Consider the following 115,343-nt stretch of genomic DNA (forward strand, 5'->3'; position numbering starts at 1 on the left):
GCCGGGCAACTCCATGCCGGGCAACTCCATGCCGGGCAACTCCATGCCGGGCAACTCCATGCCGGGCAACTCCATGCCGGGCAACTCCATGCCGGGCAACTCCATGCCGGGCAACTCCATGCCGGGCAACTCCATGCCGGGCGACACGACGCTGCAAGCCATCTGGAATGTGGGTTGGCGGACGGCGCGGCTGTGCGCGGGCGAAACCTATTACGATTGCCCCTACTATGAGCAACTGCAATACACGGGCGATACCCGGATTCAATCCCTGATTTCGCTCTACGTTGCGGGCGATGACCGCCTGATGCGGAAAGCTATTCAGGACTACGATCATAGCCGGTTCAACGATGGTCTGACGCAGAGTCGCTACCCATCGGCCGATTTTCAGGTAATTCCGACCTTTTCGCTTTTCTGGGTCTGCATGATCCACGACTACTGGATGCATCGGCAGGACGATGCGTTTGTCAAGTCGATGTTGCCGGGAATTCTAAGCGTATTGAGATGGCACGAACAACGGATCGCCAAAACAGGGCTGAACGGGCCACTCGAATGGTGGAATTTTGTCGATTGGTCGGACTGGAAAAATTCGAAAGAGGAAATTGCGGGCGGTGTTCCGGCGGGTGCCCGTAGGGGCGGTTCAAGCATACTGTCGCTGCAACAGGCGTATACCTATTTTCGGGCGGGCGATTTACTTGCGCATTATGGACAGAATGAACTGGCCGAACATTACCGCGAATTGGGGCGTCGGCTGAATAAAGCCGTATTGGCTCAGTGCTGGGATGCCGGGCGTGGGTTGCTGGCTGATACGCCGGAAAAAACGGCGTTTAGCCAGCATGCCAATATTCTGGCTGTCCTGACGGATGCGGTGCCAGCCGCCCAACAAGCGGCTTTGGTTCAAAAAACAGTTACGGATACATCCCTGACACAGGCTACTTTCTATTTCAAATTTTACCTGTTCGAAGCACTCAAAAAAACCGGACTTGGCGACCAGTTTATTGCCCAGTTAAAGCCCTGGCGTGACATGCTAGCTATGGGACTGACCACTTTCGCCGAAAATCCCGAGCCGACTCGTTCCGACTGCCATGCCTGGAGCGCATCCCCGCTGTATGAATTTATGTCGACGACCTGCGGTATCCGACCCGCTGAGCCGGGGTTCAGGTCAGTACGCATCGAGCCGTATCTGGGCGATCTGACAACCGTTGACGGGAAAATGCCTCATCCCCTGGGCGAGATTGCCGTTCAATTTCAGAAGACGCCAACGGGTGGCCTGACGGGCACGGTTACGCTGCCCACTAATCTGGCTGGTACCCTGCGCTGGAAAGGAAAATCGATGCCGCTCAAGGCCGGTAAACAGACCGTGAACCTGTAACTAATCGAGTTAATTCAAAGCCCTACGTAATAATCATACCCTCGCTCGGCCCAGAAATCGCGGGGCCGCTCATCGGAGAAGAAAATCCGACCGATCCGTTTCAGATTTTTGACACCGTACTTGACCGGAATAATAAGCCGGAGGGGAGCCCCGTGGGGTGCGTTAATCGGTTCGCCGTTCAGTTCATAAGCCAGCAGTGTTTGCGGGTGCAGCGCACTTTCCATATCAATCCCGACGTAATAACCCTTGTCGGGCGTTTCCATGCCGATGTACTTATACAGATCATCGGTGTTGGCTGGGTTGGGCGCGTTACCGCTTTTGGTGCCGAGTTTGTGTGCTACCAGAAAGTCGGACAGGCGTGCCCCGCCCCAGTGCTGAATCTGACTCCAGCCTTCAATGCACTTAAATTCGTACGCCATCTCGTGCTTTGGCAAGGCTTTAATGTCGTCGATGGTTAGAAAAAGGGCCTGACTCTGATCGGATGAGGTACCCGCTTTTTGGTCAATTTGCAGCTTCCAGTCGTCAGAAACGGGCGTCTTGATGCCATCGTACCCATTGACCCGTGCTTTTTTTGCCGCCTGATTGACAGGATAGGTTCGGACCAGATGCGTGTTGCTGAAATACGTTCTGGCCACCTGTTCGTTGGCGTCGAGGACGCGCCGGAATGGCTTTCTGGCACCCAGTAATTTAGGACTGTGCGTGATCCATTCGTAGATGCCCACGGGTACGGCAGCGGCCAGCGCAAACCAGCCAAATGATTTCAACATTCGCCGACGAACCGCTGATTCGGGTACATCACTTTCGGGTAATTCTGGTTCGGTTAACTGGCTCACGAGAGGGTAGGTTTAGGGGTCAATGAAGAGTTCGATGGGGCAACGGGTTGTATTTCCGTTGGCTGGGGTGTTGGCATGACTGGCATGGTCGACGGTTCTGGCGTCACCGGTTTATTGGGTGGAGCAACGGGTTTGACAATTTCGAATCCCGTGACCATTGACTGGAAATTTTGCCAGCCTGCCCGAATAACCTGTCCGACATGCACAAAGAAAAACAGCACGTAGCCAATGGTCAGCACGAAATGCTGCAATCGGGCGGGCTCATAGCCACCCAATATGCGGGTTAGCCACGAAAATTGAGTGGGTTTGTAAATGGCAAATCCGGTCAGTATTGATCCCACGCCCATGAGCATGATGGCCGTGTAGGCTATCTTTTGGGCACCGTTGTACTTGATAAAGGGAGGCTGCGTTTTGCGAAGGCCCAGGTCGTACAGCGTTACCTGAATGGCTTCACGAAAGGAGTGCCGGTTGGGTAGCAGATGACGCCATTCGCCCGAAACAAACGTGTATATAACGTAGGCCAGCCCGTTCAGCATAAACACCCACATAAACACCCAGTGCCAGGCCATGCCCTCGGCCAACCGGCGCGGAACGTTCAGGAATTCGTAAAAGCCATCCGGAAAAAAGGAAAGAAGCGTGTAGCCGCCGATCGTGATTTTATACGGATCATACGCCCAATAGATCAGCAGACCACTCCAGATCATGACGAACAGAACCGGGAAGTTGATCCAGTGAAACCACCGGATCGCCAGCGGGTGTTTGTGAACGATGCGTTTCATGCAGTAAGCGTGATTAAGAGAATGGGTTGCCTGACGGGGATAAAGATGATGGTCACTCGACGTTATAACAACGTCAGCCGGTAAAAGATTGGGTAAAGGGCCGCTTCTCCCTAAAATCTGATCTAATCGGGTAACGACTGCATACTGGCGCGTTCCGGGTTGTCGGGGATTACCTTTATATTTGTCCGGTAACCTTATACTGTCCGTATGCTGATCAAACCCATTGACACTGGTCTTTTTAAACTCGATGGTGGTGCCATGTTTGGCGTGGTGCCGAAGTCGATCTGGCAAAAACAGAATCCCGCCGATGAGCGAAACCTGTGCAACTGGGCTCTTCGCTGCCTGCTCGTTGAAGAAGGGAATCGGCTGATGCTGGTCGATACGGGTGCGGGTGATAAGCAGGATGCCAAATTCTTTGCCTATTACGACCTGCCCAACGGCAAAACCCTGGTCGGGGAAGTTGAGCAGGCTGGCTACTCGATCAACGACGTGACGGATGTATTGCTAACGCACCTTCATTTCGATCACGCGGGTGGGGCCGTACGTTACCGGGATGCCAGCCGCACAACCCTCGACGCGACCTTTCCTCGGGCCAGTTACTGGAGTCACAGCGGTCAGTGGGACTGGGCTACGAATCCAAACCCCCGCGAACGGGCCACTTACCTGCGCGAAAACTTTATGCCCCTGCACGAGAATGGTCAACTGCGGTTCATTGATCGCGAAGACCTGAGCCTGCCTGGTGTCGAGTTGCTCTACGTAGACGGGCACACCGAAAAAATGACATTGCCTATCTTTCAACTCACGGGCCGCAACGGTCAGCCGCGTACGGTAGCGTTCTGCGCTGACCTTGTCCCATCCGTGGCCCATATACCCGTTCCTTACGTAATGGGTTACGACGTACGCCCGCTCCTTACGCTCGACGAGAAAACGACCTTTCTCAATCGGGCCGTTGCCGAAAACTGGATACTCGTATTCGATCATGACCCGAACGCAGAAGCCGCTACCCTGGAACGAACCGAAAAAGGTATCCGGGCAAAAGACACTGGAACACTGGCGGAGCTCTTGTAACGGGATGGCATGCGGCACCACCACGCTACGTGACAAAACCAAAAAAGGATACAGGCCGTTAGTAAGCAATAGTCTGAACGATATGAAAATAGGGTTGGTGTTATCGGGGGGAGGTGCCCGTGGTATTGCCCATCTGGGGGTTATAAAAGCCTTGCAGGAGATGGGCATACAGTTCGATCAGCTTGCCGGTACCAGCGCCGGATCCATCACGGGGGCTTTGCTGGCGCAGGGGTATACACCCGACGAAAGTCTGAAAATTATTGAGTCCTCGGCGTTTATGCGCCATTTGCGGCCCGCCTGGAACCGCATGGGGTTGCTGCGCCTGGATATGGTGGTTGACCTGTACCGAAAGTACATTCCGCACGATTCGTTTGAAGGGCTTAAAATTCCGCTACACGTGGTGGCCGTCGATCTGAACGCGGGCGAACAGGTTGTTTTCGACAAAGGCGAGCTAATTCGACCCGTACTGGCCTCCTGCTGTTTGCCAGGCATTTTCGAACCAATGCTCATCAACAAGCGCCAGTTCGTAGACGGTGGTGTCCTGAACAACCTGCCCGTCGATGTCATTGAAAACAAGGTTGACTTTCTGATCGGATCGCACTGCAACGTATTGGGACCGCGCAAACCGATTACCTCCATGCGGGGGGTGATTGAGCGTAGTTTAGTGCTTGCCGTACAGAGTAAGACAAGAGACCGTTTTGCGAAATGTCAGGTGCTTATTGAGCCGCCCCAGCTTTCGCAATACACAACAACGGACATCAGCAAAGCTCGGGAGCTGTTCCGAATTGGTCACCAGTACACCCGCTCCATAGCGACCGATATTGGCAACGCGCTTGAGCGGGCCGCGCTTGAATTATCCTAACTTATCGCCTATGGCGATCATTAGAAAAATGCCGGGCGTCAAGGTCCGGCATTTTTTGTTGGTGAAATTCAATAAAGAACGCATAGGCAATAATCGGCGGATGCCTGGAAAATAAGCGGAACAGGAAAATTAGTTCTTGTAACGCTCGGTTGAGTAATCATATCTAATAAATTAAGTATTTATAACTAATTATAGGAATTTTTACATTAGGAATAATATTCTTTATTATTATTTTAAATACATATAATAATTGGTATAAAAGGTATTTAACAAAAGTTTGATAACAATAAGTCTTTACTTAGTTTTGTGGTTAATGCCCAATTTCTTAACTTACTATTGAAACTACTTATGAGGAAAATTTTACTGGTGAGCATACTTATCGTATGCTCATTCTGGGTGCCGGCATGGGCTCAGGAGCGAATAATCACAGGTAAGGTATTGGCCGCCGAAGATGGTACGCCCATCCCAGGTGCCTCCATTTTGTTAAAAGGCAGTTCTAAAGGAGCCAACTCCGATGCGAATGGAGCCTATTCGATTAGCGTACCTGCTGGTGGTGGGAAGCTGGTCTTTAGTTTCGTGGGATCTGCTACGCAGGAAGTAGAAATCGGTAATCGCTCCGTTATTGATATCCGGCTGGCGAACGATTCGAAACAGCTGGGCGAGGTAGTAGTAACGGCCATGGGTATTCAGCGCGAGAAAAAGGCGCTGGCCTATGCCACAACGAACCTTCAAGGGTCGGCTCTCCAGCAACGTTCGGAGCCCGATCCATTACGGGCTTTATCGGGTAAAGTAGCCGGTGTCAACATTACGTCGGGTGGTGGTGCGCCGGGCCAGGGCACGAAGATCAACATCCGGGGCAACACGTCATTTACCGGAAATAACCAGCCGCTGTTCGTTGTGGATGGCATTCCGTTCGATAACTCATCGAACAGCGCTGGTTCAAGCTACGCCAATAACAGTGTTGTCTCGAACCGGGCCTACGATATTGACCCCAACAACATCGAGAGCATGAACGTACTGAAAGGCGCGGCTGCTTCGGCGCTCTACGGGTCACGGGGTGCCAACGGGGTTATCGTTATCACGACAAAATCGGGGAGTAAAAGTGCCAAAAAAGGCCTCGAAGTAACGTACAACGGCTCCTATTCGACGGAAAAAATTTCGACGGTTCCTGATTACCAGGATACCTACACCCAAGGTTCGAACCAGACCTACAATGGAGGCTTTATCGGCAACTGGGGAACGGTTTTCCCATCGGAGGTCGATCGGATCAACGCCCAGCTTGGCTTCAATCGCTACTCAAAAACGATCGTCGACGGCTATCCCGAAGGAACCGTTCCGAACCCGGTTGTCGGCGTTCCCTACACGGCTGCCCGGTATAAATCGGCCTTCCCGGAGCTACTGGATGCCAACGGCAACGCATTGCCTGTCGCGTTACAGCCGCACGACATCATCGGTGGTTTTTTCCGAGTGGGCAGCGTCGTTGAAAATGGGGTCAACATCAGCTCAACGGGCGATAAAACGTCGTTGAACGCGGGGGTATCCAGAACCACCAACAACGGAATTATTCCGAACTCGTTCTCCAACCGTACCTCGCTGAACTTCGGCGGTAGCGCCACGCTGAACAATGGGCTGCACATCGCCGGTAACGTGAACTACGTCAACACGGGGCAGCAGAGCCCGCAGTCAGGCGCGTCGTTTTTTGCCGATTATAGCTCCGGCTCAAGTGGTTCTATTTATGACCGTCTGTTCTACAACCCACGGAACTACGATCTGAACGGCTATCCGTTCGAAAACCCCGTCGATGGATCGAACGTCTATTTCCGGTCGCTGGACAATCCGCGCTGGATTGCCAAATACAACCTCTACAAGTCGAATGTGAACCGGGTGTTCGGTAACATGACTGTAAACTACGATGTAACGTCCTGGCTGAACCTGACGGCTCGTGGTGGGGTAAACACGTACCACGAAACGCGCCACAATAACGTTCGTCCGGGCGGTACGATCGTGCCGTTGGGTCAGGTGTCACGAACGGACATTACGAAAACGGAAACGGACTTTACCTTTCTGGCAACAGCGTCGCATGATTTCGGTGAGCATTTTTCAACCCATTTGTTAGCTGGGTTCAACGCCAACGAACGCAACTACGACCAGGCCATACAGATTGGTAGTCAGGTCATTGATGCTAACGTACTGCTCGTGGGGAGTACGTTGAGCCAAACGGCGGGCGAGTATTATGAGAAGCGTCGGATATACGGTATTTTCGGCGAGCTGGGCGTATCGTACAACAATTTCGCGTTCCTGACGGCTACGCTGCGGAACGATCATTCATCGACTTTGGCGACTTCGGCACAGAGCTATTATTATCCGGCCGTATCAGGATCGTTCGTATTCACTGATGCCTTTAAACTACCCAAGAACATCCTGAACATGGGTAAAATTCGGGCCAACTTTGCCAAGGTGGGTAAAGATGCCGACCCGTATCTGGTGTATACACAGTACAATCTGGGCCGTATGTTCGTGAATGGGACCGCCTACTCGGTTACCAGCCTGCCTTCCCAGCTCAATAATTTCAACCTGAAGCCCGAGTTTACGGCAGAAACCGAAATAGGGACGGAATTGCAGTTCTTCAACAATCGGATCAACCTCGATCTGGCCTATTTCTACCGCAAATCGACGGATCTGATCGTGCCCCGGCGTATCGCTACGTCGACGGGTTTTGCGACCGAGATCACCAACGCTGGACGAATTGACAACAAAGGGCTGGAAATTGGCCTTACGCTGATTCCGGTGCGGCTGGCGAATGGTTTTGAGTGGTCATCGACGTTTGCCTTTACTCAGTTGCGCTCGAATGTGGTCGATGCGGGCCCGTCCAACGAAATCTTTCTGGGCGGCACCGGGCTATCGGCTCTGGGAACGATGCACCGCGTCGGTAATCCATTCGGTATGATTTATGGTTCGGTCAATGCGCGCAGCGCCGATGGCAAACTGCTGATCAACCCCACGTCGGGCCTTCCCTTTGCTCTGCCCCAATCGCAACTGCTGGGCAATCCGGCACCAGACTTCATACTCGGCTGGACCAACTCGTTCTCATTCAGAGGCTTCAACCTGTCGGCGTTGATCGACTACCGCAAAGGGGGTAAAATCTTCTCGTCGACGGCGGCTTCCTTACAGCTTCGTGGTCAGTTGAAAAATTCGGAAGATCGGGAAGGCATGCGCGTCATTCCGGGGGTGCTGGGTGATCCGACAACATACAAAGCGGTTCTGGATGAAGGTGGAAATGAAATCCGGAACACCATTCCCATGTCGGCTTTTCAATACCACTTCTCGAACGGATTTGGCGCTTACGGAGCCAACGAAACTAACGTATACGATGCCACCGTTATCCGGCTGCGTGAAGTGACACTCGGCTACGATGTACCGAAGGCGTTCCTGAAAAAGTACCTGAAAGTATTTGGTTCGCTACGGGCTTCGGCCTCGGGTCGTAATCTTTGGTTCAAGGCCCCCAACATGCTGCCGGGTCTGAACTTCGATCCGGAAGTGCTGTCCAGCTATCCTGATTCCAACATTCAGGGATTTGATCTGGGAGCAGCTCCCTCAACGCGTCGGTACGGGATTAACCTGACCGCTTCGTTCTAGGAAACGGCTCCATCAACTTCTCATTTATTCGAACTGACTGATGAAAAAACAGTACAAATCATATTTAAAAACGTTGCTGATTGCCGGGAGCACCGTTTTGCTGAGTGCGTGCGATATTACCAATCTGGATATCAACACCAACCCAAACTTACCGGCCAATGGCTCGCTGAAACTGTTGTTGCCGGGGGCTGAACAAGCCGCTATCAATGCCGCAACACTAATCGTATACGACGCTGGCGGGTTTGCCGGTCAGCTAAGCAGTTCGGACAGCTATGGGTTGGATAACAACTCCTACAATGGCACCTGGGATTCGTTCTACCTGAGCATGCAGAACGTGGAGCAGATGCTGCGGGCTACCGAAGACGGGGTCAATCCGCATTACCGGGGTATCGCCATGACACTCAAGGCATACGCCGTCGGGAACATGGTCGATACGTTTGGTGATATTCCGTACAAAGACGCTTGGAAAGGGAACGTAGCCGGTACGGACCGGGCCGTAAAGTTTGACAAGGATTCGGAGATCTACGAAGACCTGCTGAAGCTTTGCGATCAGGCCGTCCTGGAGTTTGCCAAAACACAGGCGGTGGCCGTGTCGGGCGATTTTATTAACGGAGGCAGCGCCACTGCTTGGACCCGGCTGGCTAAAACGATCAAGTTACGTCTGCTGTTCAACTCCCGGAAAGGTCGTGCGAGTGGCAATGCTGATTTGAAAGCGGCTTTCGATGCTGGTGGATACATTACGGCATCCAGTCAGGACTTCTACTACCAGTATTCAACGCAGATTTCGCCCGCCGATAACCGCCATCCCTGGTTCCGGAATGCGTACCTGTCCGATAATGGATTCTCGTACATCAACCACCAGTTGATGGGTGAAATGATCCTCAACAAAGACCCCCGGCTGCCGCTTTATTTTTACCGCCAGGCAACCCGTATTCTGAATCCGTCCGATCCAACCGATCGCGGTACTATTCCGTTTGGTGGCACTTACCTGCCGCTTCGGGCATCGTTTCTGGCTGAGTACAAAAATGCGTATTACAACAATACGCAGGATCTTACCTCCAGTGATTTACTCTATCTGGCTGGTTTCTTCGGTCGCGACCGGGCTGACAATACGGGTGCTGCCGCCGATACACCATTGCGTACGGCACCGGGTGCTTATCCGGCTGGTGGACTGTACTCAGGACGGGAGATTGCCGCGAAAGCCCTGACGGGTGGTACGGGAACGGGTAATGGTATCTGGCCGCTGATCATGAGCTGGAACGTCAAGTTCTATCAGATCGAAGCCATTCTGGATGGTACCGGAGTAACGGGCGATGCACGGGCGTTATTCGAAACGGCTATGCGGGAGCAAATTGCTTCGGTCGTTAAGTTCGCCACGGCCGCCGATGCCAAAACCGTTGCGCCCACGACAACCGCTATCACGGACTACGTGAACGCCTGGCTGAAACTGTATGATGCCGCTACAACCGATCAGAGTAAACTGAATGTGGTAGCTAAGCAAGTCTGGTTCTCGACCTGGGGCCAGGGTCAGGAAATCTGGAACCTGATGCGTCGGACGGGTTACCCGGTACAGGGTCAGTTCAAGCAGTTCTCGACGACTATACAGGCTCCGCTGTTAAGGCCTAGTCGGCAGTACGCCCTCCGGTTGCCATACCCGGCGCAGGAAGGAAGCCTGAACAGCAACGCGGTGAACTATGTTTCCGACGTCATCTTCGACCGCGACCCAATATTCTGGGATAAGGTAAAAGTGAAGTGGACTTTTTAATCATTGACTTTATATGAAAAAGATACTGACCTACACACTGTTTTTTGGACTGTTTGTCCTGCTTGGTTGCCGTGATGAATCACTGAACCCCATGCCCGGCTGGGAACCCGGCGTTCATGCCTTCGGCGTTTTTGCTGATATTGCCGAACCTAAAGATGGCGCTGGCAGCCGCCCCAATGCCGTTGCCAATGCCGTTAATTTCCCCGTGTCGAATCAGTCAGCCGCCAAGGAAAATCTGAAAATACGCTGGGTGTCACTCGACAATAAATTGACTGTCAATAAGGTAGAGGTGTACATAAACATGCTGGAGTCGTATAACGACGCCGATGGGAATCCTAAGTCAGCCTCATTGGGTGCCAAACTAGTGAAGACCCTTAGTCCAGCCGCCGGTAACCGCGAATGGACGACCTTCTCCATTACGCCAGCCGATGTTTACGCCTTATTCAAGGATGCCACGGTTAAATACGACGGGACCAATGCCGTAAAAGTGTTCGATAATCCGTCTCGCCCACGCGTTGATGGGCAGCGGTTGCTGGGTGCAGGTACGGTAAACAAACTAACTGTAGCGGCCGATCAATTCGTGATGACCTGGAAGCTTTACACCACCGATGGATTGGTGTTCAGTGTCTGGAACTCGGACAGTATTTGTGGTGATCCAACGCCTTACTCTCAGGCATCGGCAAACTGTAGTCTGACCTGGACGGTGAAATAATTTCCTGGTCCTTGACGGTCCTGGCGAACACATAAATCACCTACCACCGGCATTTTAAGAACAACGCACAAGAGCAGGCTGACCAGTCTGCTTTTGTGCGTTGTAAACTAGAGTAGGTTACCGAAACGAATGAAAAAAAACAGCCTTCTTTTGTTGGGATTTGCTTTTTGGATTGGGCCGGTTCGCGCTCAGATGCCAACGTTTCTGGCCGACGTTCAGCCCATTATGGCCCGTCATTGCGCGCCCTGTCATCAGCCGGGTGGTCTGGGTCCATTTAGCCTATTGACGTACGAAGACGTTGCCAAACGGGGCAAATTTGTAGCTAAAGTAACGCAGATACGCTACATGCCGCCCTTTCCCGCCGACCGTCAGTTTCAGCATTATGCCAACGAGCGGGGCTTATCGGAAACTGAAATCAAGACGATTCAGGACTGGGTAAAAGGGGGTATGCTGCCGGGTGAAGGAAAAACGGATAGCAGGAGCCCGACGAGTATAACACCCGCCCGGCCGGCAGTGCGCAGGCCCGATCTGGTGTTGCGTATGAACCCTTACGTGATCAAAGGCGATGGCCGCGAGGATTTCCGGTACTTTCATGTGCCGATGGGTTTGTCAAAAGACATTTGGGTAGAAGCGATCGAGTTTGTACCAGGTAATCGTAAACTGTTGCATCACAGCCGTATAATGGTCGATTCGACCGGTACAATGGCGGCCATCAACGGAATCACAGAAGATGATCCCCGCCTACACGACTTTCAGAAAACACCACTCGCCGATGAGTTTTTGTATGGCTGGGTGCCGGGCAACGACCGAGTGACGTTTCCTGCGGGAGCTGCCAAACGGATTCGGGCGGGAAGTGATTTGATTCTTAACATTCATTATTCGCCTTCGTCGAAGGAAGACAGGGATCAATCGGAAGTGCGGTTGTATTTTGCTCGGAAACCTGTTCAACGGGTTGTTCAAACGCTGACGCTTACGGAAAACAACATCACCAATCAGCCGTTTCAACTGGCTGCTGGTACAAAACCGACTTTCTACATCAATTACGGCCCCTTGCCCGACACGGTCAGGCTGCTATCTGTGCTGCCGCACATGCATCGACTAGGTCGATCTGTGCGTGCATTTGCTATTACACCGGATGGGGATGCGGTAAATCTGATCAAAATTGATGACTGGGACTATAACTGGCAATTGACCTACTTCTTCCTGACTCCACTTATACTGCCCAAAGGCTCGACCATCATTGCCGAAGCGAATTATGACAATACGGACCAGAATCCGCTCAACCCTAGTCGGCCCGCCCGACCGGTTGGCTACGGCTGGAACTCGACAGACGAAATGATGAATCTGGTCTTCTATTACGTGAAGTGATTTGCAGAACGCCTACTCAACCAGGCAGCCGACCGCATCCGTTCGGGCGTGTGCCACTGCCTGCCCCATAGCCAGCGCGTCGAGTGCGTCGCGCAAATACCGCCGGGAAGGTTCTGCGCGGTTCTTGCCCAGCCCAACGTACCAATCGTCAATAGCTCCCTGATAAACGATACGGCCGTCAGCCTGCATCACGACCACCTCGGGCGTGACCCGTATCCTAAAATGACGGGCCAGTTGGGCATCCGCATCGGGATGGCTGGAAAAAGATAATTTATAATCTGCCCGGAAACGCTTTATAACCTGTGGTGAGTCGGACGGGAGTGGAAATATCGCAACAAACTGAATATTGGAAGGAGCAAAGTGCTGGTGTAAGTCAACCAGCGTTCGAACATACCGCTGACTAATGGGGCATTCCGTGCTCAAAAATGTGTAGACGGTCAGTCGTGGTGGAGTTGCTCCGCTTGCCAGAAACAGTAAAAAGAGATAGATCGTAAAGATGCCTAGTCTGTTTGCACGCTTGTATCGTCTTATCATGGCCTTGTTTAAGCTGTAAGGTCTTGGTAGTTACTGCCAAAGGTGAATCCTGCTGTCATAAATCTACGCATATTCGTTGATAAATAATAAGTAGTTGTACTTAAATCAATACGCTATTTTCGTCGAAAGCAACCGAATGGCCAGTCAGTGTATACAGCAATAGTTAAATTTCAGTATTATCGAGTTTACACCAGTAGGGTTGGAAGTGTCTCATTATAAGCGTTATTACTTTTTTATCAACAACTGGTGACTTATACCAGTATGGTAAAAGTATTATTTTCAACGTTCTTCATAGGTAAGCTGTATTGGACTTAAGGAGGTATAATTTATATTGTTCTTCGTTATAACTTAAAACTATTAAAATACTTAAATTCCATGTTATTCTGAAATTAACAAAGAAGCATCATACGAACGGATCGTTATTAAAGCAGTTTTGATTTATCTTAAAATAATATTCTGAATTTTGGTGCTTACTCCTTACAAAAAATTGAGTAAGGTCAAAATGTAGGAATTTTGTATTGTGTTTTATTTGCACATAGTTTTGTAGGAAGGGGAAAGTAGTTCGTCCTAACTAACAACATCTATGAGTAAAATTCTATTATTGAGTTTCCTGTTGATAAGCTCTGTCTGGACTGTAGCTTGGGCTCAGGAACGGAAAATCACCGGCAAAGTATCGTCTGCCGAAGATGGGAGTTCTGTTCCCGGTGTATCCGTGATTGTAAAAGGTACCACAATCGGAGCGGTTACCGATGCTGCTGGTAACTACGCCATAGCAGCTCCTGCACGGGGTACGTTGGTATTCTCGTTCATCGGCATGGCCACGAAAGAGGTTGCCATTGGGGCCAATTCGGTTGTCGATGTTACGATGGCAACAGACACCAAGCAACTTTCTGAAGTTGTTGTAACGGGAGTCGGCGTTGCGACTGATAAACGGAAAATTGCTATTTCAGTTGAATCGGTTTCGGGCAAAGATTTACCGCAAACGCCTTCGGCTTCGGTCGATCAGGCGCTGATCGGTAAAATTCCGGGTGCTCAAATCACCAGCCGGAGCGGTACCCCAGGGGCAGACGTAAACATCCTGCTGCGCGGTATCAATACCATCAACCGGGGTACGCAACCCATGATCCTGATCGACGGGATTCAGATGGGTGCTACCAGCCTGCAAACCATCGACCTGAACTCCATCGAGCGCGTTGAGGTCGTGCAGGGTGCGGCTGCGGCTACTATTTACGGGGCGCAGGGGGCTAACGGGGTTATCCAGTTGTTTACCAAAAAGGGTAAAAATGGTCAATTGAACATTGACTTCTCGTCGAGTATTGCCGTCAATACCTTCCTGAATAATGGCGGACTGAGCAAAGCCAGATACCACGCGTTTGCTACGGATGCCAGCAACAACATCATTGGTTCGTCGGGGAAGCCCATCGTGTACGATGCCGTGAATGGGATCTACTCGGAAAACGTGCAATACAACTCGACTGATCCGACGGCTACCAACAGCAAGCCTTACGACGCCAATCTGCAATATCATGATCATTTCTCCTATTTCTTCAAACCGGCCAATACCATCAACAACAGTGTTGCGGTTACCGGCGGAAGTCAGCGAGCTGATTTTAGCCTGTCGGCCTCGAACAGCCACCAGGAGAGTAACATTCGGGACAACGGCTACTGGGATCGGAGCAACTTATCGGCCAACATCGGTGCCCAGCTGGCTAAAGGCCTGACCCTGCGCTCGATTACGCAGCTGGCGTACACGAAAAGTACGCTGAAATCATTGGACCGGACTATTCTGTACAGCCTGCTGAATGCCTATCCATTAGCTGACTTTGACCTGACGACGACGGATGGGTCTATTCCGCTGAGTATGAACCAAACGATCGGTATCAACGCGTCGAACCCGTCGTACCGGCAGGCCTATACCCGCAACAACGACAACAAAGTTGACATCATTCAGAACCTGAACCTCAACTACAAGTTTCCGAAGTATGTGGATCTGGACTTGAAGTACGGCCTTAATTTCCAGACCCAGAACCGCGATCTGGAATACGCTAACCAGGCTAATAACGCCAACAACAAATACTGGTTAACGCAGGGGGCGACGAATTACATTTCCCTCAACAATACAACGAATACAGGTGAACTGGTAAAGTATGTGAACAGTAAAGTGTTCCAGAACTTTCTGGCGACGGCTACCGCAACGTTCGATTTTAAAGAAGATTTTCACCTGAATCTGCCGATCAAATCGACTACGCAGGCCCTGTTCGATTGGCGCAACAGCAAGGTGAAAGAATACACCAGTGATGCTATTGGGTTGCCAGCCGCCTATGCGCCATACAACGCGGCCAATACAACCTCGTGGCGGGTGTACCGGGATTATGTGGAGCCATTCATTACCTACGGCTATCTGGTGAATCAGCGGTTTGAAATCGGTGAGTTTGCCGGTTTCTCGGGTGGTTTCCGAAGCGATTATTCGTCTGCGTTCGGTCAGGGATCCAAGCCCTTCACCTTCCCGCGTGGCGATGCGTACCTGCGGTTATCGTCCCTTAAATTCTGGGAAAATAGCCCTGTCAACAACTTCCTGCCTGAGTTGAAGCTGCGGGCCGCTTACGGGCAGGCGGGTATTCAGCCGCAACCGTTCGACCGGTACGTGACCATCACCCCAACAACGATTGGGAACACAACGGGATTCTATTATGCCAACCAGCAAAGCAATCCGGCCCTGGGCGTTGAAGTATCGGAAGAACTGGAGATTGGGACCGATATGGTATTCAGCTTGTTCAAGGGCAGTAGCTGGTTGAACGCCATTGCCCTGTCGGCTACGTACTGGAATCGGAAAACGAAAGATGCCATTTACCAGGTCGACGTAGCCCCCTCGGTTGGATTGGGGAAATTGACGGATAACGCCTTCACCCTGGGTTCGAATGGCCTTCAGATGTCGTTGAATTCGACGGTTTACCAGGGAGCTGATTTTAAATGGAATACGACCATCAACTTCGGTAAACAAAGTTCGCAGATTCTGGCCGTTCGGGGCGACGCGCCGATCGTGGTTACCTCCAATGCCGGAAGCACGAACTACGTACTGAAAGCAGGCGAAAAAATAGGTCAGCTGTACGGGTACAAATCCATCCACAGCGTTGACGAGCTGGGCCCGAACGGTACGCCCTTTATCCCCGTGGCCGATCAGGAGCAGTATACCCTGGCCAGCAACGGCTATGTTGTGAACAAAATAACCAAACAGCCTTACTTCACCGCCGACAAATACAGCTTCGGTGATCCAAACCCGAAATTCAATATGTCGTTTATCAACGACGTGACGTTCAAGAACTTCCTGACCTTCGGCGTTCAGTTCGACTGGGTTAACGGGAACCACCTCTACAACCAGACCAAAGAGTGGATGTATCGGGATGGTATCCACAGCGACTACGCGAATCCGTTCACCATCGATGGCCAGACGGGTGCCTGGACGGCTTTCTACCGGGGCGTATATGCCCAGCGTACAGCCAACGGTACCAAAGATTACTTCTACGAAGATGCGTCCTTCCTGCGTTTGAGAAACATCTCGATTGGCGTTGATCTGGCCAGAGCGTTCCGGATTCCGGCGGTCAAACGGCTTCAGCTGGTGCTGTCGGGGCGTAACCTCTGGACGCTGACCAAGTACACGGGTTTCGATCCGGAAGTCAGCTCGGGAACATCGAATTCGGCCTGGGATAGAGGAACCGATCACAGTACGATGCCAAACTTCAAGTCGTATCAGGCTTCTTTAAACTTCGGATTCTAAGGAACCCATCTCAAAAAACTGATCGTATGAATACGTTAAAACTATATGCCTTAACGCTGGTGTTTGCCGGATGTATGGCGTCCTGTAAAGAGCAACTGGATGTTCAGAATCCCAACCAGCCCTCATCGCCAGCCTTGAAAACTGAATCGGGTCTGGTTTCGTTTGGGGAAGGATTTTACATTACCGGTTTCAGGGATGTAAAATACTACGACGGCGTTCCGGGCTATTTCTGGTCGGGAGCCATTGGTAACCACGAGCTGATGGGCGATGTGATCGGAACCGACATTGCCAACGTCTTTATCAACCAGATCGGCGCGCCAAATCAGATTACCCTCGATGACGGTACGGTTTTGCTGAATCCGAACTCACCCAGCAAACAGATCGATTTCATCCGCATCACGGCGAACGTTAACTCAACGGGTTTTCAAAATTCCACCTATTACGAGTGGGCGTACATGTACAACATGAACAATGCCGCCAACACCCTTCTGGCAAACATTGATGCGACTACGTTTTCGGGCGAAGCAGACACGAAAAAAGGCGTTCTGAAAGCCTGGGCTTACTGGTGGAAAGGCTATGCCTACTCGCGGATTGGCTCGATGTATTATGCGGGCGTGATCAACGACAAGGCAAACGGCGAAGCACTGAATGGTACCAATGGCAATTATGTAACGAAAGAAGCCATGATTGCCGAAGCCACCAAGAACTTCGACGAAGCCGCAAAAATCCTGTCGGGCCTACCAACCAGTGCCGATTATACGGCTACGATGACGGGCTTGATTCCGAGCTTCAACCGGGTTGGCAAAGGAGGCATCCTGACGCCCGCCATGTGGGTACGGAACATCAATACGATGAAAGCCCGGAATATCCTGGTCAATACGCGGGTTAGTGCCATGACGGCGGCCCAGTGGGCCGATATTCTGACGCTCACCAATGCGGGTATCCTCGCTTCGGACTTTGTCTTTACGGGCCGTTCCAATACGGCTGGTGATTTCCTTTTACCACTGACGGGCACCGTTTCGGGAAAAACAACGGGGGCGAATAACACCTATAAAATCTCCGAACGGTTGATCCAGGATTTCAAAACCGGTGATCTGCGCCTGTCTAATAACTTCGTGCAGCGGAGTTCACCGTACATCGGCGAAACCTCCCGCGGGAACGCCTTCTTTACCCGTTGGAATCTGATTAACCGGGGGGCAACCGGCTCCGAAGGGAGTGCCTCTGTTATCTCATATTCGAATACGAACGCGGGTGGGTATGAATTATACTTGGCGAGTTCGTACGAAGAAAACCAGTTGATGAAAGCGGAAGCGTTGATCAACACCGGCAAAATAGAAGAAGGACTTACTTTAGTCGATGAAGTGCGCAAGGTGCAGGGGGCTGGGTTGGCTGCCGTTGCCGGTACGAGCCTGACCTTGGATGCGGCCAAAGAAGAATTACGTCGGGAACGCCGGGTTGGTTTATTGTTTCGGGCACTGTCGTTTTACGATGCCCGTCGCTGGGGCCTGCTGGAAACCGGTCGTACGGGAGCCGTTGCGCTCAGTCGCACGGGTGTTGTCAGCCGGAATGCAACCATTACCTATGGCTACCTGGATTATTGGGATGTACCCGATAATGAGATCGCGTATAACCCGCCCGTTGCCGGCAGTGCCGCGACAAAAAATCCAAAACAGTAAGAACACCCGTCGCTCTTGTCAAAGGCTCTCCATTCGTACTGGGGAGCCTTTTTTGTCTTGAAAAGCACCCGCCTGCTGGAATCTTAAAAATGCCGTATCGGGCCGAGCCGAACGGGAATGAATAGAGGTAGGGGTAAACCAATTCGCAAAAATCCGGGTAGACGTACAGGCTGGTAAACTACTATATCTATCCAGTATATTTATACGACACAATTAATTTTTACGTTTGAAAAAATAGTAGCTTGCTGCATTTTCTAGTATATTGTTTTGTTTGATTAAGTGCCCAAACTTTAAAAGACTTTACTTGGAGTATAACGTATACATGAGGAAATTTTATAGGGGTTTTATCTGGTCAGCCTGGCTGCTCCTGTTGCCGGGCTATTTGCTTGCTCAAAGCCAGCGCATCACCGGTACGGTTACGTCGGCTCAGGACAATTTGCCGATTCCCGGCGTCAATATTGTTGTCAAGGGAACCACGAACGGGGTCAGCACCGACGCGAATGGAAAGTACAGCATTACGGCCCCCGGTCCTACGGCTATCCTTCTGTTCTCTTCCATTGGGCTGATAGCGCAGGAGGTAACCATTGGCAACCGTACGGTTGTTAACGTGAAAATGCAGGAAGCCGTCAATGAGTTGACGCAGGTAGTCGTTACGGGGTATAACACAACCCAGCGCAAAGACATTACCGGCTCGATCGCAACCGTTTCTCCCGACAAGTTCAAGGATATTCCCGTAACCAGTTTCGATCAGGCCCTGCAAGGTCAGGCGGCCGGTGTGCAGGTAAGCCAGTCGTCGGGTACGCCGGGTGGTGGACTCACCGTTCGGGTACGGGGGAATACGTCTATTTCTGCTGTTAACCGGCCTTTGTTCATTGTCGATGGTGTTCCGGTGGAAGACGGGGCACTGTCTGACCGTGAATTTGGTGGCCAGACGGATAATGCGTTTGCCTTGTTTAACCCAAACGACATCGAGTCTATTCAGGTCCTGAAAGATGCCTCAGCGAAAGCTATTTACGGATCAAGAGCAGCTAACGGCGTCGTATTGGTAACGACCAAACGCGGTAAAGCCCAAAAAACAACCTTCACCGCTGATGTGCAACGGGGCATTACGGACGTTGTTCGTCGGCCCGATTTATTGAATGCTACGGAACTACTCGAACTACAGCGGGAGGCCGTCACGAATGCCGGGCTGAATCCCGACAAATTAGGCTTGATTAATGGGGTTACGAATGGGCAGAATACCGACTGGATTGATGCGGTGCTTCGGAAAGGGGTTTATCAGCAGTACCAATTATCGGCCCAGGGTGGCAATGACCGGACCCAGTTCTACCTTAGCGGCAGCTACCGGAATGAAGAAGGTGTTCAGTTGAACAACCAGTTCAGGCGGTTTACCGGTCAACTCAAACTGGATCATAAGGCTACTGACAAGCTTTCCTTCGGTACCAATCTGACGTTATCCAGCGTGCTGAACAAACGGGTAAAAGGAGACAACTTTCTGGATGGGGTCTATTCGGGAGCGGTAAAAAGTCTGCCGTATTATTCGCCTTATAACGAACAGGGTCGTCTGTATGGACCGGCTGATGCCGAATATCCGGGGTTTCCTAATTTCAACCCTGTGGGGCAGGCGCTGTTGCCCCGCTTCAACGCCTATACCGTTAAAATTTTGGGGGGACTGTACGCTGAATATGAGATTCTGCAGAACCTGCGCTTCCGGTCGAAGTTCAGTATTGACTATAATAACATAACGGAAGATCAGTTTGAACCTTCGACAACGGCCATTGGCGGGTTTTTGCCTAGTGTGGGTGGACAAGGTTACGGCGTCTTTATCAATACCTCTATATCGACTTTCGTCAATACGAACACATTGACGTACAATTTTCAACTGGCCGAAAAGCATCAGTTCAATGCACTGGCTGGCTTTGAAGCCTTGCAGCGTACCCAGCGGAGTGGAAATGTGACGGGGAGGTTATTTCCCAGTGATGATTTCACGTATATAAGCTCGGCCGGTACCGTTGATCAGGGTGGATCGGACCTGATAAACAGTGGTTTGTTGTCGTCGTTTGGCGAAGTACGATACAGCTACGATGAGAAATACCTGGCAACCATAACCGCTCGTTACGACGGTTCTTCCCGCTTCGGGCGGAGTCGGCAATTCGGTACATTTCCGTCTGCATCGGTTGCCTGGCGCCTGTCGAGTGAGAAGTTTATGGAACGTTTCCGGTTTCTGAGCGACCTGAAATTACGGGCTAGTTTTGGCTTTACGGGGAACGAACGCATTGGTGATTTTCAGTTCCTGGGTACCTGGTCGTCGGTTACCTATAGTGGCTCAACGGGCGTTGGCCCACAAGCACTGGCCAACGCCAGTCTGCAATGGGAGCGCACCCGCGAATCGAACATCGGGCTGGATGCCTCGTTTTTTAGTGGACGGCTCAATGTCATTTTGGATGCGTACGACAACCTGACCGACAAACTCCTGTTTGCGCAGCCTATCCCGCAAACCACAGGCTTCAGTACAGTGCAGGGCAACATTGGTAAAGTATCGAACAAAGGGGTCGAACTGACCATTTCGACCGTGAACCTGAATAAAGCGGTTCGCTGGAGCACGGACCTGAACCTATCGCACAACAGCAATAAAGTAGTAGAACTGGCCAGTTCCGAACCGGTTTTTCGGGGGTATACGGGCAACGGCGTAGCCAGAACTAATGTTGTTGTACCGGGCCAACCGTTGGGAACCTTCTGGGGGTTGAAATTCCTGGGCGTTGATCCCGCTACTGGTGATGCCATTTATGACGATAAAAATGGAGATGGTCGTATTACACCCGCCGATGGACAGGTCATCGGCAATGCGCAGCCCAAGCTGTACGGTGGCCTGACAAACAGAGTATCCTGGAAAGGCATTGATCTGAGTGCGCTGCTTCAGTTTTCGTACGGTAACAGTATTCTGAACTTTTCAAATCAGACGCTGTTGAACGCCGGTGCCGATATTCAGAACAACCAGACCCGGCAGGCTCTGAAACGGTGGCGCAAAGAAGGGGACATTACGAGTGTTCCCCGGTACGTGTATCAGAATACCTACAATAACTACACAAGTAGCCGCTTCATCGAAGACGGATCGTACCTACGGCTGAAGAACATATCCCTGGGGTATAACTTCCCGAAGGCCTGGATTAACAAATATAAAGTCAGCAATGCCCGCCTGTACGTTTCGGCAACGAACTTGCTGACCTGGACCCGTTATTCCGGCCCCGATCCGGAAGTAAGTACGCTCGATGGATCGACTACCGCTCAAGGTATCGATCTTTTCACGTTTCCGCAGGTAAAAAACTTGTTGGTGGGCGCAACGCTCAATTTCTAATTTGCTACTTCGCTTTACGATGACTCGCTTTATACGATATACTTTATTGATTACGCTGATTGGCCTGGCGGCCTGTCAGCAGGTGCTGGAACCCAAACCGGTGACGCTACTTGTCGATGAACTGGTGCTCAACGAGCCCAACGACGTGCAACCCGTTCGGATCGGTTTATACAGTGCTTTCCGAAGTATGGCGGCTCCCAACATCATCGCCGGGGATTTTACCGCCGATTACATCCAGGCAAATGGCACATTCACTGATAATATTGAATTCGGAACGAAGCGGATTACCGCTACGAACGGAGCCATTGACGCGCTGTGGGCCAATATGTACAATACCATCTACGTCGCTAACTTTATTTTAGAGCGTTTACCAACGCTAACGACGGTACCGGAAGCCACCCGGAAGCAGGTGATGGCTGAAGCTAAGTTTTTGCGGGGTTGGGCTAACTTTATTGGTGCATACACTTTTGGTGATATTCCCAGGGTTACCTCTACAAGTCAAACGGCCAACACCACCATTGCCCGATCGGCAAAAGCAGACATACTCGCATCGGTATTGGCTGACTATCAGGCGGCACTGGCCGACTTGCCAAATGTGAGCACCACGTCGACCAATGCAACCACGAATTCAGCGTATCTCAACAAAATAAATTGTCAGGCTGCGTTGTCGCGCTACTACCTGTATCAGAAAAACTGGGCTCAGGCTGAGTCGTTGGCTACCGTTGTCATCAGTTCAGGGATATACGCACTGCAAACCAACTACTCTGATATTGTGACGAAAGACTTTACCAGTGAATCGATTCTGGAAGTTGGTTATAATCTGACCGATGATCCGGGAACGGGTGCTTACAGCCTGAATAACTTGCTGGTTGGCCGACGGGAAGTTATTCCATCCAATCAACTGATCAATTCGCTAAACTCAGCCGAATCCGGTACGCGGAGTACTACTATTTCCTTCAACGCGCAGCAGCAACGGGGCAATGACAATGGCTGGACGGTGCGGAAGTACGGTACAGCTTCTGACGACAACAACAACATTGTCCTGATGCGGCTGGCTGAGATGTACTTGATTCGGGCTGAAGCGAGAGCACAGCAGGGCAAACTAACGGGTACAACGGGGGCCATTGCCGATTTGAACGTGCTTCGAACCCGGGCGAAAGCAACAGCTATAACGGCTGGGGTTCAGGCGGATGTATTGCTGGCCGTTGAGCGCGAGCGTGTGTATGAACTGGCGTTCGAAGGCCAGCGCTGGTACGATCTGGTCAGGACGGGCAGGGCGCAGGCCGTTATGTCGGCGTTTTCGCCTAACTGGAATAGCCGTTACGAACTCTGGCCCATACCCCAGCGGGAAATTCAGCAGAACACCGCCCTTCAACAGAATCCAGGTTATTAAGTAACAGCGCAGACTAATGATGATGAGAAAACATAAATTATACGGATTAATCGGGCTAGTTGTGTTGCTGGGCATGGGCATTTTTGCCTGTGAGACAAGCGACATTGACCGTACGTTCGAGGGACCTTATTTTGTTCGCTTTACCGATACGACCGTAACGTACAAGGAGAGTTACAGCAAACCGATTGCCATTCAGGTGCATAACGTTGGTCCGCAACTGGATCAGCCCATTACGGTTAACTACGTGATTAGCGGCACCGCCCGCGAAGGAAAAGACTATAGTATTGTCGGCACGAAAGGAACGGTGGTTATACCCGCTAGGGCCAGTTCGGGCAACATCATGGTCCAGTTGATCAACAACGCCAATAACATTCTGGAATCATCCTCGCTGACGTTTACCCTCACGGGTGTGCAGCCGAGCACGCTGCAGGTTGGCTTTGGGCAGAACAACATCGTGGGCAAAACACTGGTACTGACCATTCAGGACGATTGTCTATTAGGTGGTTCTTACACGGGTACGCAGAAATATGGCACGCAGACGGCTACCGTTCCGAACATAAATATTACCAGCAGCGATTGTAAGAACTACCTCGTGAGCAACTGGAACCTGGGCATTCCCTTTTTGTCGTTCGAGGCCATTAAGCCAACGCTGACGTTCATCGACAACGGCGACAACTCGCTTACCGTTCCGACGCAGAGCAGTGCGGATTTGGGGTCGACGGATACCATCAAGGGAACCGGTGCCTGGAATCCCCGAAATCGTACGATCACGCTGAATCTACAGTTCAAGATTGCCTTGAGCAGCACAAAAGACACAACCCTGAATTACGTACAAACCTACACGCCCCAGTAAGGCATTTGACGAATTTCGACTATGCGACAATTTATACGCTTATTATTCATTCCGGCTGTAGTGGGGTGGCTTCTGGGGGGGTGTTCCGAGAAGATAGAGCCCAAGCCCGCTACATATTCACAACTGCTGACCGGTACGGAGAAAAAATCCTGGAAAATGGTATCGCTCCAGATTATTGACAACAATAATCCGTCGGGTGTGATACCCATTTCGCAGAGTGGTGTAAATCCTTGTATAACCGACGACTTGTGTACATTCTACGCCGATGCGGAGCACAAATTTGAAGCCAGCGAGGGGGCCAGTAAGTGCAGCGCTTCTGATCCGGATATCTACGTGACCGATACCTGGACGCTTGTTAATGCCAATGCCACGCTGGAGTTTTACCTGCCCATACTGAACGGTAAATACCCCTGGACCATCAAAAACCTGACCGCTACGGTACTAACCATTCAATACTATTTCCCGGATATTGATGCCAGCTACCAGTTTACGTTCAACTCGACCACAACCAAATAGGCGTATGTTTCGATTAATACTCAATATACTACTGCTCGGCTTGGTAACGGTTGGTGTTCGTGCTCAAGCGCCCCAGCTGTGTAGTACGATGCAGATGGACAGCTTGCTGCGGGCCAGACACCCCGAAATAGGAACCCTGGCCGACTTTGAACGCTCGGTGCAGCGCAAAATGATCGAGCTGAAGAAGCAAATGGCCAATGGCCGGACCGGATTGGCCACGGTCATTACCATTCCGGTTATCGTTCACGTGGTGCATAATGGCGAAGCGGTTGGTTCGGGCAGAAACATCAGTCGGGCGCAGGTGCAGGCCCAACTGGCTACGCTCAACGAAGATTACCGCCGGAAAGCGGGTACCCGCGGTTTCAACGAAAATCCGGTTGGAGCCGATATTGAAATTGAGTTTTGTTCCGCCGTGGTTAATCCGCAGGGGCAGGCTATGGCCGAACCGGGTATCGACCGCTACAATGGCAATCAGGCCAACTGGAATCAGAATAGCATTGAAGGTGTATTGAAACCCAGTACGTACTGGAACCCCGACAAATACTACAACATCTGGGTCGTGGATCTGAATGATGCCGTGGCGGGTGGTGGTCAGCTTTTAGGTTACGCGCAGTTTCCGAGCCAGTCGAATCTGGCGGGTATTCCAACGGATAGCCCGGCGAGTACAGACGGGGTCGTGATTGACTATCGTTCCTTCGGCAACGCCGATAAAGGTACGTTCCCAACCATGCGGGCTACGTATAACCTGGGCCGTACGCTCACCCATGAAACCGGCCACTGGCTGGGCCTGCGCCATATCTGGGGCGATGCCAGTTGTGGCGACGATTTTTGCGCCGATACGCCCCCGCAGGCATCTGCGAGTAGTGGTTGCCCGGTTGGCCGGGTAAGCTGCGGGGCCACGAACATGGTGCAGAACTACATGGATTATTCCAATGATGCCTGCATGAATATCTTTACGCTTAACCAGAAAGATCGTATTCGGGCGGTTATGGCATTGAGCCCCCGTCGAAATACCCTATTATCATCCAACGTATGCGGCACGTTGGTCGCCACCCGCCCCGTGTCGAACTTCCGGGCTGATAACCAGCAGGTGTTGTTGGGCGGGCAGATCAAATTCAACGATTTGTCGGACGGATTTCCGACCAGCTGGTTGTGGACGTTTGAAGGCGGCACTCCCGCTACTTCTACCGAGCAAAACCCAACCGTTACGTATACCCAGCCGGGCAAATTCAAGGTAACGTTGGTGACTACGAATGCCATCGGCCAATCGGATCCACTCGTTCGTACCGAGTATATCGAAGTGCTGAACGCCGGTTTGTGCAGCGAGATGACCAATTTCAACGGCACCCCAACCATACTGCGCGAAGTGAACGGAACGGGCTACGTAGCCGGGCAAAACAGCCACCGGAGCCAGGCGGTTTCGGAGTTCTTTACTAACAAGCTGGGGTATTCGAACCTGGCCGGAGCCTCCCTGAAATTCGGCGTAGCGAAAGCGGCCAGGGGCGCATCGACGGAATCGGTCGTGACGGTGACCGTGTGGAATGGTCGTGGTTTTCAGAATGGTCCGGGTGCTATCCTGACCCAGAAAGACGTTCCGCTGCGGGTAATTCTGGACGACGTAGCCAACAATCGACCCACCACCGTTACCTTCGATCGGAACGTACCGTTGAGCAGCTTGCCTTTCCATATCGGCATTATCCTGCCCTACGCCACGGGTGATACGGTCGCGCTGGTGACCACGAAAAACGGCGAATCACTGTCGGCAACCTCCTGGCGTCAGAACCGACAAGGCGACTGGCTACGGTACGCCGATAGTTTGGGGCTAAACGTGGCGCACAACATTGCCGCCGTTGTGGGTCAGAAGTCATTCGTGCAAATTGCGGCCTCCGCCATCTTCATCGATCCGGGGCAAACCGTTACGCTGAATGCCCGCGGGGCCAGCATTTTCACCTGGTCGGGCGCCGGGCTGAACACGACTCTGGGGCCACAGGTCGTTGCCCAACCCACACAAACGACATCGTACACGGTGGCGGGTTCGGGTCTGGATCTGTGTAACAGCACCGCCGTCGTGACCATTAACGTTCGGGCGGGAACCGTTACGGCCACCACGCCCCCGGCCGAACAGGCCTTGCAGGTAACGCCTAACCCGACCGATGGCCAGATGATGGTGTTGTTCAACGGGCCGCAACGAGGTGCTCTAACGCTGGGTGTGCGCAATCTGAACGGCGTTGAGCTTATCCGGCAGAATCACCAGAAAACAGCCGATCTGTTCCAGCAACCCCTCGACCTGAAAACGGCTCCGGCCGGTGTGTATTTTGTGGAGGTCAGGGTAGGGGAGCAGGTGTTTAGACGACGAATTGTGAAGCAATAAGGGAAGCTACCGGAGAGAGCAGGGTTAAAAAGAAGCGTCCAGTGGAACCTCTAGGAGGGTACTCACTGGACGCTTCTTTTTTGTGACTGTATACCGTAGCAAGCCTTGCAGGGTACAGAATGCAATTACCGCATGGGGTAGCGACGATTCAAAAAATTTAATCAAAAAATAACGTAAATTATATTTTATAATTAGAATATATGATTTATATGGCAAATTTTGATATTACCGTATATTGATTTGTACTTTTGTTGTTTTCCAAATTTAATCTATCAACAAATGAGAAATTTTCTACTACTTCTGTTGATCGCCTGCTGTAGTGTCATCAGCACTCAGGTCAGTGCTCAGCAGGAACGTCGCGTGACCGGAAAAGTCAGTGCGGCAGAGGATGGGTCCCCGTTACCAGGCGTATCTGTCGTCGCCAAAGGGACGAATAAGGGTACCCAGACAGATGCTGGGGGTAATTATACGATTACCCTGCCCGCTAACACGGGAACGCTGGTCTACAGCTTTGTCGGTGTCCTGACACAGGAAGTGGCGATTGGCAACCGGTCTGAGGTGAATGTATCACTCAGTAACGATTCCCGCTCGCTCGATGAAGTGATCGTGACCGGATATGGGGCTCAGTCGAAGCGTAACCTGACCGGAAATATTGCGAAAGTAGGTGCCCGCGATATTGAAAATATTCCCGTACCCAGCGTCGAACAGGCGCTGCAGGGTAAAGTAGCCGGGGTACAAATCACGTCGCTGAACGGTAAAGTAGGGCAGGGACTTCAGATTCGGGTGCGGGGTTCGTCGTCCCTAACGGCCAGCAGCCAGCCACTTTACGTTATTGATGGTATTCCCATGACGTCGGCCGATCAGTCGTCGACAACAGCACCAACCAACCCCATCGCCGATTTGAACCCGAACGATATTGAGTCGCTGGAAATTCTGAAAGATGCCTCGTCGGCCGCTATCTATGGCGCGCGGGCGTCTAATGGTGTAGTACTGATTACGACCAAGAAGGGACGGGCGGCTAAAACGACCTTTGAAGCATCGGCCCAGGTAGGAGCCAGCAATCCGACGCACCTGCGCCAGTGGCTCAACACCCAGCAGTACGTGGAGTTGTTGCAGGAGGCACGGGCCAATACCGGGGCTGTGTCAGAAACGTCGCTGGCGAACCGATTTACGCGCTATTCCGCTGGCGATGCGACGGGCTGGCAGGGTGCCAATCCAAAGTACAACACCGACTGGCAGCAGGAAGCGTTTCAGAAAGCCCCTTCGCAGCAGTATGATTTGAGCGCACGGGGTGGTGATGCAAAGACCCGTTTTTTTATCTCAGGTCAGTATTTCGACCAGAGTGGGATTCTGATTAAGAACCGGTTTCGGCGGTTGAGCGGCCGGGTCAATCTGGACCATACCGCCACGGATAAGCTGACATTGGGTGTGAACTTCAATCTGTCGCACTCGATCAACGACCGTGTATCGAACGATAACGCCTTCTCGACACCGATGCAAATTGTGGCTTTACCACCCCTGACGCCCGTAACTGATCCGCGCACCAGCCAATTGAGCGGTGACTATACGTTGTACTACAATCCTCTCCTGAACCGGGACTATGCTGCTTTACAAGCGCGTGTTTATCGGGTTATCGGCAATGTCTATGCGGATTACAAACTCCTGCCTGGCCTGTCGTTCCGTACTGAGTTCGGCACGGATCTGTTGAGCCAGCAAGAAGAGGGGTATTATGGACGCGAAACCCAACGGAATACGGGTGCACCAAACGGTTTGGGCGACAACGGTTTCCGGCAGGTGGCTAATTACACGACCAACAACTACTTCTCGTTTGGCCGGACTTTTGCCGAAAAACACGATGTTGACGCTATTGTCGGTATGTCGTTTCAGGAGTCACGGCTGAATTTCAACTCGGTTACGGGACAACAGTTCCCGAGTAATGCCTACAAGCAAATCACGGCCGCTGCCAAAATCACGGCGGGTAATGGCCAGGAAAGTCAATTTAGCTTCCTGTCGTATTTTGCGCGGGTAAACTACCGTTTCAACAACCGTTACCTGGTCGGTGCTTCGGGTCGTATTGATGGATCATCACGATTTGGCGTCAACAGCCGGTATGGTTTCTTTCCGGCTGTATCGGCGGGCTGGATTCTCAATGAGGAGTCTTTCCTGAAGAATGTTCGTGCCTTAAGCCTGCTGAAATTGCGCGCCAGTTACGGTTTGACCGGGAATGCTGAAATTGGGAACTACAGCTCACTGGCGTTATACGCTGCTACCAACAATGCGGGGTCATCAGCTGGTTATGCGGGTATACCGGGGCAGGCTCCTTCGCAGATCCCAAACCCGGACCTGACCTGGGAAAAGACGTTACAGACCGATATCGGTCTTGAATTTGGTTTCCTAGACAATCGCTTCTCGGGTGAAATCGATTATTACGAGAAGAATACGAGTGGCCTGCTACTCAATGTAAACGTGCCGGGCTCGTCGGGCTTCCGGACACAGTTGCGCAACGTAGGTAAGCTGGAAAACAAAGGATTTGAGTTTGTTTTCAACTCCAATAACCTGACGGGTGCGTTCAAATGGACAACCTCACTGAACATTGCCTATAACAAAAACGTGGTCACTGATTTGGGAGGTACAACCATTACGGGTAGTTTCCTGAACCGGGCGCAGGAAGGCCAGCCACTGGGTGTATTTGTTGGTCCTGAATACGCTGGGGTAGATGTCCAGAATGGGGATGCACTCTATTACAAGAACTCGACCAATGCCGATGGTACACTGGATCGCTCGACCACGAACAGCTACAACGAAGCCGCTTATGTGCCACTGGGTAATCCGGCACCCAAATTTATCGGTGGTATTACCAACACCTTTAACTACATGGGTATCGACCTGAGTGTACTGGTCAACGGCCAGGCTGGAAACTACATCTACAACGGTGGGGGTAAATTTCAGTCGGCCAATGGCGATTACTTCGATAACCAGTCGATTGATCAGTTGACCCGCTGGAGAAATCCGGGCGATGTGACCAATGTTCCCCAGGCCCGTTTGTACGGCGGTAATGGCACGGGTGAATCGTCTCGATACCTGCAAAAAGGAGATTACCTGCGCCTGCGGACCGTTACGCTGGGCTACACCTTACCCAAAGCGCTCCTGACTCGCCTTCACCTGAACCGGGTCCGGATTTATGCTACAGGGCAAAACCTGCTGACGTTCACGAAGTACACGGGCTGGGACCCGGAAGTTAATTCGGATGCTTACACCGGCAACCCCGTTAACCTTGGCGTTGACTTTTATTCCGCTCCACAGCCACGTACCATTATCGGTGGGCTACAAATTGGCTTCTAAGCAACAACAAACAACTCATGAGAACGAAACAATCAATCATACTGGCGTCGGTTATGTCGGTAGGCTTATGGATGGCCTCCTGCACCAGCCAACTGGATATCAAACCCGTAAACTCAGTAGCAACGGGGCAGGCGCTATCAACGGCTTCCGACCTGAACGCCTTGCTCGTTGGGGCCTATGATGGCCTGAGTGGTATCAATTTATACGGTGGTAGTTTAATTCGTGACGGCGAATTGCTGGCCACGGTACCCTCTTCCGGCGATGTGAACTGGACAGGTACGTTCACGGCTCCCCAGCAGATTTATACCAAGAATATATTGGTAAATAATGGGCAGGCCGACGTTACCTGGACGGATGCTTATCGTACGATCAATATCTGCAACACGGTTCTGGCTAACCTGAACCTGGCGGCTACAACCGATCAGGCACGGATTGAGGGCGAAGCGAAATTTATCCGGGGCTCTTTGTATTTCGAGCTGGTACGCTTCTTTGGGAAAGACTGGAGTGATGGCGATCCGAATGCCAGTCTCGGGGTTCCTCTGGTAACGACGCCCACGGTCAACCTCGACGCTAATTCGAATGTGCCACGCAGTACGGTTGCGGCTGTGTACACGCAGGTGCTTGCCGATTTAACCGACGCCGAGGCCAAGCTTCCGGCCACAAACAGTTTCTTTGCCACAAAGGGAGCGGCTGGGGCGCAACTGTCGCGGGTTTATTTGCAGAAAGCAGATTATGCCAATGCGGCTAATGCGGCTAACCGGGTTATTACCAGCAAAACATACCAGCTGGTAGACACGGATCTGGTGTTCGATACGCGGGAGTTTCAGAACGGTATAAATTCCAATGAAACGATTTTTGCCATTCAAATCACCGATCAGGATGGTATAAACGACGTAAATACATTCTATGCCTCGTCGTCTGAAGGTGGTCGGGGTGATATTGACATAAACGAAAGCTTCATCGCGCAATTCGGTTCGACTGATCGTCGGGCGGGGTTGTTTTACGATGACGACGGCCTCTTCCGGACAGAAAAGTTCATCAATCAGTACGGTAATATTCAGGTGTTACGGCTGGCCGAAATGTATCTGACTCGTGCCGAAGCTAACTTTCGGTCTGGTACGACAATCGGTGATACACCGCTGAACGACGTGAATGTTATCCGAAATCGTGCGGGGGCAACGCTGTTAACGACAGCGCAGTTAACCCTGGCGAACATCCTGAGAGAGCGTCGGTTCGAACTGGCCTTCGAAGGAACGTACATTCATGACATCAAACGGACAAAGGCCAGTGTCGGCACATTACCTTACAATTCGCCCAAACTGCTTTTCCCGATTCCGTTGCGGGAGATCACGACCAACCCTGCCCTTTTGCAGAACGCTGGTTATTAAATGTCTGGTGTACTTCGGGTGAAGTCATATTCTTAAATATGAATCGGGCGGCTTCTCAACACCGAATAATACGAAGTTAATCGCCCGAGCCGGTCACTCAAAACTGACTCTACCATTAAAAAAGGCGTGCCACGGTTCCAAACTGTGGCACGCCTTTTTTGATCAAAATTGATCCGTCAGGTCGCTCTCTGTTAAACCATAAACTACCCGGCATAGTCAAACGTTAATAGACAACATGCTTTGCTTCTAACGACTATGAACCGCCAATTACTTACCTGTCTGTTTTTCTTGCTGTTTGCCACAGGCCTACGCGCGCAGGTACAGTTTACGACTGAGAACCCGCGTGTAGACGACGTAAATGATGCCGACGTAGCCATACAGCGCATTGAATTAACCGCTCAGTACACTATTGTTTACATGAAGTTTCAGGCCCGCAGAGAAGGCTTGAATGGCCGTTCGTTTCCATTTTCGATTCCTATGCCCAATGGTAGGCGGGGGGGGGAACTGGAAAACTCGAGTAACATTGGGTTTCAACCAACCTCCCGGCTGTACGTGAACCAGGGGGAGCGTTCTTATAAATTTATTCGGGCGGAAAATATTCCGCTCGAAGTTCGACGCAAAGTCCAGCCCGGCGAACGCGTTGACTTTGTTGCCTACTTCGAACGGATAGACCCCGGTTATACAACTTTCGATTTATTTGAGTGCCGAGACGGCGGGGGCTTCATTTGTTTTAATTTCTGGGGGGTGCACATCGTCAATCCACTCCGCAAAAACCAGTATTCGCAGCGTACGCCTAAGTCGCCGGTTCAGCCCAAACCGCAACAACCCCGGTATACGCCCCGGACAAAGCCTGGTATGGGCGAATCGACCGACCCCACCGACTCCGCTATTCCTGCACCTGTTCAGCCAAAAGCGATGCCTGCACCGTCTGCGGTAGCTATTAACGGCATAACCCGCGACGCTAAATCGAAGCAACCCATTGGGGCAACCATTACGTATCGGCTCATATCGGGCGCTGAAGCATCAGGTAGCGACCCGGCTGATTCTGTACAGAGTGTTACGCCCGGCGGGAAATATAAAATCGATATTGACCGAAAAGGGGTGTATGCCGTGACGGCGTCGGCAAAAGGCTATTTCAGCCAGAGTGATACCCTCGCCACAAACCGTGTCGATGTGGTACGTGATTTTAATCTGGTACCCATCGAAGCAGGCGCCAAAATCACGCTGAAGAATATCTATTTCAAGGTGTCGAAATATGATCTGCAACCCGAGTCATTTCCCGAGCTGGACCGTCTGGCCACGGTGATGCAGGCTAACCCAACGATGCAAATCCGGCTCGAAGGACACACGGATACGGTGGGTGAATTTGACGCAAACGTCGAGTTGTCGCGCAACCGGGTTAATGAAGTGAAACGCTACCTGGTTGATAAAGGCATCAGTACCAGCCGAATCGAGACCGTCGGATATGGGCCGTCCCGACCGATCAATACCAACAAAACGCTGAAAGAGCGCCCCGAAAACCGGCGTGTGGAAATGGTAATTGTCAAGGTTTGAAAACCTTAGCGGTGCGTTTCAGGTATTCAGTTTATGGCGGACCGTCGCCACGGCGGTCCGCCGTAAACTGAATACTGAAACCGGATGAAACCTGACTTTGACCTCGACGTTGTTCTGGCGCACATTGATGAAGCGATTCAGCCGTACCCCAAGGCGGCCATGTTCGATCTGTTCGAGCGGGGCTATAATACCTTATTCGAGCAACTGATTTCGTGCATCGTGTCGATTCGAACGCTCGATGAAACAACCATTCCGGTATCACTTCGTTTGTTTGAGCAGGCCCGAACGCCCCAGCAACTTCTTAAACTGGACGTATCAACGCTGACACATTTGCTGTACGGCACCACGTATCCCGATCAGAAAGCCTATACTATGCTGGGTATCGCTGAACGCGTTGTGAATGAGTTTGGTGGTGACCTGCCCGCCCAGTATGACACGCTGATATCGCTGAAGGGAGTTGGCCCTAAGTGCGCTAATCTGGCCCTGGGTGTGGCAACCGGGTTAGCCGCGATCAGTGTGGATGTGCACGTACATCGAGTTGTTAACCGCTGGGGCTACGTCCATACCAAGCAACCCGAGCAAACGCTGAAGGTATTGGAAACCCAGGTGCCCCGCGAACAATGGGTCAACATAAACCGGTTGCTGATGCCTTTCGGGAAGCACATTTGTACCGGAACGCTACCACATTGTTCAACATGCCCTGTACTTCCCTGGTGTGAACAGATCGGTGTGGACCGGCATCGGTAGCTTGATCCCTTACGGTTCTATGTGCTGACTCCACGCTGAAGACCATTCGAGCTGGTTACTTCAAGCCTTCTTTCAAACTGGCTAACGTGTCCCGGCAGAATTTGTCGATTTGGCGATACAAATCGGCCTGTTGCTGAACGGTTTGTTCGATAAGCTTTCTGTTCGGGATCTTACTGCTGGACGAACGCTCGATCTCGCTGGCGGTACTGCTGGTCGGCTGAACGGGCAGGGAAAGACCAGCGCTTTCCGTAATCAAATCGGTCAGGGTGGCCCGGTAACGTCCGAACTTGGTTTCGATTGTAAGTGAGTAACGCACTGCTTGATCGCCAATAGTGTGTACTGCCTTGATAAACAGAATATTGTTAGCGGCATCCTGTTGCTGTTCAGCGGTAGGTTCGTCGGCGTAATGTTGCTCGGACCAAGCCCGGACCTGCTCCATGATCTGACGGGCGGGCCGTTTACTGTCAGGCACGCGCACAAGTTCCTGATATTGAACCTGGCCAACTTCGTTGGTTGGCAGCTTAACCTGCGCCAACGTATTCAGCGAAACGAATAAAGAAAAAAGAATCAGGTATTTCATAATGGATGAGTTGGGGAGTTGAGAACAGGGGGTTACCAGACCTGCCCAAAGCCCAACACGAAGGTATAGGTCAATAGTGAAAATACTAAGCGCCCGACGTAAGTCGAACATGACTCGGTGTTGTTTTCGACTAGCCGGACTTATTTTCCCGTTCTTGTCCAAACGATAAAATCTGTCTCCGGTGCCTGCTCCACCATAGGTCGAATGAGTTGGACGATCTGCCCCCGATGGTAAGCCGCGTGGTGGCTGAGGTGCGTTAAAATGTTAAGTAGCGAGTCCGTGTAGGAAACCCCTTTGGTATTCACATAGTCGATCAGCTTCAGTAAGGCCTCTTCATCAAGCGACAGCACATGACTAACTAGCTGACGGTGCTGGCGTTCGGCGGTTTCGCCCATCCAGCTAACCGGAATGTTCTCCCAGATAGCAACAAAGGTTGACTCGTGCATAACCCGGCCGTACCATACGTGTTGAGCGGATAAAATATGTCCCATCAGCGCCAGTGCGCGGGCGGGCGGATTGTTAATCGTTTCGAGGGTGTCGATCAGACGTCGGTTGGCCCAGAGTTCATAATCAAGTAGTTGAATCAGGTAATTTTTCATCAGCGTCCACGTTTAGTTGCCTGATAAAGTGCTTCAACAAGGTTGGTACGGGTGTTTAAGTTACCAAGTTTCGGGTTATTTCGGGTCGGATATACCCGATTGCACAAAAATACATACGTCAGGTTGTAAGCCGGATCGGGTTCGACCCACACAAACGTACCCGTATACCCCGAGTGCCCGTAACTGGCTTTGGTCGCCGATTTGGGCGCGTTGCCGGTGTAGGTGAACGATGGTTTGTCGAAGCCCAGCCCGCGCCGGTTGCCCAACTCCGGAAACTGGTAGAGGGTAAACTCGGCCATTGTTTTGGCCGAAATAAACTGCTGTCCAGCGTAACTGCCTTGCTGGCGATACATCTCGTATACTTTCATCAGGTCATTAGCGTTGCCAAACAAGCCTGCGTGTCCCGACAGGCCGTTGAGCATGGCCGCCCCTTCATCATGGACACGCCCCCAAATCAGGGTCTTACGGAACAGCGAGTCGTATTCGGTTGGAACGATCCGGTCCAGTGCGTAAAAACGACGTGGTAAAAAGGTGAGCGTTGTGGCGCCAAGCGGTTTGTAGAAGGTTGTTTTAAGGTAATCTTCAAAATTTTCACCCGTCAGTCGTTTCACAATCTGCGGATACAAAATAAACGACAGGTCAGAATACACGTATTCTTTCTTCGCGTTCAGGGGCGAGTCCCTGATTTGCTGAAAAATGACTTTTGGGTAATTCTTGAACTCGAAAAGACTATCCGTCACCTCAATCGGGTACCGCGCCGATCGTTCATTCTGGAAGGTTTTCGGTTTCCAGGAACCGTCCGGATTTTTGGTATCCATCCAGAAGGGTATCCAGGCCTTAAGCCGGGCCTGGTGGGTCAGCACGTCGCGCCAGCGCAAATCAGCTTTATTCGACTTCTTGAAACTGGGCAGGTAGTCTGCCATTTTTCCGTCCAGATTGAATTTACCTTCATCGACCAGGTGCATCAAGGCGGGCGTTGACGTGCTTACTTTCGTAACGGAGGCCATATCGTAAAGATCGTCCAGCTGTACGGGTCTGGGTTCAGCGCCGAGCGAAGCATCGTACGTATGTTTACCATAGGCTTTCCGCAAAATGACTTTCCCGTTGCGGGCCATCTGCACGACACAACCCGGAAAGGCCCCCTGCGTGAGCCCCACATTAACCAGTGAATCGACCTGCTGGGTTAGAAATCGGCCGTCGATACCTACCTCTTCGGGAATGGTGTATTTAAGGCGACCAATCGGTTGAACCGGTATACCGTCGCCCAGCCGGAAGCGCTGATTAACCGTAACGGGTAACTTCCCTGACGCCCCAATCGCACCGAAAATTAATTGCGCCGATAACTCTTCGGCATAGTTGGTCAGCTGATAGGGCATAACAAGCGCTTTGGCCTGTTCGATGTTGCGCCCCGGCTGAGCGGTGTCCGCCGGAAACGTTAGCTTGTCCAGCGCATATACGTTGCCGAAAACGGTCACGATGGCTTTTCCGGTGGACACCATTTCGCTAAGAATACCGGCTGTTCTGGACTGCAGACCGTATTTGAGAGCCGGCCGAATGTTGCTAAGATGAACATCGACCAGAATCAGGTTGTAGTTCCGCAAAGAGTCCCGAACCTGGGCCAGTGTAGAATCGGGGGTACGCGAGGTCAGGTTAAAATGATCGACCTTTGTGTAGTTGCCCGCCATTTGCTGGAAGGCCGTAAGTTTATCACTTTCAATGGCTACCGATGCGATTCGGAGTGTATCCAGCCGCTGTAAGGGCAGTATATTCTGGTCATTTTTCAGGACTGTCAGGCTTTTTTCGGTAAGCTGACGGTTTAGTAGTTCATCCTGTACGGGGTTCAGGTCATTGACGAGGTTGTCCAGCACAATGGGCTTATACTGATCCAGTCCGGCCCAGGCTTTGGCCTGTAAGACTTTCAGGCATCGGGCATCAATAGACGCCCGGCTGATTCGCCCGTCGGCGATGGCCTGTTTAACCTGCGCCAGGGCACTTGGTACATCTTCCGTAAATTCCAGCACGTCCATTCCCGCTTCCAAACCCAGTTCATCGGCCTTCCCCGATGGGTAGAATTTGGTTACCCCTTTCATATTCATCGCGTCGGAAAAAACGAGCCCCTTAAAACCCAGTTCGTTTTTGAGCAGGTTGGTTACAATGGCAGGTGAGAGCGTTGAAGGCCGGTTGCGGGTTGTATCGAGAGATGGAATGCTTAAATGCGCAATCATTACCCCGGCGGCACCCGCGTTGATCAGTTCCCGGAACGGATACAGTTCCAGCGAGTCGAGTTGCGCACGGCTCTTGCTGATGAGCGGGAGGTCGTAGTGCGAGTCCGTGCCGGTATCACCATGACCGGGGAAATGTTTCAGGCTGGTCAACAGTTGATTGTCCTGCATACCTCGCATGTAGGCGAGGGCCTTTCGGGTCACGGCATATTTATCTTCGCCGAAAGAGCGGAAATTAATGACGGGGTTATTTGGGTTATTATTAATATCGACCGATGGGGCGAAATTCACGTGCATACCCAACCGGCGTGCCTGTTTGGCCAGATTGGCGCCCATCTGATAAATCAGCGAGTCGGATCCCGCGCCCTGCATCGCCCCAAGCGTCATCTGGTAAGGGTAGCGAACGGTACTGTCCAGGCGCATGGCCAGGCCCCACTCGGCATCCATGGCAATGAGCAGCGGTACGGCAGAACTGGCCTGAAGACGGTTCGTTAAGTGCGCCTGCCGAACGGGTCCACCCTGAAACATCACTACGCCACCCAATTTATGAGTGCGTAGCAGCGTAATCAGCGAGTCTTCATAAGCGGGTTTGCGGTTCGAATAGCCAGCTACCATGATCAGCTGGGCAATCCGATCGTCGGGAGCCATGTTGGTAAAGACCGAGTCGGCCCAGCAGCTCTGGCGGGCAGTCAGCTTGAGAAACGATGAGGGTGTTGTTTGCGCGAAGGTCGAAAAAGACAATAGAACGCTGAGTAAACCAAGAAGAGCAGACCGGCAGAAGGGCATGAGAAAAGAAATTGGGGTCGTGATAGGCCAAAAATACAAAAAAGTGTCCTCGCTGACTCATTAAATAAGTCGGGCGAGGACACTTCAGGCAACGTGGGAATTGACTATTTCCGGTACCGGCTGGGGTGTTCCGGACCAACGCCGAAGCCGTAGCCAAGGGTCAGGGTGATCGTCGAGTTGTTGACGTTCTGATTGTTGTTGAGCGTAATGTCGCTCAGACCGTACCGATAGCGGGCATCGATCAGGAAGCGTTGCCGATCGCCCAATCCCTTGAAGTTGAACTGAAAACCAGCGATCAACCCTAAATCCATTGACCGAAATTCGGCGCTGTTATCGAAATCTGGTCTGGCAATACCGTTCTCCACCAGGTTTGTCCGTTTTGCGTTGAGCTTAAACCCGAATGATGGACCGAAGAATACGTTAGGCCGGAAATTGCCGTTCAATGTCAGAAAGTAGCGTAACGCAATGGGAACTTCCAGGTAGTTAATCCGCTGTTTGAATGAGTTAGCCTGATTATTGGCGGGTGCCGAGTATTTGGCTCCCATTTGTGAGTAAAGAACATCACCCGAAATGCCGAAATGGTTCAGGGAGCTGTACATCAGGAACGCACCGGCGGTTACGCCCGGACGTAACGTATAGTCCTTGGCATCCATGCCAAATGTGGACAAATTTAAGCCGACACGTGGCCCTGCACTGAATCGTTGCTGAGCAAAACTGCTTGATAAACAGGCGCTAATGAGGATAAATGAGAAGAGAGTAAAGCGTAGTGAATTTGCGCGAAACATAGGAAATCTAATAAAGTTGATATGTCCGCTTAACGCCTTACGTTTTATAAATGTTTTATTCTGCCGAAAGAATAGTTAGAGTTTTATTGAAAGGGAAGCGGGAAATAGGGCAGCCAGGTGATGAAAGCTCCCCATATGGCTATGTTTTTACCAGTCCCACTGCCGGGTTATCAGGTGCTGTGCGTATAACCGTAGGGGCTGATTTCTGGATGGGCTTGACGGGTTGCTTCGGAGCAAAAAAGATGAAATAAACAGCCATAGCCAGCATAAACAGAATGGCGGCTGTAGTAGTAGCAATCCAGAGTGGCCAGAGCCGTTTCTGGTTCGCCGATTCGTGGATACGCTCGTTCAGGGCATCCCGAAGATCGGCTAGCTGGTCGGTTGTTGGGCGGGCTGCTGCACCGGCCGCCGTCTGCTGCATAGCCTCCAGCCCCGCCAGAGCATCGGCGTAAAAAGGATTTTCGAGTAGAAGCCGCTCCACGCGATACCGGGCCGGGCCGCTTAACTGACCGGATTGATAGGCCTGTAAATCGGTAAAACTTAGTTGGTCGTTCATACGAGTCGGGCAGGAAAAAACCCACCATCACTTAAAACACGCGCTTTCGTCCGCGTTACTTACGCATACAAATTTTTAAATTTCGACGCCCATTTTGCAAATAACTTTTTACCTGTTTTAGATCGTAGCCAGTCAGGTCAGCCACTTCGGTGTAGGCTTTATGATCCAGGTAAAAAAGTGTCAGGCAGGTTCTCTGTTCGTAGGGCAGGGTTTGCAAACAGGCTTCCATCATGGTCAGGTCTTCTTCAAGTTCCGACTTATCTACCTCGTCCGCCGAGAGTTGCATAACTGGCTCATCGTCGAGGTCGGCACCGGTACCAGTTACCAGCGTAGTTTTCAGATGAGCATTTGTCTTGCGCAGTTGCATCAGGCAATAGTTGCGCGCCACACTGTGCAGCCAGGGACCAAACTGCTGTATCTCATGCTTACGCAGGTCGGTTACCAACTGCTCAAACAAGTTCATAACGGCATCTTTGGCCTCGTCCTCATCGCGTAGGTAATTGAAGCAAACCGCATAGACAAGGTCCATGTGCTGCTCATAGAGTTCACCTAGTACCGCCAGATCGCCGGTGGCACGATAGGCGGCAATGTAGTCAGCTGGTTCTTTACGGGAAGCAGTAGAACTGGCTCTGGGTTTGCGAAACAGTTTTAAAAACATACACGAACGGGCTGCTTACGCTATAAAGATGCAGGAACAGTCCAGATTCCATATTTGTTTTTCAGGGTTTCTTTCAACTGGGAAGAAGCCGTACAACTGGTTGCGCTCAGCGTTCGTCGGACCACTTCGTTACCAGCGTATTAACCTGGCGTAACCAGAATCGCTTGCCATTTTTATCCCAGTGGCCATCGCCCCGATGATACCAGTTCGGGTGCTGCCTCAGGGTATCGATCATAGAAATGACCGGCGCTTGCAGACGTGGGCTGGCTTCAATACGCTCGATCTGGTGGTTGTATACGCCATACGTCGGATTCTGGATGGTTACCTTGTTCGGAATCAGGCAGACGTACACTTCATTGAAACCCATGTCGAGGTAGTGTTGACGCATGGTGTTCAGGTTTGTTACCAGCGTATCCAGCCGTTGGTCAGGGATGTGGCGAAAGGCGCTTAAAACAAAGGAAGAGTCGGCTTCGAGCTGGTAGAATAAATGTTTTTTATCCTGCGAAATAGTGGCTCCCGGCACACGGCCAAAGGCATCGAGTGTCAGCTGCGCTTTCGCTTCCTTAAATTGGATGAAGGGCCAGCGGTTAAACAACAGGAACTCCAGCCGCTGGTTGATTTCACTTCCGAAACGGGTCATGATCCATTCTTTCAGTCCGGTTGGTTCGGCGGGTTGCGAGGCTGGTGTCGTCGGGTGCCCGGCCTCGGTGATACCTTCGTCCATGTAAATCTCCTTGTATTCCGGGTAGTACAGGCGCTCCTGCAAGACCCGCTCGATAAATTGAATAACCAGAATATTCTTCTTTGTCTTATCCAGTTTTACGTCAACCCCCGAATTGCCGCCGATCCAGACGTGCACGTTGCGCCCGCCCGCGTAGTAACTCGTATCCATTTTCGTAAAACTGTCGCCAATGGTATACAGGTGTACGTCTTTATAATGGCTGGGCTTATCTGCGTCCGTGAGGGCGTCGCTTTCGTTGAAATCTTCCTCCTTAAAAGCCTTCAGATTTGATACATTGTACAGATCGCCATAGGTGTATTGATCAGGTATAAAACCGTGCCGGTCCAGCCATTTTTGCAGACGGGGGGTCAATGCCAGCAGCAGCATTCCGCCCGATGCGAGCAGTATTGCCCATTTCAGGATGGTAGTAAGCATGAGAAAAGATCAGAATTGAAAGTAGATGAATTGGTTCGCGGTGAAAACACCGAAGAAGTAGCAAAGGAGTACCAGAGCGGGTATAAGTAACCAAAACGCCCGATTGTCAGCGCGTCGGGTGTAGGTTATCCAGCGGGGTTCGAGCAATAAACCGCCAATCAGAAGAAAACTGAACGCGAGTTCTGCAGGCTGAATGGCCGTTTGGATGGGGCCGCTGAAATCGAACGTCAGAAGTTTGCGTAAAACAAGCAGCGCGTCTGCGGTGGTAGCTGCTCTGAAAAAGACCCATGTCAGGGTAACCAGCAAGAAGGTTAGAAGCTGATTGGTTCGATGACCGACCAGGCTATTGAGCTGAAATTCGGTCTGCTTGTGCTGCTTCCGGGAAGCGGTACGTTTGTTCATCATCTGGCCCAGCGTCAGATATAGCCCATGCAACAACCCCCAGATTATAAACTTCCAGTCGGCCCCGTGCCAAAGTCCGCTCAAGCCGAAAACCACAAAGGTGTTTATGTAGGTTCGGGCCGTGGAGCGCCGGTTACCGCCGAGCGGGATATATACGTAATCGCGAAACCAGGTTGAGAGGGAGATATGCCAACGACGCCAGAATTCACTGATCGATGCTGACAGGTAAGGGGTGTCGAAGTTCTTCATCATCTTGATACCCAATACATTCCCTGCACCGATGGCGATGTCTGTATAGCCAGAAAAGTCGCAATAGATCTGGATGGAATAAAAGACAGCCGCCAGCAGAAGAGTTGAGCCGTTGGCGTTCGAAACATCACTGAAAGCAGGATCGACCACCAGCGCCATTCGGTCGGCAATGACCACTTTTTTTACAAAGCCCCCCGCCATCATTAGCAGCCCGTACCGGACACGCTCCCAGTTGAACGGGTGAAATTCCCGAAACTGATGCAGTATATTCTGCGGCCGTTCGATCGGTCCGGCTACCAGTTGCGGATAAAACAGCACATACAGCGAATAGACGCCCAAGTTTCGCTCGGCTGCCTGCTTGCCCCGGTACACCTCGATGGTGTAGCTGATGGACTGAAATGTATGGAACGATAAACCGATGGGCAAAACGATACCGGGTAACAGATCGCCCAGCATGGGCACCGGATTGGTCAGATCCGCGCTGGTTAAAAGGCTGGTCAGCTGCTGGTTGAAAAAGTCGTAGTACTTGAAGAAAGACAAGAGGCCAATGTTGGCGATCAGGCTACAGATGAGCAGGAGTTTGCGACGACGCCCCTGCGACTGCTCGATGTATATACCGGCTACATAATCAATCAAAATTACCGCCCCCAGAATGAGCAGGTAAATCGGAATGAAGGCCATGTAAAAATAACAGCTCGCTACCAGCAACAGAAGCCATCGTCCGCGCAATGGTAAGCTGAAATAGGCGAGTGTTGTAAATAGAAAAAATAGAAGAAAATGAAGCGAATTAAACAGCATTCTAGGTTATGTTAGTACGGAGAGAATCACAAATAACATCCTATCTGAGATACATACCAAAACTCGTTGTCGGTTAAATAGACACTGATCGTAAAGATTGAAATATAAAATATTGATTGTCAGAATGTTATGTATTGTTAAATATTGCAGTGGAGGAGCTGCTGGCCAATACAGTCGTAGGATGGCACCAGCACATTAAGAACTGGCTGACCAGAGCCGGTACAACCGGGCTGGATATGGGATTGCCTGACTAAAATATAGACTAAATTTTCTGTGGACTTAGTCGGTGATAAGGGGCCTGACCGATGAATTCGATGAATAAAAAATCGAACACGGCCTAACTTTCACACGGCTTAACGGGTTTGTTGTAAACAACTAATCGAACGGTATGAAACGTATCCTGATTTTTGCTGGTCTTCTGTGCGGTACAATGAGCATCAGCGCGTTGGGGCAGAGCAGCCAGACGCCAACGATGCAGCAATCGACGTCAACGACGGATACACGGCAGGCCAACCCGGTTCGTCCCAAGATGAAGCCCGCCAATCGGCAGCAACGGATGAAAATGGAAGCTGGTGTCGATTCGACGTTGCCCAAAAACCGGAAGCAGAAACGGCTACGGCCTGATTCCCTACGCCGGGGGGGCGCCACAAAAGTGGACAGCGTTCGATGATACCCCTTTATCGATTATTTTCAGTGAACAAACTTAATATCAACGGTATGATTAAAGTATTGCTCGGTGTACTGTTGCTGGCATCCCCTGCTCTGGCGCAGACGACAACCCAACCCGCGAAGACAACCAAGGCGACCTCTGGCTCGGCTAACTCGGCCAAACCGATGTCGGCATCCGCTATGGCCCGCTCGAAGAAACCCATTCCACCGCCTTCACTGAAGGATAACCTGGAGAGCAAAGACAATGCTATTCCTTCGTACCGGAAAGAAAAGGATGCCGGTGTGAAAAAGGGGACCAACCGATACCAGCCCCGTCGTACGGAATCTGGTGCCCGTAAAGACACGCTGATCGATCGGCGCAAGAACTAACGGAACCCAGTTGTCAACGAACACGCCGGGTAGCCAGGAAACAATCCTGACTACCCGGCGTGTTCAGTTCTGTTTCGCTTTCCGCTCAGCCTTCCGCTTTTCTCGTTTCTTCTGTCGTTCTACCTTTCGTTCGGCTCGTTTTTCCTTCCGTTCCGCTTTCCGCTCGGCTCGCTTAGCCTTAAAGTCCTCTTTAAAACTTTTGACCGCATCCTGCAGGGTAATGTTGTTGTCGAACTCACCCTTGAAGGCTTCGATGTATGCGTTGCGCAACACGCCAAAAATGGTTGGCCAGGTCGCGGTTTTAATATCGTCGATGGTGCCGTTGAGCGGAATCCGGGTGGCTACCTGATCGTGCTTCTGGTTTTTGAGGATAGCCGTACCCCCCTGGGCGACCAGTTCGGTGAAGAATTTTCCGATGGATCGGCCCTCATGCTCATTAAGTTTAAAAATTTGCATGTTCTTCGTCAGCGGCTTGAGGTAGCCGTTGAGCTTGCTGTTGAGCATGGCCATCTCACTGTAAACGCTCACGGTGCCCCGCTCAAAATCAAGGTTGGCGTAGTGACGGGCAAGCGGGTTAAGTTTCAACAATTGCAGATCGCTGAACCGAAGCTTATAGTCGAAATCCGGTACTTCCTTCAGCAAATTCATGTTGGCCGAGAAATTCACGGTGCCTCCATATCCCGGCACGTCGCCCAGCGCTTCGACGGGAGAAGGGAGCTGGTTCGCTTTGTCTTCTACGTTCCGAATGTTCCGGATCTCTCCCTGAAATTTCTGGATGGACAAATCGGCGCGGGGTTTCGTAACCAAGCTTGTCAGATTGACTTCACCGTCGATAACCGCGAACCGGTTGATGCTGATCGGTAACAGTTTTTTCAGGTAAGACGTCCAGTCAACATCGGCTCCGGTCTGGTTACTGGCTTCGTTGTCGCTGAAGGCAAAATTGATTTTGGGCTGGTAGCACTCCACCTCGCTAACCAGTTTACCCTTGAACAGCGATTGCCACTCAACCGACAGATCAGTTTTTGGAATAAAGAGAAAAGGCTCTTTCAGTTTACCGTTGACTTTACGAATGTTCAGGTTGTCAAGTTGATAAGCGCCCCGAATAAGCTGGATACTAATGTCATCAACGTGGCCGGTGTAGGTTCCCATATCGGCCAGTGTTTTGTTGACATACCGCAGCACGAAGTAGGGCAGCAACAATCGGGCGATGATCAGCAGAACGACAAGAGCAAGGACAATTTTGGTTGTTCGTTTCAAAACGTTGACGGGCTTGGTGTAACGCTCTTATAAACGAGCAATCATATAAATGGTTGGCTTCGGTGGGCGACTTTAGATCAACGCTCTCCACCAAAGCCAACCATTTTCCTGTTGTTTTGCGACCTTACGCGTCATGCGTTACCGGCCGTTCGGCGAAAACCGGCGTCCATCAAGGGTGGAGTATTTGAAGTCCGTAGACCCGTTGAACCGGGTATCATCGAAATTGGTACCCCGGGGCAGGTGCGTGTACTTGAAGTCGGCGTTGCTGCTGAAACGGGCCTGGCCGAAATCGACCCGCTCATCGAATTTGGTGTATTTGAAATCAGCGTACTGCTCGAAGGCTGCTTTCCGGAATGACGATGATTCGTCGAATTTGGTGTACTTAAAGTCGGCGTATTCCCGAAAGGTAGAGCCGCTGAAGTCGGCTTCATTCCGAAACTTGCTGTATTTGAAGGTAACGCCTTCCCGAAACGCGTTGTCGGTAAAAATTGCCCGCTGGCTGAAGGTCGAATACTTGAAGGCCGCATCGTCTGTAAACTGACAGCCAACGATGGTAACCGCTTCGGTAAAGTCCGTATTATATACTCTGTTTGTCATACTCAGCAGTTTCCGTTCTTCCTGCCGATCTGTCCGGTAGGCTAGAAACTTGCCCTTGAACGTACAATTCTTGAAGGTCAACGGAACATCGACGGTACTCAGAAACTCCTGCGATTCACCCCGCCAGTTGCCATCATGCACTTCTCTTCGATTCGCCAGGCTGGTCAGATCGAGGTCACCGGTGATGGTGGTGTTTTGGTAGGAAACGGCTTCCCGCCGATTGATTTTGGCCATAATATCACTGGCACTAACGGTTCCCTGGGCCAGAACAGGAGCCACAGCAGCGCAGGCGAGCAGGAAAGAAAGGAGAATAGTTTTCATGTGTCTGGATCAGTTTTGCGGTTGATTTCCCTAAAGATGCAAGGACACAGCAAAAGGTTGCATGGTACTGAAACAGGAATGTCATGCACTAACGCACCCGCAGACTGACCTGCGTTGTATCGTCTTCGCCGGTGGTAAAGCCATTGCCGGGTTTCGAATCAACGTCATCCCAATCGCAATAGCTGATTTGGGCCTTAATGGGTTCTGATACGGTACCGATTACCCGCGCCTGAAAACTAAACGTTTGCGGCCATTGCGAATAATAGTTTCCACCGACCAGGGTAACTTCCTGACCACTGGCAATCAAACCCGTTCCACCTATAAACGTCAGACCAGCGGGTAGCCGACAGGTGACCTCCGGGCTAAGCAATCGCCGATTATCAACGTTATTGAGCGACAGGGTAATTGTTATAATTTCATTCAGAGAGGATGACGCTTTATCTAAAAACGCATTCAGACTCAAATCGACCAGCCCATTCGGCAACAGGGTTCTGCGGATACGGGGTTCGGGCAAATCGGCTGGATTAGGCTCCAGCGGTGCCTTAACAAGCGCTCCGCCGATCGTGGTGCGTAGATTAACGAGACCAGCATCATCCTGCCCATCATTCGTACCACTGGCGGGCCAGGAGTCGGGATCCGGATTATCACTCGCCATGAGCTGAGCCGTTAACCAAAAATCTCCGGCGGCTGTAGCCGCTAGCTGGACGGGCAGGTTTATGGTGCTATTGGCTGGAATACTCGCCACGGTAGCGGTCAGAACGAGTCCGTCTGTCTGGAATGTTCCTGCGTTGATGACCGATAATGTAGCCGGTAACCTGCTTTCGATCTGTACGTTACGGGCTTCCTGAGCGCTACTATTTGTAATGGCTATTGTCAGCGTAACGGACTGGCCCAGTGCGGGTGTCCGGTTGCTGACGGCCATCTTCAGGCTTAAATCGGCTTCGGTCTGATTGCTGACCTGAATCGTTAACGGAGCCGATTGTGGGCTGAGGCATCCTTCATACCCCACGCAGGTGGCGAGGTAAGTCGTTGTTTGGGTTGGAGCGACGGTAATGGTAAACCCGGTTTGCCCGTCGGACCACTGAACGGTAGAGCCAACGCAATTCTCCGCGAATAGAGTCGTTGATCGGCCACGGGTAATGAGTGGGTTACTGGCCCGAATGTTGGGCGGTTCTATACCCACAACAATGTCGGTTGTGTCGCGGGTGATGGCTGATGCGCAAACGCCCCCTAATGTGGTCTTCAGGATGTAACGCCCCGCATGACCCGTGTTCGCACTGGCGATGGTCAGTAAAGGTGAAGCCGAGGTTGTTCCATCGGGCAATGTCCATTCGAAGCTGTGGGTATTGTTGGTGCGTATGTCATTGGTATTCGTGACGAACGCATTGGGTGCCAGCGTGTAATAATTACCGGCGCACAGCGGTGGATTGCCGCCACCCGCCCCATCGCTTCGAAAAACACCCCCATACACGTTTGGTGTACCAACAACGACATTGGCAAACTCAACTCGTTTACTGGCACACTGCCCCCCATATACCGTCGTCAGGCTGTAAACGCCGGCCATCTGGGCGGTAATGGTCGCGAGGGTCAGGCTCTGGGCCGAACTGGTAAATCCGTTGGGGCCACGCCACTGGTAGGCGGTAACGGGTGCATTGGCCGGGTTGTTACGGGCGGCTAAAACGACTGTGGCCCCAGGGCAATAGGTATCCTGTTGACTAACTCCGTTCAGGGGATAAGCCGAAACATAGCTGATCGGTTTGCCAATGTTGATCTCCCTGGTATCTGTATAGGTGCCACTGCATTCGCCCGCAACCGTAACGGTCAAGCTGTATAACCCGGACGCCAGCGTACTGGCTGTCGGGATGGTTGGTTGCCGATCCGAACTGGTAAATCCATTGGGGCCGCGCCATTGGTAGGACAGTGTTGACTGGCTGGACGGAAAGTTGGATGATGCGTTAAAAAAAATTGGATAAATAGTGAACGACGTTCCCGGGCAATACTGATCACCATAGGCCAGGCTATCTGTCGATTTGCTGAATACCCCGACAACAGGGGTATTAATCCGAACCTGATTACTGGCCGTAACCGTTCCCGTGCATGCACCCGATAAGGTTGCTCGTACACTATAGAGACCCGCCATATCGGACGTTACGTTGGTTAGCTCAATCTTTTTTGCTGTACTGGTAAACCCATTGGGTCCATTCCACTGGTAGGTAGTGCCTGTATTGAGCGAGTAATAGTTAACCATTGGCATAGCCTCCAAGGAAAGTTGCCCCCCCGAACAGGCGGCAGGGTTTCCGCTGATATACATAGACGGTTGATCAACCCGAATCGTTCGTGACATTGTAGCCGTTCCTGCGCAACTGCCAGAAAAAGTGGCGGTTACGCTATACGTACCGCTCATGGCCGTCGTCGCGCTGGTTAAGGTAAAGTTCTGACTGGTACTGGTGAAGCCATCCGGACCACTCCATTTGTAAGCGACGGTTGTGCCCGACGGCGTGTAAGCCCCAGCCCGAAATTCGATGCCTGCTCCCAAACAGAAAGTCGCTGAAACCTGCGGATTCGAGCCAGTGGTGTAGGCCGTAGCGCTGACGGATAAGGTGTTGTTGTATACTTGCACCGTGTCTTTACCAACCCCGCAGTTGCCCGGATAGGTAGCTTCCAAAATGTATAAACCGGCCACTCCTTGTGCCACAACCGGATTTCGATCCGTACTCGAAAAACCGTTCGGGCCCGTCCAGCGGTAGGTCGCACTGTTGAGGCTCCGCGACTCATCTGGATAAGCTGCCAGCGAAAGGCTCGTTGGGCTACAGATCGAGCGGCTGGGAAGGTAATATTGGCCATCGTATACCAATCCCATCGGTTTGGATGTGCCCAGGCTTACTGTGGTTGATGCGGTTGCCGTTCCCTGGTTTGTTCCCGTGAATGTCATTGTTACGGAGTAAACTCCAGCCGTGGTTGCCGACGCCGTTCGGGAGATGGTTGAGGAAAAGCTGCTGGTGTAACCGTTCGGCCCCGACCAGCGGAAGCTGACCGATGTGCCGGAAGGGGGTACCGTATACGCTGCACTAATCTGAAACAACTGTCCATCGCAAACCGGACTGTTTGTGGAAATTGAAAAGTAGGAAGGATAGGACTGAGCAGCGAGGGAAGAAATCGTCGTGATAAAGACGGTTATCAGGCAATAAAAATGGCGCATAGGACAGGAGTTTACTAGTCAAAGTAACTGTAAAATCCCTGACACTCAAACGACTTTAGTTAAAAAATTTTTTGTATAATAAACTTAGGAAATACGATTGTGTTATTTCATGTATAATTAAGCGGTCCCGTATTTTACCATCATTGGAGCTGCCCAGCGGATGGCCTGGGTATGAGGGCATAGTTGATTTCGTCCTTTGGCATAAACAAAAAATGCGGTTCTCCTGAAGAGACCGGGTGCCTTGAAAACAACCATCGGTCTGGTGGGGAGAACCGCACAAACGATCTATAGATTTATGGCTTAATCCAGCCACATGACTTTGTCATAGGCCAGTTCATAATCCAGCTCTTCCAGGGCCGTCAACCCCGCAAAGTGGCCCGTCTCGTCGGTCTGAACAGCATTCCATAAGCCCGACGCATCGCGCAGCAGCAGCCGATAGCCATACAACGGATGAAGCGTATCCGCATCGGTTCGGTGATCCCAGCCCGTCTGGAGTTCGATGGCAAAAGCAATGCGGTCCATTACCTCACTCATCTGACCCGCCAGACTGTCGGTTCCATCCAGTTCTTCAATCCATAACACCAGCCCATCGGTTCCCCAGTCAAAATGGAGTTCAGTAGGGGTGAGGGTGATGATTGATGCGTTCATAGGGTAGTTGGTTTGTGATTCTTAAGCACTCATACTCCAGGCCGGTGCTGCCAGCGTATCGGTTGTTTGCTCGTCGCGCCACTTGCGGAGCCAGAAACGGTATTTCTTGCGACCGTAATCGATAAAGCCCGGAATGGATGTCGCATCAACGGCAAAAAGTCGATAGGGGCTTTGTTTCATGATACCGATAAATACGAAGCGGAAGTGCTTCGTCGTGCCCCACTCGCGTCCGTCGGCGTGGCGAAGGCTGTCTACGTAAAAAGCGGCCTGCCGGTCGTAATCGTAGGTGTAGCACGATTCCAGAAATTGAGCCTGGGTCCGGGCCGATGTTGTTTTCAGGTCGATGATCATCGCGTTCCGGCGTTTGGGGCTGGTATACACCATGTCCAGCCGCGCTTTACAGGCAATACCGGTTGTCGGATCGGTAGACAGTACGATCCGCTCACGCTCCGACATTCGCAGATACCGTCGGCAGAAACCGTCCTGCCGAATCGTCTGCATCAGGGTGTGTAACTGCTTGGTCTGGGCAGGAGCAAGTCCGTCCGGTTGCAGGGCCGGATCCATCATATCGGGCAGAAACTGCGATAAAACCGTACCAACCGTTTCGGGTTCGAGCAAGTGCTGGTGAAACGCCCGCCCGAATGCCTTGGTCTTTTCAGGAATAAACCGCGCCGAGGGCACCGACCAGTAACCCAGATGTTCTTCTTTCAGCCGGGTCAGATCGGAATTGGAAACGCGCGGCAATGCCCGATAATCGTCACCGGGCATCAGAAGCGGTTGCGGCAAGGAGGTCAACAGTTGAGAAATCATGAGCAAAAGGGAAACGTTGAAAAGAACACGACCATCAATTGAATTATCCGGCTGCCAGCAGAGCAGGCTCCTCTACGGGGTTTATGAAGGGATTGTAGTAGTTCATCGCCGTCTTGATGTTGGCAATATCCGTCAATGTTTCCTGCCGGAACACTTTCACCTCCTGGGCAAACTGTTTCAGCGCCTTTGTCTTCTCCACATCCGCCATCTTGTAGGTGAAGTTGGCGATGTAGTAGACGCCCTTTGGCTGGATTTTGTTGTTTTCTTTCTTCTCGGCAACGGCTGTAATAACCACGTCGGCCAGCGTCAGGTCGTCATAATAGAGCGGCTCGATCAGGCGAAAAATATTGTCGACCGAATACCCGTGGAACAGGACCGCCGACACACAATTTCGTTCGTCGATGAAGAAAAGTTCGGCCCAGTTTTTGGTGCCCATGTTCAGGATGTTGTCCGTGAAAATGCGCCAGGCAATCGGCTGGAACGTTAGGGTGCGGCCCAGTTTCTCATTACCGTTGATATTGAACACACCTTCCTTGGCATCGAACCGATATTGACGGGGGTGGCCCTCCAGATACTTGTACCGGTTAACGACCTCGCCAGTCAACTCATGAATCTTTTGATACGGTTTAAGTTCATTACCGCTTTGAATTGTCTCGATTTGGCTTTTGTTTTGTGTGTTCATTAGTATTTGTTGTTTACTGTTCAAGCAGGGGACCCATTTTGAGGTCCCTTTTGCCTTTTTAAGACCTTGTGTTTACTGACTTAAATTTACATAGTTTTGTGTAGAAAAACAACCCTACTCAGTAAGTATTCTGAAGGCTGTATAAAGCCTTAATTTGATTCGGTAGGGATATTTTTGGGAAGCTGATTTGCGTTCATTCTGCCCGATTTATGGCCCTTGCGTTTTCACCTGTTTTTACATACAAATCAGTAAACTATGACAATCAATCTCCGCCTTCAGCAACTCATCGACTCGCTCGACATCAGTGTGCTTGAATTTGCCCGGCAGCTGGGGGAGCACCGGGGCGAGAAAGTTTATCATATTTTACACGGTCGATTGAAACCCCGTTATGATACCCTCGAAAAAATACTGGTAGCCTACCCGCAGGTGAACGGCGACTGGTTATTACGGGGCGAAGGACTCATGTTTAAAACGCTCAACTCGCCTTCGGCGGCCATCACAACCGAAGAGCGACTGCGGAACATGGAGTTCCTGCTGTTTCAGCTCAATGAGCGCGTCGCCCTGCTGCAACAAACCAACGACCTGCTTCTGGCGGAGATGCAAGGGAAGAGCAAATAGCCAGTGGCAAAGTCGTGTTGCGGGTGGCGCTTTTCCCGACGTTCCGGCTTCGCTACTTTACCCGCTTTCCAAACAACCGTTCTTCTTTCGGGTTATAGTCTGAAAACTCTTAGCGCTATGGCAACGACATCACCATTCGACCCGGACAAACTAGATCCTGAATTTTATTCCCGTGACCCCAACCAGCATGGCGATTCCGATTACGGTCGTGAGTCGGAAGGGGTTGGAACCAATTCATACAAAGACTCTTCGTCGGGTATGGATATGGAAACAGAAAACCTGAACATAACGAAAGATACCCGCGAGGCCAACGAAGGCACTGGCCGTGTTGGTGAGCCAAAAGGCGAAAGTCTGGGCGGAACCCAGGAGTGGGATGTCGATGCCGATGCTATCTCCGAACAGCCGAAAGGTCGTATGATGAGCGATGAGGCCGCCAAAAAACTGAGCGAAGTGGCAGAAAACCCATCTGATGATGCGCTTCTGCACCGGTCGGATGCGACCTACCTGGAGGAAGGTGACCGACCAGGTGAGGGCTATGACCCCCATAACGTAGGGTATACCGGTAAAGACGACAAGAAAGAATAAGTTCGATAGCAGAATAATTGTTGACGAAAGCGACCGGGGAGATACCTGGTCGCTTTTTTTTGCGCCGAAGGGTGGGGCTCATCTTTATCCTGCCGATTCTTTCGTAAACTTGTCGTTTAATTATTTAGCCAGCGGACACTTGCTTCGCTACTGATTTGCTCATCGAAACCCGTGCCTACGCCCGGGCGGGCCTGCTCGGTAACCCGTCCGATGGATTTTTTGGTAAAACCATTGCCATCTCCGTGCGCAACTTTGGGGCGTCTGTAACGCTGTATCCTTCGCCCGAACTGCACATCGAGCCCCAGCCGCAGGATACCAACGTATTCCGCAGTTTGTATCACCTGCGCGACTCGGTCAGTACGCTGGGCTATCATGGCGGTGTTCCGTTGTTGAAAGCAGCCATCAAGAAATTTGCCGAGTATTGCGAAGCGCAGCAGATCCGGCTCCCGAATCAGAATTTTTCGATTCGGTACAACACGTCCATTCCCCGGCAGGTTGGTCTTTCGGGCTCCAGTGCCATCATCGTTGCCACGTTTAGGGCCCTCATGCAGTTTTACAGCGTAGAGATTCCTCTGCCGGTATTACCTAATCTGGTACTGGCTACGGAAGCCGAAGAGTTGGGGATCACGGCTGGTTTACAGGATCGGGTTATCCAGTGCTACGAGGGATGCGTATACATGGATTTTGATCGGGATACGATGGCGCGTCAGGGCTATGGCCAGTACGAACCGCTCGATTCACGGTTGCTGCCCAAACTGTACATTGCCTACAACACCGACCTGGGCAAGCAGTCGGGGCGGGTGCACAACGACGTTCGGGCGCGGTGGCTCAAAGGCGAACCAGCCGTAGTGGAGACGATGAGCGCCATTGCCGATGTGGCCCGCGAAGGGCGGGAGGCTATGCTGCGGCAGGATAGCAAAATGCTCAACGACCTGATTAACCGTAATTTTGACCTGCGGGCGCAGATATACAACATAACCGACCGTAACCTGAGTTTGATCGAAACCGCCCGTGCCTGTGGGGCATCGGCTTCCTTCACGGGCTCGGGAGGTTCTATCATCGGCCTCTACCGCGACGATGCCATGCTGAACCGGCTCTTCGTGGAACTAAAGAAAATCAACGCGCGCGTTATCAAGCCCTACGTAGTTTAACCTACGTAGAGACGCAATCCTTGCGTCTCCATACGCGTCAGCAACAAATGGGTGGAAAACCATCCGGCTACAAAGACGCAAGTAGTGCGTCTCTACAGAAACATAAAAATGATAAAAAAAGCCGTTATCCCCGCTGCCGGTCTTGGAACCCGGTTCCTGCCCGCCACAAAGGCGCAACCTAAAGAAATGCTGCCCATTATTGACCGCCCAACGATCCAGTACGTTGTGCAGGAAGCCGTTGATTCGGGTATCGAAGATATTCTGATCATCACCGGAAAAGGGAAGCGGGCGATCGAAGACCATTTCGACCGGAACTACGAACTCGAAACCCGGCTCGAAGAAAAAGAAGACCAGTTGTTGCTGGATGAGATGCGTCGTTTGTCGGATATGGCCAACCTGCATTACGTTCGCCAACGTGAACTCAACGGGCTTGGCGATGCCATTCGGTACGCCCGGCACCATGTCGGGAATGAGCCATTCGCGGTACTTCTGGGGGATACCATTATGGACTCGGTTATTCCTGTAACGCAGCAACTCATTGACACCTACGCCCAGTTCGGTGGTTCGGTCATTGCCGTTGAAGAAGTGCCCCACGACAAAGTAAACCGGTACGGAATCGTAGGCGGCAAGTCGCTGAGCGATCGGATATTTGAACTGGATACCCTTGTCGAAAAGCCATCCGTTAGTGAGGCTCCATCGAACCTGGCTATCGCCGGACGCTATATTCTGACGCCCGAAATTTTTGCCATGCTGGAGCAAACACCAGTTGGTAAAAACAACGAGATACAACTCACCGACGCGATGCTTCTGTTGCTAAAGCGTGAGAACCTGTACGCACACCGCATCGAAGGCAAACGCCACGACATTGGCAACAAGCTGGACTTCCTGAAAACAACCGTCGAGTTTGCCCTCAAACGACCCGAGTTTGCGGGGCCCTTCCGGGCGTTCCTCGAAGAGATCATCAAGAAATAAACATGCAGAAGGCCCCGTGATGAGCGGGGCCTTCTGTAGTCTCAGGGCAGTTATCTCATTCGCACACTCAGTGCCGCTTCATCATCTTCGCCTTTGGTGTAGCCATTGCCAGGCGTTGAGTCAGGGTCGGTTGGCGAAGCGCTGGATATTTGTGCGCGTACGGTTCCCAGACTCGGTACCCGCACAGACAAGACCACGGATTGCGAACTACCTGCCGAGATAGTCCCTACCGGAACCGTCACCGTTTGGCCACTAATCGTCAACCCCGTCGTAACGGTTGGCTGCCAGCCCGTAGGAAGCACCGCCTGCACGTTTACGTTCGTGGCGCTGGCTCCGCCCAGGTTACTGACGACCAAACTTAAACTGATTACCTGGTTCGTTGTAGCGGCCAAACTACTGGCGATCATAGACAAACTCAGGTCGGCCTTGCTGGCATCGGTAGGTGGTTGATTTGGTCGGAGGGTAGGCAGCGGAGTTTGGTTGGGATTCGCCGACGCGAGAATAGGTCCGCTAGCTGCCGGTGTGCGTAAATCGACCGTTGCGGCATCGTCCTGTCCGTCGCCGGTGCCGGAATTGGGCTGACTGTCGGGGTCGAGTTGAGAACTGGCCGTAATCTGGGCCGATTCGGAAAAGGTGCCCTGCCTGTTGGGTTTAATCCGAAAAACAAACGACCTGCTGACGCCATTAGGGATGGTTCCCGCGCTGATAGATACGGTAGTGGATACCGCACTCGCAGACGTTGCACTCGTCGATGCCGCGGTTGTGGCTGTCGATGTGGCATCAATGAAATCCATGCCCAGAGACAGTATACTTTGGGCTCTCACGTTCGCGGCATCGGCGGGGCCGCTGTTCGTAAGGACCAGCGTAACGGTAACCGGCTGGTTGGGCTGCGGTGTTCGATTACTGATCCGCATGCTTAAGGATAAATCGGCTCCTCCAGGGCAGAGGGTCAGCGATTGAGTGGGGGCGCTGGATACGTTCGGACTGCTGCCCACTACCCGAATGCGATAGTTCGTTCCGGAGGGTAACGAGGGCGATAGGGTGGCTGTGATCGGACTGGTTGTACGGGTGCCTATGATTGTTTCGTTGGCGAACGACCCGTTGGCGTCAGATAGTCGTACACTGAACACGTTATCGCTTTTCATGACACTGTCCGTCACATCGACCCCTACGCTGATTGAACCGCTGAGGCAGGATGAAGTCAAGGTACTGTTGATGGTTAGAACAGGCGGAACGGAATCGACGGGTTCCATTGGGTAATAAAGGATCTGGCGTCCGTCGAGTAGTTCCATCTCAAACGATATTCCCGGTCCGGTATCGCCCTTTTTGCGAACAGAATACCGGTATCGGCCTGGTACCGCACCCGTTACGCCAGCCGTCGGGGCCGGGTAATTCTGGATATAGTTGAAATCACTGAAGGCATCGAAGTCCGGAGCCTGCGAACTGGGGGGAGCCGTAAGCCAGTTGGAATTCACATTAGGATTGCTGAAAAGAGGCTCCAGCCTAACTTCTACGGGTGCCGTCGCCTGAATTAATCCCCAAAAGGTGGTAGCGCCTTTCTCATAGCGGTAACCGAAACGGCGAATGATGGTATCGGCCGTGCCGGTTATAACGGGTGGCCGTATGATCTGGAAGGCAATACTGGGATTGGCGTCCTGCTGTACAGTAAATGGTTCGCCCAGTGTACCCAGAACGGAGGGGTTGGTTGAGCGGGTACGCAATCGGTACTGGCCGTTTTGCAGCGTGAAGGGCAGGGTTATCAGAATGGGATTATCGTTGCTCGGGCTTGATTCAAAAACCGTTGTGCCGTCGCTAACCCGCACAATTTGGGCAACGTACTTATTGTCGGACTCGTGCGCATCGCTGCGGACCGAGGCAACCGCTACGGTTTCACCCGGCCGTCGAGTAAGGGGCAGTGTGTAGCCGCTGGTTATCTGTACGGCCGTGTCCGTAGGCAGGAAGGGAACGGAGTTCTGAAAGAACGAAGCGGTCAGGCTCGCGTCCCAGGCTTCGGTAAAGCGAATACGACCGATTCCTCTGAAGTGAATATCGTCAGAACGATTATCATACCCAATGATATTGTCGGTGGCAGGTCCCGCAAATACGTTCGTTACGTTGCTGATAAGTTGGTTCTGGGCGTTGATAACCTGCGGGTTTGTTTGCCCCAGTATGTAGCTTGCCCGCGAAATAACCCAGGCCAGTGGTTTTGAGCCGACCTGCTGACGGCTTTTCTCGATGACGTATTTCATGTTATCAAAATACGTCTGGGTAGATGAGTTGATATCACTCTCACCCTGATGCCAGAGAACGGCGCGAGCCCCCGTTCGGGCAATGTAATGGAGCAGAACGGCCCCTAAGCGTCGGTAAACAGCCGGATTTGGCGTCGTTCCGATATTTCCCGCGGCCGACTGTCGCCATTCGGTGCTGCTGGTGCCGCCAAGAGCAGCTCCGATGAACAGAACCGGAACGTTGAGCCGCTGCACAAGCTTGTCGCCCAGAAGACCATACATATGCGGGGGTTGGCTTGGGCCCATGTTGGAGCCGTAATTAACGCGGCTGAACTGAAGCGGTAAGAGTTGCTCGCTCAGGCTGTCCTGCCTGAAATCAACGCACATAACCCGATCGTCGGTGGCCGGTATTCCCCGCTCAAGGCCACCATACGCGTTTGATTGACCCGCAATGATGAACACTTCACCAACACCTACCCGGTTGACCTTGGTTTGGGCAAGAATGGTGTTTCCGGCTCTGGAGCGAACGTCCAGCCGATACCAGCCAGCCGCTACCGTTACGCTGCCCCGAAAGGCCTTTGACCCCGTCAGAAAAGGCATGGTCGTCCAGGCTGTAACGCTTCCCTGACCGGTTGCCAGGGGAACAAAACGAGCCTCTACCGTAGTGGCGGTGGCCGAGGCCATGCCCGTTACCGTTACCACCGCCTGATTCGCTACATTGCGCTGGAATACCATTCGGGGAACAGGACTGGTGATGCTGAGCTGAGCAAATGAAGGTGCCGAAAAAAATAGGCACAAGAGTCCCCAAACCGCCACTCTTCGGAGGAATACGGTCATGAATATTAATTATTAATAGTTGGATAAGCCGATGAAGCTATGTGCAATTATTGTGCCTTGTTGTTACTGTTTGGATTAATTTTTTCTTGTATAGTTTTAATGTTTACAAATAAGTAACAATTGGTGAAATGACGTGTGGTGAAGTTTTCTTTAATATTCTGATTATCAACTATGTTTATGATTTTAGTAAAACGATATACTAGGAGAAACTTTGTATACAGTACGATACTTTCAGGAGGTTGTCTCTTTTTTTTTGTGTCAACGACTGTTGGTTTGCTATCTGGTGACCCTACCCGTACTAAAGGAACTGAGAAATCGGCTCTAGACGCGGGTCCGCAGGTCAGTCCGCGACCGAACATTGTACTGATCGTATCCGACGATCATGGCCGCGAAGCACTGGGTTGCTATGGAGATCAATCAACCAGTCGGCCAACCGTTCGGACACCCCACCTCGACCAGCTGGCAGCCGACGGGGTTCGGTTTTCAAATGCTTTCTGTACAACTGCCAGCTGTAGCCCGAGTCGGTCGGTGCTGCTGACGGGGGTTCATAACCATGCCAACGGAATGTACGGGCTGGAGCATCAACAACATCACTTTAGCTCCTTTGATACCATCCGTTCGTTGCCCGTTCTGCTCGAACAGGCTGGGTATCGTACCGCCCGAATCGGGAAGCTGCACGTGGCACCCGAACGGGTCTATCATTTTCAGCAGGTACTGAAAGGAGGAGGGGTTAACGATCCGGCGTCTATTGGACGAAGCCCCGTGGAGATGGCCCGCTTGTGTTACCCGTTTCTGGATACGGCATCTGCACCGTCAGACAAACCAAGTATGGTCCAACCAAACGTGGCCCGGCCTGGTGTGGCCCAACCCTTTTTTCTATATTTCGCTACTGACGATCCGCATCGTAGTAATGCTGTAGCGGCTGATGGCTCACCCATTTTCGATGGGTCGAAGCCGAACTTGTTTGGCAATCGGCCCGGTGGTTATCCGCAGGTTGGTGATCATTTCTACCAGCCCCGCGAGGTGCGCGTACCGGCTTACCTGCCTGACACGAAAGCCTGTCGGGCCGAGTTAGCGCAATACTACGAAGCAATTAGTCGGCTCGATGCGGGCGTTGGTCGTCTGATCGCCTACCTGAAAGACACGGGGCAGTACGACAATACGCTGATCGTTTACCTGTCCGACAACGGAGCCCCTTTTCCGGGAGCCAAAACAACCCTGTATGAACCGGGTATGCGATTACCATGCATCGTGAAGCTGCCCAAACCGCAGAAGCCGGGTTTTGTGCAGGATGCCCTGATTTCCTGGGTTGATATAACGCCTACATTACTTGACTTCGCTGGTGTTAGCACAGAAGGTCTGGGAAAACAGGGGCGGTCATTTCGGAAGATTGTTGAGCAGGAGAACGTTACCGGTTGGGACGATGTCTATGCATCTCATTCCCTCCACGAAATAACGATGTATTACCCGATGCGGGTCGTGCGTGAACGACGCTATAAGTTGATTGTCAATCTGGCGCATCAGCTGCCTTTCCCAATGGCGCTCGATCTGTATAACTCATTCACGTGGCAGGACGTCCTGCGAACGAAGCAGAAACTAGTTGGTAAACGAACGGCAGACGCTTATTTGCATCGCCCGGCGGTGGAGTTGTATGACCTCCAGGCTGACCCCGATGAAGTAAAGAATCTGGCGGCTAACCCGCGCTACCGGGAGGTATTAAACCGACTGAAAACTAAACTGAGACAGTTTCAGCAGCAAACCCGTGACCCGTGGCTATACAAATGGACCCGCGAGTAATACCGTATTGAGCCAGCTGTAAAAAGGGTTAAGCACAAAGGCCACAGAGTTCTGTTTTCTCTGTGGCCTTTGTGCTTAACCCTTACTTCTTTATTTCGCTATCGTTGCGATTTTCAATTCGTTTAACTGTGCCTGCGAGATGGTGGAGGGCGAATCGATCATTACATCGCGACCCGAGTTGTTTTTCGGGAAGGCGATAAAATCCCGAATAGAGTCGGCACCGCCGAAGAGCGAACACAGCCGGTCAAAGCCGAAGGCAATGCCGCCGTGGGGTGGTGCGCCGAACTCAAAAGCATCCATCAGGAACCCGAACTGCGCTTTCGCTTCGTCGTCGGAAAAGCCCAGGATGCTGAACATCCGTGCCTGCAAATCGCGGTTGAAAATCCGGATCGAACCGCCCCCTACTTCCGTGCCGTTGATGACCAGGTCGTACGCGTTGGCCCGAACGGAACCAAGGTCGGTATCCAGCAGCGGAATATCTTCGGGCTTGGGCGAGGTGAAGGGGTGGTGCATAGCAAACCAGCGCTGCTCTTCTTCGCCGTATTCCAGCAGCGGAAAATCAAGTACCCATAGCGTGCTGAAAACGTTTGGATCACGAAGGCCCAGACGGCTCCCCATTTCCAGTCGTAATTCGCTCAGCTGCTTGCGGGCTTTGGCGGCATCGCCCGAAATGAGCAGCATCAGATCGCCGGGTTTTGCGCCGAAATGAGCGGCCCAGCCTTTTAAATCAGCTTCGGAATAAAACTTGTCGACGGATGATTTTAGACTTCCATCTTCGTTGTACCGCACATAAATAAGCCCTTTGGCGCCAATCTGCGGACGCTTAATCCAGTCGGTCAGTTCGTCGAGTTGTTTGCGGGTGTAATGAGCGCAGCCAGTCGCGTTAATGCCTACGACTAGTTCGGCTGCGTCAAACACGCCAAACCCTTTACCCGAGGTCATATCGACCGTATCGAAGGTACCCTTGAGTTCCACAAACTCCATTCCGAAACGCGTGTCGGGCTTATCGGAGCCGTAAAATTTCATGGCATCGGCGTAGGTCATGCGCGGCACGGCGGCCATGTCGATACCCTTCACGGCTTTAAATAGGTGCCGAACCAATCCTTCAAACATATTCAGGATGTCTTCCTGCTCCACGAACGACATTTCGCAGTCGATTTGCGTAAACTCCGGCTGACGGTCGGCGCGAAGGTCTTCATCGCGGAAACACTTGACAATCTGGTAGTAGCGGTCAAAACCCGATACCATCAGCAATTGCTTGAACGTTTGGGGCGACTGGGGCAGGGCGTAAAACTCGCCCGGATTCATGCGGCTTGGTACCACAAAATCACGTGCGCCTTCGGGGGTTGATTTGATCAGGACCGGCGTTTCTACCTCAATGAAGTCCTGCCCATCCATATACACCCGGGTTTGCTGGGCCATGCGGTGGCGCAGTTCCAGACTCCGCCGAACGGGATTCCGGCGTAAATCCAGGTACCGGTATTTCATGCGCAGATCGTCGCCCCCGTCGGTTTCATCTTCAATCAGGAATGGCGGCAGTTTGGCGGGGTTCAGTACGTCCAGGGCGGTCACTTTCAGCTCAATATCGCCCGTTGGAATGTTTGGGTTCTTCGATTTTCGTTCGATAACCGTTCCCGTCGCTTTCACGACAAACTCGCGGCCGAGCGAACGGGCCGTTGTGAACAAGTCAGCAGCGGTTTGCCCGTCTTCGAGCAGCAATTGAGTGATGCCGTAACGATCACGAAGGTCAATCCATAAAACACCGCCTTTGTCGCGGATAGTCTGAACCCAGCCGCACAGGGTGGCTGTCGTGTTGTTGTCGGTAAGGCGGAGTTCTCCGCAGGTGTGCGTCCGAAGCATTGGTAAAGAGCGAAAGAGTGAATGAGCGAAAGAGCGAATGTCTGTAACGATGCGTAGTCCGCTCTTTCACCCATTCGCTCTTTCGCTCTCTAAATTCTGCCGCAAAGGTACAGACTTCGACCGCACCGGGCAAGGCTATTTCCGGTAATCCAGGGCTGGTTTCCTGTCGCCGAGCAGAGCCTCGTATTTGAAGTTGGCTCCACGCTTCTGTAGCCACTCGGCCCGGGCTTTCTCGATGAGGGCCGGCGATTTGTATAAGTCCAGGGCGGTAAGGGCCAAGGTTTTGGCGGCTACGATCATGCCTTTCTGACCAATGCTCATGCCACTGGCCGCTGTCGACTGCCAGCTGTGGGCCGATGAGCCCGGTACCCAGGTGGCGGTTTGTAAACCAACCGTTGGCACGGTCCAGCTCACGTCGCCCACGTCGGTAGAGCCGCCACTGGTTGCACTTTCGGAGCCGTCACGAAAATCTTTTACCAGCGCTGCGTTGGTTACAGGTACTTTCTGTTCACCAAACGTTTCGCTGATTTTCTGGGCGAAGGCCGTTTCGTCCGGGGTATAGGTAACACCACCAACTGTTTTCAGATTCTGGTGCATCACTTCGGCCAGCGTTACGTTGGGAAGCAGGTTGAATACGCCCCCGAGTACTTCCCACTCTACTTTGGTGCCGGTTCCTTTGGCTGCTCCTTCGGCTGCGTTTTCGATCCGTTTCCAGACACTTTGCAGAATATCGCGGTCTTTATGGCGAGCGTAATAATATACTTCCGCAAAAGCCGGAACTACATTCGGGGCGTCGCCCCCTTTGGTAATTACGTAGTGAATACGGGTATCCTGCGGGATGTGCTCACGCATCATGTTCACCATGTAATCCATGGCCTCTACGCCATCCAGCGCCGATCGGCCCCGTTCGGGCGAAGCAGCCGCGTGGGCAGCAATACCCCGGAAACGGAACTTGGCATTCTTGTTCGCCAGCGATGTGCCAGCGTCGGCGGCATTCTGCGAACCTGGGTGCCAGTGTAAAACCACGTCGACATCGTTGAACAGGCCTTCGCGTACCATATACACTTTACCCGACCCCCCTTCTTCGGCGGGGCAACCGTAAATTTTGATGGTGCCGGAATGACCCGACGACTTAAGCCAGTTTTTTACCTCTACGGCCGCTGCCATCGAAGCTGTTCCGAACAGGTTATGACCACATCCATGGCCACCGCGCTGGCCCTGGATGGGCGTAAAATCGGGTTTGGCCTCGGTCGCGAGTCCGGGCAGGGCGTCGTATTCACCCAGAATGCCGATAACGGGTTTGCCGGAGCCGTACGTAGCCACAAAAGCCGTTGGAATACCCGCCACACCGGTTTTCACGTCGAAGCCTTCCTTAACCAGCTGCTCCTCCAGCAGTTTAGCACTTTTGTCCTCCATGTAGCCCAGTTCGGCAAAGTCCCAGATCTGCTTGGAGATGCCAGCGTACTCGGGCGACCGTTTATCGAGATCGGCCAGGATCGCCTGTTTGTCTTTATCGACGGTTGTGGACGAGGCTTTCTTGGCCTTCGGTTGAGCGAAGGCCAGCATGGGCAACAGCAGGGCTGCTGTGAGGAGTTGTTTTTTCATGGGAAGGAAGTATTCGGTCTATTGAGAATGACAAAATACGAGAAAAACAAAACCCCGGCAATGGTATCGAAACAATGTTATACTTACCCAATCAATAATGCTGTTTTGAAGATGGAACAAGTGGCTCTGCTGCTACCGCTCAGAACGTTGCTGTACATCAGACTCAGAAACAAACACGGCGTTTGATCCAGACGATAAACTCAGAGACTCTCTGGTACATCCGAATCCCAGTCAACTCGCTGGGTCAGTATGTAGTCGGCTGCGTCTTTGATCGTCTTCACCTTAGCCGTCGGCTGTCGATAATTGGTCAACAGCCATTCGGTCTCATTGCCCCGGTCAATCAGAACCGTCCGGCAACCCGCCCGGTTGCCCGCTTCAACATCGTCCAGACCATCGCCCACCATCCACGATTGGCTCAGGTCAATCTGGTGTTCTGCTGCGGCTTTTATCAGCAAGCCGGGCCTGGGCTTCCGACAACGGCATGATTCCGTATAGCGAGGTACTGAGCCATAGGGGTCGTGTGGGCAATAATAAAAACCGTCGGGGTCTACTCCGAACGGAGCCAGCAATTGTGTAAGCCGTTTCCAGACCACCGGCAGATCGGTTTCGGCGAAAAGTCCTCTAGCCACACCCGATTGATTGGCGACAATGATCAACTTGTAGCCAGTCCGCTGCAACCGGAACAGGCTATCGCCGGCGTCCGGATAAAGAGCCATTCTGTCGGGATCAATGTTGTCGGGAATGTCCGGAATCAGGGTGCCATCTTTCTCCCAGAAAACAGCCCTGCTCATAGTATTGCCGGCATTCGGAGTGACGACGCTTGCTGATTCACCGCCTGCGGCCGGATACGTTTCCGAGGGTGACCAACCAATAGCCTTGTATCCATAGCTTATTTTTGGTTTGGATCGGGTTGTGTTCAAAAAATAAACACCATCGTCGGATAGTGAGGAAACGGTCCTTTATCGTGGGTTATTCCGACGCCACTATGCTGTTCTTCTGTTTGAACGAATCCTGATTGAAGATGAATTGGTGCAGCCGTTCGGCCCGGTCCCGATTCTCTTTAGCTTTGTTGAAGAACCGTTTCGCGGTTGTTTCATCGCCACCCTGAGCCGTCACTCTACCCGATTCTTCGAGCAGCAGGACCGCTTCCTCAATAGCCCGTGCCGATTTCCACAAGTTATCTTCGATGGACTTATCGACTTCGGCCAGCAGTGCCCCGGCGGTGTAGGTATGCCCGGTATGACACCGGTAGCGAATCAGTTTCCCTTCCGAAAACCGAACGAGTACGCCACTACATTCCGGGCAGGTAATGGGTGATAACTCACCGATATTCAGGGTTCCCATATCAAAGGCATTTTTTTGAGCCGCAATGTCAATTTCTGTTTTTAGTCTATGGCTCTCTTCATTAGAGAGTTCAGGCGTGTCGGGTGCGTATTCTGTCGTTATTCGGGAAAGCAGATCGCCCAGTTCGGCCATCGGTACAACATAATCGACCGCAACGTATTCGAGCACACTGACGGGCATACTGGAAAACTGCGCATCATCGGGGGTCTGAACGATGCCCAGACCGCCTAACCGCTTGATCGACCACATGCCCGACGTGCCGTCGTCGAGCAAACCGGTTAAAACAACGCCCACTACCCGCGACCCAAAGGTGTAGGCTGCCGAACGAAACAACGCATCGATGGATGGACGAAACCGGTTTTCTTTGGGTCCTTTTTTCACCAGCACCCGATCTTTTTCGATCAGCAGGTGGTGGTCGGGCGGGGCCAGGTAGATATACCCTGACTTGATGGGGTCACCATCTTTTGGGTGTATTGCTTTGAGCGCGCCGGCATGGCTGAGAATCTCGGGTAGCAGGCTGTTGGCATAAGCGGCTACGTGCTGTACAACAAAAATAGGGGCGTTGAAGTCAGCCGGGAGGGAAGTTACTAACTCTTTCAGGGCCAGGACACCGCCAGCCGATGAGCCGATGACGACGATATCTCTTTTTGCCATTTCTTTGGTAATTAATTGCATAGTAACTGGTCGGCTTGGCCTTTTATGTATTGTGGAGCTATTGGTACGTTTCGGTTTCAACAGGCCGAAGCTTGTTTCCGACGGATGGGAAAACAAGCTTCTCAACAACCGAAGCACTAGTTGGTTTATTTACAAATTAGATACGCATGCCTACTGATTCTTCCTCTTTCGAAAACCTGTCTGGCAACCGGCAACCGGTCCCTGTTGTCGCCATTGGCGGCTCGGCTGGTGGCATGGAAGCGTTTTCCGAACTATTGGCAAATCTTTCGCCTAGCATGGGGCTTGCCTATGTGTACATCCAGCACATGAACCCAAACCATGAAAGTCATCTTTCTGATATTCTGGGCCGGGTAACCCAGATGCCCGTGCTGGAAGCTGAACACCTGCTTCCGATCGAAGCAGATAAGGTGTATAGTATACCGCCTGACAAAGACATGGAAATCGTTGACGGCGTACTGACCCTGATACCCCGTCGTCTTGAAGCGGATGCGGAATCGCATACGGTATCGAACAAATCCCGGCATTTTCCCATCGATCAGTTTTTTGTCTCGCTGGCCGAGCGGCAAAAAGAGGGAGCCATTGGTATTGTCCTGTCGGGTATGGGGCACGATGGCACGCTTGGGCTGCGTGCCATCAAGGTGGCGGGTGGTATTACCATGGCTCAGGATTCGACGGCCCGGCACCCGAGTATGCCTCAGTCGGCCATTGCCGAGGGGGTCGTCGATCTGGTGCTGCCCCCCCGGCTGATCGCAGCCGAGTTGGAACGGCTGAGTCAGCAGACAACCATTTTTCAGCAAACGGCTTTTGCCGAAGCGCAGGTTGAGTCGACGACGGACGCGGAAGACACCCCGGAGGAGGATCTGCGGGCCATCATTCAGTTCATACACAAAGCCATCAGTGTTGATTTCAGTCAGTATAAAATGACAACGATCCGTCGGCGCATCATCCGGCGCATGGTGCTTTACAAGCAGGAAACCCTGAAAGCCTACCTGCATTACCTGCGCCTGCATCCGGCCGAAGCGGGTCTGTTATACAACGATCTGCTGATCAACGTAACCAGTTTTTTCAGGGATAAAGAAACCATGAACTTCCTGAAAACAGAGATATTGCCCGGTCTCATCCGGCAAAAAGCCAACCGAGAGCCGCTTCGTATCTGGGTGCCGGGTTGTTCGACCGGGCAGGAAGCTTATTCGCTGGCTATGTTGCTTCTGGAGGTAATAACCGATGAAATCGATGAAGACTATAGGGTACCCATTCAGATATTCGCGACCGATCTGAGTGAGAGCGCTATTGACCGGGCCCGGCAGGGAATCTATTCCTTGAGCGAAGTGGCCGGCGTATTGCCCCAGCGGTTGCAGCGCTTTTTTACGAAGAATCAAACCAGCTATCAGATCAGTAAATCGATACGGGACCTATGCGTCTTTGCTCCGCACAATATCTTCAAAGACCCCCCCTTTTCCCGGATTGACCTGGTTAGTTGCCGGAACCTGATGATTTATGTGAACCCGATTTTGCAGCGAAAAGCCCTGGTCACCTTTCACTATGCACTGAACCCCAATGGATATTTGTTGCTGGGAAAGTCTGAAACTGTTGGCTCTACTGTATCTTTGTTTACACCAGTTGAAAAAAATTACAAGCTATTCAGCCGTAAGAATGAGCGGTCAGGCAGTAGCGTCGTTAGCGAAGCCATTCCTGATCGCCCGAGTGGAAGTCCAACCTCTCCGACATCAACACCCAAAATAACCGAACCTACTAGCCGTAGATATCAATCAGGTAAAAGTCGTCAAGCTGTGAATGATTTAGATAAACGGGTCGACCAAGTGTTACTCAACCACTTCCTGCCAGCCAGCGTACTGGTCGATCAGGAGTTGGATATTTTACAGTTTCGCGGAGAGACCAGTCTGTTCCTGGAACATGCCTCGGGCCGAGCCAGTCTGAATCTGATGAAAATGGCGCGCCCTTCGCTGGCGTTCGAGATTCGAAACTCGATCCATAAATCCCGGAAATCAGGCCAGCCAGTACACAAATCCGGCCTTTCGATTACGGTCAACGGGAAAAATCACTTTGTTTCTATCGACGTGCTGCCCGTTGGCGATGGAGCCGAAGAACGCTTGTTCCTGATTCTTTTCCAGGAAATATCGTCAGCTATGCCCGTTGGCATCGACCTGAAAGATGGGCAGCATAACCCCCTGGAGGAAGAACTGGCTACAGTTCGGGACGAGATGCGCGCGATTATCGAAGAGCACGAAATCGCCAATGAAGAACTGCAATCGGCCAACGAAGAGATCGTCAGCAGCAACGAGGAGTTGCAAAGCATCAACGAAGAACTGGAAACGAGTAAAGAGGAAATCGAATCCACCAACGAAGAGCTGCAAACGATCAACCAGGAACTGCAGCTGCGCAATGATCAGCTTACGGAAGCCTACTTGTATGCCGAAGCCATCTTCTCAACCATTCGGGAAGCCACCGTTGTTCTCGATAAGGACCTTCGCGTAAAGAGCGCCAACCAGGCTTTTTACCAGATATACGGCCTGCGGGAAGAAACGACCGTGGGGCGGCTGATCTATGAGATCGGCAACCGGCAATGGGATATTCCCCGGCTGCGCGAATTACTGGACGAAGTCTTTCGGCGGGATACGTATATTCAGGGATTCGAGATGAAGAACGTGTTTCCCGACGTTGGTGAGAAGGTGATGCACGTGCACGCCCGCCGGGTTATTCAGCAGCAACGGCAGGAAGCTATTCTGCTGGCCATCGAAGACATTACCGAGCAACGGCAGGTACAGCAAATGATGGAAGAGCGGCAGGTCTGGCTGCATAACATCATTGACTCCGCACCCACGCTGATCTGGGTGGCCGGGGCCGATAGCCGGTATACGTTTTTTAATAAAGCCTGGCTTAATCACACCGGCCGCACCGTGAGTCAGGAAACGGGGCAGGGCTGGGTCAAAGACATCCACCCCGAAGACCGGGCCGAGTATGTCGCTTTGTACAAAACCAGTTTTATCGCCAAAGAACCGTATCAGGCCGAGTATAGGCTGAAACGAAGCGATGGAGAGTACCGCTGGATGATGGAAAATGCGCAGCCTACGTTTGGCCCCGACGGTACGTTTAGCGGCTTTATCGGAACCTGTGCTGAGGTACATGTGCAGAAAAGTCTGAACCAGGAACTGGATAGCCGGGTACAGGAACGTACCCATGAACTAACCGAAGCCAACAATAACCTGCTGCGAGCGAATGGCGACCTGATCCGAACCGCCGAAAATCTACAGGCCGTACTCGATACATCCCCGGCGGCCATTGGCTTACTGAAGGCCGTCCGGTCGGAGCAGAGCGAGGTTGTTGATTTTGAGCTGGTTGTCTGGAACCAGAAATTTGCTCAGGTGGTACAGGAGTCGTCAAAATGGCTCTCGGGCAAGCTGGCCAGTGAATTGGCCGATGGCCTGTGGCACGACGAAACGCTGGACCAGCTCCGGCAGGTGCATGCCAGTGGCAAAGCCGCTTATCGGGAGTGGCTGGAACGCCTGGGCGGTCAGGAGCGGTGGATCAGTATGTCCATCAACCGGCACGACGATGGCGTTATTCTGACCGGGCTGGATATTACCCTGTTGAAACAGGCCGAGCAGCAGCAGGATCGCTGGCTTCAGGAACTGGAGCGTTCGCAGCAAACCATGCAGGACCTGGAGCAGATGCGCCAGTATGTGCGGGAGCGGGGCGAGTTTCTGCGGACAACCTCCCACGACCTGCGGGGTAGTTTCGGGGTTATTCAGGGGGCCGCTTCCCTGCTGAATTTGATGGATACCAAAGAGGAACGGGAGCAAATGCTCAGCATGCTGAACCGAAATCTCGGTCAGGTCACGTCCCTGCTCACGCAACTGCTCGACTACTCGCGTCTGGAGTCGGGTCAGGAGCAGGTATTCAATCAGTTCTTCGATGTGTCTACACTGCTGCGCGAGCTTAGCCAGAGTATGGAGACGGTTGCCCGAGAGCGGAAACTCTGGATTCATGTGGATGGCCCTGACACGCTGCCTGTTACCGGCGATCTGGTGAAGGTGCAGCGCATTGTCCAGAACTTGCTGCTAAATGCTCTGAAGTATACGGAAAAGGGGGGAGTAACCCTGGCCTGGGCCGCTATTGACGATGGTGGCTGGCAGTTCAGCGTGCAGGATACGGGGCCCGGTATGCCCGAGCAAACGGTTAGTCCGCTGCTCGATAGAGACCGAACGACGTTGCCCGGTGAGCAGGAGCCACTTGTCTCCCCGGCTTCGGGAGAAGGCATCGGCCTGTCCATTGTCAAGCAGTTGAGTACGTTGTTAAACGCCCGTATTGAGGTCGAAACCGAAGCTGGCGTGGGTACGCTGATCCGGGTCCGCTTTCCCTGATTCTGCCGGCGTTGTGTACGGTACGAAGCGCTATACAGACAGTATTAAGTATTGGTAGGCAACGCTGGTGCCCCGCCTAAAAAGTGAAACGAAGGCATCCAAATACACGGCTCTGGCGTATTTATTCGCGGATGATTTGACACGCTCCGGGTTACTTATGGCTATTAACCCTATAATCTACATTGTCGACGACGGCGCAGACTATCGTTTTCTGCTTCAGCAAGTATTCTCCCGGTTCTTGCCTGATTTTCGCGTACAATTTTTCGAAAGTGGTACCCACCTGCACCAGCATATACTGACGGCAACCAGTAGCCCGGTTTCCCAAAATCGCCCCGCTTTTATTCTGCTGGATTTGAACATGCCTGGCCTGAGTGGCCTCCAAACGCTCATCCTGCTGAAGCAACAGTCGGCCTGGCAGCAAGTACCCGTGATCATGATGACGAGTGAAGGATCTAAAGAAGAAGTCAGACAGTGTTACAGCGAGGGGGTTAACTCACTCATTCTGAAACCAACCGATTTTTGGGTTCTGAAAAGCACCATAGTCGACATCTGCCAGTACTGGACGAGGCTGAATCACCTCACCTATTCGTAAAAACAAGACAGGTATACTGCCCTGCCATTCCCGACGCTGCCTGCATACCGTAAGGTATTGCTGTTAACACATACTGATTCGTGCGTTATACATTCTGACTATTTCCAAACAATTAGTTTAAAGCAGGATGAGCGAGCTGACGCATCTGTTTACAGAAATCAGACTGAAATAGTTTATTGCGTAAAAAGTACCGTTAGTGACAAGAAATCTATAGTTCATGTAAGATTGCGTACTCGGCTCTTCTGGTTGCTTATTAATACCGAAAAAGATAGTCAAATTTGGTTTACAGAAGTAAGCATAATCATCAATAACTATACAAATAGACTCATATCTGCCGGTTACCACCCGTAATCGACTGATAACAAATGGTGTTTAGTTGCTTGCAGTATACTTGATTATGAGAATCTATCCACATTAAGAATCATCTATCTATGCAAATTCGTAACCAGTCAGCCAACCTCCACAATTACATGATTAAGTTTTCCGATCAGGACCTTGTGTCACAATATGTCACCACGGGTGAGGCCTACTACTTCGCTCACCTGTACACGCGTCATCGACAGCGAGTGTACCAAAAGTGCCTGTCTTACACTGGAAATCCGGATGACGCTGAAGACTTCATGCAGGATATCTTTCTACAGTTGACCAAAAAAATCTATAGTTACCGGGGGGAAGCAAAATTTACCACCTGGCTTTATACCGTTACCGTAAACTACTGCATCAATCAATTAAGAAAACAACAGCAGAGTCAGATCATGAATCGAACGTACCAGTACGATCTGACGCAAATGACTGACTGGTCCAACCCGTCCGACGAAATATACTTTCAGGCTTTCGAGCAGGTTCTTACGCAACTGCCACAGCGCCAGCGCGATCTGTTGCTCACCAAATACAGCGAAGGGGTGCAGATCAAAGATATCGCTTCCCAGCAGGATATAAGTGCCAGCGCCGTTAAGATGCGCATTAAACGGGCGCGCGAGTACGCCCGGACCCTTTATCACAAAGCGTTGGCGGATAAGGAATACTAAGTCGTTTGCGGTGAACCAGATTAGCCTGTCAATGAGCTGAAACGTTTCGTAGCTTGCCAGTGATTTCGCTGAACGTTATGAAACTCACCTGGACGTTTTACCCCAAAGGAGAAACCAGCATCACACTGGCTGTTGTATACGTACCTCAACTAGACGCATCTTCTGCGGCTGGCTATCTAGAGGTTGGTACCAATACGGCTTACGTAAACTGGACTAATTTCCGAATCTTCGACTCAACGGACCAGTCCGTGAAGAAAGCACTTTTTGGCTCACTGATTCGAGTGGATCACTTTACTACCTCAACATTTCTCCTGCCGTGAAGTCAGTTTGACCCTCTTCTAACCCTTACCAGGGTAAATGATTTGCCATCTCCCGCTGCTGTAATCCTTTTCCGTAAAGGGTCAAGGTATGAACTGCCTAATTTATAAGTAATTAAAATATTTTAATTAAGCATTATTACTCAGTATTCTGTTCTTATATTTGGGAATAGTAAAAAAAGGATGAATGCAGACATCGACACTTTTTAAGTTGCGCTTGTTTCGTAAAAAAACGCTGGCCCTAAAAGAGCCAGCGTTTACTTTCTATCCACACCTCTACACATCGCCAGTTATACCGATGCGAGAGTGGGAGTAAAATTACTTGGTCATATACTACTTGTCTAGACGAAAATTCACCTGTTTATACACTATTTTAATCATTAAGCTAAAAATAAGCCTTTATTATCGAATGGTTTAGTTACAATCGTATATATTAGTCATCAAGGAAACCACGTTGAGTTACGTGGAAAGGCCGGAAAAATACGGATGTAAAAAGAGCCCGCTGGTTTAATTCCTTTTTCCCTATCTAGCGCCAATCCCTTTTGACCAGGTAAATGGGTATCAATCCACGATGTGTGTGCCTAGGCGTATACGACCAAGCGTGATAGAAAGAAACGAAATAGCAGACAGAGACGGTTCATGGTCGTTTACCGGCTGGTGGTTGAATTGGGTTGGATCGATGGCGAAAAAGCGGGGCCACTCGCTGCGCGGACGGGAGGAACTCGGACAGGCGGTTCAGGTTGAAACGAGTCTGTTCGGTTGGCTGGGTTGCGTTTTAATTTTTTACCTTTCTTTCCCTTTTTTCCCCACCAGATGATAAAGCCCGTTATGGGTAGGCTGGCCCCAATCAGACTGGCAAAAAAAGCCAGAAATTTACCCGGCAAGCCCAAAATGGAGCCCACGTGAATATCGTAGTTCATCCGGCGGAGCTTGGCCCCCGCCGGAGCCTCCGAAAAAGATGTACCATACACCTCATCGCGGGGCATTGGCTTCAGCGTAAACTGGTCGAAACTATATCCCTGATTATCGTAAAACTTGCCCACCGACGGATACACGGTTACGTTGATGACAGCTTTCCGCTCCGAAGAGTCCGGAAACGTCATGTAAAACCCCTTCGCATCCGGGTGTTTACGGGCTACCTGCTGCCAGGCAAGGTCAATGGCCTGGGCTGGCGAATAAGGTCGGCGGGTTTGCAGGGTGTCTGACTGATGATCGTTGTAGCCAGGGAGCACGTTGCCCCCGGACGTTGTCCAGTAAAGACCTTTGCTGAACCATTCGATTCCATACACCATCCCCGTCAGCCCGATGGCCATCAGAATAAACAGGGAATAGAATCCCAGAACGTTGTGCAGATCGTAGTTGACCCGTTTGGCCTTACCATTCCATTTGATGGTGAAGCTTTGCTGGCGGGTGCTTTTCGTCCATTTTTTGGGCCACCACAGCACCATGCCGGTAATGAGCGTGATGACAAAAATCAGGGTACTGTAATTAACGATCGGACGACCAATCTTGACGGGTAGCCACAGGAAGCGGTGACCATTCAGAACCCACCGGAAAAAGCTTACATCGCCCTCTTTGCGTTCTGTTTTGCTGATAACTTCGCCCGTGTAGGGATTCAGTTTTAGGGTGGTGCCTCCGCGACGGCGTCCGCCAATATTGACTTCGATGGCCCTTCCCTGGTGGTACTGGGTGTAAGAAACCCGTTTGCCCGGATACTCTCTGGCGGCAATGGCCATAACCTGAGAGGGTTGAATAACCGCCTTTTGCTGATAGGGAACATTCGATTCCGGTTCGAGAAACAGGCTGGTTATTTCATCCTGGAACACCCAGATGCAGCCCGTCAGGCAGACAATGATCATGATAATGCCCGTCACGAGCCCCAGCCAAAGGTGAAGCCAGGCGGAGATGCGGTAGAAAAGCGACCGGGAGGATTCTTTCTTTTGGGCGACCGTCTTGGTAATCATAGGAGTAGAGGAATTTTTTTTCGACAGGATGAACAGGATCAAGAGGTAAAAATCTTGTCAATCCTGTTCATCCTGTCGAAAATTATTTGTAGGTCAACTGGCTGATTGCCTGAATAGTACCTCCGTCAACTTTCAGGCCCCGTGTGGCCTTGGCGGTCAGTGCATCGACCTGATAGATGTAGCTGGTGCCATCGGTCAGCGTGATGCCAATGAAACCCGTTTTGCCATCTTTGGGGGAGTAGTTGTTCCGGGGTGCTATCTGCGAGATTTCATTCACGGCTGGTACGCCATCAATCCACTTGAACGTTTGGTTATAGACATTGACGGCCGCGAGTTTCTTGCCAACGGCATAGGCTCCTTTTTCGGCCGCCGAGGTCATGGTCAAAATGAAGTTGCCGTTACCGACGTAGAGTTGTGTGTTCAGGTTGTACCCACCCGATGCCTGCTCGACGTTGAAGAGATACGTCTTGTCGAACTCTGTCGTACCTGCTTTGATCCGGGTAATGGACGATGGTTTGGTCGACGTAAGTTTGCTGCTGTTTGTAGCCACCCCCGACGAGAAGGCGTAAGCATCACCCTGTTCATCGACCGCCAGGCCGTTCGTGAAATAGCGGCCGATGAAGCTGGTGCGGTTATCTTTAATCACTTTCTCCACGGTCAGGTCCGGGTACGACAGAACTGCCACCCAGGCGCTGTCGGGGTAGCTGGTACCGAAGGCGTCGGGGGCCACACCTTTGATGCTCATGTAGGGCGCGTAAAGCTTGTCGCCAACCTGCGTGGCCCAGGTAAAGTGCGCCCGCTCGCCATTGCCCGCCAGCCGAACAATGTTAACCTGCGCTTCGCCGACAATCTTCGAACTCCCGGCATCAATCCGGTAGAACGACGCACTTTCGTTGCCCGTACGCGGTACTTTTACCGTGACGATATCGTCTTTCATCGGGGCAAAAACCTGAACGGTTTCGGCCTGGAAATCGGATACTTTTTCCAGCTTGCCGGCTGAATTAACGGTGTACGTCGTGACCGCACCCGGATTTCCCTGCCCGTAGAGCAAACTGAAAAAGCGGTTTTTGTGGGTGACGTAATACCGATACGTACCATCCTGCTCAATACCCGTTCCCTTGGTCGATACCGTTCCTTTGGTGAGTGTATCGGCTGTTAGTAAGTAATCGGCCACGCCAGATGAACCAACGGGTGTAGCCGAGATAATAAATTTGCTTTTAGTCCCATCGCCAGGCACGGTACCCGTACCGGGATCAACTTGTGCGACATCATTTTTGCAGGCGGCCAGTGATACACCCAGGGCCAGCGCCGTTAACACGTATTTGCTTGTACTCATCATCGTTGTATAGAATTGAATCGTTATTTGCTTAAGAAGTACCGGAGTTTCAGGTAGAAGCCGCGGCTTGGTTTCTGCAGACTAAAGTTGTCGTACAACCGGCTGTCGAACAGGTTTTTACATTCGAATCCCAGGTTGTATTTTCCGTTAGCCAGCGCGTAAACGAGGTTTACATCGTGCGCCAACTGTTGCGGAATGTCCAGCTTATCCTGGCCCAGACTAGGCCAGTAGAGGTAATAGGCGTGCACATAAAGCAGGTTGTAGCCGAACGTCAGGGTGTTGCCCTGTCCTCCCACATTGCGCAGGAAGAGCGACGCATCGGCATTTCCGAACAGGAAAGGCATGTTGGGAATCCGGTCCCGGAAGAGGGGGCTTTCGGTTGTGTAGCCCGCTTCGTAACGGGTGTTGTTTCGCAGGTTCTGATACGTCAGGTTAGTGCCTATCGTGAGAAGCTGCTTGTAGGAATACCGGATTTCCCCGTCGAAACCCAGATTCGTCACGTCGGCCAGATTGTCCATGACCTGCTTTGTCTGGTTGTTGTTCAGTCGGGGCCGGATAAAGTCGTGCGCGTCGCGGTAGAGCACATTGGCGGCAAAACTGAACCGGTGTACGCTGGCCAGACTGGTCAGGTAATTGACCCCAACATTGTAGTTGTTGCTGCTTTCTGGTTTGAGATTGATATTCCCTTCCAGATTCAACAGATCACCGTATAGCTCATCCGTTTCGGGCAACCGGTAGCTCTTCTCGTAGGAGGCTTTTAGCTGCAGCGTTTTCCGGAGGAAAAAAGAGGTGGCCACCCCGTACCCCACCTGATTGAACCCGTTTTTCTGGGTCATATACGCCACGTCGCCGAAGTTGCCGCTTGGGTTGTAGGTTATGCCGTATTTGTTGTGCTGGGAGAAATGCTTGGCAAACAGCGATGTGTTCCAGCGGTCGCTGTAGTCATATTTATAGCCGACACCCAGTATGTTTTTGGTGTTGATGCGGGGCTGCTCGTAGTTGGCACTGGTGGGGTTCAGCTCGTCCGAACCTGTCCGGTTGAACGTGTTGAAGACGTTATTGAGACTCAGCGCGTGTTTTTCCGAAAGCTGGTAGTTGACATTAGCCGTGACCAAACCAGTGTTGTTCCGAAATTTGTACAGCGACCGTTCGCGTTCGCTGCCCTTGCCCTCGTATTGCTTGAACTGCTGAAACCAGTTGTAGCGCCGGTAGACGGTGTCGACGTTTTGCTCCTGACCCAGGTTGACGTTACCCGTCAGCCGAACACTTAGCCCTTTAACGAACAGGTTATCTTTCTGGTAGCGGACGCTGGGCATAACAATATTGCCCCGCCGGTACCAGTTGCCGAACACACTCACCATCCGGGCACCCGTCTGAATATCGGCCCGGTTCTGGCCCAGCGTGATACCAAACAGTAATTTATCGGCGAACCGTTTGCCAACCACGCCGATATTGGCCACCAGCGTTTCGTTGCGATACGTGTCGTGAAACCGCCGGACCCGCTGATTCCGAAAGTATTCGCCCGTATTGATGTCGGCCACATCGACCGTTACCCAGTAGTTGTTATTTGAATAATTCTGAAAGGCATTCAGCTGAAACGTGAACCCCGATTTCGTTGTCATACCGGCATTCACGGCGCTGCGGTGCGTATTGAAGGAGCCGTACGAGTAGGACGCATCCACGTAATTACGCTGCTTGTTCCCCGTCACAATATTGACCGCTCCGCCCAGCGCGTCGGACCCTAACCAGATGGGGACTACGCCTTTATAGACTTCTACCCGTTCGGCCAGGTTGATGGGAATGTTGTTGAGCTGAAACGACGAGCCAAAGTTGTCCATCGGTACCCCATCGATAAAAAACTTAACCTGCCGACCCGTAAACCCATTCAGCGAGAAATTGAAATTGGACCCTACGCCACCGCTCTCCCGCACCCGCACCCCCGACACCCGGTCGAGGGCGTGCGATAAGTCTAATGTAGAATTGTGCAGTTTTTGCGCATCAATGGCGGTTACGTTGAACGCCTGGCGATTGACTTCCTGCGCTTCGCTTCGCCCAATAATCGACACGGATTCTAACTCATGCGTTGATGAAATCAGCCTGAAGTGATGCGCGTGGGTTTCCTCCGCCTTCACCGTAACGGTCTTCTGTTGTGTCTGGTAGCCAACAAAGGAGATGGCCAGCGTGTAAGTGCCGGGAGCGAGGTTTTCCAGCCGATACCGACCCGTCTCGTTGGTATGGGTGCCTTTTTGCGTACCCGCCAGTGTAACCGTGACGCCGGGAAGCGGTTCGCCCTGGTCGGAGGTGATGCGCCCATGCAGTGAGCCCGTCGTCTGGGCAAAGGTGAGATAAGACAGAGCGCACAATAGCCCTGTAAACAACTGTTTCTTGAGAGACATTTCAGTAAAGAGGAGTCGAGCCTTCTGGTCCGGCAGCCTGTTAGTTGGCTGCATGGAGCAGGCTCCGTGTGGGTATTTGACGCTTCTGGATTTCCTGCCTGATAAATCGGAAAACCAGAATCGTGTCTTTTACGAGGTGTAGCGTTTGGCCATCAGCTAAGGTTAAGAATTGTCTTTATTTAGATTAATTAAAATTTAATGCAAATTTGTGGCGCGAATCAGTGGGGTGGGTATCGTAACCGGGAATATTCCTGCTGAAATCGGGCCGTTATGGAAATAAGAATAAAAACCAGGGATGAAGATTTGCTGCTGCGCCGGGAGGAATTAGGGGAGGGTCGAGGTGGCGTAGAGGCCTTTCAGGAAAAGCAGACCCGTATTGAACACAAGCAGATCGGCCTTATTGCCGATTACCAGATGACAACCGGAAATTTCCTGATCGCGCATTGTCAATTCGATCTTACGCAGCCTATCCAGCTGATCAAGGACGTTGAGGAAGAAGTAATCCAGCTGGACTTCGTTTTACGGGGCGATAGCCAGGCGCTGACTTCCGTGAAGGCTTGTTCGCAGTGCTTTTCGGCCGGTCAGCATAATATCTGTTACACCCCCTGCTCAACAAGCAGTTACGACTACTACACCACAGATCTGCCCCACGATTTCAGCGTGGTGATAATGCCCAAGGAAATTTATTTTCGCCTGTTGCCCCCTGGTAGTGCCCTGCACCGGCAATTTGTGAAGCAGATCAGCCAGCAGAAAGCCGCTTTCATGACGACCAGAAATCCACCTATTACAGCGGCTATGGACTGGTTGATTCGGGATATGCGCACCAGCCAGCGAACGGGTTCTCTGAAACGATTATTTGTGGAATCCCGGATAACGGAACTGCTGTTGCTTCAACTGGAGCAAATGCAGCTAATGCCTTCTGCCGCCCCGCCAACGAAGCGAGCCGATCAGAGTAAACTACACGCAGCCCGCGAGTTGCTGGATGCCTATTACCCTGCTTCGCCAACCATTGTTGAGCTAGCCAAACTCGTGGGGCTGAACGAGTTCACACTCAAACGCGGATTCAAAGCACAATTTGGTACGACCATTCTGGGCTACGTTACGCAACGGCGAATGGACGACGCCCGACGGTTTCTACTGGAGGGCGACAAGAGCATCAGCGAGATTTCATACTGGGTAGGATACAAAAATCCGGCTCATTTTACTGTTGCGTTCAAGCACTATTTTGGCGTATTACCCAGCTCCATCCGTACATCGGCAGACGGCACGGGGGACTAGTGTTAGTTTTTAGCGACGAAATAATCGTTTTTTGCCGGTTCATCATCTACTGACTAAAAACCCATGAACCCCTGGAGCCAGGTTCCCTACGCTGATTATGAACGCCACATGAACCACGAAACCGTTGGGCAACTAGCGTTGATGAGCGAGATTACGAACGAGAAAATGGAACAGCGCTACCCGCAGACGGTGGCCGTGTATGGGGCTTGCACGGGCAACGGCTTTGTTCATTTCGTGGAGGCCCGAACGGTGTATGCTGTGGATATTAACTCCAGCTATCTGGCCGTTTGTTACGAGCGCTACGAACCCATTCTGAATGAGCTGATTCTGGTACAGGCGGATATCAATCAGGATGCGGTGGCTATTCCACCCGAGTCGGTTGACCTGATCATCTGCCATTTGTTTCTGGAATACGTCGATCTGGAGCGGGCGTTTGCCAGTATCCGCCAAACACTCCGGCGGGGCGGCTTGCTGAATGTGGTGCTCCAGCGCAGCAACGATAGCGGCTGGGTTAGTAATACGGGCGTAACGACGCTTCAGCCCGTAGCCGCCATTGCCCGTGAGGTAGCCGAAGAGACCCTGTTGCAGCATACCGCCCCGGCGTTGCGTTTCGAGGGGCGACAGACATACCGGATGCCCAACGGCAAGAGTCTGATTTCGTATGATTTCGTAAAACAGTGAACCGGGTTTCTACGCGAAATTTTCGGGCAGTAAGTAAGATTCAGCCTGAGCAACTGTTGTTCCGGTGAGTAGTCAATGCAGAAAAACGGGTTTTATGGCAAGCTAAACCCAGTCCTGAAAAATGACGGCTTCCGACATAACGGCTCTGTTTTACCGATTCTCAACCGTGCGCGTGGGCGTTATCGGCGACTTTGCTCTCGATCTTTATTTTACCCTGCAAACCCAAACCGGCGAACGTTCGCTGGAAACCGACCGGGATGTGTTTTGGGGAAGTCACCCCCGCGCGTCGCTTGGTGCTGCGGGCAATGTTGTTCAGAATCTGATGGCGCTGGGCGTCGCCAATTGCCGGGTGATCGGTTGCGTAGGCGATGACCTGTTCGGCCGGGAAATGCGGCATCTGCTCGATACGCTTGGCGCTGATACGCAACACCTCTATACGGCTCGTGCCGGTTGGGATACGTGTGTGTATACCAAGCCAGCCGTGAATGGGCAAGAAGCGAACCGGGTCGATTTTGGCGTGTCCAATCAACTGAATGATAGTCTGTTCGCAACACTGATTGCGGGGTTGGAGCAGGCACTGACCGATCTGGATGTGGTGGTGGTCAATCAGCAGTTTGCCAGTCCGCTTCTGACCGAAAGCCGGGTGGCCGTTCTCAACGAATTGATTGCCCGTTTTCCGCACGTCTGTTTTCTGGCCGATATGCGCGATCTGGGTACGCAGGTGCGGGGCGCTACGCTGAAAGTGAATACAGCTGAACTGGCCCGTTTTTTACAGGTTAGCCTCCCCGAAACCCCTGACCTAGACTGGTGTAGCCAGTACGGAAACGTTCTGCGGGAGCGCTCTGACGGGCCATTGCTCATCACGCGCGGCCCGGCGGGCATGCTCTATCTGGATCAGCAGCATCGCTATCTGGCTGAGGGCCTGCCACTCCGGGGCGAGCTCGATACGGTTGGGGCCGGCGACACGGTGGTTGCGACCTGGGCCGCTTGCCTGGGGGCCGGAGCCACGCCCGACCAGGCGATACAAATTGCTAACCTGGCGGCTGCCGTAACCGTTCAGAAACGAAACCAGACGGGCACCGCCAGCCTCTCCGAAATTGTAGCCCTGAACTCAATCTACCAAAACCATGACTAACGAAACGCTGGGGCAGTGCCGTCAGGAACTGCATGCCCACCTTACCACCGAATTGCTGCCTTTCTGGACGGCCCGAACCGCCGATTACGTAAACGGGGGCTTTATTACGCACTTCGATGAGCATGGCCATGATTCGGGCGAGGACGAAAAATCACTGATTGCCCAGACCCGCTCCATCTATACGTATTCGTCGGCGCACCGGGCGGGTTATGGCGGGGGAGAAGCGGACACGAACTCGCTGGCCGATCTGGCCCGACACGGCGTCGATTACCTGCTGACGCGAATGTGGGATGAAGAACACGGCGGGTTTTACTGGATGACCAACCGAAAAGGAGACGTACTGAACGACCAGAAAGTAGTGTACGGGCAAAGCTTTGCCATCTATTGCCTGAGCGAGTACACCCTGGCAACGGGCGACCTTCGCGGGGTTGAGTACGCCGAAAAAGTATTTGATCTGTTGCAAAAATACGCGTCAGATACCTGCTACGGGGGCTATTTCGAGGTGTTCGACCACGCCTGGACGCTTAAAGGGCCTGGAGCCGCCGGGGGAAACCGGAAAACGCTTGATGCACACATGCACCTGATGGAAGCCTTCACCAGCCTGTACGAGTGTACCCGACAGCCTGTTCACCGCCGGAAGCTGCTGGAAGTTATAAACCTCCTGGTGAGCAAAATTATGCATCCCGTTTTTGGTACGGGTATACCACAGTTCTGGGCCGACTGGCGCGTGGCTCCCCAAATCAAATTCGACGTTATCTGGGGATGGGATCGCTTTACCGAAGATGGCGTTAAGCCGGAAGCCGAAGACAACACCAGCTATGGTCATAATGTGGAATTTGCCTGGTTATTGATTCATGCCCTCGACGTACTCGGTATTCCCTACGAAACCTACTTTAACCAGTTGCAGAAAGCGGTATCGCACGCGGCCGATTATGGGGTAGACTGGGAGTTTGGGGGCATTTATGTGGAAGGATCGCATAGCGGAACAGTATACGACCGGGAGAAAGAGTTCTGGCAGCAGGCCGAAGGGCTCATTGGATTTCTGGATGCTTACCGCACTTTCGGCGACGAAAAATACGGTAAAGCGTACGAGAATGTTCACCGGTTCGTGCTCGATAAACTGGTGAACCACGGTGTAGGGGAGTGGTGGCCGCTACTGACCCGACAGGGGGTGCCCATCTGGACGCACATGAGCCATTCCTGGAAAATCAATTACCATACCGTTCGATCAATGATTCAGTCGATTCGGCGGTTGGATGAATTACTAGAAAAGTCCAAAATAATGGTTGTATAATTTAATATTGTTCTGTATCTTGACTGATAACTAAACACTTATTGGTCATGAAAACGCTCCTTTTGGTAACTGCCCTGCTGCTGAGTTCCGTTGTGTGTGGGTTGGCCCAGGCCGACAACGATGCCATTAAACGTGTGTTGCGTAGTGAAACAGAGGGCTTCTTTAAGCGCGATAAAGCCGAGTGGTCGAATGCGTGGGCCCATACACCCTACATTCATTTTGCGGCCAACCTGTACGGGGGCGATTTTATGCTGGTGAAAGGCTGGGATAAGCTGGAGAAACAGTTTGCCAGTCAGTTCAAAAGCTCGAAAGTATCGGATAAGGTAACGGTGCAGAACTCGAACTATACCATTCACCAGAATGGAAACATGGCGTTTGTCGCCTACGATCAGACGCTCATCGATAGCCACGGCAAAACGACATCGAAAGAGTCGCGAACTGTCGAAAAAATTAACGGGCAGTGGAAGATCATTAATGTCACGGCGCTGACCAATCTGAAAAACTTCGGGCTGGCGCAGAATACGAAATGATGAGGTTATAAAAGATGAAGTCATAAAATAAGCCCTATCAGTCAGTTTCTGATAGGGCTTATTTTATGTTGAGCAATCCGGTCAGGGTCCAGTTAATGGCCAAACTGCTTGACCAGACCCTCCAGCGTTGTCAGGGACTGAACGCCCGACTGCCGCCAGACGATCTTGCCGTCTTTGAACAGAATCATGGTCGGGATGCTCCGAACCTGGTATTGCTGCGCAGCCGCCTGGGCTTTGTCGACATCAATTTTAATTACGCGCACCTTCTCGCCGGAGCGTTCGGTAAGCTGCTTCAGAATAGGCGCCTGCTGCTTGCAGGGCCCGCACCAGTCGGCATAAAAGTCAACCAGGACAGGTTTATCGCCGTTGATAAGGTCTTTAAACGATTGCTTGTTCATGATTGTAAAGATTGTTCAGTTACTGTTCCTCGTTTACAGGTTCATTCATAATTGTATGACCCATTTTATCGCGTTTTGTTCGCAGGTAACGTTCATTGTGCGGGTTAGACTGGATTTCGATGGGTACCGTATCGACAATTTCCAGCCCGTAACCCATCAGACCCGCCCGTTTCTTCGGGTTGTTCGAGATGAGCCGAAGTTTGCGAACGCCAAGATCGCGCAGGATCTGTGCCCCCACGCCATAATCGCGGGAGTCCATGGGTAGCCCCAGATCGAGGTTAGCCTCAACGGTGTCGCGACCCATTTCCTGAAGTTTATACGCTTTCAGTTTGTTGATCAGGCCAATGCCCCGGCCTTCCTGAAACATGTACACAACGATGCCTTTGCCTTCTGCTTCAACCATTTGCATGGAGGCCTGTAGTTGTGGTCCGCAATCGCAGCGACACGAGCCGAAAATGTCGCCCGTAACGCAGGACGAATGCACACGCACCAGCACCGGTTCATTGGGCTCCCAACTGCCTTTTATCAGAGCCAGGTGCGTATCGTCGGTGTTGCTTTGTTTGTAGGCGATCAGATCGAAATGACCCCAGGCGGTTGGCATATCAACGCCAATTTCGCGACGGATCAACGTTTCGGTGCGGAGTCTGTAGGCGATCAGATCCTGAATGCTGACGAGCTTCATCCCGAACCGGTCGGCCAGTACGCGGAGTTCCGGCAGGCGGGCCATCGTACCGTCTTCGTTCAGCACTTCGATCAACACCCCCACCGGCGACAAACCCGCTAATTTGGCCAGATCGACGGCGGCTTCGGTATGTCCGGCCCGGCGGATAACCCCGCCTTCTACAGCGCGTAAGGGGAAAATATGACCAGGTCTGCCCAAATCATCGGGTGTTGTGTTTGGGTCTACCAGCGCCTGAATGGTCTTGGCGCGATCCGATGCAGAAATGCCTGTTGTACAGCCGTTTCCGAGCAAATCAACCGACACCGTAAACGGCGTTGTGTGAACAGACGTGTTGCTGGTCACCATCATATCTAACCCCAGTTCGTCGCAACGTTCCTGAGTAAGCGGAGCACACATCAGGCCACGGGCCTCGCGAACCATGAAATTAACCATTTCGGGGGTTATCATCTCGGCCGCGCAGATCATGTCGCCCTCATTTTCGCGATCTTCATCATCGACCACCAGCACAATTTTGCCCGCCTTGATGTCGGCGATAGCGTCTTCAATACGATCCAGCCGGATAGGATTTGGCTCGATGGCATTCCCCGGATTTTGGGTGGTGGTTTCAGAGTTGGTACTATTATTGCTCATCTTTTTGGTTGATGCGTGTCTGTGCAGGTATCTTTAAGGCGCAGTAAGTCCGCTCGATTTTGAATGGAAAACTGATTTTAAGAAAGATACGTTTCGCGGGATGCGAAAATGTCAACTAAGGCCGTTTTCAGGTATAGAACCGACTTATATACGAACGATAAAAATCTACTCTTCGTGCGAATTTTACGACTGTGGCTGACTGGAGTAAGAGTGAATGCTGGCTGGTTAGCTGGTTTGTTAATGGTTGCCTGCATCTCCCTTATTGAACCTGTTTTTGCTCAAGATTCTAACAATAATTACTGCATAGACCCAAAAGGTGCTGCCACAGGTGGTTTTCAACTCGACAAGGTTAGAATTTGTGTTGGAACTGCCGTTCAAGTTGTAGGTGGTGTGCCCGCAGGTATGCTCAACATTGGCTATATAAAAGAATACGATGGTAAAGGAATACCTGCCAACTTTGAATTAGGTCCTAGTTTTCAATACTCTAAACCTGGGTCATTTACTATTTTGCAAGTAGGCACCATTAATGGAACACGGGCCTTAGCTTGTCAAACCATTACGGTATTACCCCTTGATCAAATCAAATTTACTGTTCAGGCCTGCGTAGGACGAAAAGCTACGGTGAAGGCAGACCCTTCAACGTTAGGCCAATATGATAGCTATACTATTCGATGGGGCGACGGTAAGTTAAGTGATCCGTTGAGTAAGGCCGATATGCTGGCAAACCCCACTCATACGTATAGTTCGGATTACAGTAATGTAACGATAACCGTTCAGGGAAGATACGGTAGCGCGACAACGCCTGTTTGTGAATCCCCAACCACCGGCCAGCCTGTTTCGTTGTTAACGGCCGCCACCCAACCCGTTATTACCGCGCTGACAACAACCAGCGATAAAGCGATTGAGATAAAATATCAGACCAACACGGGTAGTTCTATCGAGCTTTTTCAGAAGGTTAACGGAACTTACACTGCAACAGGTCAGAAGGGTTCGGACATTGGCACTTTCACCGTCCAAACGGATGCTAAGCAGGTACAATGTTTTCAACTCGTAGCGCAGGATGCCTGTACCAGTACGGCTTCGTCTAAATCAGATGAAGTGTGTAGTCTGGTTCTGGATGTGCAGGCGGCCAACAAACAGAACAACCTGAAATGGCAACCCTACGCTGGTATATTGTCTGGCAACTCGCAACTTCGTTACTACCGCATTACCCGAAACAATGCTCCCCTTGGCGGAACAATAACTGATGCGCGCATCAGCACTTTTTCGGATGCGGCTGCAATTGAGTGCGGCACTCAATACTGCTATTCGATTGCCGCTACTATCTCGGGCGTTGGGCAAACGATTGTTACCTCGGCTCCCGTTTGTGTAAATGGCATCAATGGCGATGCGCCGGGTGATGTCGGTACCGTACTTGTTTCCGTTGAAGAGAGTCATCCGCGTCTGGTTACCGCGCCACCCACCGCTATTGGACCAACGGACAGTTATACCATGATTGTGAGCCGGGCATCGGGGCCGTCGGGAAGTTTCCAGCCGGTTGCGTCTCTCGATCGGAAGAGCACCTACACGGACGAAAGCGCCGATCCATCGTCGGGTTCCTACTGTTACCAGGTCACGTATCAGAACGGTTGTGGCCTGCAATCGAACCCATCCGCAACGGTTTGTTCCGTCTTTCTACAGGCCAAAACAGCCACGGGCATTGACTGGAATGCAGATTCCCCGTTTACGCCCGAGACCGTTGCCAGCTACACTCTGGAGGTGATCAATGACTCGGACGGGTCAAGACAGGAAATTACGGCAGGCACCAATACCCACTACGATCCTGATCCGAACGACCCGAATCTGCAATCGCAGAAATACCGGATCATTGCCGTTTCAACTGGTGGAACCATTAGTTATTCCAATTATTACACCTTCCGTCGGGAAGCCCGCATCCTCATTCCGGATGCGTTTACGCCCAATGGCGATGGCATGAATGATTCGTTTGTACCAAAGGGCATTTACGTCGATCAGTTCACGATGAACATTTACAGTCGCTGGGGGGAAGTGGTGTACAGCACAACGGATAAAAGCCAGGGATGGGATGGTAAAATCGGCGGACAGGAGGCCGCACCGGGCCAGTATATGTACCGCATTGATGTTGTCGACCTGACGGGTCAGAAAACTGTTCGTACCGGTGCGTTGTTACTGATACGATAAAGCAAAACAAGTTGTCGGCCACAGAGTACATGCTTTTGAGAAAGCTTTATGGTGACTAACTTGCCCGCCGACAATGGTAGACTTAACCCAATAAGCGTATGAACATGATGGATATGTTCGGGAAGATGAAAGAAGTTCAATCCCGAATGAAAGATGCCCAGGAAACCCTTAGTGCTGTAACGGAAACGGGTGAATCGGGCGCAGGTCTGGTAAAAGTGACGGTGAACGGGCTGAAAAACGTCCTGAAAGTCGAAATCGACCCCGATCTGATCAAAACGAGCGATAACCCGGCTGCCGACCGTGAAATGCTGCAGGATCTTATTGTCGCTGCCACCAACAAAGCGATGGGCAATGTCGAAACAAAAGCGCGCGAACACCTGAAGCAGGCTACCGAAGGGTTGCTGCCCAATATTCCCGGTCTCAATCTGGATGGGTTAATGTAGGAAAGTGTTCGTAGTTTTACGGTTTATCGTTTACGGTTTTTGGCCCGACAGAAAACCAGAAACCGTAAACCGTAAATTATAAACGACAAACCCGTTCCGTGGATACCCTTGCCATTGTCATATTGAATTACAACGGGCAACCGTTTCTGGCCAACTTTCTTCCTGCAATACTTGCCAATGCCGATGGCCATCCGGTTTACGTGGCCGACAGTGCTTCCGTCGATTCGTCAGTGCCGTTTATCCGGGCCAATTTCCCCACTGTCCGCGTTATTGAGTTACCCCGAAACGAAGGCTATGCCGGTGGCTACAATAGGGCCCTCGAACACATTCGGACACAGTATGGGGGCGCCACGTACTACGTTCTCCCCAATTCCGATATTGAGGTAACGCCGGGCTGGCTATCGCCCATGCTGGCCCTGCTGGAGACCAACCCCCGGATTGCTGCCTGCCAGCCCAAAATTCGATCGTACGAGGAACGTGCCCTGTTCGAGCATGCCGGGGCAGCCGGTGGATTCGTCGACTGGCTTGGGTACGTGTTTTGCCGGGGTCGGGTTTTCGCCACCTTCGAAGCCGATACCGGGCAGTACAACGACAACCGGCCCGTGTTCTGGGCTACGGGGGCCTGCCTGTTCATGCGGGCGTCCGTGTTTCATCAGACGGGGGGATTCGATGCTTCCTTCTTTGCGCACATGGAAGAAATTGACTGGTGCTGGCGCATACAGCGGCTGGGCCATGAGGTGTGGGCGTGTGGTCAGTCCGTGGTGTATCACGTCGGCGGGGGAACGCTGCCCAAATCGAATCCGCATAAGACGTACCTCAACTACCGGAACAGCCTGTTCATGCTGTATAAAAACTGGCCTGCCGATGGCTGGTTATGGCCTAAACTATTGCTGCGGTTAGTGCTTGACGGGGCGTCTTCTCTTTTATTTCTGAAGGTCGGTCAATGGGCCGATATTTGGGCGATTGTCCGCGCTCACTTTGCGTTCTATGGTCAGTTACCGCGCCTGCATCAGCAGCGAAACATATTGAAGCAGCAGCAAACGAAAGAAGTCGCTCTGTATCCACATAGTGTGGTCTGGCAGTACTTCGCGGAAAACAAGAAAACGTTTAAAGAGATGTAAGAAGTAGTGTATATGATGTATGATATAGTATATATAATGGCTTGTGTGTGATGTATTATGTGGGATATATTTTATAGCTAAAGCAAGCACTATATATCATACACCATATAGACTACATCCTACATAGTTTATCACAGTTCCCAAATAGTTGGGTGCGCGTGGCGACGCAAATGTTTGCTCATTTCCAGCCAAAACGCCATAATTAAATACAAAATGACGGGCGAACCCAGTGTAAGGAACGACGTATAAATAAAATATAATCGAATACTGCTGGCTGAAATATTCATTTTCTCGCCTAGTCGTGAGCAGACGCCAAAAGCCTGACTCTCAACGAAATATCTGATCTTGTTCATGCCTTTAGTTTGCGAAGTCTGTATAGATGTATTAATCGTCATTTACGGAAATTAACGGGAAGTATTAATAGAATGTTTGCCGTTTACACAAAATGCCAATACAAAGGGAGTGAAACTAGCTAAAAAAAGGATGAAATCTACTTGAAGTCGAAACATTTTTCTTTTCTTTGTGGTGTAACGACGTTGACGGTTCATGCAAGCTACCTTCGTTTTTACGACGACAAATCTCGCTGATTTTTAACAATGTATCTCAACTATTCAGATATCCTGACGTTTGGTTGGCAGTTTTGTTAGTAACTGACCCTTTAAGTTTTTAATTGTTAAATTGTTTAAGTTTTATGCAAACAGGTGTAGTAAAATTCTTTAACGAAAGTAAGGGTTACGGATTCATTGTTGAAGACGATACCAACCGGGACATTTTCGTCCACATCACTGGTCTGAATGGGGTTACCATTCGCGAAAAAGATCGGGTGCAGTTTGAAGTGGTTGACGGCAAGAAAGGACTAAACGCCGTAAAGGTGAAAAAGATAGATTCGGAATATTAGGTCTACAGCGCGTCTTTACTGAAACATATAACCCTCATCTGCTGTCAGACGAGGGTTTTTTATGATCAGGATTTATAGCGTTTAGTTCTGGCCCAGCCAGCCTTTGACTTCATCGAGAGTTGGCATTTTAGCGTCTAACTTCAGCTTCTTGCGAACACCGCCCAAATCGTTGAACAGTTTGTTTGGGTTAGCGGCCTGAAGCAGGTCTACCGTCATAAAGCCAAGTTTCTGTACGGCCGGAACCCACTCGGCCGGAACCCCCGCCGAAACGAAATCGCTTTCGTCAGATTGCTCCTGTTTCTTTTCGGGGCGCATCTGCGGGAAAAACAGCACATCCTGAATCGACGCCTGGTTGGTCATGATCATGGCCAGCCGGTCGATGCCCAGACCTACGCCCGCCGTGGGTGGCATGCCGTATTCGAGTGCACGCAGAAAGTCTTCATCCAGCATCATGGCTTCCTCATCACCGCGTTCGGCTAGGCGCAACTGCTCCTCAAACCGCTCGCGCTGGTCGATGGGGTCGTTGAGCTCAGAGTACGCGTTGGCAATTTCTTTCCCGTTGCAGATCGCTTCAAAGCGCTCAACAAGGCCCGCTTTGCTCCGGTGCTTCTTGGTCAGGGGCGACATCTCAACGGGGTAATCTGTAATGAATGTCGGCTGGATCAGGTTGGGTTCGCAGGCATCGCCGAACAGCTCGTCAATCAGTTTCGACTTGCCCATCGTGCTGTCTACGTTAATGCCCCGGCCTTCGGCTACCTGCCGAAGTTCCGCTTCATCCATCGCCGATACGTCCACGCCCGTGTATTCCTGAATGGCTTCGAACATGGTTAGCCGTTTCCAGGGGCGTTTGAAGTCGATCACGTTTTCGCCGACTGTTACCTTGGTGGTGCCCGCCACATCGAGTGCTACCTTCTCGACCATCTCTTCGATGGTGTCCATCATCCAGAGATAATCCTTGTAAGCTACGTAGAACTCGACCTGCGTAAATTCCGGGTTGTGTGTGCGGTCCATGCCTTCGTTCCGAAAGTCCTTGGCAAACTCGAATACACCGTCGTAGCCGCCCACGATCAGGCGTTTCAGGTACAGCTCGTTGGCAATCCGCATGTACAGCTTCATGTCGAGCGAGTTGTGATGCGTCTGAAAAGGTCGCGCCGTCGCCCCTCCATGAATGGGTTGTAAAATGGGCGTTTCCACCTCCAGATAGCCTTTTTCGCTCAGAAACTGCCGGATTGAGTTGACCAGTTTGGTGCGTTTGATGAACACATCGCGCACCTGTGGATTCACGATCAGGTCTACGTAACGCTGGCGGTAACGTTGCTCCGGATCGGTAAAGGCGTCGTAGGTTTCTTTTTCGCCCTGCTCGTTCACCACTTCCTTCACAACGGGCAGTGGCCGCAACGCTTTATTTAAAAGTTTAAACTCGCTGACGTAAACCGACAGCTCGCCGGTTTTGGTCGAGAACACATACCCCCGTACCCCAACGATGTCGCCGATGTCGAGTAGCTTTTTGAAGACCGTGTTGTATAATGTCTTGTCTTCACCGGGGCACAGGTCATCCCGCCGGAAATAAAGTTGCAGCCGCCCGGTCGAGTCCTGCATCTCGGCGAAGGACGCGCTGCCCATGATGCGGAAGCCCATAAGCCTGCCCGCCAGCTGAACATTACCCCAGCGTTCATCGCCGGAGAGATTCTGTTCCGGCTCAATATCCGTACCGGGGCCGCCCGGCTGAAACTGCGCCCGTATGTCGGCAATGGTTGTGTTTACGTCAAATAACTCGGCGGGGTAGGGGTCAATGCCCATCCGCATTAATTCTTCGCGCTTTTGTCGGCGATTTATTTCCTGTTCACTCAGCAGCATGGTCGTCAATGAGTCGGTCAGCCAAAAAGCCAACCCGTATTTTAAGGGGCAAAAATAGTGAAAAGGATTGGCGTTTACAGGGATAGCGATTGGTGGGGCCGTGAATACCGTCATTTAGTTTCTCGCTGTGTGAGAACGATCGGGCAGAGCCGCTGGTGGACCCGCCCGACCGTTCCCACAATTTTTGCGAAGCAGAACGAAACGGTTGCTATCATTGTGCTATCAAAATGATACTACTTAGTTGAATTAACATTTACAGCCATGCAGGAGAAAGAGCTTACGTCTGTTTCGGGGTACATTTTTGTGATAGGTGCTCTGGTTTGTTTTGGTTTCGCTGCCCTGGCGGCTGCCTACAATGGGGTTTTGCTGGCCATACTGCTGGCATTTGCGGGTTCTTTTATTCTGAAAGGTATCGTTATTATTTACCCGAAAGAAGGTATGACGGCCACCTTTTTCGGTGATTATGTGGGTACGATTAAAGAAACGGGACTTCGTTGGGTCAATCCCTTATACAACAAAGTCAAGATTAGCCTGCGGGCCCGTAACCTGAACGGACAGACATTGAAAGTAAATGACAAGATGGGTAATCCGGTCGAAATTGCGGCTGTGGTTGTCTGGCAGGTGAAAGATACAGCCAAGGCCTTGTTCGAGGTAGATAACTACGTGAACTTCGTCCAGATTCAGTCGGAAGCCGCCGTGCGAAAACTAGCCAATTCGTACGCCTACGACCATATGGAAGACGAAACCTCATCGGTTACCCTGCGCGATAGCACCGGTCAAATCAACGTGTTTCTGGAAGAGGAACTGAATGAACGGCTCGAACGGGCAGGGGTCGATATTATCGAAGCCCGTGTCAGTCACCTGGCCTATTCTTCCGAAATTGCCGGGGCTATGCTACAACGGCAACAGGCGTCGGCTATGATTGCGGCTCGTCGACTGATCGTTGAAGGAGCGGTGGGCATGGTAGAGCTGGCCCTGGAGCGCCTGGAAAAAAATGGCGTTATTTCCCTGGACGAAGAGCGGAAGGCGGCTATGGTCAGTAACCTGCTGGTTGTTCTTTGCGGAGAGAAGTCGGTTAGCCCGGTCGTCAATGCGGGAACGTTGTATAATTAAAAAGGAGTTGGGAGCGGGGAGTAAGGAGCCATTCGTCGGCATTGATAGGCGCCAGCGACTCCTCGCTTCTCACTCCTCGCTTTTAGCCCCTAAAAGATGGCTGCTGAAAAAAAAGCATTTGTCCTGCGCATTCAACCCGAAACGCTGAAAGAGCTGGAGCGCTGGGCGCAGGAGGAGTTTCGGAGCGTAAATGGACAGATTGAGTATTTGCTGAACGACGCTTTACGCAAGCGAAAAAAAACGAAGGCCAACCCGGCCGACGGTGGCCCATTGGCGGGACCTGGCGAGTAGTTGCTTTGGGCGGATTTACCGCTGCGAAGCGGTCACCAGTTCACCGATCAGTCGTATGCCGTCTAACGTCAATGACGGAACAATATCCGTAAATACGTCCTGCAACGAAGGGATCCGGCCCGACAAACCACCCGTGGCTACGGCTATACAGTCGCCGTGCAGTTCGGTCTGAATCCGGCCAACGAGCGACCGTACTAACCCCTCGTACCCTAAAATAACGCCCGCCTGGATGGCGTGGGTCGTGCTGGTGCCGAGCGCCGACGCAGGTACTTCGATCGGTACCTCGGGCAATTGAGCCGTATTAGCAAACAGCGAGCGAATGGCCGTTTTCAGGCCGGGGGCAATCGCTACCCCCAGGAGTTTACCTTCCGCCGATACCGTCGTAAAAGTCAGGGCCGTGCCAAAATCGACCACTACGCAGGTTCGTTGGTAACGTGTGTAGGCGGCCAGCGCATTGGCAACCAGATCCGCCCCAATTTCGTGCGGACGCAGCACGTCAATCGGTAGAAGCGGGTACACCCCCGGCCCGACAACAACCGGCTCATGCCCGAATAAGTCCGTCAGCATGACGCGCATGGCTGGCGTCAGGTCGGGTACCACGCTGCTCAGGACGGTTGTTTCGATCGCACTGATCGGAATACCGGCTTCGAGTAACCACAGCCGCAGCCGATGCTCGTAGGCTTGGGCGAGCTCATCGCGCCGGAGGTTCGGCGTTCCGACGGGTGTTCGCCAAATGTACTGCCAGGTAGTTGAGGAATAAAGTCCGAAAACGGCGTCGGTATTGCCAATATCAACAATAATCTGCACGAGCAATGGGGGTAATTATCGGGCGAAGTAAGGGTAAAAACGGCACATTCGCACCCTGTCGACACCGTCAACCGGGTGGGCTGGCGCTCGAATGGCTCAGAACGGCGCTTTTTTAGGCTTTATCGTCATGAAATCTTTCAGGTAAAACGGCTCGAACGTAGCCACATCCTCAAACTGCTGCTGACTGAAGGCTTCCAGCGCAAGCTGACCAATGGTGCGGGCCGAAGGCAGGACTACAGAAGCCGGGAAAATGGCACTTGGATGAACGCCCAGCGTGGGGCGGCATTTTTCGGCCCCGTCACCAAAGAAAACGATTGGCCTCTCCGTTAATTGGTCGGTGAACGACTGTTCGTCAATGATTTTGGCCGCTGTCGGCTGAACTTCCTGCCCACTGGTATCGTAAAGGGCGCAGTAAACCTCCATCCGCCGGGCGTCGATCATGGGGCAAAGCAAGTGATTTTCCGGAAAGTAGGCCCGAACTTGTTCCGCCATAGCCGTCAGGGTATTTACGGCCAGCAATGGTTTATCCAGGGCAAAGCAAAGTCCCTTTGCCGTCGAGACGCTGATCCGTAAGCCCGTGTAGGAACCCGGCCCCTTTGCCACCGCCACCGCATCCAGTTCCCTGAGGGTGTAACCAGCCTGCCCGACGAGGTCGTTGATGAGTGTTGTGAGCATGGCCGAGGAGGTCCGTTCGATAAATAGTTCGTAACAGCCGAGCAATGCGGGGGGCAACGAGTCGTTCTGACGATGCAGGGCAACGGAACAAACGGTGGTAGATGTATCGAGGGAAAGAAGGAGAGCCATAAGCCTGAAAAGCGAAACAGGGACCAAAGTAAGTCTCGCCGGAAGAATTAACAAAACAGACGCGCTCATTGCCCAAAAGAAAGCCGGGAAATGGCCCGTCTGGGTACGTTTAAGCCAATCCTTAAGTAACTCACTCCTTGAATAGACCGCTTGTCGGTAAACCAAATGAACCGTACGACGACGATGTGAAACTTTTTTAAGACAAAGGTGTGTGCGTCGAGCCCTGTTCATTATCGGGTACGAATACCGAAAATATTAATTATAAATGTCAAATCAATTTGACTAAATCACCGAGAACCGTGTTAATTATAGTCAGGTACTTAAAATAAATAGTTATTTTAAGGTGACTTTTTGTTAACTATAAATTCTACATTAGTAGTAAGTATCTAATGTTGCCTCCGATCATAGATGGAAAAAATTAGAAGAAACCGCGCAGAAACCACACAGCGCATCGTAAATGCCCTCGAAGACGTATTGGCTGAGCAGGGTCTTGAAGGTGCCAGAATCAATCAGATCGCTGAAAAAGCCGGCATTAGTAAGGTGCTAATCTACCGTTACTTCGGTGGTCTGGATGGATTGATGGAATATTATGTGCGTATGGGGCGGATGTTCCCACAGTTCACACCAGCCATGCTGGATCAAATTCGCCCAATCCATCAAGACGATCTGGCGAAGGTGTGGTACCGACAGGCTATTCAGATGTTCCGTTACATGCGGACGTCGAAAGCTGCTCGTGAAGTATTAAAGGCGAATGTTGTTGAGAACGATCCAACTGCCGATGTAATCAGCAAAGCACAGGACGATGAGCTGATGCGGTTGGTTAACCAGCTTTCGTTTATTGAAGGGCCGGATATTCAGGCCGTTTCAGCGGTAATGCTGGGTGCTTTATCCTATCTGACTATTCAGGCTCAAAATAACCACACCATGGTTGGTATTGATCTGCGGAGCGAACAGGGATGGCAACGAATTGAGGGAGCCGTTAAGGTAATTTATCTGGCTCTGAATAAAATGGCCGTTGATTCGCAGGCCGTAAAACTGAGTGCTCAGGCAAAAGCCCAGCCGGCAAGTCAATGGTAAAAGCGCTGCCTGCGTCTGGCGTATATCCATAAAAAAAGCTTCCACAAAAACTGGAAGCTTTTTTTATGCCCGATGCACAATTCTAATGCTCTCTTCTATCCTCACCAATGAGTATTTTTCCTCACAGGAGGGAAAAATCGAGGAGCTCCCGCCCAAACTTCTGAATCAATAACTCTATCTGGCGAGCCTGCTGGGAGGAGGGGTAGCGCTTGTTGGTCATAAACTGGCTCAGCAAATCCGGTGGGATGGTTGTCTGATCAGCCAGGCTGGTAATCCTGCACTGCTGAAGAAGCTCCCTGACCCGTGTCAGATCGTACTGGTAATCGAAAACAAATTCTATAGGGAGTACCTCCTTGTCCTGGTATTCCGTGTGCGAATACGTCGCAAACTCCCCTAGTTGCGCATTGAGTTTTCTCGTCACTGCATCAACGGTAGTCCCCGACGCCACTGCCAGCATACCCTGCCGTTCGATCCGGCCCCAGAATTGACTATTCTGCTTTTCGAGAATGATGCTGATGCTGGAAGATGGCTCGTACCTGCGGTCCTTCAGCGTGTAAGGCAATCGAAACATCGCGTCCAGGGTTCCTGGCGGAATCTGGCCTACGCTCTTCAAAGGCAGAAGAAGGTGCTGATGTTTGCTTCTGTACAGACAGCATGAATTTGTCTGGTGAATCACTTCCCAGCCTCTAGTTTGTAAAATATCTATTGAGGATTGTAAATTCATAGTATATGCTTCCTGGATTTTGCAAATATGCAATTTTTTGAATCCGGCCTATTGGTCCTGCTGTTTAATATTTATTATATTTTATAATTTCCAGAAATAGTATAAAAGTATGCGAAACATAATTTATTAGGATGGTTTTCAATCGGCTGGCCTGTATAACTACCTATTGTTTTCGTCAAGTGATAAATAAGTCTCAATTATTTACATTTTAGAATCATAAATAACTGATTATGAAATATATAGTTAAGTTATAAAGCCTAATTGAACATATAGGTTACCCTTTTTGTTTATGATTTATTTAAAGTGTTAATATAATATATACAGTAAATGCTTGTTACTGTAATTGGGATGAGATATATTTGAAAAGTGATAACAATGAAATGAGGGTATAAACAACTAAGAACGGTCAGTTGCGTAATCAGGTCAAGGGTCAACCAATTGAGAACAGGCTTGATTTAAGCAGCTATCGAAGGTGGGTTTTTATTATTCATTGCCTTGTTTACCAGCGCTTTACTCCACGTTTCTACTTATTTACAACAGTCATCTATGATTTCAGCTACGTATGTAAAAAAACTACCTGTCCTTGTTGGATTAGTTTTGCTTTCACTTGTATCGGGATGCATCTCGTCTAAAAAGTTAGTTTACTTTCAGGACCAGCTAACCACCGATTCCATGAAAATTACGGATCGGTTCATGCCAACGGTTCAACCGGGCGATATTCTGTCCGTTCGGGTCAGTAGCCTGAGTCCGGAAGCGACGGCGTTCTTCAATCCCCCATCGGCAACGATGCCCATCGATCGGATGATGACACCAACGATGACATCGCTTCCCGAAATAACGGGTTATCTGGTTAATCCGGATGGTACGCTTGAGTTACCGCTGATCGGTAAGATAAAGGTAGGTGGCTTGAGTACCGCCCAGGCAACGGATCGGATTCGTGACGAACTCAAAACGTACCTGAAGGAGCCGACGGTCAACATTCGAAATCAGAATTTTCGCGTGTCGGTTATGGGTGAAGTAGCCCGCCCCTCGCTCTTCACGATCCCGAACGAAAAGATTACGATGCTGGAAGCCCTTAGTCTGGCGGGCGACATCACCATCTACGGTCGACGGGATAACGTGCTGCTTATCCGGGAAGTCGATGGTCAGCGCACCTTCACCCGGCTTGATCTGACCAGCCGCGATCTGTTCCGCTCGCCTTATTATTACCTGCGCCCCAACGACGTTATCTACGTTGAGCCCGGCAGAGCCCGCGTGGCCACTGCCGACCGAACTTACCAATTACTACCTATTGCTTTAAGTGCCCTTTCTTTTCTAGCTATCATATTTAGTCGTTTCTAACTATTACTAATATGTCTGAAAACGCTTACTCATATACGCCTTATCAAGCCTATTCTGTTGATAATCAGCCAAATTTGCGGGTTATTTTGCTTCGTTATCTAAGAAACTGGAAGTGGTTTGCCTTGTCCTTACTGCTGGCGGGTGCTGGTGCCTACGTGTACCTGATGTACCAGACTCCTATTTACAATGTTCAGGCCAGCCTGCTTATCAAAGATGATAAGAAAGGTCTCGACGGGGAGAATATTTTGAAAGAGATGGATATTCTGAAGCCGAAGAAAACGGTTGAGAACGAGATCGAAATTATCAAGTCATACACCTTGATGGATAAGGTGGTCAGTAAGCTTAACCTGGATGTCCAGTATTTTAAGCCGACCAAAACAATCGATAAAGAAGTATATGGTGAATTGCCAATTCGATTGATTGTGGAACGACCATTGTCATCCTTATATGATGAAAAGTTGCAGATCAGTTTTGCAGACCGTAGTCACGTACAAATCAACGACCAGACCTACCCGGTCAATCAATCCCTGAAAACACCCTATGGGCGCTTGCGCGTCTTTACCAAGCAACCGCTGAGAGCGTCTATGGAGCCCGTCAAAGTGCTGGTGTCGCCCCACGCGGAAGTGGTGAACGGATATCTGAAAAACCTAACTGTTGAAACAACCAGCAAAGCATCGACCGTCCTGCAGATCGCGCTCGAAGAAGCCGTACCGGCTAAAGGGGAAGCGTTGCTGAAGCAACTGATTGAGGAATACAACCAGGCGGCTGTTGTCGATAAAAACCTGGTTGCGGCCAGTACACTTGACTTTATTGAGGAACGGTTGCGGTTGATTTCCGGCGAACTGACGAACGTTGAAAAAGATGTTGAATCCTACAAGACAAGCGAAGGAATTACCGATCTGAGTGTACAGGCTCAAACGTTTTTACAAACTGTTCAGGCTAACGACGCTCAGCTCAATCAGGTAAACATTCAACTTGGCTCCTTGAAAGACATTGAGCGGTATGTAGACAGTAAGGCCGACAGCCGGGGCACCACACCGGGCACACTGAGTTTGAGCGACCCTGTTCTGGTGGGTTTGGTAACGAAGCTGTCAGAAATGGAACTTCAGCGCGATGTACTGTCCCGGACAACCTCCGACCGTAATCCGCTCCTGCAATCACTCGACAGCCAGGTCAAGTCGACCAAACAAAGTATCTCGGAAAACATTCAGACGATCAAGCAACAGTTAACCAGCACGAAGAACCAGCTGACCTCCACCAATCGGAAAATGGAAAGCATGGTTCGTACGGTACCGCACAAAGAGCGGGCACTGCTCAACATTACCCGGCAGCAGGCCATCAAAAACAACCTGTACACCTATCTGTTGCAGAAGCGGGAAGAAACCGCTTTATCGTACGCATCTACGCTGCCTGATAGCCGCATTGTCGATCTGCCCCGCCATGAGAAGAAGCCGATCAAGCCTGTACGGCCCATGACATTCATGCTGTTCGGTCTGTTCGGGTTGTTATTGCCCATTGGTGCAATTGCTGCCAAGGATATGCTGAATAACCGGGTTGTACGTCGGTCGGATGTGGAAGAAGCGTCCAAAGTCCCTATTCTTGGTGAGGTCGTTCAGTCAGATGGAAAGAAAGCGTTAGTCGTGGTATCGAAGAGCCGTTCGGTTATTGCTGAACAAATACGGGCGCTACGCACTAACCTGCAATTTTTGCGCAGCAATGCCGGTGGTAGCCAGGTATTACTATTCACGTCGAGCATCAGTGGCGAAGGTAAATCGTTCATGTCGATGAACATCGGTGCCAGCCTGGCCCTGGTTGATCGCCCGACGGTCATCCTGGAAATGGACTTGCGGAAGCCTAAACTGCACATGGCTCTCGGTATGCGCAATTCGGTTGGTATCAGCAATTACCTGATTGGTGAGGCCACGCTCGATGATGTGTTGCAACCGATTGAAGGATTTCCTAACTATTACCTGATCAGTTGCGGCCCCATCCCACCAAATCCATCTGAGTTGCTTAATGGTCCTTATTTAGCCAAAATGCTTGATGAATTGCGTGCCCGGTTCGACTATGTTATCATCGATTCGCCACCAATCGGACTGGTAACCGACGCCCAGGTGATTGCGCCTTTTGCCGATGCAACCCTATACATGGTTCGGCACGACATAACGCCAAAGACCTATCTCAAAATGGTCGATACGCTGTACAAAGAGAATCGATTCCATAACCTGAACGTCATCCTGAATGCCGTTGGCGACGGGGAATCTTATTACTATAGCTACAGCTATGGAGGGTACTATGAAGACGACAAGTCGGATAGAAAAGCCCGCAAAACACTATCCTAATTTGAGAATGTATCCTTGACAAGCAAACCATTACATAGTATGCTTAGTAATGCCTCTCTTTCCAATACCGAGCCGTACATCGACGCCGAAGACGACGTTTCAACAACGTCGGTTGCTGAACAGAGTATGCTGGGTAAACGCCTGTTTGACATTGGGTTTTCTTTCGTAATCTGTCTATTTGTGCTGTCGTGGCTCATACCAATACTGGGAATAGCCATTCGAATAAATTCGCCCGGCCCAATGCTGTTCGTTCAGCTACGGACAGGACGCCGGGGCCAGCAGTTTCGATGTTTCAAGCTCCGGACAATGGTCAGCCGTCCTGAAACAGTGTTTCAACAGGCCACTAAGAATGATCCACGTATTACGAAATTAGGGCAGATACTACGCAAAACGAATCTGGATGAGCTACCTCAGTTCATCAACGTACTGCTAGGTGATATGAGCATTGTAGGGCCCCGACCACATCCTGTTCAGTTGGATGCCAAACACTGGTACACGATGCCAAACTACCCGGAGCGATATGGGGTGAAACCCGGTATAACGGGCTTAGCTCAGGTACGTGGTTGCCGGGGGGAAACGGACACCCTGCAAAAAATGGAGCACCGGGTTCGCTTGGATCGCTGGTATATCAACAAGTGGTCATTAGGGTTAGATCTGAAAATTTGCTGGTGGACAATTGCGAAAACACTGCAAGGTGACAAAAAGGCTTGGTAACAAAAATGCTTCAGCCTGTAACAACATTTAAACTATACCGAATTGTTGTGCAGAAATAAGGATAAGGAAAGAAGTTAAAAAATCATTCTAATGGAATCACGTGTCTCAGAATTCTCACTAGCACCAATAGCACTATTTGCTTACAAAAGACCTAAGGAATTAGCTGAAGTAGTTGAAGCATTGATTCAGAACTATGAAGCCATTAACAGTGAGATATACTTATTTTGTGATGGACCTCGAGACTCAATAGATGAGGTGAAAGTGAATGAAGTAAGGAAAGTACTGGATGGTATTCAGGGATTCAAAAAAGTGCATAAGATTTATAGTATTAATAATCAAGGTTTAGCAACATCGATTATTAATGGTGTTTCATCGATTCTAGAAAGATATCCTAGCGTGATCGTATTAGAAGATGATTTAGTGACGACACCCAACTTTCTTTTATACATGAATCAATGTTTGCGAGAATATGAAAACACAAAGAACATTTTTTCAATAAGTGGTTACACGCTCCCAATTGAAAAACCTGAATATTATAAATATGATACTTACGTATTTCCGAGAACTGGATCCTGGGGATGGGCTACATGGAAAGATAGATGGATCATGGCTGATTGGTGTGTTTCTGATTATAGAGAGTTTAAAAACAGTAAAAATGCAAAGCGTGAATTTAATCTAGGTGGAAGTGATAGAGTAAGAATGTTAAGAAGACAACAGAATGGAGAAATAAATTCGTGGGCAATAAGATGGTGTTACAGTCAGTATAAGGCAAAATCATATACAATATATCCAACAGAATCGAAGATAAAGAATATCGGTTTTTCTAAAGATTCGACAAACACAAATGTGTATAATAGATACAAAACTTTCATGGATTGTGGGATAAAAAAAATCTTCAATTTACCTGATGTAATAAAATTAGACAATTATTATGTGGGAAAATTTCGGTATAAGTATAGTATGCCAGTAAGGTTGTATAATCGTTTGAAAACTTACGCGGGTTTGCGTGGATAATTTAGAGTAAAGATGCGAATATTACTAGTACATAATAGATATCATCAAAAAGGAGGGGAAGATGTTATCTTCGATCAAGAAGTTAATATGCTAAGAGATAATGGCTTTTTTGTAGAGACGTTGCTATTCGACAATGAAGAATTTAAAAAAACGAATGCAATGAATAAAATAGGTATTTTTTTTGACACTTTATATAATATAGGATCAGCAAAAATAATAACTGAAAAAATAAAAAGATTTAGGCCTGATGTAATTCATATTCATAATATATTCTATAGAGCCTCTCCATCTGTAATAATTGCTGCTAATCGAATGAGAGTGCCAGTAATAATGACACTACATAATTATAGATTAGTATGCTCAGGTACTTATCTAATGAGAGATAAGAAAATCCCATGCGAACAGTGTATAAAAAAAGTATTTCCGTTAGATGGAATAAGGCATAGTTGTTTTCAGAAATCTAAAATAAAATCAATTCAATTAACATTAATTACATCATTACACAGACTATTAGGCACATGGAATAAAGTTGACCGCTTTATAGTACTAACAGAATTTGCAAAAAGTAAGATACTTGAGTCTTCCTTAAACCTAGACGAGAATAAAATAATAGTAAAACCAAACTCAGTTCATGATTTGGGTTATAATGATAGCAAGGAAAGATCTAATTATTATTTATTTGTAGGTAGGCTTTCTATTGAAAAAGGAATAAATACATTACTTGAAGCCACCGAAATGGTTCCTCATATAAAGATGAAAATAATAGGCGATGGGCCTTTAAAAGTAAACGTTGAAGAAGCTTCAAAGTATACTTCATCGATAGAATATTTGGGTGCGCAGCCTAGAGAGATCGTAATAGAATATATAAAGAAATGTAAAGCATTAGTAATACCTTCCATATGGTATGAAGGCCTACCCACAGTTTTATTAGAAGCATTGAGTATCGGTACCCCAATTATATGTGCTGATAACCCTAATCTAAGATCCATACTAAATGGTACAGCTGTATTTTTTACACCAAATGATGCGAGCTCTCTGAAAGAAAAGCTGGAACTAGACGTACTAACGAATTTTAAACAGATAGATAGTTTAAAATTAAGGAAGATATACGAATCTAAGTATACGCAATTGAAAGTGCTTGAACAGCAGATAGATATATATAAATCAATGATAAGGAAAAATTTTAATAATTCATTAGTAGCATAATGAATTCGTTGATAAGTATTTATGTAATTGGTTTTAATTGGGAAGATAAATATATGAAAAAGCATTTTCTTGCTTTAGATACGTTCAGAGGAATATTTGCACTAATAGTTGCTGTTTTCCATTATAAATATTCGGGTTTAATTGGTGAAACTTTGTTGATTAAAAGAGGAGATTATTTTGTTGATTTCTTTTTTGTGTTAAGTGGTTTTATTATATACCATAATTACAAGAAACTAAAAACTTTTAAACAACAAACAGAATTTATTAAAAATAGAATAGCAAGACTTTATCCATTACATATTATTATTTTGTTTGTATTTCTTTTCTTTGAGGTATCAAAATATATATTATATGATTATGGATTATTTAAAAGCCCTCCTTTTGTGAAAAATAATTTAACTTCTTTTTTTGTTAACTTATTTATGTTGCAGTCATTTAATATTTCTGATATCTCATGGAATTATCCTAGTTGGAGCATTAGCGCAGAGCTAGTTACCTATTTTATATTTTGTATTATCATAGTACGTATTAATAATTTATCAACAAAGTGGAGAATATTCTGTCTTTTTTTTATTGTATTAGCTTCACTATATGCCATATATAAATTGAACCATAATTTTGATATTAGACTGACTAGAAATTTAAGTATGTTTAGATGCATGTATGGTTTTTTTACAGGATGTATCGCTTACGAAATATTTTTATTGCTAACGGATTATTTTGATTCTAAAAAAAAGTTTTTTACAGTTGCAGAATTTTTTTCAATTATCATGAGTATATTATTGTTAATGTTTTTGCCGCAAAAGTATACTTTTATTCTTGTCATTTCTTTCTCAATAAGCATTTTAATTTTTTCTTTTGAGGCAGGTGCATTATCCCGATTTTTGAAAAATAAAACTTTTATAACACTAGGGCAACTATCATATTCAATATATATGACTCATGCCATTATAGCTATAACTTTTGAATTAATAGTTTCTAATTTTCGTGTCGAATCGCAAGTTTATATTACGCTTTTTTTGTTTCTTTACTTATCAACGATAATTTTAGTATCGCACTATACATACAATAGTATAGAATTTAAATACAAAAACATTTTCCGAAAAAAATCATTTTCTAATATTGCTTCAATGATTAACTCGCAGTTAGTTTTAAAACCTAATAGCGGAAAATAATACTGACAGTTTTTTTTTTGTATTGATTAATAACAAAGATTTAGACTTTTTTTAGATGGTTAAGTATATGTATGATCAAATCATTCGGAAAAATGATGCTGACGAAAGAAGTCAGATAGTTCGGATGAATATTTTTTTTTCCTTTGTGGTTAAAATTTTTAGTGTATTAGTAAATTTTTTACTCATACCTCTTACTTTAAACTTAGTAAGTAAACATGATTTCAGTATATGGATGATGATTAATTCACTTGTAATGTGGTTCACTATATTTGACGTAAGTTTCGGTCAAGGACTAAGGAATAAATTAGTTGCCTGCTTTTCTGATGGTAATTTGGTATTAGCTAAAAAGTATATTAGTACATTTTACTTTATCATGGCTATATTTACTCTAGCTTTGATTCTTTTTATTTCTCTGTCTAATTTTTACATTAATTGGGCAAGTATTCTTAATATTGATATTAGAAAAGTGCCAAATGTAAATTACATTATTACTATAATGCTATGTTCTTTATGTTTACAAGTTTTTTTAAAACCGATTAATTCTGTACTTCTTGCAGATCAAAAAGCGTTTTTATCTACTTTGTTGTTGTTACTATCTAACTTAACGATTATATTACTTATATTACTATTAACTCAATTTTTTAGAGGATCTTTATTATTACTGGTTACTATACAAGCTTTAGCTCCATTAATAGTGTACTCCATATCAAGTATGATATTATTTAGATATAATTACAAAAATATAAGGCCTGAATACAGTTTTATCACTTATGGTTTATGGAGAAATTTATTTTCAACAGGAGGTAAGTTTATGGTTATACAATTAGGTAATATAGTTTTATTTAGCGCTGGTAATTTTATTTTATCTCATTTATTAGATGTTAATGAAGTGGGCCCATATAATGTAGCAAATAGATATTTTAGTGCTATATTAATTTTACATGGTATTTTGCTAACACCATACTGGTCAGCGTTTACGGAAGCGTATATAAAAAAAGATAGAACTTGGATAATAGAAACTATAAAAAAATTGAATATAATATCTGGTTGCTTAGTGGTCTTATGTGCATTGTTATTTTCATTTAGCGATTTTGCCTTTAAAATTTGGACTAGTGGTAAAATTGCAATTCCTCAAGATCTGTCTTTTGCATTAGCAGTAAATGTATCTGTCTATCTATTCATGAACAATTATAACTATTATAGCAGTGGGACAAATAATATCAATTATTTGGCTATTTTATCTCTTTTTCAAGTCATAATGTATTTGCCCTTCAGTATAGTAATGGTAAAATATCTAAATTTTGGCGCTTCTGGTATAGTTTGGTCAGTTACAACATTTTATACAATTTCTTTGATATTTGGTATTGTCCAATATAAAAAGAGTGTGGTAAAATTAGTTGACAGTTAATTTCGCTACACTCTTAACTATGAATGTTTTATGATGACTCAAAACGTTTTTGATAAATAAAATGAAAAAAATATTTCACATATATCTTTCGATACAATTTATATTATATTTTCAGTTAATTGTTTTTTTTCTAAAGCCTTTTGGCATTGATTATGAAAGCGATTTAAGCAAAGCTGTGTCTACAGTTATAAATTCAATATTTTATGGAAGTTCATTGTTGATAGTTTTATATTATAAAAAAGATACTTTTCATATAATTACCAATATAAAACTAATATTATTTATATTTCTTGTCTGCTTATTTTCTCTTTTGTGGAGTAGAATGCCAAACAATACCCTAATTAGGGTCGTGAATTTATTTTTACAAATAGTTCAAACTATTTCTATTATAATTATTTGCAAGGAATATAATATTGATTTACTAAAAAAGCTTAAACAATCATTGTATATCATTATTTCTATGAATGTATTATTTTCCATATTATTTCCATCGTTGGCTCTCTCAAAAGTGTTAGGTGAAGATGGTAGATTTGATGCCTTGACGCCTTCGCCAAATAACTTGGCTCAATTAGCAGTTATTGCAATTAGCATCTGGCTACCTAGGAGTCTTATGGATTACAAATTTAAAACAATTACTCTAATTGGAATGAGTATTTTTTGTCTGTATTTGAGCGGTAGTGCAACGGGTTTAGTAAGTATTGTATTAGTAGTTTTTATTAATTTATCTTTACTTTTGAAAAGGAGATTGATGTGGTCGCTTCTTATTGGAGTAGGATATATTTCGTTTTTTGTGCTTCAGATTGCTGGAGTAGGTGAAGATTTTTCATTTTTCAAACTTTTGAATAGAGATGCGAATTTAACTGGTAGAACTTTAATTTGGAATTATGGTCTGACTGAAATCATCAAAGATGATAGAGTCGCTATAGGATACGGTGCTGGTGGATTTTGGGATCCAAGTGGTAAGCGTGTTCACATCGACCCTTTTATGGACAATTTTATGCAAATGCATAATGGATACATAGAAACTTATATGCAATTAGGTTACTTTGGAATTGCACTTTTAATATTATTGTTATTTATTGTTGTACCTCTACTGTCAGAGAGCATAAAGTACCATTCTCTTACTAATTTTAGTTTAGTTGTTATTATCATATTAATTAATAATCTAACTGAATCTAGCTTTTTATTGCCAAAACATCCTAATTGGATAATTTTTACGTTATTGTACTCAGTAATTTCGTTAAAGCTTTCTAATCAATATAGAGGTGAAATAAAACTCAAAACAACTGAAAATAAAGAGATACTAGTATGAGCCCATCTGTATACATAACTCCTAATTTAGCTTTTACAACAAATAAAATTACCAACCCTTACATAGCCGATTTAGGTAATGCATTAGATGAATTAGGCGTACACGTAATTCGAAGCCCCTATGTAGTTAATTTGCGTACGTTAGATTTTTTTCTATATTTATTTAATACTAATGTTTTATTTTTGAATTGGCCTGAGGATCTTTATCATAGACCATTAGGGAAATTGCAAGTATCAATACTTAAGCAACTTATAAGAGTTTTTGTATGGAGAGGTGGTAAAGTTGTTTGGACGATGCATAATCGTGTATCACATCGTGAAGATGCTCGCCATCAACAAAGTGAATTTACTGATTGGATTATTGAAAAATGCCATCTTGTCATCGTCCATGCAGAAGAAGGGCTGGATCTTCTCGGAAAGGTTTCTAAAAAGATATATTATCCTCATCCATTTAATATTTCTGAAAGAAAAGATATATCAAATAATAGTTATATATACGATGCCATAATTTGGGGTAATCTTTCTTCATATAAAGGTGTAGATGTCTTTCTAGAATTTCTTAATTCTAAAGGCCTTCAAAATCAATTTAAAATTTTAATTTGCGGTAAATGTAGTGATCAGAGTTATAAGCACAAGCTTAAGAAGTATGAGAGTTCGCAAATTATCATCCACACAGACTTTGTAACAGATGAGCAACTTGCTTTATACTTCAAACAGTCCAGAACGGTTTTATTCACTCATTTTGGCGATAGCGTTTTAACATCAGGTACTTTAGCTAAAAGCCTTTCTCATTTTAAGACTACAATAGCACCTAATCGAGGTAACTTTAAAGATTTTGCAAAGAAAGGAGTTTTGTACACGTACGACTCATACAGTGAAGTTGCTGATTTGCTTTTTAAATGTCAGAATGAACCAGACTTGTATATGATATCAGAAAGCAAAATCAATACAGTAATCTGTGAGTACAGTTGGTTAAATTATGCTAAATTTCTTATCGATAGACTATTATAGAGTAACTAAAATTTGCACCATTCAATTGATGTTTGATAAATATATAATAGATTCGCACTAATTACTTTTATTTTATAGTAATTTTATTAGGTAAATTAAAAAAATGAATCGAATACGGTCTATTTCGAAAATCTTAGCTATTGCAATTACCTTTATATTTCCTCAGACTGAATGGTATAAAATTGCTTACGTGGTATCTGGTATGTTAGCTTGGGTATCAGATAAAATAGCTAAGATATCTGATAAGATAGCTAAGATACATGCTATACCAACTTTTGTGCGGAAGCAAAGAAAATATAAAAATACAGTTGCTATTAATCATGCCGTTAGATTAAATCATTTTCTAGCTGTGATGACTCATACTGGGAAACCTTTCCCAATTCCGATATTTGCTCAGGGAATAGAAATATTTCGTAAGCCAAGGCCAAATGGGTTAATCCTTTGTTCTACGCACATTCCACTCACGAAAGTGGCTGTACGCCATTTAATGGAACATAATATTAAGCCAACATTGGCATTGGCGGCTGATCCCACTCTCATCAATTGTATTTCAATTTGGGGTATTACCGAGAAAGTAGCTGCTGTACGTACTGGATCGCATGTATTGCAAAAGGCTAAAACTGTATTACAGAAAGGTGGATCTGTTGTTGTCTTGGTTGATAAAACGCTAGGAGAGGCTTATTCGCCCAATGTCTTTCGTTTGGCTGAGAAGATCAATTCTGATATAATTTTTTTTGACGCGGCTTTGCAGCCCGATGGAGTAATTAAGGTAAGTTTTTATGAGTCTAAATGGAATGGATACAATCACGTAAATAGTATACAGCAACAGTTAAACGAGTTATATCAGTATACTTCAAATATACTACAGCAATATAATAACTCTGGCTATTTTACTGCTCCCTGTTGATATATGAATATATACATGGCTTAGTTATAACTCTTATTCTTTTTCTTAAGATGTGAATAGTTGAGAAGTTTAAAATTCACCTAAACAGTTTTGAAGAATCAATTAGAAAAAGAATTATACAATCTCAAATTTATATTATAATATATACATGCAGGCTTAGCTTATGAATTTAAGGATTTAGGTAATGTATAAACAGTGTTGATTACTATTACTAGTATAGCCAAGTAAGGATGTCTTTAAGCTGTAAGTATGCTGCGATCAATACTATACAGTTTGTCTTTTCAATGATTATTTTTCTAATTAACATAGTTGATATAATACCTTTTATTTACTAATTATGATTTGCTTCAAAGAACTTTTAAATATATTTAGTCAAATCTGAATGGTGTAAATCTATTTGCGTTTTTCTTAAAATTGACTTGTTTTGTGCTTCAAAGCAGGTTACGGATTTCAATTAAGTTGATAAGTTTACAGAGCTCAAATGCTATCTATAAGAGTTAATATTTCTCCAAGTAATTATTTAAGAAAATATTAACTCTTATAGAATTAGTTTTTTAAACTTTTCAGTAAGGCATAGTATGCTGGCTTTTTGTTATACTGATTGTCAAAAATAGTAGGTTTTTCATTGTTATTCGAAGTTACTAACCAACTATCTGCGTCGCTGAGATCCCACAGTGTTATTCCATATCTTTGGGAATATGAAACATTTTGAGAATAAAGTTTTGCTATATTCTCATATTTAGATGCTTGAATTTTTTCGATATCTTTTGAATAAATAAAATTGTTTACATTTAGAGGATTTACCTTAATATCAAGTTCTGAGATATGAATTTTTAACCCAGTGTTTGCCAATTTATATAAAGAATTTCCAATATTTACTTCTGGAGTATTTATAGTGATATGCATTTGTGTTCCTAAACCATTTATTGGTATACCTGCAGCTCTAAAATTATTTACCATTTTTAAAACTGATTCTAGTTTAGCTGGTGAAATTTCGTAATTAAAATCATTGTAGAAAAGTAAAGCGTCAGGATCTGCTTCGTGTGCCCATATAAAACAATTTTTGACAAAATTCATATAAGATTCATCGCTGCTATACAACTTACGAAAAGAAGAAGTTCTTAATGTACCATTATCGTTGAAAATTTCGTTTATGACATCCCAGCTTTTTATTTTGCCCTTATACCGGCTTACAATAGTTTGAATGTGGTTTTTTACTACTTTTTCAAAATCACTTGTACTTCCAGAAAAATTAGTCAACCAATCTGGTGCTGCAACATGATATACAAGACAATGACCATGCATGCGAATTGGGTTTGTTTCTGCATACTTTATCCAATAGTCTGCTTCACTAAAATTGAATTTGTTTGGTGCAGTTTCGATGTTCATATATGTATGAACTGTTACAGCATTGAACTGATTGGCAAGTAAGTTGTATATTTTTTTGTTTTTAATTAACAAAGCTGAGCCAGGGGCTGCTCCGATTGGGAAAGAGGTTACGGACTTCAACGTTGCGTTGCTATCAATCGCTGCGCCTGCTCCTTGGTTTGTCGACATGACGCTTGTTGATAGGTCTGCTGACTCTACTGCTTGGGGAGCAATTGCTGTGTCTTTTGGGCTACAGGCTGTCAGGAAGCTGAATAGGACGAATGTGAACAAAACAGTGAATCCTTTAGAGGTAGAAGCTGAAGAAACTTGGTTGCTCGAAGTAGAAGACCGTAACATTTTGGCGAGTTGTTTTTGATTCGATGATCAAATTTCGCCTGCTACACCCCCCTAAATCGGCCGTTTTCGATGGATGACCTGGATCAGCGGTTTTTCTGATACTAATCAGAACTTTTCGGTTTTCGGTCTTTCTAACATGTTGAGGTCCTTTGATTGGTTTCTAATAAATTGGATTTTTACAATCTACACTTATCGTAAACAATAGGTTATATGAAATTACCACGATTCTTTGAATGAATCTTCAGGGCCGTGCTCTTACTGTTGATTGATAACGTAGTTCTTTTATGGTTTGATTTGGCTCAGAATCAATTTTATAGGCTTTTTAATTTATAGCTGATTACTTGATTTAAGTTATACAACGGGAGGTTGCATGAATTTATGGCTGGCGATTGCGATAGCTTACTTAAAGCCAGTGTAATGTCTAAATAATACTATAAATATCTTATATCTAGTTTTATTATACTTATAGTTTTTTAATAATGAATTTAGTAACAATATTTTGATTAAGTTTGGCTAGATATATATGTATCGCTACAGGCGTAAATAAGTATCTTACAATTGGTTATACGTGATTTTAGTGATAATCTTTCAGTTCAACCTCAATAGTTAACCATCTATGCGTATTGCTTTAATAACTGGCTCGGCCGGATTGATTGGTAGTGAATCGGTTGCCTTCTTTGCTGATAAGTTTGATCTAGTCGTTGGCATTGATAACAACATGCGCCAGTATTTTTTCGGTGCCGATGCATCAACCGAGTGGAATCAGAACCGTTTGCAGGAGGCTCATGCCAATTACACCCACCGACCTGCCGACATTCGGGAAGTGAGCCAGCTTGATCCCATCTTTCGAGAGTTTGGTACGGACATTAAGCTGATCGTTCACACTGCTGCGCAACCCAGCCATGACTGGGCTGCCCGTGAACCTTTCACCGACTTTACGGTCAATGCCAATGGAACGCTTAATATGCTGGAGATGACTCGCCAGCACTGTCCGGAGGCCGTTTTCATCTTTACATCAACGAATAAGGTCTACGGGGATAACCCAAATTACTTGCCCTTGATCGAGACGGAAACCCGGTGGGAAATCGATGAGAGTCACCCTTACTTCCAGGATGGGATCGACGAGTTCATGAGTATCGATCATACTAAGCACTCCCTGTTCGGGGCGTCGAAGGTGGCCGCTGATATTCTGGTACAGGAGTACGGACGCTACTTTGGTATGAAGACTGGTGTATTCAGAGGGGGCTGTCTGACTGGGCCGAATCACTCAGGAGCGCAGTTGCACGGATTTCTGTCGTATTTGATGAAGTGTGCCATTACGGGTACCCAGTATACTGTTTTTGGGTATCAGGGCAAGCAGGTGCGCGATAATATTCACAGCTGGGATCTAGTAAATATGTTCTGGCATTTCTACCAGAATCCGCGTGTAGGGGAGGTATATAACGCTGGCGGGGGCCGTCACGCGAACTGCTCTATGCTGGAAGCCATTGCCATCTGCGAACAGATTTCGGGGAACAAGATGAATTACACGTATTCTGAAACCAACCGCATCGGCGATCATATCTGGTATATTTCGAATCTCAATAAGTTTAAAAGCCACTACCCGGACTGGACCTGGAACTACGATTTGAACCAGACAATGGAGCAGATCCACGACAGTATGGTGGCTCGGCTGGAGCACGCGGTATAGCGCTGAAAAGAAGCTATCAGCGGAAAGGGTCGGTGGGATTAAGATATGCTCTTAATCCCACCGACCCTTTCCGCTAATGAATGCCGGCCAAACTTCTGTTTTTCTGTCAGAAGTTTACAGATTGGCTGATTGTGGCTGTGGATTAACCAGTGATGGCCGCTGGGTTACAAACTGACGCACCACGTAATAAATGTATAAAGAGTTCGTAACAGCGTAGCGTTTAAACAACCGGCGGGGCTCCTGCGACAGGCGGAAAAGCCACTCTAAACCGGATTGCTGCATCCAGACGGGCGGGCGCTTAATATTGCCAACAAAATAATCGAAGGCGGCTCCAACGGCCATCATAACAGCGTCAACTTCGCCCAGGTGCTGAGATACCCAGATCTCCTGGCGTGGACAACCCCGTCCGACCAGAACAATGTTAGCCCCCGATGCATTGATCTTTTTTATGTCTTCCGCTTTTTCTTCGGGCGTTGCATCCCGGAAGCGGTCTACGTGAATACCGCAAATCGTTACGCCCGGAAAGGTGCGTGGTATGTATTCGTTGAGCTTTTCGAGAGTAGAGGCTGTGCTGCCGTACAAATAGACCCGTAGCTGCTTTTCTCCCGCTGCTTTCAGTACGTGCCGAGTGAGGTCGGGGCCGTACACTCGATCTTTCAGAGCTGCCTTATTGAACGCGTTCAGCGCCCATTGAACAGGCTTTCCATCCGGAACAACCATGTTAATGCGGGATACATGACCGCCAATGGTTTCATTGCGTTTTGACTCCATCAGGCCATGAACGGCCAAGGCTGATACCCCAAAGCTTGTCCGCTTTTCGGCGTGCTGGATGATGATGTCTGTTGCCGATGAATAATCGACCGACGCGTAGGATATGCCAAATAATGGCGTGGTAGCGAACTGTTTAGTCATGGTTATGTCAAAGACAGGTGAAAAAAAGACCGATCTGGTTACGGAATAAATAGCGTTGATAAGACAGGCGCACCAAGCACAGGCTCAGTCAGGAACGCCTGTTCAGGTAATTGGTATACCGGAGGCAGGTAGTATAGGCTGAAAGCAACTGTGTCTCGCGTTTGTACGGCTAAGATATAATCAAATGACTTACAAAAATAACTTTTTGTTTAAAATAATAATTAAAGGTAACATAAGGTGTTTGAATATGTATTATAAGTATAAAATATATTACTCAAAAATTGTACGATGAGCAGCACATTGTATCGAAGTAGTAAAAGCAAGATGATTACATTAGCAGAAGGCTGCCTGCGGGAGCACAACTGACTAGCTGGTGTTAATGCAGCGCTACGTGTTCTGTTGATAATGGGGTGCGGTGTACACGACGGACGATGTAATTCTTCTTACCCTGGGATTCGTGATAGGTGCGCATCTGTAGATCGAGCACAAGGCCGAATGCCAGAAACTGCAGGCCCGCCAGCAACCAGACAATGCCAACGGCAAACCGATCCAGTCCGTTGACGGCCGGGTCTGTAACCCATAAAAAGCGCATAGCCAGAAACACACCACAGGCCAGTATCGAAAGGCCCAGCCCACCGAATAGGTGCATGGGTTTGTTGAGATAGCGCTTGAGAAATAATAACAGAAGCAGATCGCTCAGCACGCGTCCTGTACGACCCAGGCCGTATTTGGACTGGCCGATCCGGCGGGGATGGTGGCGCACGGGTACCTGAACAATCCGCGCCCCGTCGAAATGGGCCAGTATTGAAATAAACCGATGCAGCTCACCGTACAGGCCGATTCGTTTGGCAACCCCCGCCCGGAAAACTTTGAGCGCACAGCCGTTATCGCTGATGGGTAAGCCAACGGCCCGGCGGATGAGGCTGTTGGCCAGTCGGCTCGGGAAACGTCGTAGCCAGGCGTTATCCTGGCGATTGTGCCGATGGCCAACCACCAGATCTACGTCACGTTCTTCGGCCACCTGTAGCATGGGGATGATGTCGAGCGGGTCGTTTTGCTGGTCGCCATCCATCGTCACAATGAACGTGCCCCTGGCCGCGTCAATGCCAGCCGCCAGAGCCGCACTCTGACCGTAATTTTTCTGTAGGTCGAGGATGGTGAGCCGCTCGTGCCGAATGGCCAGGAGTTCGGTTAGGGTAGCATCTGTTGAGCCATCGTTGACGTAAATGATCTCGTAATCGAGCAGTTGCAGGGCTGCCGTCAGCTGCGTAACCAGCGGCTTGCAGTTGCCCGCTTCGTTGTAGACGCAGACAACGACCGATACGTAGGGCTGCTCCGTAATCGGCAGGCTAATCAAGGGCTGGTAGGTAGACATGGCTTTGCTGATAGCTGATGACCATTCGGCGCAGGCCTTCTGCCAGATCGGTGGTCGGTTGATAATCCAGTAGCTGGCGGGCTTTCCGGATGTCGGCATGCGTGTAGGGCACATCGCCCGGCTGATCCGTCAGCCAGTTAAGTGGAACGCGCCGTTTGGTTTGCTGTTCCAGTAAGGCGATGAGTTCCAGCAGCGTAACCGGATTGGCACTGCCCAGATTGATCAGTTCAAACCCGTTGACCCGATCCACGGCCCGGCTGATACCCAGCACAATATCGTCGACATAGGTGTAGTCGCGCTGGCTTTGTCCATCCCCGAACAGGCAAATGGGCTGACCTGTGTGGAGCTGATGCACAAAGCGGGAAATGGCCATATCGGGCCGTTGCTGCGGGCCGTACACCGTAAAAAAGCGAAGGCAAAAGGCATTTAGTCCGTACCGACGATGGTGCTGCTGGCACAGGCGTTCGGCGGCCCGTTTGGATAAAGCATAGGGCGATACGGCGTCGTCTGCCGAATCAGTTTCCTGAAACGTTCCGCCCGCCCGAACCCCATAAACCGATGATGACGAGGCAAATACCAGCCGATTCACCCCCGCGTTACGCATGGTATCCAGCAGCACAGACGTACCCGTGACGTTGTTGTCAAAATAAGCGGCCGGATTCTGCAACGAAGCCCGTACCCCCGCCAGCCCCGCCAGGTGAATAACGCTGTCGATGGTGTGCGTTCGAAAAAGCTGGCGCATAAACCGCTTGTCGCGAATATCGCCTTGAACCAGTAACCAGTTCGGCAAATGCCTGAGCGATTCGATATGCTGCCACTTAACCGCAGGATCGTAACTGTCGTTGAAATTGTCGACCAGCAGCACCGTGTGCCCCTGGTTCAGCAGATAGCTGGTTAGCGTATGGCCAATAAAGCCTGCCCCGCCCGTGATCAGGATTGTCATGGTGAGAATCGTTTACTCAAAGTGAACAATAGAGGCTGGGTGCCGATCGAACAGCACCAGTTTGCCAACCGTTTTGTAGTGTTCGCTGGCTAACGTGAGCGAATCGCCGATATAAAGCGCCCCCGGTATTTTCCGGCTGGTCCTGCGCAGGATTTTACCCCGTACGGCCGTTAAATGAAACGAGCTGACATCAGTAGCCGGACCGTCGCCCACGGTTGTTTTGTAGCCGTACAGGGGGCGGCCAAGCGTTGCCAGTGCGGCCTGGGTAGCGGTTTCCTGATAGAACTGTCGCTTGGTGGCCCGGCCCGGCAGCACCAGCCAGTTGAACCCCATTCGAATAACAATGAAGACGGCGATCATTAACCCGAGCCGGTTTCCCGACGGACGACTCATGAGCCAGGCCAGACCCGCCAGTCCCCCCGATATAACTGCCGTTTTCCAGAAGGCCGCGGGCAGCACACGCGTGGTCGGGTAAAAGACGGCGGTCCAGACCCCGACCGCTACCACAGCCGTTACGACCAGCCATACCCGCTCTACCCACCAGCGGCCCCGATCGGCAGGCGTTGAATGATCATAATAGAAGTAAGCCAGTACCGTAAAAAAAAGTGGAATCAGGCCGATCAGGTAGCGGCCGTAGGCTTCCGGGGAAGACCAGTAGATGAGAACCGTCAGGCTGAAGGTGAGGGCGTTGAACGTAATAAACGGGTTTGTCGTCAGAATCGACCGGATATCTCGCCGGATGAACAGGACCAGCAGCAGGGTGTAAGGAGCGAAATGGTAAATAAACTCAAAGGGAAACGTGAGCAGGTGCAGCAGCGTTGGTCCCCAGCCAAAAGCAAGCCCGGTTCGCTTGGCACTTTCGTGCAGCAAAACGCCCGCTACGTCCTGAAACGGAATGGCGTTTCGGCTGAAATAAGCCGCGTAATAACTACCCGTAATGAGCAGAAAGACGCCAAGGCCGACAACGTGTGCCGGGTGAAAAAGCAGCCTGAACCGACGCGTGTAGACAAACCAGCCCACTAACGTTAAACCCTGAAACGCAATGGGAGGAAGTCCCTTTAGTAAAAAGCCAATGGCCGTCAGGGTATACGTGCTGAGGTAGAGCAGCCAGTAATTCTGTTTCCGGTCGTAATAATAGACCAGCATCATGGCGGTATAGGTGGCCAGCGAAAAGGTGATTTCGATGAGTCCCAGCATGGAATCGTAGAGCAGTACCCGGCCATTGGTCAGCGTCATGAGGGCTGCGGCCCAGGCAACGGCTGGGGTGCTGTATTTGCGGACGAAGACAAACATCGTTACGCCCAGCAGGACCAGCGAGACAAGCATGGGGAACCGCAGGGCGAACGATGAATAGTCGCCAAATAAACGGTAAGAACCAATG

Annotated in this window: 89 protein-coding genes (1 of these 89 only partly in view); 52 read left to right on the forward strand and 37 right to left on the reverse strand. The window is 49.7% G+C overall.

The window, feature by feature from the left end; all coding sequences use genetic code 11:
• On the forward strand, nt 1-1,369 hold a 1,369-nt coding region (locus ACYU87_RS22855), incomplete at its 5' end, for an alpha-L-rhamnosidase-related protein (RefSeq protein ID WP_461136426.1).
• Between the two features lie 14 nt (nt 1,370-1,383).
• Here the strand turns inward: ACYU87_RS22855 and ACYU87_RS22860 are convergent.
• Together ACYU87_RS22860 and ACYU87_RS22865 are read right to left on the reverse strand one after the other, a co-directional pair.
• Nucleotides 1,384-2,202, reverse strand: coding sequence for a molybdopterin-dependent oxidoreductase (locus ACYU87_RS22860; protein ID WP_461136427.1), 819 nt, complete (start codon nt 2,200-2,202; stop codon nt 1,384-1,386).
• Nucleotides 2,199-2,981 carry a cytochrome b/b6 domain-containing protein gene (locus tag ACYU87_RS22865; protein ID WP_461136428.1) on the reverse strand — a complete coding sequence of 261 codons (783 nt, stop codon included), beginning with the start codon at nt 2,979-2,981 and terminating at the stop codon, nt 2,199-2,201. The genes ACYU87_RS22860 and ACYU87_RS22865 overlap by 4 nt, the downstream gene beginning before the upstream one ends.
• A gap of 207 nt (nt 2,982-3,188) precedes the next feature.
• Here ACYU87_RS22865 and ACYU87_RS22870 point away from each other — a divergent pair, with 207 nt between their 5' ends.
• From ACYU87_RS22870 to ACYU87_RS22895, 6 genes are all read left to right on the forward strand, one after another.
• A complete protein-coding gene (locus ACYU87_RS22870) occupies nt 3,189-4,049 on the forward strand; it encodes an MBL fold metallo-hydrolase (protein ID WP_461136429.1) in 861 nt (286 codons plus the stop codon).
• An 82-nt stretch (nt 4,050-4,131) separates the two neighbouring features.
• The gene (locus tag ACYU87_RS22875) at nt 4,132-4,911 is read left to right on the forward strand and encodes a patatin-like phospholipase family protein (RefSeq protein ID WP_461136430.1); all 780 of its coding nucleotides are present in this window, start codon (nt 4,132-4,134) and stop codon (nt 4,909-4,911) included.
• Nucleotides 4,912-5,259: 348 nt separating this feature from the next.
• Nucleotides 5,260-8,547, forward strand: coding sequence for a SusC/RagA family TonB-linked outer membrane protein (locus tag ACYU87_RS22880; RefSeq protein ID WP_461136431.1), 3,288 nt, complete (start codon nt 5,260-5,262; stop codon nt 8,545-8,547).
• A gap of 40 nt (nt 8,548-8,587) precedes the next feature.
• Entirely contained in the window at nt 8,588-10,312 is a 1,725-nt protein-coding gene (locus tag ACYU87_RS22885; protein WP_461136432.1) for a SusD/RagB family nutrient-binding outer membrane lipoprotein, read from the forward strand.
• A gap of 13 nt (nt 10,313-10,325) precedes the next feature.
• A complete protein-coding gene (locus ACYU87_RS22890; RefSeq protein ID WP_461136433.1) occupies nt 10,326-11,024 on the forward strand; it encodes a hypothetical protein in 699 nt (232 codons plus the stop codon).
• A gap of 129 nt (nt 11,025-11,153) precedes the next feature.
• On the forward strand, nt 11,154-12,392 hold the full coding sequence (locus ACYU87_RS22895; RefSeq protein WP_461136434.1) for a hypothetical protein: 1,239 nt from the start codon (nt 11,154-11,156) through the stop codon (nt 12,390-12,392).
• Between the two features lie 12 nt (nt 12,393-12,404).
• Here ACYU87_RS22895 and ACYU87_RS22900 read toward each other — a convergent pair whose 3' ends face one another.
• Nucleotides 12,405-12,926, reverse strand: a complete 522-nt coding sequence (locus tag ACYU87_RS22900) for a redoxin domain-containing protein (RefSeq protein WP_461136435.1) — start codon at nt 12,924-12,926, stop codon at nt 12,405-12,407.
• Between the two features lie 583 nt (nt 12,927-13,509).
• Between ACYU87_RS22900 and ACYU87_RS22905 the strand changes: the two genes are divergently transcribed.
• The 11 genes from ACYU87_RS22905 to ACYU87_RS22955 all read left to right on the forward strand — a co-directional run bounded on the left by ACYU87_RS22905 (nt 13,510) and on the right by ACYU87_RS22955 (nt 33,896).
• Nucleotides 13,510-16,701 carry a SusC/RagA family TonB-linked outer membrane protein gene (locus ACYU87_RS22905; protein WP_461136436.1) on the forward strand — a complete coding sequence of 1,064 codons (3,192 nt, stop codon included), beginning with the start codon at nt 13,510-13,512 and terminating at the stop codon, nt 16,699-16,701.
• A 26-nt stretch (nt 16,702-16,727) separates the two neighbouring features.
• Nucleotides 16,728-18,377 (forward strand): RagB/SusD family nutrient uptake outer membrane protein, encoded by a 1,650-nt coding sequence (locus ACYU87_RS22910; RefSeq protein WP_461136437.1) that lies wholly within the window; start codon nt 16,728-16,730, stop codon nt 18,375-18,377.
• A gap of 322 nt (nt 18,378-18,699) precedes the next feature.
• Nucleotides 18,700-21,732 carry a SusC/RagA family TonB-linked outer membrane protein gene (locus tag ACYU87_RS22915; RefSeq protein ID WP_461136438.1) on the forward strand — a complete coding sequence of 1,011 codons (3,033 nt, stop codon included), beginning with the start codon at nt 18,700-18,702 and terminating at the stop codon, nt 21,730-21,732.
• A gap of 19 nt (nt 21,733-21,751) precedes the next feature.
• Nucleotides 21,752-23,125 carry a RagB/SusD family nutrient uptake outer membrane protein gene (locus tag ACYU87_RS22920; RefSeq protein ID WP_461136439.1) on the forward strand — a complete coding sequence of 458 codons (1,374 nt, stop codon included), beginning with the start codon at nt 21,752-21,754 and terminating at the stop codon, nt 23,123-23,125.
• Between the two features lie 16 nt (nt 23,126-23,141).
• Nucleotides 23,142-23,978, forward strand: coding sequence for a hypothetical protein (locus ACYU87_RS22925; protein ID WP_461136440.1), 837 nt, complete (start codon nt 23,142-23,144; stop codon nt 23,976-23,978).
• 21 nt (nt 23,979-23,999) lie between these two features.
• Complete coding sequence (locus ACYU87_RS22930) at nt 24,000-24,494, forward strand: hypothetical protein (protein ID WP_461136441.1); 495 nt, start codon at nt 24,000-24,002, stop codon at nt 24,492-24,494.
• A 4-nt stretch (nt 24,495-24,498) separates the two neighbouring features.
• Nucleotides 24,499-26,865, forward strand: a complete 2,367-nt coding sequence (locus tag ACYU87_RS22935) for a M43 family zinc metalloprotease (RefSeq protein ID WP_461136442.1) — start codon at nt 24,499-24,501, stop codon at nt 26,863-26,865.
• Between the two features lie 279 nt (nt 26,866-27,144).
• Nucleotides 27,145-30,207: a SusC/RagA family TonB-linked outer membrane protein gene (locus ACYU87_RS22940; RefSeq protein WP_461136443.1), complete on the forward strand. Its 3,063-nt coding sequence runs from the start codon at nt 27,145-27,147 to the stop codon at nt 30,205-30,207.
• Between the two features lie 17 nt (nt 30,208-30,224).
• Nucleotides 30,225-31,595 carry a RagB/SusD family nutrient uptake outer membrane protein gene (locus ACYU87_RS22945; protein WP_461136444.1) on the forward strand — a complete coding sequence of 457 codons (1,371 nt, stop codon included), beginning with the start codon at nt 30,225-30,227 and terminating at the stop codon, nt 31,593-31,595.
• A gap of 255 nt (nt 31,596-31,850) precedes the next feature.
• Nucleotides 31,851-33,149 carry an OmpA family protein gene (locus ACYU87_RS22950; RefSeq protein WP_461136445.1) on the forward strand — a complete coding sequence of 433 codons (1,299 nt, stop codon included), beginning with the start codon at nt 31,851-31,853 and terminating at the stop codon, nt 33,147-33,149.
• Between the two features lie 84 nt (nt 33,150-33,233).
• Nucleotides 33,234-33,896 (forward strand): endonuclease III domain-containing protein, encoded by a 663-nt coding sequence (locus ACYU87_RS22955; protein WP_461136446.1) that lies wholly within the window; start codon nt 33,234-33,236, stop codon nt 33,894-33,896.
• 55 nt (nt 33,897-33,951) lie between these two features.
• Here ACYU87_RS22955 and ACYU87_RS22960 read toward each other — a convergent pair whose 3' ends face one another.
• The 8 genes from ACYU87_RS22960 to ACYU87_RS22995 form a co-directional block, all read right to left on the reverse strand.
• Nucleotides 33,952-34,587, reverse strand: coding sequence for a hypothetical protein (locus tag ACYU87_RS22960; protein ID WP_461136447.1), 636 nt, complete (start codon nt 34,585-34,587; stop codon nt 33,952-33,954).
• A gap of 29 nt (nt 34,588-34,616) precedes the next feature.
• A complete protein-coding gene (locus ACYU87_RS22965; RefSeq protein WP_461136448.1) occupies nt 34,617-35,075 on the reverse strand; it encodes a DinB family protein in 459 nt (152 codons plus the stop codon).
• On the reverse strand, nt 35,075-38,083 hold the full coding sequence (locus ACYU87_RS22970) for a glycoside hydrolase family 3 N-terminal domain-containing protein (RefSeq protein WP_461136449.1): 3,009 nt from the start codon (nt 38,081-38,083) through the stop codon (nt 35,075-35,077). The genes ACYU87_RS22965 and ACYU87_RS22970 overlap by 1 nt, the downstream gene beginning before the upstream one ends.
• Before the next feature lie 104 nt (nt 38,084-38,187).
• A complete protein-coding gene (locus ACYU87_RS22975) occupies nt 38,188-38,868 on the reverse strand; it encodes a porin family protein (protein ID WP_461136450.1) in 681 nt (226 codons plus the stop codon).
• 139 nt (nt 38,869-39,007) lie between these two features.
• Complete coding sequence (locus tag ACYU87_RS22980) at nt 39,008-39,424, reverse strand: hypothetical protein (RefSeq protein ID WP_461136451.1); 417 nt, start codon at nt 39,422-39,424, stop codon at nt 39,008-39,010.
• Between the two features lie 55 nt (nt 39,425-39,479).
• Nucleotides 39,480-40,082: an RNA polymerase sigma factor gene (locus ACYU87_RS22985; protein ID WP_461136452.1), complete on the reverse strand. Its 603-nt coding sequence runs from the start codon at nt 40,080-40,082 to the stop codon at nt 39,480-39,482.
• Nucleotides 40,083-40,188: 106 nt separating this feature from the next.
• Nucleotides 40,189-41,238 (reverse strand): hypothetical protein, encoded by a 1,050-nt coding sequence (locus ACYU87_RS22990; RefSeq protein WP_461136453.1) that lies wholly within the window; start codon nt 41,236-41,238, stop codon nt 40,189-40,191.
• A 9-nt stretch (nt 41,239-41,247) separates the two neighbouring features.
• Nucleotides 41,248-42,687, reverse strand: coding sequence for an MBOAT family O-acyltransferase (locus tag ACYU87_RS22995; protein WP_461136454.1), 1,440 nt, complete (start codon nt 42,685-42,687; stop codon nt 41,248-41,250).
• Nucleotides 42,688-43,075: 388 nt separating this feature from the next.
• Here ACYU87_RS22995 and ACYU87_RS23000 point away from each other — a divergent pair, with 388 nt between their 5' ends.
• A complete protein-coding gene (locus ACYU87_RS23000) occupies nt 43,076-43,357 on the forward strand; it encodes a hypothetical protein (protein WP_461136455.1) in 282 nt (93 codons plus the stop codon).
• 23 nt (nt 43,358-43,380) lie between these two features.
• Nucleotides 43,381-43,725: a hypothetical protein gene (locus tag ACYU87_RS23005; RefSeq protein WP_461136456.1), complete on the forward strand. Its 345-nt coding sequence runs from the start codon at nt 43,381-43,383 to the stop codon at nt 43,723-43,725.
• Nucleotides 43,726-43,788: 63 nt separating this feature from the next.
• Here ACYU87_RS23005 and ACYU87_RS23010 read toward each other — a convergent pair whose 3' ends face one another.
• From ACYU87_RS23010 to ACYU87_RS23035, 6 genes are all read right to left on the reverse strand, one after another.
• Nucleotides 43,789-44,982 carry a DUF748 domain-containing protein gene (locus ACYU87_RS23010; protein WP_461136457.1) on the reverse strand — a complete coding sequence of 398 codons (1,194 nt, stop codon included), beginning with the start codon at nt 44,980-44,982 and terminating at the stop codon, nt 43,789-43,791.
• Between the two features lie 138 nt (nt 44,983-45,120).
• Entirely contained in the window at nt 45,121-45,900 is a 780-nt protein-coding gene (locus ACYU87_RS23015; protein ID WP_461136458.1) for a pentapeptide repeat-containing protein, read from the reverse strand.
• A gap of 88 nt (nt 45,901-45,988) precedes the next feature.
• Nucleotides 45,989-49,099, reverse strand: coding sequence for a hypothetical protein (locus ACYU87_RS23020; protein ID WP_461136459.1), 3,111 nt, complete (start codon nt 49,097-49,099; stop codon nt 45,989-45,991).
• Between the two features lie 300 nt (nt 49,100-49,399).
• The gene (locus ACYU87_RS23025; RefSeq protein ID WP_461136460.1) at nt 49,400-49,747 is read right to left on the reverse strand and encodes a hypothetical protein; all 348 of its coding nucleotides are present in this window, start codon (nt 49,745-49,747) and stop codon (nt 49,400-49,402) included.
• 21 nt (nt 49,748-49,768) lie between these two features.
• The gene (locus ACYU87_RS23030; protein ID WP_461136461.1) at nt 49,769-50,557 is read right to left on the reverse strand and encodes a PD-(D/E)XK nuclease-like domain-containing protein; all 789 of its coding nucleotides are present in this window, start codon (nt 50,555-50,557) and stop codon (nt 49,769-49,771) included.
• Nucleotides 50,558-50,600: 43 nt separating this feature from the next.
• Complete coding sequence (locus ACYU87_RS23035) at nt 50,601-51,239, reverse strand: hypothetical protein (protein WP_461136462.1); 639 nt, start codon at nt 51,237-51,239, stop codon at nt 50,601-50,603.
• Between the two features lie 255 nt (nt 51,240-51,494).
• Here ACYU87_RS23035 and ACYU87_RS23040 point away from each other — a divergent pair, with 255 nt between their 5' ends.
• The 4 genes from ACYU87_RS23040 to galU all read left to right on the forward strand — a co-directional run bounded on the left by ACYU87_RS23040 (nt 51,495) and on the right by galU (nt 54,565).
• On the forward strand, nt 51,495-51,857 hold the full coding sequence (locus tag ACYU87_RS23040) for an XRE family transcriptional regulator (protein ID WP_461136463.1): 363 nt from the start codon (nt 51,495-51,497) through the stop codon (nt 51,855-51,857).
• A 117-nt stretch (nt 51,858-51,974) separates the two neighbouring features.
• Entirely contained in the window at nt 51,975-52,442 is a 468-nt protein-coding gene (locus ACYU87_RS23045; RefSeq protein WP_461136464.1) for a hypothetical protein, read from the forward strand.
• A 155-nt stretch (nt 52,443-52,597) separates the two neighbouring features.
• Entirely contained in the window at nt 52,598-53,593 is a 996-nt protein-coding gene (locus tag ACYU87_RS23050; RefSeq protein ID WP_461136465.1) for a mevalonate kinase family protein, read from the forward strand.
• 108 nt (nt 53,594-53,701) lie between these two features.
• Nucleotides 53,702-54,565 (forward strand): UTP--glucose-1-phosphate uridylyltransferase GalU, encoded by an 864-nt coding sequence (galU, locus tag ACYU87_RS23055; RefSeq protein WP_461136466.1) that lies wholly within the window; start codon nt 53,702-53,704, stop codon nt 54,563-54,565.
• 50 nt (nt 54,566-54,615) lie between these two features.
• Here the strand turns inward: galU and ACYU87_RS23060 are convergent, their stop codons facing one another.
• A complete protein-coding gene (locus ACYU87_RS23060) occupies nt 54,616-57,630 on the reverse strand; it encodes a sialate O-acetylesterase (RefSeq protein WP_461136467.1) in 3,015 nt (1,004 codons plus the stop codon).
• Between the two features lie 255 nt (nt 57,631-57,885).
• Between ACYU87_RS23060 and ACYU87_RS23065 the strand changes: the two genes are divergently transcribed.
• Complete coding sequence (locus ACYU87_RS23065; RefSeq protein WP_461136468.1) at nt 57,886-59,427, forward strand: sulfatase family protein; 1,542 nt, start codon at nt 57,886-57,888, stop codon at nt 59,425-59,427.
• A 90-nt stretch (nt 59,428-59,517) separates the two neighbouring features.
• Here the strand turns inward: ACYU87_RS23065 and aspS are convergent, their stop codons facing one another.
• From aspS to ACYU87_RS23085, 4 genes are all read right to left on the reverse strand, one after another.
• Nucleotides 59,518-61,287, reverse strand: coding sequence for an aspartate--tRNA ligase (gene aspS / locus ACYU87_RS23070; protein WP_461136469.1), 1,770 nt, complete (start codon nt 61,285-61,287; stop codon nt 59,518-59,520).
• 135 nt (nt 61,288-61,422) lie between these two features.
• Nucleotides 61,423-62,892, reverse strand: coding sequence for an amidohydrolase (locus ACYU87_RS23075; RefSeq protein ID WP_461136470.1), 1,470 nt, complete (start codon nt 62,890-62,892; stop codon nt 61,423-61,425).
• 200 nt (nt 62,893-63,092) lie between these two features.
• Nucleotides 63,093-63,683 (reverse strand): D-glycero-alpha-D-manno-heptose-1,7-bisphosphate 7-phosphatase, encoded by a 591-nt coding sequence (locus tag ACYU87_RS23080; RefSeq protein ID WP_461136471.1) that lies wholly within the window; start codon nt 63,681-63,683, stop codon nt 63,093-63,095.
• A 178-nt stretch (nt 63,684-63,861) separates the two neighbouring features.
• Complete coding sequence (locus ACYU87_RS23085; RefSeq protein WP_461136472.1) at nt 63,862-64,890, reverse strand: chemotaxis protein CheB; 1,029 nt, start codon at nt 64,888-64,890, stop codon at nt 63,862-63,864.
• 167 nt (nt 64,891-65,057) lie between these two features.
• Here ACYU87_RS23085 and ACYU87_RS23090 point away from each other — a divergent pair, with 167 nt between their 5' ends.
• The 4 genes from ACYU87_RS23090 to ACYU87_RS23105 all read left to right on the forward strand — a co-directional run bounded on the left by ACYU87_RS23090 (nt 65,058) and on the right by ACYU87_RS23105 (nt 71,233).
• Nucleotides 65,058-69,293 carry a CheR family methyltransferase gene (locus ACYU87_RS23090; protein ID WP_461136473.1) on the forward strand — a complete coding sequence of 1,412 codons (4,236 nt, stop codon included), beginning with the start codon at nt 65,058-65,060 and terminating at the stop codon, nt 69,291-69,293.
• A 157-nt stretch (nt 69,294-69,450) separates the two neighbouring features.
• Entirely contained in the window at nt 69,451-69,885 is a 435-nt protein-coding gene (locus ACYU87_RS23095) for a response regulator (RefSeq protein WP_461136474.1), read from the forward strand.
• A gap of 431 nt (nt 69,886-70,316) precedes the next feature.
• Entirely contained in the window at nt 70,317-70,913 is a 597-nt protein-coding gene (locus ACYU87_RS23100) for an RNA polymerase sigma factor (RefSeq protein WP_461136475.1), read from the forward strand.
• 77 nt (nt 70,914-70,990) lie between these two features.
• Nucleotides 70,991-71,233, forward strand: coding sequence for a hypothetical protein (locus tag ACYU87_RS23105; protein ID WP_461136476.1), 243 nt, complete (start codon nt 70,991-70,993; stop codon nt 71,231-71,233).
• Between the two features lie 644 nt (nt 71,234-71,877).
• Here ACYU87_RS23105 and ACYU87_RS23110 read toward each other — a convergent pair.
• The 3 genes from ACYU87_RS23110 to ACYU87_RS23120 all read right to left on the reverse strand — a co-directional run bounded on the left by ACYU87_RS23110 (nt 71,878) and on the right by ACYU87_RS23120 (nt 76,926).
• Nucleotides 71,878-73,194, reverse strand: a complete 1,317-nt coding sequence (locus ACYU87_RS23110) for a PepSY-associated TM helix domain-containing protein (RefSeq protein ID WP_461136477.1) — start codon at nt 73,192-73,194, stop codon at nt 71,878-71,880.
• An 82-nt stretch (nt 73,195-73,276) separates the two neighbouring features.
• Nucleotides 73,277-74,533: a DUF4374 domain-containing protein gene (locus tag ACYU87_RS23115; protein WP_461136478.1), complete on the reverse strand. Its 1,257-nt coding sequence runs from the start codon at nt 74,531-74,533 to the stop codon at nt 73,277-73,279.
• Between the two features lie 20 nt (nt 74,534-74,553).
• Nucleotides 74,554-76,926 carry a TonB-dependent receptor gene (locus ACYU87_RS23120; RefSeq protein WP_461136479.1) on the reverse strand — a complete coding sequence of 791 codons (2,373 nt, stop codon included), beginning with the start codon at nt 76,924-76,926 and terminating at the stop codon, nt 74,554-74,556.
• A gap of 270 nt (nt 76,927-77,196) precedes the next feature.
• Here ACYU87_RS23120 and ACYU87_RS23125 point away from each other — a divergent pair, with 270 nt between their 5' ends.
• The 5 genes from ACYU87_RS23125 (at nt 77,197) to ACYU87_RS23145 (ending at nt 81,844) form a co-directional block, all read left to right on the forward strand.
• Entirely contained in the window at nt 77,197-78,204 is a 1,008-nt protein-coding gene (locus ACYU87_RS23125; RefSeq protein WP_461136480.1) for a helix-turn-helix transcriptional regulator, read from the forward strand.
• Nucleotides 78,205-78,267: 63 nt separating this feature from the next.
• A complete protein-coding gene (locus ACYU87_RS23130; RefSeq protein ID WP_461136481.1) occupies nt 78,268-78,885 on the forward strand; it encodes a class I SAM-dependent methyltransferase in 618 nt (205 codons plus the stop codon).
• 121 nt (nt 78,886-79,006) lie between these two features.
• Nucleotides 79,007-80,020, forward strand: a complete 1,014-nt coding sequence (locus ACYU87_RS23135) for a bifunctional heptose 7-phosphate kinase/heptose 1-phosphate adenyltransferase (protein ID WP_461136482.1) — start codon at nt 79,007-79,009, stop codon at nt 80,018-80,020.
• A complete protein-coding gene (locus tag ACYU87_RS23140; RefSeq protein WP_461136483.1) occupies nt 80,013-81,314 on the forward strand; it encodes an AGE family epimerase/isomerase in 1,302 nt (433 codons plus the stop codon). Before ACYU87_RS23135 ends, ACYU87_RS23140 begins: the two co-directional genes overlap by 8 nt.
• Nucleotides 81,315-81,361: 47 nt before the next feature.
• Nucleotides 81,362-81,844: a hypothetical protein gene (locus ACYU87_RS23145; protein ID WP_461136484.1), complete on the forward strand. Its 483-nt coding sequence runs from the start codon at nt 81,362-81,364 to the stop codon at nt 81,842-81,844.
• Between the two features lie 92 nt (nt 81,845-81,936).
• Here ACYU87_RS23145 and trxA read toward each other — a convergent pair whose 3' ends face one another.
• On the reverse strand, nt 81,937-82,242 hold the full coding sequence (trxA, locus tag ACYU87_RS23150; RefSeq protein WP_461136485.1) for a thioredoxin: 306 nt from the start codon (nt 82,240-82,242) through the stop codon (nt 81,937-81,939).
• 19 nt (nt 82,243-82,261) lie between these two features.
• Nucleotides 82,262-83,554 (reverse strand): bifunctional 3,4-dihydroxy-2-butanone-4-phosphate synthase/GTP cyclohydrolase II, encoded by a 1,293-nt coding sequence (locus ACYU87_RS23155; RefSeq protein WP_461136486.1) that lies wholly within the window; start codon nt 83,552-83,554, stop codon nt 82,262-82,264.
• A 507-nt stretch (nt 83,555-84,061) separates the two neighbouring features.
• On the opposite strand from ACYU87_RS23155, the gene ACYU87_RS23160 reads away from it, so the two are divergent.
• From ACYU87_RS23160 to ACYU87_RS23170, 3 genes are all read left to right on the forward strand, one after another.
• Nucleotides 84,062-85,753: a T9SS type B sorting domain-containing protein gene (locus ACYU87_RS23160; RefSeq protein WP_461136487.1), complete on the forward strand. Its 1,692-nt coding sequence runs from the start codon at nt 84,062-84,064 to the stop codon at nt 85,751-85,753.
• Nucleotides 85,754-85,851: 98 nt separating this feature from the next.
• A complete protein-coding gene (locus ACYU87_RS23165; protein ID WP_461136488.1) occupies nt 85,852-86,196 on the forward strand; it encodes a YbaB/EbfC family nucleoid-associated protein in 345 nt (114 codons plus the stop codon).
• 98 nt (nt 86,197-86,294) lie between these two features.
• Nucleotides 86,295-87,317, forward strand: a complete 1,023-nt coding sequence (locus ACYU87_RS23170; RefSeq protein WP_461136489.1) for a glycosyltransferase family 2 protein — start codon at nt 86,295-86,297, stop codon at nt 87,315-87,317.
• 131 nt (nt 87,318-87,448) lie between these two features.
• Here the strand turns inward: ACYU87_RS23170 and ACYU87_RS23175 are convergent, their stop codons facing one another.
• Nucleotides 87,449-87,670, reverse strand: coding sequence for a PspC domain-containing protein (locus ACYU87_RS23175; protein ID WP_461136490.1), 222 nt, complete (start codon nt 87,668-87,670; stop codon nt 87,449-87,451).
• Between the two features lie 338 nt (nt 87,671-88,008).
• Between ACYU87_RS23175 and ACYU87_RS23180 the strand changes: the two genes are divergently transcribed.
• Entirely contained in the window at nt 88,009-88,215 is a 207-nt protein-coding gene (locus ACYU87_RS23180; protein WP_461136491.1) for a cold-shock protein, read from the forward strand.
• An 81-nt stretch (nt 88,216-88,296) separates the two neighbouring features.
• Here the strand turns inward: ACYU87_RS23180 and lysS are convergent, their stop codons facing one another.
• Nucleotides 88,297-90,072, reverse strand: coding sequence for a lysine--tRNA ligase (gene lysS, locus ACYU87_RS23185; RefSeq protein ID WP_461136541.1), 1,776 nt, complete (start codon nt 90,070-90,072; stop codon nt 88,297-88,299).
• A gap of 261 nt (nt 90,073-90,333) precedes the next feature.
• On the opposite strand from lysS, the gene ACYU87_RS23190 reads away from it, so the two are divergent.
• On the forward strand, nt 90,334-91,185 hold the full coding sequence (locus ACYU87_RS23190; protein WP_461136492.1) for an SPFH domain-containing protein: 852 nt from the start codon (nt 90,334-90,336) through the stop codon (nt 91,183-91,185).
• Nucleotides 91,186-91,281: 96 nt separating this feature from the next.
• Nucleotides 91,282-91,476 carry a type II toxin-antitoxin system antitoxin gene (locus tag ACYU87_RS23195; RefSeq protein ID WP_461136493.1) on the forward strand — a complete coding sequence of 65 codons (195 nt, stop codon included), beginning with the start codon at nt 91,282-91,284 and terminating at the stop codon, nt 91,474-91,476.
• Nucleotides 91,477-91,491: 15 nt separating this feature from the next.
• On the opposite strand, the gene ACYU87_RS23200 is transcribed toward ACYU87_RS23195, so the two are convergent.
• Nucleotides 91,492-92,283: a type III pantothenate kinase gene (locus ACYU87_RS23200; RefSeq protein WP_461136494.1), complete on the reverse strand. Its 792-nt coding sequence runs from the start codon at nt 92,281-92,283 to the stop codon at nt 91,492-91,494.
• Nucleotides 92,284-92,379: 96 nt separating this feature from the next.
• On the reverse strand, nt 92,380-93,087 hold the full coding sequence (gene tsaB, locus ACYU87_RS23205; protein WP_461136495.1) for a tRNA (adenosine(37)-N6)-threonylcarbamoyltransferase complex dimerization subunit type 1 TsaB: 708 nt from the start codon (nt 93,085-93,087) through the stop codon (nt 92,380-92,382).
• Nucleotides 93,088-93,495: 408 nt separating this feature from the next.
• Between tsaB and ACYU87_RS23210 the strand changes: the two genes are divergently transcribed.
• Nucleotides 93,496-94,164 (forward strand): TetR/AcrR family transcriptional regulator, encoded by a 669-nt coding sequence (locus ACYU87_RS23210; protein ID WP_461136496.1) that lies wholly within the window; start codon nt 93,496-93,498, stop codon nt 94,162-94,164.
• A 121-nt stretch (nt 94,165-94,285) separates the two neighbouring features.
• Here the strand turns inward: ACYU87_RS23210 and ACYU87_RS23215 are convergent, their stop codons facing one another.
• Entirely contained in the window at nt 94,286-94,777 is a 492-nt protein-coding gene (locus ACYU87_RS23215) for a hypothetical protein (RefSeq protein WP_461136497.1), read from the reverse strand.
• A 783-nt stretch (nt 94,778-95,560) separates the two neighbouring features.
• Here ACYU87_RS23215 and ACYU87_RS23220 point away from each other — a divergent pair.
• The 10 genes from ACYU87_RS23220 (at nt 95,561) to ACYU87_RS23265 (ending at nt 107,317) form a co-directional block, all read left to right on the forward strand.
• Nucleotides 95,561-96,229, forward strand: a complete 669-nt coding sequence (locus ACYU87_RS23220; RefSeq protein WP_461136498.1) for a polysaccharide biosynthesis/export family protein — start codon at nt 95,561-95,563, stop codon at nt 96,227-96,229.
• An 11-nt stretch (nt 96,230-96,240) separates the two neighbouring features.
• Nucleotides 96,241-98,571, forward strand: coding sequence for a GumC family protein (locus tag ACYU87_RS23225; protein ID WP_461136499.1), 2,331 nt, complete (start codon nt 96,241-96,243; stop codon nt 98,569-98,571).
• 39 nt (nt 98,572-98,610) lie between these two features.
• Nucleotides 98,611-99,285: a sugar transferase gene (locus ACYU87_RS23230; protein WP_461136500.1), complete on the forward strand. Its 675-nt coding sequence runs from the start codon at nt 98,611-98,613 to the stop codon at nt 99,283-99,285.
• 90 nt (nt 99,286-99,375) lie between these two features.
• Nucleotides 99,376-100,299 (forward strand): glycosyltransferase, encoded by a 924-nt coding sequence (locus tag ACYU87_RS23235; protein ID WP_461136501.1) that lies wholly within the window; start codon nt 99,376-99,378, stop codon nt 100,297-100,299.
• Nucleotides 100,300-100,311: 12 nt separating this feature from the next.
• Nucleotides 100,312-101,505: a glycosyltransferase family 4 protein gene (locus tag ACYU87_RS23240; protein WP_461136502.1), complete on the forward strand. Its 1,194-nt coding sequence runs from the start codon at nt 100,312-100,314 to the stop codon at nt 101,503-101,505.
• 53 nt (nt 101,506-101,558) lie between these two features.
• Nucleotides 101,559-102,680: an acyltransferase family protein gene (locus tag ACYU87_RS23245; RefSeq protein ID WP_461136503.1), complete on the forward strand. Its 1,122-nt coding sequence runs from the start codon at nt 101,559-101,561 to the stop codon at nt 102,678-102,680.
• Between the two features lie 67 nt (nt 102,681-102,747).
• The gene (locus ACYU87_RS23250; RefSeq protein ID WP_461136504.1) at nt 102,748-104,088 is read left to right on the forward strand and encodes a lipopolysaccharide biosynthesis protein; all 1,341 of its coding nucleotides are present in this window, start codon (nt 102,748-102,750) and stop codon (nt 104,086-104,088) included.
• Between the two features lie 349 nt (nt 104,089-104,437).
• Nucleotides 104,438-105,400, forward strand: a complete 963-nt coding sequence (locus ACYU87_RS23255) for an O-antigen ligase family protein (protein ID WP_461136505.1) — start codon at nt 104,438-104,440, stop codon at nt 105,398-105,400.
• Nucleotides 105,397-106,410: a glycosyltransferase gene (locus ACYU87_RS23260; RefSeq protein ID WP_461136506.1), complete on the forward strand. Its 1,014-nt coding sequence runs from the start codon at nt 105,397-105,399 to the stop codon at nt 106,408-106,410. Before ACYU87_RS23255 ends, ACYU87_RS23260 begins: the two co-directional genes overlap by 4 nt.
• Nucleotides 106,411-106,513: 103 nt before the next feature.
• Nucleotides 106,514-107,317: a hypothetical protein gene (locus ACYU87_RS23265; protein ID WP_461136507.1), complete on the forward strand. Its 804-nt coding sequence runs from the start codon at nt 106,514-106,516 to the stop codon at nt 107,315-107,317.
• A 546-nt stretch (nt 107,318-107,863) separates the two neighbouring features.
• Here the strand turns inward: ACYU87_RS23265 and ACYU87_RS23270 are convergent.
• Nucleotides 107,864-108,874 (reverse strand): endo-1,4-beta-xylanase, encoded by a 1,011-nt coding sequence (locus tag ACYU87_RS23270; RefSeq protein WP_461136508.1) that lies wholly within the window; start codon nt 108,872-108,874, stop codon nt 107,864-107,866.
• 784 nt (nt 108,875-109,658) lie between these two features.
• On the opposite strand from ACYU87_RS23270, the gene ACYU87_RS23275 reads away from it, so the two are divergent.
• Nucleotides 109,659-110,732, forward strand: a complete 1,074-nt coding sequence (locus tag ACYU87_RS23275) for an NAD-dependent epimerase/dehydratase family protein (protein WP_461136509.1) — start codon at nt 109,659-109,661, stop codon at nt 110,730-110,732.
• Nucleotides 110,733-110,846: 114 nt separating this feature from the next.
• Here ACYU87_RS23275 and ACYU87_RS23280 read toward each other — a convergent pair whose 3' ends face one another.
• From ACYU87_RS23280 to ACYU87_RS23295, 4 genes are all read right to left on the reverse strand, one after another.
• Nucleotides 110,847-111,644 (reverse strand): WecB/TagA/CpsF family glycosyltransferase, encoded by a 798-nt coding sequence (locus ACYU87_RS23280; RefSeq protein ID WP_461136510.1) that lies wholly within the window; start codon nt 111,642-111,644, stop codon nt 110,847-110,849.
• A 376-nt stretch (nt 111,645-112,020) separates the two neighbouring features.
• Nucleotides 112,021-113,019, reverse strand: a complete 999-nt coding sequence (locus ACYU87_RS23285; protein WP_461136542.1) for a glycosyltransferase family 2 protein — start codon at nt 113,017-113,019, stop codon at nt 112,021-112,023.
• Nucleotides 112,994-113,962 carry an NAD-dependent epimerase/dehydratase family protein gene (locus ACYU87_RS23290; protein ID WP_461136511.1) on the reverse strand — a complete coding sequence of 323 codons (969 nt, stop codon included), beginning with the start codon at nt 113,960-113,962 and terminating at the stop codon, nt 112,994-112,996. Before ACYU87_RS23290 ends, ACYU87_RS23285 begins: the two co-directional genes overlap by 26 nt.
• A gap of 12 nt (nt 113,963-113,974) precedes the next feature.
• Nucleotides 113,975-115,343 carry the 3' portion of an ArnT family glycosyltransferase gene (locus tag ACYU87_RS23295; protein ID WP_461136512.1) on the reverse strand. The gene runs 242 nt beyond the window's last position, so the window shows 1,369 of its 1,611 coding nt (coding positions 243-1,611); its start codon lies off the right edge, out of view — the gene reads right to left on this strand; its stop codon occupies nt 113,975-113,977.

The organism is Spirosoma lituiforme, assembly GCF_054776635.1.

Coding starts and splice junctions, on each gene's coding strand:
- ACYU87_RS22865 (WP_461136428.1), bottom strand. CDS start 2,981: ATGAAACGCATCGTTCACAAACACCCGCTGGCGATCCGGTGGTTTCAC.
- ACYU87_RS22870 (WP_461136429.1), top strand. CDS start 3,189: ATGCTGATCAAACCCATTGACACTGGTCTTTTTAAACTCGATGGTGGT.
- ACYU87_RS22875 (WP_461136430.1), top strand. CDS start 4,132: ATGAAAATAGGGTTGGTGTTATCGGGGGGAGGTGCCCGTGGTATTGCC.
- ACYU87_RS22880 (WP_461136431.1), top strand. CDS start 5,260: ATGAGGAAAATTTTACTGGTGAGCATACTTATCGTATGCTCATTCTGG.
- ACYU87_RS22885 (WP_461136432.1), top strand. CDS start 8,588: ATGAAAAAACAGTACAAATCATATTTAAAAACGTTGCTGATTGCCGGG.
- ACYU87_RS22890 (WP_461136433.1), top strand. CDS start 10,326: ATGAAAAAGATACTGACCTACACACTGTTTTTTGGACTGTTTGTCCTG.
- ACYU87_RS22895 (WP_461136434.1), top strand. CDS start 11,154: ATGAAAAAAAACAGCCTTCTTTTGTTGGGATTTGCTTTTTGGATTGGG.
- ACYU87_RS22900 (WP_461136435.1), bottom strand. CDS start 12,926: ATGATAAGACGATACAAGCGTGCAAACAGACTAGGCATCTTTACGATC.
- ACYU87_RS22905 (WP_461136436.1), top strand. CDS start 13,510: ATGAGTAAAATTCTATTATTGAGTTTCCTGTTGATAAGCTCTGTCTGG.
- ACYU87_RS22910 (WP_461136437.1), top strand. CDS start 16,728: ATGAATACGTTAAAACTATATGCCTTAACGCTGGTGTTTGCCGGATGT.
- ACYU87_RS22915 (WP_461136438.1), top strand. CDS start 18,700: ATGAGGAAATTTTATAGGGGTTTTATCTGGTCAGCCTGGCTGCTCCTG.
- ACYU87_RS22920 (WP_461136439.1), top strand. CDS start 21,752: ATGACTCGCTTTATACGATATACTTTATTGATTACGCTGATTGGCCTG.
- ACYU87_RS22925 (WP_461136440.1), top strand. CDS start 23,142: ATGATGATGAGAAAACATAAATTATACGGATTAATCGGGCTAGTTGTG.
- ACYU87_RS22930 (WP_461136441.1), top strand. CDS start 24,000: ATGCGACAATTTATACGCTTATTATTCATTCCGGCTGTAGTGGGGTGG.
- ACYU87_RS22935 (WP_461136442.1), top strand. CDS start 24,499: ATGTTTCGATTAATACTCAATATACTACTGCTCGGCTTGGTAACGGTT.
- ACYU87_RS22940 (WP_461136443.1), top strand. CDS start 27,145: ATGAGAAATTTTCTACTACTTCTGTTGATCGCCTGCTGTAGTGTCATC.
- ACYU87_RS22945 (WP_461136444.1), top strand. CDS start 30,225: ATGAGAACGAAACAATCAATCATACTGGCGTCGGTTATGTCGGTAGGC.
- ACYU87_RS22950 (WP_461136445.1), top strand. CDS start 31,851: ATGAACCGCCAATTACTTACCTGTCTGTTTTTCTTGCTGTTTGCCACA.
- ACYU87_RS22955 (WP_461136446.1), top strand. CDS start 33,234: ATGAAACCTGACTTTGACCTCGACGTTGTTCTGGCGCACATTGATGAA.
- ACYU87_RS22960 (WP_461136447.1), bottom strand. CDS start 34,587: ATGTTCGACTTACGTCGGGCGCTTAGTATTTTCACTATTGACCTATAC.
- ACYU87_RS22965 (WP_461136448.1), bottom strand. CDS start 35,075: ATGAAAAATTACCTGATTCAACTACTTGATTATGAACTCTGGGCCAAC.
- ACYU87_RS22970 (WP_461136449.1), bottom strand. CDS start 38,083: ATGCCCTTCTGCCGGTCTGCTCTTCTTGGTTTACTCAGCGTTCTATTG.
- ACYU87_RS22975 (WP_461136450.1), bottom strand. CDS start 38,868: ATGTTTCGCGCAAATTCACTACGCTTTACTCTCTTCTCATTTATCCTC.
- ACYU87_RS22980 (WP_461136451.1), bottom strand. CDS start 39,424: ATGAACGACCAACTAAGTTTTACCGATTTACAGGCCTATCAATCCGGT.
- ACYU87_RS22985 (WP_461136452.1), bottom strand. CDS start 40,082: ATGTTTTTAAAACTGTTTCGCAAACCCAGAGCCAGTTCTACTGCTTCC.
- ACYU87_RS22990 (WP_461136453.1), bottom strand. CDS start 41,238: ATGCTTACTACCATCCTGAAATGGGCAATACTGCTCGCATCGGGCGGA.
- ACYU87_RS22995 (WP_461136454.1), bottom strand. CDS start 42,687: ATGCTGTTTAATTCGCTTCATTTTCTTCTATTTTTTCTATTTACAACA.
- ACYU87_RS23000 (WP_461136455.1), top strand. CDS start 43,076: ATGAAACGTATCCTGATTTTTGCTGGTCTTCTGTGCGGTACAATGAGC.
- ACYU87_RS23015 (WP_461136458.1), bottom strand. CDS start 45,900: ATGAAAACTATTCTCCTTTCTTTCCTGCTCGCCTGCGCTGCTGTGGCT.
- ACYU87_RS23020 (WP_461136459.1), bottom strand. CDS start 49,099: ATGCGCCATTTTTATTGCCTGATAACCGTCTTTATCACGACGATTTCT.
- ACYU87_RS23025 (WP_461136460.1), bottom strand. CDS start 49,747: ATGAACGCATCAATCATCACCCTCACCCCTACTGAACTCCATTTTGAC.
- ACYU87_RS23030 (WP_461136461.1), bottom strand. CDS start 50,557: ATGATTTCTCAACTGTTGACCTCCTTGCCGCAACCGCTTCTGATGCCC.
- ACYU87_RS23035 (WP_461136462.1), bottom strand. CDS start 51,239: ATGAACACACAAAACAAAAGCCAAATCGAGACAATTCAAAGCGGTAAT.
- ACYU87_RS23040 (WP_461136463.1), top strand. CDS start 51,495: ATGACAATCAATCTCCGCCTTCAGCAACTCATCGACTCGCTCGACATC.
- ACYU87_RS23045 (WP_461136464.1), top strand. CDS start 51,975: ATGGCAACGACATCACCATTCGACCCGGACAAACTAGATCCTGAATTT.
- galU (WP_461136466.1), top strand. CDS start 53,702: ATGATAAAAAAAGCCGTTATCCCCGCTGCCGGTCTTGGAACCCGGTTC.
- ACYU87_RS23060 (WP_461136467.1), bottom strand. CDS start 57,630: ATGACCGTATTCCTCCGAAGAGTGGCGGTTTGGGGACTCTTGTGCCTA.
- aspS (WP_461136469.1), bottom strand. CDS start 61,287: ATGCTTCGGACGCACACCTGCGGAGAACTCCGCCTTACCGACAACAAC.
- ACYU87_RS23075 (WP_461136470.1), bottom strand. CDS start 62,892: ATGAAAAAACAACTCCTCACAGCAGCCCTGCTGTTGCCCATGCTGGCC.
- ACYU87_RS23080 (WP_461136471.1), bottom strand. CDS start 63,683: ATGAGCAGGGCTGTTTTCTGGGAGAAAGATGGCACCCTGATTCCGGAC.
- ACYU87_RS23085 (WP_461136472.1), bottom strand. CDS start 64,890: ATGGCAAAAAGAGATATCGTCGTCATCGGCTCATCGGCTGGCGGTGTC.
- ACYU87_RS23090 (WP_461136473.1), top strand. CDS start 65,058: ATGCCTACTGATTCTTCCTCTTTCGAAAACCTGTCTGGCAACCGGCAA.
- ACYU87_RS23095 (WP_461136474.1), top strand. CDS start 69,451: ATGGCTATTAACCCTATAATCTACATTGTCGACGACGGCGCAGACTAT.
- ACYU87_RS23100 (WP_461136475.1), top strand. CDS start 70,317: ATGCAAATTCGTAACCAGTCAGCCAACCTCCACAATTACATGATTAAG.
- ACYU87_RS23105 (WP_461136476.1), top strand. CDS start 70,991: ATGAAACTCACCTGGACGTTTTACCCCAAAGGAGAAACCAGCATCACA.
- ACYU87_RS23110 (WP_461136477.1), bottom strand. CDS start 73,194: ATGATTACCAAGACGGTCGCCCAAAAGAAAGAATCCTCCCGGTCGCTT.
- ACYU87_RS23115 (WP_461136478.1), bottom strand. CDS start 74,533: ATGATGAGTACAAGCAAATACGTGTTAACGGCGCTGGCCCTGGGTGTA.
- ACYU87_RS23120 (WP_461136479.1), bottom strand. CDS start 76,926: ATGTCTCTCAAGAAACAGTTGTTTACAGGGCTATTGTGCGCTCTGTCT.
- ACYU87_RS23125 (WP_461136480.1), top strand. CDS start 77,197: ATGGAAATAAGAATAAAAACCAGGGATGAAGATTTGCTGCTGCGCCGG.
- ACYU87_RS23130 (WP_461136481.1), top strand. CDS start 78,268: ATGAACCCCTGGAGCCAGGTTCCCTACGCTGATTATGAACGCCACATG.
- ACYU87_RS23135 (WP_461136482.1), top strand. CDS start 79,007: ATGACGGCTTCCGACATAACGGCTCTGTTTTACCGATTCTCAACCGTG.
- ACYU87_RS23140 (WP_461136483.1), top strand. CDS start 80,013: ATGACTAACGAAACGCTGGGGCAGTGCCGTCAGGAACTGCATGCCCAC.
- ACYU87_RS23145 (WP_461136484.1), top strand. CDS start 81,362: ATGAAAACGCTCCTTTTGGTAACTGCCCTGCTGCTGAGTTCCGTTGTG.
- trxA (WP_461136485.1), bottom strand. CDS start 82,242: ATGAACAAGCAATCGTTTAAAGACCTTATCAACGGCGATAAACCTGTC.
- ACYU87_RS23155 (WP_461136486.1), bottom strand. CDS start 83,554: ATGAGCAATAATAGTACCAACTCTGAAACCACCACCCAAAATCCGGGG.
- ACYU87_RS23165 (WP_461136488.1), top strand. CDS start 85,852: ATGAACATGATGGATATGTTCGGGAAGATGAAAGAAGTTCAATCCCGA.
- ACYU87_RS23175 (WP_461136490.1), bottom strand. CDS start 87,670: ATGAACAAGATCAGATATTTCGTTGAGAGTCAGGCTTTTGGCGTCTGC.
- ACYU87_RS23180 (WP_461136491.1), top strand. CDS start 88,009: ATGCAAACAGGTGTAGTAAAATTCTTTAACGAAAGTAAGGGTTACGGA.
- lysS (WP_461136541.1), bottom strand. CDS start 90,072: ATGCTGCTGAGTGAACAGGAAATAAATCGCCGACAAAAGCGCGAAGAA.
- ACYU87_RS23190 (WP_461136492.1), top strand. CDS start 90,334: ATGCAGGAGAAAGAGCTTACGTCTGTTTCGGGGTACATTTTTGTGATA.
- ACYU87_RS23195 (WP_461136493.1), top strand. CDS start 91,282: ATGGCTGCTGAAAAAAAAGCATTTGTCCTGCGCATTCAACCCGAAACG.
- tsaB (WP_461136495.1), bottom strand. CDS start 93,087: ATGGCTCTCCTTCTTTCCCTCGATACATCTACCACCGTTTGTTCCGTT.
- ACYU87_RS23210 (WP_461136496.1), top strand. CDS start 93,496: ATGGAAAAAATTAGAAGAAACCGCGCAGAAACCACACAGCGCATCGTA.
- ACYU87_RS23220 (WP_461136498.1), top strand. CDS start 95,561: ATGAAAATTACGGATCGGTTCATGCCAACGGTTCAACCGGGCGATATT.
- ACYU87_RS23225 (WP_461136499.1), top strand. CDS start 96,241: ATGTCTGAAAACGCTTACTCATATACGCCTTATCAAGCCTATTCTGTT.
- ACYU87_RS23230 (WP_461136500.1), top strand. CDS start 98,611: ATGCTTAGTAATGCCTCTCTTTCCAATACCGAGCCGTACATCGACGCC.
- ACYU87_RS23235 (WP_461136501.1), top strand. CDS start 99,376: ATGGAATCACGTGTCTCAGAATTCTCACTAGCACCAATAGCACTATTT.
- ACYU87_RS23240 (WP_461136502.1), top strand. CDS start 100,312: ATGCGAATATTACTAGTACATAATAGATATCATCAAAAAGGAGGGGAA.
- ACYU87_RS23245 (WP_461136503.1), top strand. CDS start 101,559: ATGAAAAAGCATTTTCTTGCTTTAGATACGTTCAGAGGAATATTTGCA.
- ACYU87_RS23250 (WP_461136504.1), top strand. CDS start 102,748: ATGTATGATCAAATCATTCGGAAAAATGATGCTGACGAAAGAAGTCAG.
- ACYU87_RS23260 (WP_461136506.1), top strand. CDS start 105,397: ATGAGCCCATCTGTATACATAACTCCTAATTTAGCTTTTACAACAAAT.
- ACYU87_RS23265 (WP_461136507.1), top strand. CDS start 106,514: ATGAATCGAATACGGTCTATTTCGAAAATCTTAGCTATTGCAATTACC.
- ACYU87_RS23270 (WP_461136508.1), bottom strand. CDS start 108,874: ATGTCGACAAACCAAGGAGCAGGCGCAGCGATTGATAGCAACGCAACG.
- ACYU87_RS23275 (WP_461136509.1), top strand. CDS start 109,659: ATGCGTATTGCTTTAATAACTGGCTCGGCCGGATTGATTGGTAGTGAA.
- ACYU87_RS23280 (WP_461136510.1), bottom strand. CDS start 111,644: ATGACTAAACAGTTCGCTACCACGCCATTATTTGGCATATCCTACGCG.
- ACYU87_RS23285 (WP_461136542.1), bottom strand. CDS start 113,019: ATGTCTACCTACCAGCCCTTGATTAGCCTGCCGATTACGGAGCAGCCC.
- ACYU87_RS23290 (WP_461136511.1), bottom strand. CDS start 113,962: ATGACAATCCTGATCACGGGCGGGGCAGGCTTTATTGGCCATACGCTA.